Raw genomic sequence first — 95,189 nt, 5'->3', positions numbered from 1 at the left:
GAAGCGGAATGAAAACTGATAATCCGAAGATGATCAGCCTTGAACAAGCTCATAGTATCATCTTCGGGGCATCCTGTCAAAAGGGTGTTCTTTTTATACCCAAAAAGGAGGTAAATCATGCCAAGAAAAGTAAAAGGTAGGTTGCCATCAGGAAGTATCCGCATTCAAAAACAGGTAGGAAAGACTCCGGAAGGGAAACGAATCATGAAGTCTTTTACCGGTGCGACGCGTGCAGAAGCTGAATATAAATACTCCCAGTGGATTATCAACCGCCCGGATGAAGAGAATCCCTCGGCTCTGACAGTGCAGGAGGCCGTCAGACGATACATAGACGCCAAAGCAGAGGTTTTATCCCCCTCAACTATAAACGGCTATGAAAGCCTTTTGGCGGCCCGCATTACCCCCTCTGCCATCAGCAAGGCAGATATATCAAAAGTAAGCACCAAAGATATACAGCTATGGATAAGTGACATGACAGCACAAGAGCTTTCCCCTAAAACAGTGCGAAACGCTTATGCACTTTTGAAGGCTTCCATACAGCTTTTTGAACCGGCGGCAGAGCTTTCTGCCACCCTTCCCGCGCAGAAAAAGCCGGAGCTCTATTGTCCCTCAGATGAGGATATAAAAAAACTTTTAAGCGTGGTAAAAAATCGCGACTTAGAAATTGCTATTCTCTTAGCAGCATTCGGAACATTAAGACGATCTGAAATCTGCGCCCTAGAAAGTACAGACATAGTCGGCAACTCCATCCGAATAAACAAAGCGTTAGTGGTCAACCAAAATAATGAAATGGTTATCAAAACTCCAAAAACTTATGGAAGCTACAGAACGGTTGAAATGCCGGAATTCGTAATAGAAAAATTAAAAGGAATAGAAGGCAAAATTATAAAAGGTACCATCCATTCCATAACGAATTCATTTGTGAGGGCACAAAAAAAATCAGGCTGTCCACATTTCCGCTTTCATGATCTCCGGCATTACTCGGCAAGCATTATGCACGCGATCGGCATTCCCGATCAATACATTATGCAGCGCGGCGGATGGTCTTCCGATAATGTGATGAAGCGCGTTTATCGAAATACCATTGACACAGAGACGCAAAAGCAGACAGACAAGATCAATTCTTACTTCCAAAAAATAAGTGTGTCACACGTGTGACAAATGCACCGTTTCCGTGTACCTTTTTCCGGTTTCTGCGCTCCGTTTTTGGGCAATAAAAAGCCCCGCAAACCGCATTTCCACGTGGGAAACAACGTATTTGCGAGGTTTTATCGAGATGGAGATAGTGGGATTCGAACCCATGACCTCTTGAATGCCATTCAAGCGCTCTCCCAGCTGAGCTATACCCCCATATGTCTGTCGCTCTGACAAGGCTTATGTTATCATGCCGCAGCACATAATTCAAGCACAAGATCATGCTGTTAAGAAGATTTCTATAATCCCGGTCAGCTATACTCTGCTCCTGTTTTTCTCCTGCTTCTTTCTAACACTGATACCCCTTTCCCGGCAGAATACGCGTTGGACTGTTTTTATATATGCTCTCATCTCGCCATCACTTTTGCTTTACAAACCCGGAATTTTCGGATATAATATCAACGTTGCAGGTGTGGTTCAATGGTAGAACACAAGCTTCCCAAGCTTGGGACGCGGGTTCGATTCCCGTCACTTGCTCTCTTAAACAGATAGAAGTCCTGATTTTACAGGACTTCTTTTTTAATTCAAAAGGCGCCTCACAGCGCCCTTCGAATTCCCTCCATGAGCTCTGCATAGCTCTCATATGCCGGAAGCTCCGGATGATCCTTCTTGATCTGCTCCGTGCTGCGGAACAAAAAGCCCGCCTTGCTTGCCTGAATCATCCCCAGATCATTGTAGCTGTCTCCACTGGCGATGGTCTCATAACCGATGGACTGCAGAGCCTTCACTGTCGTGAGCTTAGAGTTCTCAATTCTCATGCGGAAACCGGTGATCTCACCGCTCTCCGCAACCTCGAGTGAATTGCAGAATATCGTCGGCCAGCCAAGTTTCTTCATGAGCGGAGTTGCAAACTGCGTAAAGGTATCACTGATGATGATGACCTGGGTTATGGAGCGAAGCTCATCCAGAAACTCCCTCGCACCCGGAAGCGGATCGATCTTCGCGATCGTCTCCTGTATCTCCTTAAGCCCCAGACCATGCTCCTTCAGTATGCCAAGTCTCCAGCGCATCAGCTTATCATAGTCCGGCTCATCGCGCGTGGTGCGCTTCAGTTCAGGAATGCCGCTGGCCTCCGCAAAGGCAATCCAGATTTCAGGTACCAAAACTCCCTCAAGATCAAGACACACGATATTCATATGACATCCTCCATCTGCTCCCTGTTTATACCCTCAAACTCATTTTTATATATTACAACAAAAAACCCAAAAGCTTCAGTCCTTCACCACCTCGTAGCTCCAGCTCATGATACCGCCAAAATCCAGTACCTTCCTGTACCCCAGCTCCGCAAGCTTCTCCGCCGCAATCGCGCTGCGGTGCCCGCTCCGGCAGTAAACCAGTATCTTCATCTCCTTATCCGGAAGCTTCTGCTCCACGCTCTCATCAATGCTCTCGTGGGAAATGCATATAGCCCGAGGAATATGCCCCATGGCGTACTCCTCCTCTGTGCGGACGTCGAGAATGACGATCTCCTCCCCGCTGTCCATAAGCTCCTTTGCTTCCTTCTGTGATATCTTCGTGTACCCCATCTCCCCCTCTGCCTCTTTTGTCTCGCCTTTCCTGTGTCCGCAGCCTGAGAACCATACGCATAGCAGCGCAGAAAGCAGCAGCACACCCGTCCAGATATTCCTCAATGCTTCACCTCCATAATAGAACCCAAAATACCACTGTGAGGGCAGAGCCCATGCGGATCTACTCCCTCACAATCTGTCGTGATCTTTGGTGCTAGCATTGTAACATAAATAAACTCTTTTTGAAACGATGCTCCCAGCTTACACGAAGGGCGTTTCTCGCAAAATTGACAGGCCTTTATACAGCTATTTCAGACAGCTAAAAGCCCGGCTGCATGATCGCGCAGCCAGGCTATATTGCAGGGCTTATTTTATTCTAAGCTCTTCTTAGAGAGTATCGCTCCGTCGCTTACTCCACAACCTGAATGGTGTTCAGGATTTCCAGCACGACCGGATCCAGTCCGTCCTTCATGGAGTGATCCGCAGTAATGGCGAAGTTCACACCGTAGAGACGATTGATCTCCCCGCCAAAGTATACATGGACTTCAGCATTATAATCCCCCCAGTCGTCCCTGTAGCTGATGATACGCGCCTCGTAGCCGGCAATGGTGGTGTCCTCCGTGGTATAGTCCTCATACTCTGCATAGCTGTCAAAGTACTCCATGGACCGTTCATGATCCTGCTCACTGATCTGCGGAACGATGCCGATCGCAACACTCTCATCCTTCGCCTTGATTGTATCAAGAATGGCGCTCTCATCCTGAAAGAAAGTATCTGCGGGATAGTCAATGAAAAGCTCATCCAGATAATTGAAGCGTCCCACATCCCCGGTAAATGCTGCCGCCGCACCGGCTTCCGCAGTATCTGCCTCAGCCTCCTGCTCCTCTTCGCTCTCCTCTGCCGCCTCAGTGGGCTTCTCTCCGGTGAACTCCTCAAATATCACCTTATCACCATCGAGATCCATAGTCAGCGTCGAGCCCTCGAGCTTGAGATCCACAGAATCACCGCTCTCTGTGTCGTGAAGCTTTGCCTCTGTCGCACTTTTGGTCTCCCACTTGCCTTCCTCTTTATCTCCCATCATATCCATGATGAAGCTTCCGTCACCCTTCAGCTCCAGTGTCATATACATGCCAAGCTCATTCATCTCCTTCATGAGATCCCGGCTCACCGCGGAATCGGAATTCCCGGAGGTGATCTCCACCGCATTCCAGGTCTTCACAAATCCTTTGCTGAAGTCCTCCTTGCTTGCCCCGCCGCCCTTGCCACAGCCGATCAGGGTGAGCAGCAGCAATGCCACCAGCAGTACCGATAAAATCCTCTGACCTGTCATACTCTTCTTCATATCCATACTCCTTCCTGTACCAGATATTCTGGATTTTGTAACAACTGCAGCAAAACAGCAATTGATTATCCAACCGTTCTGCCATATTGTTGCCTCCAGTTTAACGGGGGTGATCCAAGAAAGCTATGGTACCAGGTATACTTTTTGTCTATTTTTTACGATTCTATGGGGAAAACACAACATCGGATGGTATCCTGAGGCTACCATCCGATCAATCCAGATTCCAGAATCTTCTCTCCCGTGAAACGCCGGCAAGCACCGCTACCCACTCATAATTTACTTTTCTCTGTTAATAATAAAAATTCCGGAGGTCACAAGCAGCGCCGCGAATACGTATCTCAAGGTGAAGGCTTCCCGCAACAGAAGACAGGAAAACACAATGCCAAACACCGGAATCAGAGAGGAGAATATCGCCACCCTTCCGACCGGGTGATACTGCAGAAGCTGATTATACACAGAGAAGCCTACTGCTGAGATAAGCACCAGTATGAGCAGGTCAAAAACCCCCTCCGCTGTGACACTCCGAATATGGCCGCCCATTCCGAGACCCGCAGCGACCAGCATAAGCCCGCCGAGCAGCAAACCATAACCCGTCATAACGAAGACCTGTGTCTTTTTGCCGACGATCCGGGTCAATATCCCGCCAAAGGCTGAGCAGACTGCGTTCAGCACAATCATTCCGTCTCCGGAGAGTGTGAAGGAACCGCCGCCCCCAAAATCCAGATTCAGACAGAGCAGGCCACTGAAGCCAACGATACAGCCCAGCACTCTGGCCCGTGTCAGATGCTCCTCGGGAAATATGGCACAGGAAAGAAATACCAGCATAAAGGTTCCAAGAGAATTCAGCACAGCCGCCCGGGAGCCTGCGCTGTTGGATACACCGATATAAAAGAAAAAGTAGTGCAGGGCAGTATTCACCAGCGCATACAGAAGCACCCAGGGGGCAACTGCCCGGCTCATACCAAGACGTAGGCCTCTCACAGCGGCAATCATCAGCAGCACTCCCCCTGCAATCGTGAAGCGCAGGCCTGCAAAGAGAGTTTTTGCTGCAGTATCCGCTGAAGCTATGCCAAAACCAAGCAATCCCAGCTTTATAAAAGGATATGCGGCTCCCCAGACACACACTGCAATCAGCGCCAGAAACGGTACTGCTCCGGGATTCTGAAAGATTGTTGTCCTGTCCTGTTCTGCTGTCTTCACACTTACCATTTTTACTCTACCTCGGCTGATATCTGTCAGAGAATCTGTTCCAAGCAGGTGAACTGCGCCTTCATTCCCTGCGAGGCATAAAATTTTTCGGCGGCATCATTTCCCGCCCATACATGAAGGGTCAGATTATAATATCCATGCGCACGGGCAAAGGCAAGAACATATCTGTAGAGAGCGCCACCTACATGAAGACCTCTGCTGTTTTCATCGACACACAGATCATCCAGATAGAGTGTTCTGACATCTGTCCGCAGTTTACTGTCTATGATCTGCTCTGTCCGGCAAAATGCATATCCCAGTACAAGATCTGAATCGTCCACAGCCACAAATACCGGATCTTCATCAGCAGCCAGCATTTTTTTCAGCTGTTCTTCTGTATATTTGGTAGCCGGCCCCTTAAATAAATCCGGTCTTGCATGATGATGAACCATATTTACCTGAATCAGCAATTCAAGAATTTTTTCTATGTCTTTTTCCTTTGCTCTTCGAATATTCATTTTTCTGTGATTATATTCTACCAGGGTGTAACCTCCATGCTCACGAGCTGTGGGAGTCCATCAAAAGCATTTCCATCTGTATCGACGATTCTGACACACGTATTGTCATATATCTTCAGATTCATTTTGCCCTCACAAATCCTGATTTACACATGCAATAAGACGTTTTTTTAGGTCACCAATCCACATACAGCTTCGGCAAAAGAGAATACCCCTCTGGCCTGATATCTGAGACGCCAATGATATCTCCGAGCCACTCGCCCGGGTCTGCCACTCTTCCATATCCCATTAGGAGCGGCAATGGATCTGAGAAGTCGTTTTTTGTATTGTCCTGAAACAGGATGTCAGTCTCATCAAGCGAATAATAAACCTTCTTCGTATGATTCACGGTGTATTTGAAGCGTCTTGCGCTTTTCTGAAAAAGCCCGTCAAAAGGATGCTCCGGATCCACACCATACTCATTGTGTACATCGCTTCTGTTACCCGATTTCAAATCTTCCAAATAAAACCCGATCTCTTGCCGGACTTCTTTTTCAGCTTCTTTAAAGAGGCTCGACACATTTTTATAGGTTTCAAAATACATGTCAATTGCGTTGCCTCTCTCCCCACACTCCACGCTTTGATCATAAAGCTTTTTGAACACAATATTAGAGGAGTCTTCCGGTATCGCACATTCATCTCCCAGCCAGATTACATGATTGCCCTTCCAGTTTTCTGCCAAGAGCACATGCAAGGCATGAAGCGGGACGCTGTCCTTATGCATAGTTTCATGGAATTTATTTCCATAATCAAAATCATTAGGGCAGATGAATTCACGTTTGTCTACATTAACCCAATCAAAATATTCCCCCATAAATCACTCTCTTTCTACAATTTCGACAGAGATAGAAGAACACATAATCTTGTAATATCCCACATCGAATGTAAAAACTTTGGTCCTATGTCAAGAAAAAGTACAAGTTAAAAATGGCCTTGCTCCTATGTAATGATATTCAGCCCGCAATTTTGAGTGATTTCTCCAGTTTCTCCAGGAATTCCTCTTCATACTGATCCGGCGATAGATAATTACAGTGGCTATGAATCCTTACCGTGTTGTAGAACGTCTCTATATATTCGAATACAAGACGGTAAGCACGCTGATAATCAAGAATCACAAAGCGATTGAGCCATTCTCTTTTGATTGGCGCATGGAAGGACTCTATGCATGCGTTATCCCAGGGATATCCCTTTTTGGAGTAACTGTTTATGAAATCAACTGTTGCTTCCTTGAAGGCATCTGAAACGTACTGTGTTCCGCGAACACAGCCATGTTCCGCCATCAGGTGTAAACATTCCATGGTTGATTCTTAGTTTACCTTTGATCACTTTGATTTTTACACGATTAATTCCAAAAACAACCGGAATAACAAAGGTTCTTTGTCCTTTTAAAATAATTTTTTCCATTACTCTTTTTCCCCAAAAAGCTTATCTCTGGTAAAATCCATAAGATAAGCACCAAGCGGAGCTGTAAATAAAATAGCTACAACTGCCACAGATAATACTGTAGTTCCTGCGGATATAATTGCCGGATCATTCAAATGATATCCTAAATCGAGAAGCCCTCCGCCTATTGCAGCTTGAACCGTTGCTTTCGGAAGATACGATATATTAACAAATAATTTTTCTTTCGCATTAAGCCTTGTTCCCGCAATAGCACATCTAACGCCTATACTTCTGAAAACAAGTCCTATCATAATCGTCAGCAATGCAAATCCTAAAACCTTGAGTGCATATTCTATCTGTATAGAAGCACCCACAAGGGTAAATAAAAACATTTCACTGACAACCCAGAGCCGATCGCATTTTTGTTTAAGACGTACTGCCTGTTCTCTTCTCTTACTTAGTATTACGATTCCCATCGCTATCACAGAAAGTAATCCTGAATAGCCGATATATTCAGATGCCACTGTTTCAAGCCAAACAAAAACAAAACATGTGCCAAGAACATATGAAAGCTTTAAAGAATCACGTAAATGGAACCTTTTAAACACATATGAAAATATCAATCCTGCTATTATTCCTACGGCTATTCCGGTAATAATAGATACAGGAATATTTATAAAAGCTTTTGCACTTACGTTACCTCCTCCTTCAACTGACAAGAAAGAAGTATAAAAAACGATCATGACGATATCGTCCATAGAACTTCCGGCTGTTATCATCTGCGGTATACCGTGTTTTGTGCCTATTCCTTCATCGAGCATCTTTGTTGTTCTGGGAACAACAACAGCAGGTGACACTGCACCTAAAACAGCTCCCAATAAAAAAGACTCAACAAATGACAAGCTGAGTAAAAAGTGTCCCGCAATACCAACCGCCGTCATTTCTATGCTGCAAGGCAGCACCGATAAAAGAACAGCTGGTCTTCCAACCTTTTTTAAATCATCAATTTCAAGGGAAAGTCCGGCTTTAAGAAGAATAATGATAAGTGCTATTTTCCTGAGTTCTCCTGATATCTGTGCCAGCTGAGGATTTAACACTCTAGTGTAGCCGATTATAATTCCAAGCACCAGATAACCAAGTAACGCAGGAAGTCGTAAACGATTCAATAGAAATCCCGCAGCACCTCCCACAACAAGGATAAGCGCAAGGCATAAAAAAATATTCATAAAAAAGTCCTCCGATTTTCTGTGCAAAAAAGCTGATAGCCCTGCACGATTATGCAGAAGTCATCAGCTTAATAAGCGGTTTAGGTTACCCAAGGGAGAACTTCATTCCCGGATTATTAATATATCATATATGGCCAATCTTGTCAAAAACAAGTACTGTGATGCTATCATTTTCATAAAAGCATCTAATCCGCTCACTCAGCGAAAAAAACATCTAATCCACTAACTCAATTCTTGACATCTAATCCACAGCCTAAACTATGTAAAAACATCGAAATCGGCTCCGAACCGGAGCGGTCGATAAGTTCTCATAGAGCAGTCTGCTCAGGCTCTTGCCTCTGACGCCAAATCCCAAGAATGGCTTGAAATCAAGGGCTTTCGAGCCTATTTTCCTTCGACCCTTGACATCAATACTACCGTCTCAACTTGCTTATCATTGTCCAAACTTATATTTAGATCCTCATCAATGATAGGTAGCTTAAAAGTAATGGATTTTAGTCATTGTCCATTTGGCTGCTTCTCTTCATAAATTTGAATTTCTGAAATGAGTGCTTCTATTAACTGTCTGCGTTCAACATCGTTCATGACTTTATAAAGTTTGTCAAAATAAATCAAAACCTTATATATATTATCGCCAGTCAGTTTCTCAGCTTCTATAGTTTGTTTCTTTGCTTTTGCATCAATTAACAATGATTCTAATTCTTCAATTTTATTGTACATACGATAAAGTCTATCATCTAAGTCCTGTTTTCTTCGTTTGTAGTGCTTATCATCAACATCTAAATTATCTATTTCCTCAATGAGCTTAAACTTTGTAGAATGACTTTTCCTTATCACTACTTGTATCACAGAACAGATTGCCACATCTGTTTTTTATGTATTCTTATTTATCGCTCGCTTTCTTCTTTCTTATATCCTTGGCTAACCAGTATTCATAAAACCGAAAACTTTCAGCAGCCTAGTGTCAAGAAGTTATTGGAGTTTTTCAGTTGCCCCCCTAAAGTACACCCCAAAAGTTCTCGGGGAACCCCAAAAACTTATTGGATACCCTAGATATAGTGCAGAAAACCGCTCCTATGCTTTTGCATAAGAGCGGTTATTTTTGTTTTTGAATATACGGTTTGCTTTTGTTTAATAGATCTTATTTTTCTTTTCTATAGATTCTATTTATAACTAGTACACCGCATGCTGCGAATGCAAGTCCAAAAGCATAGAGGATATTCATTCCGTTATCACCAGTGTTTGGTATTCTATTATTTTTTGAGTTCAAACTTGAAGTTCCACGAGGCTGTATTCCATTTTTATCCTTTGATCCTGGTTCACTAGGGTTGACGTTTGGTGTTCTGTTATTTTTTGAGTTCAAACTTGAAGTTCCACGAGACTGTGTCCCATTTTCATCCTTTGATCCTGGTTCACTAGGATTGACGTTTGGTGTTCCGTTATTTTTTGAGTTCAAACTTGAAGTTCCACGAGACTGTGTCCCATTTTTATCCTTTGATCCTGGTTCACTAGGATTGACGTTTGGTGTTCTGTTATTTTTTGAGTTCGAACTTGAAGTTCCACGAGACTGTGTCCCATTTTTATCCTTTGATCCTGGTTCACTAGGATTGACATCAGAAGTGCCTGGTTTTTTATTCTCTTCCCATGCAGCTATGAAAGTATGATCTTCAAGCGCCGTATAGGTATCTCCTGGCCGATACTCTGAACCCTTCCAATACTTGAATTTGAATCCATCCTTTACAGGAGCATTCATAATCGTAATTGTAGTTCCCTTTTTGACTTCTATTGTCCGATTTGCACTGTCATTATTCCAGTTTCCACCATTAGGATCATATATGATTTTAATCATAATATCTTTCCAAATAGCTTTTACGATTGTGTTGTCGTTGACGGTGATTTTGTCGCCGACGGATTTCTTTTTCGTGCCTACCATCCAGCCGTCAAATTTTTTGTTTTCCGGGGCGGTAAAGCCGTTGTCCGGAAGGGTGTATTCACTTCCTTTGGTGACGGATGCCTTTTCCATGCTGCCGCCACCACCGGCGCCATCAAAGGTAATGTCGACTGTATTACCTTTCCATGTAGCCGTAAGGGTTACGTTTCCGGTAATTGTTATTCTTTCTTTGGCTTGTTTTACGCCCTCTTTATCCCCAACTTTCCAGCCGGCAAACACTTTGTCTTTCGGTGCTGTAAAGGTCGGTGTCGGAAGTTCGTATTCACTGCCTTTTGTAACAGTTTTATCTTCCATCGAACCGGATGCGCCTTCTCCAGCCTTGAAGTCTACCTTAAATTCTACCTTAAATTCGATGGGTTTCCAGATGGCATTAATTTCTGTGTCGCCGGTAATCGTAATTTCCGTTTCCGGCTGCTTGAGATTAGTGTCATCGCCAATTTTCCATCCGGAGAATTCTTGATTTTCGTTCGGAGGTGTAAAAGTATTTGCTGCAGGAAGTTTGAAAATTTCGTCTTTCTTCTTGATTTCAACTTTTTCATCTCCGGTGCCGCCATTCGGCTTGACCGTTACTTTAAATGTCTTAGTCGCCGTAGCGGTAAAGACATTGTTGTTAGATGCTGCCACAAAATTCTTGGCATTGTTAGCATCTTGACCCTTCCATACAGGTTCGGTGTACCCTTTGTCAGCCTTTTCGTCGATAAGATCGAAGATAGTTTTTTTCAGAGTCGGATGTATATAAGTTGAGAGGTCGGTGCCCGGTTTTACCTTATATTCTTTATAAAGTACCGGACTATCTTTACCACCCTTAGTGGTCTTTGTAACTTCTCCCGTGTTCGGATCTTTATCCTCAACCTTTATGCCTTCGCCTAGTTTAAATTCAACAACTAGTGCATCGTCAGGTAAATTTTCCTTATTAGATGAGCTAACAAGATCGCTGACGTATAGCATTTGTTTTTCTACAACAATTTCAGAACCATCACTAAATGTTACTTTAACCTTACCCTCAAAGTCGCCGGAGTTTTCAGTCGTCCTTGTCTTTGGTTCACTTGCATCGCTTACTGACGCTTCGTTAAGGTATTCTTTAATTTTATCTTTATCTGTTGCAGAATCTTTTGCCTTGACGCCTTTCTTCCAGTCAACCGTATCTCCGACCCATTTTTTGAGAGCAACCGGGTCAAGGCCGCCAAGGGCTTTAACTTTTTTAGCTATTGTTTCTTCCTCTTCCATAGGTAAAGTTCCCGGATCTGAAGTAAGCGGATCTGTATCGCCTTCTGCAATTCCACCCTTGTCTGTTACTGTAGCCGTTACTTGTGTTCCGCCTTTTACCTTGTCTTTAGAAAGAGTTATAACGCCATTCGTATCAACGGAACCTTCGCCTTCAGTAATTGACCAAGTTCCATCATCAGCTTTTGTTGCTGTAGTTGTTTGATCTTTACCGCCTTTACCTTTATAAGAAACAGCAATAATCTTAGCATCTGTATCTTTTTCATCTGGAGTGATTGTGATGTTTTTCTTATCTTCACTTAAGGCAAAAGTTGGTGCTTCTGGTTTGATATTTTTTAAAAGGTCTTTGGCTTGGATTGTTATTTTTGGTTGAGCTCCATCATTTAACTTGACTGAGCCATCTGCATTTTTTTCTGGAACAAATTTATAATCATTGTTCGGGTCCCAAGTACCCTTTACATCATTACCGCTAAATATCTTAACATTTCCGCCGCCATCAATTTGAATAACTGCCGGAACTCCATCCCAGTCTCCAGTTCCGTTTGGTAATTTAGATTCTCCATTTACTGTATATGCTGTTTTAATGGCGTTAATAAGTTTTCCCTTGTCATCATCAGTTATTTTTCTTGGGTCTTTAACGTTTGTTTTTTCAGGTATTACTGGTTTTACAGTTGTTGTAGAACAAGATACAAATTTATGGGGTTCTTTTACAGAAACGCCAACTATTTGGTCGAGTTCTAAACTTTCTCTTTCTTGTAAAGTATAGGAGAAAGTTCCATCCTTTTGTAAAGTTGCAGCTAGCGGGTTAGATGAGTCTTTGTCAATTATACATCCTTTGTCAGTACAAAAGCCTCCTGATTTCTCCTTTTTAACATTAAGGATTAATTGTACTTTTATGCCGTCAAATGGTCCCTCTCCTTCTAATTTTCCCTTAATTACATTGTCTGCAATTGTAATTCTGCCAAGAATAGCTCCTCTCGAATATTCTGTTACTTGTTTTATTTGTAAATTTGTAGCTTCTACTTTACCTGATGTTGATTCGTCTGTATAGGTTACTTCATAATAAGCATGTGCAATACCGTCAATAGAAAACTTAACTGATTTAATATCGCCGGCTATTTCAGTATTTGCGTCATTAAACATCCTAACAGCTTCTGCTTGTTCGTCTTCATTAACTATGTTAGAACTTGTTTGCTCTATCCAAATTTTGCCTGTCGGCATTGTAAGAGTAACTGTAGATGCCTTAGATGGTTGTGCATTTTCAGTTACCTCCGGTGATTTATCTTCACCTAGTTGCTGGTAGACGGTAACTGTATCGCCTTGTTCAACTTTTTTTCCTTCAGGTAATTTTACTGACCATTTTGTTCCACTTGTAGGTGTAACAGAAAGAGTGGCTTTTACAGTATCATCTTCACCCTTTAATGTTACATATACCGTTGCCCTTACTGGCTTGCCGCCAACTCTATCTCTATGCAATTTAGCTCCGGAAATAGTCGTGTCACCGTAAAAGACTTTGTTAATTGTCGGTGCCGGTATAGCCCCCCGCGTAACCGCCTCGTTAACAATCTCCGATCCGATCTCTAGACCATCGCCCTGTTCATCAATTGTCTTAGGCGTTTCGGCATTAGAATTTGAAGCTTCATTTGTCTTTACCTCAGCCTCTTTTGTTGTATCAGGATTAGGCTGGGTTTCAGCATTAGAATTTGAAGCTTCATTTGCCTTTACCTCAGCATCTTTTGTTGTATCAGGATTAGGCTGGAATGCATTTGCATTTACGACAGGTGCCATCAATGACAGCATAATCATAAATGGAAGCAGCCCAACTGAAATTTTCTTGAAGACATCAACATTCTCCCTGAATAAATTCATTTTTTCCTTCCCCGCATATTTCTTTACATTAACTGCGTTTTAAAAATTTTCTGTTTTATCTTATAACTTCGAATATCATACCACAGCTTCAGGCATTTGTTAACCTTTTTGATATTATGAAAATACCGCAACTCCTCCGTACGTTACGACAGATACCAATATACCGGCAATTATCACTCCAACGGTTATTGCGGGCAGTGCTCTCCTCATCCTTATGTCCAAAACAGTTGCAACCAGTGAGGCAAAGGCTTCAAATCTAGCAATTGAGAGATGCCACTCAAGTTCACTTTCTGCACTTAAGAACATTCTTGATAAACCTGTTCAAGCCTAGGAGATAAAGATGTCTTAGTATCAAATAATTAAGCATTGTGCTCCCACCCTTGCGGGGCTGAAAACAGGGAGTTTAATCCGCGTAAGATTGTCTGATCTCAATGGATTTAATGCGAGCATTCGTGCAATGAGTAAAAAACTTAACAACAAGGGAATTTACATCTTGCCGCTTATCTCCTTTAAGTCCTTTGTTTTGTTGTACATTTTCAGGCCGTCGAGTTTGAGAAAAATTCTCAGCAATTCGAATGTGCTATGCTTGCTTGAAGAGCTGCACTATGATGTTTCTTCAATCGGGGGACTTCTTAGATCGCTAAAATCCAGTCTTAAGTCATATGTTAACAACGATGATTTTCCGCATGAAATTGGCTTTTTCCTCGGATATCCTTCGGAAGATGTGATTTCTTTCTTCGAGAACAAGGGCAAAAATTATCTCTTAAGCGGGCCTTGGAAGGTCTACCATGACGTCTGTTCGGCAAAGTGTTTATTTGATAAACATAAGAAATGCACAAATATTTACTGTAAATGCTCCTTTATCATTAGAAATGAGATAGATAGTTGCCTTATCACCACTAGTTGGAAGTTCCTCTACTACAGAAAATTCGATAGATTTTATATTTCCAATAAGCCCTTTCACTTCTTCAAGATCACCTCCCTCCTTAAAAATTTGCAAAGAAAAAGACGATAGTTTTTTCTTCTATCGCCTTTGGTAACCATTTTTATGAAATTTTTTAGATTGATTTTATTGCTTCATTGATACCTTGTAAAAAAGCTATAACTGTTGCTCCAACCATCGGTATTCCGTATGGACTAACTAAGAATCCAAGAATCAATGCTTCTATTCCGATGGTGACTTCTTTTTGCAGAAAAGATGCAATTGCTCCAAATATGCAAAACATCATCAGCAAATATAGTAGGGCTGTTCCGATACCAAGTAGAAATGTCAGAAATGCTGTGAGGATACTTAACACCAAGCTAATTGGAAACAAGATTATTTTTATTATCCATCTCATCATTTAGTAGTCCTCACTTTCTAAAGCATTCTTTGTATCTCCACACACCATATCAATGCAAACATTCACATCAATATAATTTTTTAAGACTTTTTTTCGTCCTCCCTCTCCGTCTTTTACAAATACATAATGCTTGTAAAACTGCTTAAAATGCAGGATTTTCACGATTTCGCTCTTTGTATCAACGCTATGCACTCCACATGCACCGTCAAAGGAAAATTATCAAAGGGAATGATCTCCCGCGTCTTATAATTTCTGCGCTTGAATTCCTTCAGATCACGCGCAAGCGTCTCAGGATTGCAGGAGACATAGACGATGCGCTCCGGCTTCGCGCGGCAGGCGCTCTCGATAAATTCCACCGTGCTGCCAGTACGGGGCGGATCCATGAGTATCACATCAAGCTTCTTATCGGAGCGGGACAGATCATCCAGAAACGCTCCTGCGTCGTTCGCGTAAAAGCTGATATTCTCTATGCCGTTTCGCCGCGCATTCGCCTCTGCGTCGCGCACCGCCTCCGCATTCAGCTCGACACCGATCACTTCCTTTGCCCGCCTGCTCGCGATGAGCCCTATGGTTCCCACGCCGCAGTACGCGTCAAGCAGCGTCTCTCTGCCGCTCAGTCCCGCGAGCTCTATGGCCTTCTCATAGATCCGCTCTGTCTGTGCGGGATTCACCTGATAGAAGGAACCGGAGGATATGCGAAAACGCAGGCCGCAGAGCACATCCTCTATATACCCTCTGCCATAGAGAAGCTTCTCTCTCTGCCCGAGCACCATGCTGGTCCTCTGCGTGTTGATGCTCTGAATGATTGTCGTAATCTCCGGACATTTCTTTCTGAGCGCCTCCACAAAGTTGCGACTGCCCGGAAGGATCGGAGATGCCGTCACCAGGATTACCATCACCTCAGCAGTTGCGTGTGCCGTGCGCACCATAACGTGACGCAGCAGGCCGAAACCGCTGTCCTCGTCGTAGGCCTTTATGCGAAAGGAGATGCACAGCTCCCGTATCACATGGATGATGCGATCCGCCCGCTCATCCTGTATGAAACAGCGGTCTATATTCACGACGCGGTGAGTGGCGCGCTCATACACGCCGGAGATGAGCTTCCCGTTACGAAACCCAAAGGAAGCCGTCACCTTATTTCTGTAATGCAGTGGCTCCGAGGCACCGACAATGGGGCGTATCTCACCGAAGCCCGCGAGCAGTGCGCGCACGCGCCTCTCCTTCCTTGAAAGCTGCTCGCTGTACTGACAGCCTCCGCATTTCTTCCTGTAGGGGCAGTTCACTTCAGATTTTTCCGTTCTTCTCATGCTTTTTATGCTTATCTTTCTTATCTTTTTTAATTTTTGCTGTCAGCTGTGCGAGCCATGCCCTCTCCTCTTCTCCGAGCAGAGGCGCAAGGGTCTCATAAACCAGCTGCTGGTAGCGATTAAAACGCCTGATATCCGCTTTTTTCATGAGGGAGAGCTCCAGCGGCTCCGGATCAAGCGGCGCCATGGTCAGCGCTTCAAAGGTATAAAAGCCCTCATAGTCCGGGTGCGGAACACAGAGTATCAGATTCTCCGAGCGCACGCCGTGGCTTCCTTCAATGTATATCCCCGGCTCATCGCTCGTCACCATCCCCGGAACAAAGGGGAGGTCTCGCCGCGGATCCGGATGCGGACGGAAGCGCACTGAGACCGGCATCTCATGCACGTTGTTCAGATGGCCCACTCCGTGGCCTGTGCCATGATTGAAATCTCTGCCCCGCGCCCACATCGCCTGCCTGGCGTAGGTATCGAGGTTCATGCCTCGCGTGCCGTAGGGGAACACCGCCCCCATCAGGTTCAGCATACCGATCACCGCGAGGGTATAGTCCTGCCGCTCCTCCTCTGTCGTCTCTCCAACTGCCACTGTTCTCGTGACATCTGTCGTGCCATCAAGGTACTGCGCACCGGAATCAACCAGATAGAGCCCGCGCGGCTCCACTGCCGCAGCGCTCTCCGGCGTCGCACTGTAGTGGCACATAGCAGCATTGGCCCCGTAGGCGGAGATGGTGGGAAAGCTCAGGGATACATAGTCCGGATCCTCCGCTCTCAGCGCATCCAGACGATCCGAGAGCTCTGTCTCTGTCCAGCAGCGCTCCCCTGCCTCCCGGATATGCTTCTTCACCCAGTAGAGAAAACGGGTCAGATACACGCCGTCCCGGATATGGCAGGCCTTCATCCCCTCGATCTCCGTGCTGTTTTTCACAGACTTCAGCACATAGATAGGGCTCAGTCCGTCCAGCAGCTCATTGCTCTGATCCAGCGCCTCCAGCATCGCATAGCTCGCCACGGCACTGTCCATCAGAAGGCGCTCATTTTTCAAGAGGGAGATACTCTTTAAAAAGCGATCATAGCGCTTCACTGTGATCTTCTGACTGTGGAGATAAGCTTCTGCCTCCGGAGTCAGCGCCTCCTTCTGAAGATAGATCGCCGCAGAGTGCGGCTTCACGACGAGATAGGAGAGAAACACCGGATTGCAGGCGATGTCACTGCCGCGCAGGTTTGTGAGCCACGCACTTTCTCCGAGCGCGGAGGTGATAAAGACGGTCGCCCCCTGCTCACGCATCTCCTCCCGGACAAGCTTCAGCTTCTCCGCCGCGCTCTCGCCTGCGTAGCGCTCCGCATGCACCCAGATCGGCTCCTTGCTCCTCGCCGGCCGCTCCTTCCAGACACGTCCCGGAAGATCCCTGTCCGTGCGGAGTGTCGCGCCCCGCTCCTCTGCGATCTGCAGGTAGCGCCTTCCCTGCTTCGCGGATATGAGCTCCGCACAGAAGCCGAGCACCTCGCCCTCCTTCAGCATATTCCGCAGAAAGGCTTCCAGCGTCGGAACCTCCGGCTCCCCCATCTTCATGAGCTTCACACCGCTGCCCTTCAGCTCCTGCTCCGCCTGCACAAAATACCGGCCGTCCGTCCAGAGCCATGCTCCCGCCGCGCTCACTAAAAGGGTACAGGAGTCCCCCGTAAAACCGCTCAGAAAGCGCACACACTCATCGTGCGCGCTGATATATTCACTTCCGTGTGCATCCTGACAGGGCGAGATCCAAAAGCTGATTCCCTGCTTTTTCATCTCTCTTCGCAGCGCCGTTAATGCCTCTCTCATATATTCTCCTCTCTTCAGATATATCAGCTCATCGCCGAAATCAGCGAAAAATGTCTGCACGCGTTCCAGATTCCGTCCTCATCAATCGCATCTGTCACGTAATCTGCCACCTGTTTCAGCTCAGCCTTCGCATTGCCCATCGCAATGCCGACCTCCGCCGCCTGAATGATCTCAAAATCGTTCATCCCGTCGCCGAAGGCATAGCTGTCCCGCATATCAATGCCATAATAGGCACAGAGCCGTCGAAGCCCGGCTGCTTTACTACAGCTTTTCTCTATCACGTCCGCGCCGTAATCCACGGAAAACATCCGGAGCGTGACCTCCGGAAAGTGCCGCTCCATCTCCTCTGCCTCCGCAGTTGAGCCGATAAAGCTCACCGTGCGCACGGGCAGCAGCATGAGCTGCTCCGCATCCCGAAACTTTCTGCCGCAGTCGCCGAAGCGACGCAGCTCCGCCTCCTCCACCCTCTCCGGATTCACAAAGAAATCCTCATCGTCAATGGTCGTTCCGAGCCCCACGTGATGCGCCTGTGCATAGTCCATCATGCGTTGCAGGAGACGCTTGTCCATGCAGTGCTCAAAGAGGAGCTTCCCGTCCGCAACAACCTTTGCGCCGTTCTGGTCCACCCGCGCATCCGGCTGCACCAGGGAGAGATATTCCCGGCTGAAGTAGGTGTCCATATCCCTGCCAGTCGCGAGCACCACGATATGGCCGCTCTCCCGGAGCGCCCGGAGCGCCCTGAGCGCACTCTCCGGCACCGCGCGCGTGCCGTGATCAAACAGTGTCTTGTCAAAATCAAAGCTTACAATCTTTCTCATGATTTCTCCCAAACTGCCCGCAGCTGTATTCTGTGTAGAGCCGCTGCCGCCCTGTACGCGGGTGATGCTGCCGTCCCGCAGACACAATACCCTCAGGCGGAAAGATTTCCCACCTGAGGGTAGCATACCACAGAAGTGCAGACTTCACCCACTTAAATTTTTTCCAGGCTTAGCTCCCGGCATCATCACTTCCTCCCTTTACCGTGAGCACACGCTCCTCACCCGAGGCATCCATCCCATGCGTCTGAAAGAGATACTGACCGCACTGCGCCCCACACTTCAGCGTGGCAGCCTGCGAGGGAATCCCCTCCGGCTGCACGGCGTAAACCAGAACGCTCTCGTAAGCATTCAGCAAAACGCTGTAAAAGCTGGACTGCGTCTCAAAACTTCCTGCATCCAGCATCGCCACCGCATCGAAGGAGAGCTCTGTGTTGTCCTCCAGAGCAAAGATAAGCAGAGGCGTACCCTCAGGAGCAAACTCCATGTCTCTGCCGTAGACCGTGAGATCCACCTCCTGAAGCGGCATTGCGAGCCAGCGGGTATAGGCATCCGGATTCTCGATCACCACTGCCAGCCCCTCTGCGCTCTCAAGCTCCGCCACAAGTCCGATATCCGTGCTGTCCGGGATCATCAGACACTAGGAGCTTCTATCATCCTCATTGGGAAACTTATTTTACCTTATCATTTTTTCTTCTATGTTTTTCATTTTCTCTTTTCCTTTCTTTTTATTTTTGAGCAAAGAAAAAACAGTAAACCGAATTTGATTTACTGTTTCATATATCTATTTTTCATTTGAAGCTATTTTCTATTAGCATCTGCACTTGCCCTAATGGGATATTAAATATTATACCGTAAATAGACATTTCAAGTAGCAATACTGCAACAACTATGCCTATTCCATAAAGACATCCATTACTAACTTTAGCTTTTTTAACTTTTATATTTATGTAGCTATATATGAGAAATACTGCAAATATAAAAGACAAAATATAATTTGGTAACATACTCATTATACTTTACCTTTTATTTGCAAAATTCATTCCAAAAATCTACCCAACCACTATGTTCTTCTCTTTGGTCAATATAAGTGAATGTTTCTTCGTCATACCAATCGTGATTTACTATATCGTCAATAGTCTTAGGAACAAAAAAGTTGAAAAATTCTTTCTTGAATGAGTTTCCGTATTGTAGATAATAGGAACCTACCATCTTGGTGAAATTAGTTTTCTTTACATCTTGTGGTCTATAAAGAAGTGCTTCACCAACCTGAGTTAAATCAGGGCTTACCTCAAGAAAAACTAAACTTAAATCGCTTTTTTTATAGCCAAGTATAAAACTTCTGTACTTATAGGAAACAGTACGAAGTACCGCAAAATTAGCTCCACCTATATCTTCTGAATAAGCATAGATTATTCTATATTCTGAGCCATTATCTACTTTCCTATCAAAGATTTCTCTCATTAATGCCTTGTTTTCATCGCTTTTTGCTTTATCTAATTCAACTTCTTTTTTTCCTCCAAACAGTCCGAATAAACCCATTTTTCTATGCCTCCAATTACTTTTTTCAAGTATAATTATATTTTATTATACTACTTTTTAGTTGTTTTTCTATCACTTTTTATCTGGATTCAATTATTTTTATCTGGATTTCTTTCAATCAATGCAGAAAAATGATTTGCTTTTCCTGCGACTTCTGCTATAATAGTGCTTGCGTTTCGGGGCGTGGCTCAGTTTGGCTAGAGCGCACGGCTGGGGGCCGTGAGGCCGCAGGTTCAAATCCTGTCGCCCCGATTCCATCAGAGAGTCAGCAGTGCTGACTCTCTTTTTGTGCGGCAGGAATCTTTCAGTTTCCCGGTGAGCAAAACCTCTTCTGCTGTTCAGTCAGAGAGCTGCAGTGAATAGTAATCTGTCCAGCAGAGCTCCCCCTCAAACAGATTCTCAATACGGATGAGCCGCGCACTCGGATAAAAATACGCCCGCATCAGATTTCCGAAATTATCCGCCTCAAAATAACCATTTCCGGTTTTTATAAACCTAAAGGGCATACGCAGCCACTCCATATGCTCAGGACTGTCTCCCTGAAGCTCCCGCATGATAAGGCTCACCTCATCATCTTTTGCCGAGACAATGTCCACCAGCATACCGTTCGGCGTCGGATCGGAGTCTCCATTCGAAAAAGTCACCCTGGAATGTGCGTATGTCCCCAGCGGCATCTGAGATATTCTCTCCGCCAGCTCGCCCGCGAGCTGAACCCCTCCCGGCGCGATCCCTCTGCGCTGCACGACGCCGTTCTCAACCCACATCCCGTCTCTGTTCAGCATATACCCTTCTTCTGTCACGCAATCCACCAGAAGATACCCATCCCTGCCGAAGCAGTAGCACTCCGCAAGTCCGTCCCCGTTGCTGTCGATCCAGTACCAGCCGTCTGCGAGCCAGTGCGAATCCCCAAGGTCATACCACCAGCTGTCCCATGCTGCTCCCCTGACCCAGCCCTTTGCATATGCGGGCAATGCTGCCGTGAGTGAGAATACAGCCAGCGCTGCCGTCACCAACAAGCCTCTGCGTATCTTCATCGTCTCTCCTCCTTTTCCATGCAAGCTTCCGATACCCGGCCCGCCATATTCCGTCATGCCGGTATCTTACAGGTAGCTTATCAGCACATGACGGTACAAATCTATGGTACCCGGGATACTTTCGGGAGATTTTTACACAAAAGCAAGGCGGGGACAGCTCCGGATAAGCGCAAAAAGATCCTTACTGTTCAGCTCACAAATCTGTTTCGCTTCTTCCTATATGTGCAGCGGATATAGTGTGTATTATATTTTTGAATCCTCTGTGCTTATATTTTTTCCGTCCTCAGCGCACGAAGTGCCCGCTCTTCCCCCCGTCCTTCTCAAGCAGAAAGCACTCCGAGATCATCATCTCCCGATTCATCGCTTTGCACATATCATAGATTGTGAGCAGCGCAATCTGGACAGCGGTCAGCGCCTCCATCTCAACACCGGTCTTGCCGACGCAGGAGGCCTCACAGATCGCAGTCACCGCGTAATCGGCCTCATTCAGGTGAAAATCCAGAGTACAGCCTGTGAGCGGAACAATATGGCAGAGCGGAATAAGCTCGCTGGTGCGCTTTGCCCCCATGATGCCCGCAACCCGCGCAACACCGAGCACATCCCCCTTCCTTGCAGTTCCGTCTGCAATCGCCCGAAACACCTCTGCTCCGACATAGATCGTGCCGCAGGCGCGCGCGACACGGCGGGTATCGTCCTTCTCCTCGACATTTACCATATGTGCGTCTCCGTGCGCATTAAAATGTGTCAGCTCTCCCATCCTCTTCTCTCCTTCGCAAAAGAGGGCTTCCGCACAGCCTGCCATGCGAGAGCCCTCTGTTATTATTTCTATTATAGTATATAGCTGCGATAAAACTCAATACCTCCGGCTGATCGCTCAGAGCGCCGTAAAGCCGACTCCCTCAAAAATCTCCGCCGCCTCATGCGTCTTAAGAAAGGCCAGAAATTCCTGCGCCGCCTCCGCGTGGGCGCTCTCCTTCAGCACCGCTGCCGGATATATCACCTGGCCGCACATCTCCTTCGTCGCGCTGTCCACCACTGTGAGCCCCGCGGAGTGTGCGTCCGTCGCATAAATCACTCCGCAGTCCACGGCGGCCTCCTTCACCTGCGTCGTGACCTCCTTCACATTGGAGCCATAGGTCAGCACGCCGGAGCTCGCGAGCGCCTCCTCGTCAAGCCCGTAGTAAGCAAAAATTTTCTGCGTGTACTGCCCCACCGGAACGTCGCTGTTTCCCATGCCGAGCAGGATATCTCCGGCCTTCAGCCGCTCTGCGAGCGCGTCAAAGCTCTCCACCGCACTGGGATTGCCCTCCGGAACGGCCAGTGTGACCTTATTCTCCAGAAGATCCACTCTGCTGCCTTCAAGCAGGCTTCCCGCCTCCTCAAGTGCATTCATCTGCTTCTGCGCGGCCGATACGAAGAGGTCGCATTCTGCCCCCTCCTGAATCTGCTTCAGCAGCGTTCCGGAGGAATCATAGGTCGCGACCAGATGCGTATCCGGATGCTTTGCCTCGTAGAGCTGAATGATCTGATCCATGGTCTCTGTCATGGAGGCTGCCGCAAATACATAGAGCTCTGTCTGCACTGCTGCTGTACTCTCTGCAGCACTTTCCTCCGTCTCCGCCTCCGCAGATGCCGCACTGCTCCCGGACTTTCCTGCAGAACCGCAGGAGGCCAAAAGCACCGCACCAAATACCAGAATCCCCGTCAGCAGGCCACTCTTCCAGTCAAAGCTTACATTTTTCATTTTTCTTCCCCGTTTCGTTTATTTGCCGATACTGGATTTCGTTTTGTTTTCAAATCCATAACGCAATTATACCACACTCTATTTCAAGATCAAATAAAGATATTCAGAACACTCCGTATTAAAACGCTCTCACACCGATATCAGACAAGACGTATCTTATCCCCGGCTCTGACCTTTCCGTAGCGCAGCACCTTCACAAAGACGCCCTCCTGCGGCATCACACAGTCCCCTGTCTGTGCGCGGATGGCACAGTCGCTGTGGCACTCCTTTCCGATCTGCGTGAGCTCGCAGAGCGCCGTGCCTATCATCAGTCTGCTGCCGACCGGCAGCTGATTGAAGCGCAGCCCCTCCGCAAGTATATTCTCCGCAAAAATGCCCGGCGTGAGCTGTATCTTCACTCTCTCCTGCATAGCCGCAACGCTCTCTGCATTCAGGATACTGACCTGACGATGCCAGTTTCCGGCGTGCGCATCTCCCGGAATGCCAAGCTCCGGCACGAGCTGTATCTCCTCCACCGGCTTCTTGACCGTTCCCTTTCTCTCACTGATGCACACGGCGCGTATGGTGGCTTCCTGTGCCGCGCAATCTGCGGAACCCGCGGAGAGGAGCATCTCCATGCCGTGCCGCAGTGAAGGAAGCACTGCGAGGAGATTCTCCCGGGCAGCCTTCTCGCTCCCCGGAAGATTCACGATCAGTGATCTTCCGCGGATGCCCGCAACCGCTCTGGAGAGGCATGCGCGCGGAGTGAGCTTCATACTCTCCGCGCGCATGAGCTCCGGTATGCCTCTGGTCTCCCTCTCCAGAACAGAGAGCGTCGCCTCCGGGGTGATATCCCGCGGAGAGAAGCCCGTGCCTCCCGTCGTCAGAATAAGACCTGCGTGCAGCACATCCGCCGCATGGAGCAGCTCTCTTACAATCCCGGTGCGTTCATCCGCCGTAATTGCAGTATAAACAAGCTGAAAGCCATCCTGCTGAAGAAGCGCTGCAAGCGCCGGACCGCTCGTATCCGTTCTCTCCCCGCGTGCGCCCTTGTCACTCACCGTGATCACTGCCGCTGTATATTCCATCCGTTTCCTTTCATAGGCTGCGGCGATGTGCCGACATCACCCGTGTCATCTCTTTCCCGGCTTTACCTGAACCTTTTCAAGCTTCCAGATGTCCCGCACATACTCCTCTATGGTTCTGTCGGAGGAGAATTTTCCGGCATTCGCCGTGTTCAGCATGCACATCCTCGCCCAGCTCTCCTCATCGCGGTAGGCAGCATCCACCCTGCGCTGGGCCTCCGCATAGGAGCGGAAGTCCTTCAGAATGAAATAGGTATCCGCCCGGTCGGAGCTCTTTGTGTTCAGCAGGGAGTTGTAGATATCCCGGAAGCGCTCCGGGTCGTCCGGGGAGTAGAAGCCGTTGATCAGCTGCATCAGCACGCGGCGTATTTCCTGATCCCCGTTGAAGATCTCCATAGGATTGTAGCCGCCGTGATTCTCGTAATGAATCACTTCCTCCGCGGACATTCCGAAGATGAAGGCATTCTCCTCTCCGACCTCTCCCACGATCTCGATATTCGCGCCATCCATGGTTCCGAGCGTCGGTGCGCCGTTCAGCATAAACTTCATATTGCTCGTGCCGGAGGCCTCCTTGCTGGCAGTCGAGATCTGCTCGCTGACATCCGCCGCCGCAAAAATGAGCTCCGCGTTGGAGACACAGTAATCCTCGATAAAGATGACCCTGATCTTCCCGTTGATGGAGTGATCGCGGTTGATTACCTCCGCCACCGCATTGATCAGCTTGATTGTGAGCTTCGCTCTGTGATAGCCCGCCGCTGCCTTGGCGCCAAAGATAAAGGTGCGCGGCACCATATCGAGATTCGGATTGTCCTTCAGCTGATTGTAGAGATACATCACGTGGAGTATGTTCATCAGCTGTCTCTTGTACTCATGAAGACGCTTCACCTGCACGTCAAAGATGGAGCGAGGGTCCACATCAATGCCATTGTGCTGCTTGATGTACTTCGCGAGGCGGAGCTTGTTGCGGTATTTGATATTCATAAATTCCTGACGGCACTGCGCATCGTCCACAAAGACCTTCAGACGCTTCAGCTCCGGCAGATCGACGACCCACTCATCCCCGATTTTCTTTGTAATCCACTCTGAGAGCAGCGGATTGCCGTGCAGCAGGAAGCGGCGCTGGGTGATCCCGTTTGTCTTGTTGTTGAACTTCTCCGGAAACAGCTCGTAGAAATCCTTCAGCGTCTGCTTCTTCAGAATCTCCGTGTGAATCTTCGCGACGCCGTTGATGGAGAAGGCTGCGCAGCAGGCCATGTAGGCCATGCGCACTTGTCCGTCATAGACTATCGCCATGCGGTTGATCTTCTCCTGATCGCCGGGGAACTTCGCCTGAATGTCAAGGATGAAGCGGCGGTTGATCTCCTCAACGATCTGATAGATGCGCGGGAGCAGCCTTGAGAAGAGCTCGATCGGCCACTTCTCAAGCGCCTCGGTCATAATGGTGTGATTCGTGTAGGCGCAGCAATGCGTGGTGATATCCCACGCCTCCTCCCAGCCGAGACTCTCCTCATCGAGCAGTATGCGCATAAGCTCGGGAACTGCGACAGTCGGGTGTGTGTCGTTCATCTGAAACACGGTATACTTCGGAAGCTCATGAATATCATCGTGATTCTGCTTAAATTTCCGTATCGCAGTCTGGATGCTCGCAGAGATGAAGAAATACTGCTGCTTTAAGCGCAGCTCCTTTCCGGAGTAGTGGTTGTCGTTCGGGTAGAGCACCTCACTGATGGTCCGTGCGAGGTTCTGCTCCTCCACCGCCCTCTGATAATCTCCCTTGTCGAAGGAATCGAGACGGAAGCTTGTCATCGCCTCCGCATCCCAGATGCGCAGCGTATTGACCATATTGTTGCCATAGCCGACCACCGGAAGATCATATGGAATGGCCAGCACGGACTGATAGCCCTCCTGATAGAAGCGGGGCTGTCCCTCCTCTATGCGCGTCGTGACGTAACCGCCGAATTTCACCTCGCAGGCATACTCCTCCCGCTTGATCTCAAAGGGATAGCCGTACTTCAGCCATTCATCCGGGATCTCCACCTGATAGCCGTTCTCAATCTTCTGACGGAACATGCCATAGTGATAGCGGATGCCGCAGCCATAGGCCGGATAACCCAGCGTCGAGAGTGAGTCGAGAAAGCAGGCGGCAAGCCTTCCCAGACCGCCGTTTCCAAGCGCCGGATCTCTCTCCTCATCCTCGATGGAGACCAGGTCGAAGCCCAGCTCCGAAAGCGCCTCCTGCACCTCCTTCTCCTCAGCGAGCGCCTGTATCGTGTTGCCAAGCGCGCGCCCCACCAGGAACTCCATGGAGAGATAGTAGAGCTTTTTGGCCTGCGTCTCCTCAAAGACCTTCTGTGTCTCAATCCAGTTATTAATCACTGTATCCTTCACGGAATATGCCACCGCCTGATATACCATCTGCGGCGTCGCCTCCGAGATATCCTTGCGGTAGAGCAGCCGGAGATTGCTCCGGATCTGCTCCTTCAGTGTTTCCTTATCAATCGTCTTTTTTCCTGCCAAATCAAACCTCCGTTTCAATACCGTACTGCGTGAATTCCAGCTGAACTATTTCAGCCGAACCGCTTCACTGCAAGCGTCACTGTCTCGCCGTTCAGATTCCACTGCTTCTCATAGCCCTCTGTCGCGCCATAAACCAGTGCGTCAGCGAGAACATTTTTCTGAATCAGAGCCTCATTTCCGCGCATGATCGCCGCAATCTTCTCATTTCCATTCTCATAGAGGGTGATGTGATCAGTCACCTCAAAGCCGGCTTCCTTTCGCATGGTCTGCACCTTGCTGATGAGCTCCCTGACATAGCCCTCCTCGATGAGCGCCTCGGAGAGCTGCGTGTCCAGAACGACTGTGACGGTGTTATCTGCCTCGGTCACATAGCGCTCGGACTTTCCGGAGTCAATGAGCAGATCTGCCTCCGTGAGCTCCACCGCCGTGCCGTCAAAGTCAAAGTGCAGCGCCCCCTGCTCCTTCAGCTCCTGCATGGCCCTCTGACCGTCCAGCTCAGAGAGCGCGCTGCGGATCTTTCCGAGCAGCTTTCCGTACTTCGGCCCCACTGTCTTAAGCTGCGGCTTGAAGGTATAGCTGATGAAGCGGTCGGCATCCTCCGTGAACTCCACCCGCTTTACATTCAGCTCCTCCTCAATGATCTCCGTGTAGAACGCATTGAGACTCTCCGGCGCCTTCACATACATGGAGGCGAGCGGCTGACGGTTCTTTAAGCCGGAGGCATTTCTCGCGGCACGGCCCATCACGACAATCTTCAGTGCCTCGTCCATGCACTTCTCGAGCGCAGCATCAATCCATGCCTCATTGACCTCCGGATAGTCGCAGAGATGAATGCTCTCCGGGGCGGTGGAATCGACCGTGCGCACCAGATTCTGATAGATCTGCTCCGTCATGAACGGAATCATGGGAGCGGCCGCCTTGCAGAGGGTGATGATCGCTGTGTAGAGGGTCATGTAGGCGTTGATCTTGTCCTGCTCCATGCCCTTTGCCCAGAAGCGGTCGCGGCAGCGGCGCACATACCAGTTGGACATATCATCCACAAAGCTCTGCAGCACCGCGGCTGCCTCCGGAATTCTGTACTGTGCCAGATTCTCATCCGCCTTCCTCACCATGCTGTTCATCTTGGAGAGCAGCCAGCGATCCATAACCGGCAGTTTTTCATAGTCCAGACTGTACTTCGTCGGATCAAAGCTGTCGATATCCGCATAGAGCGTGTAGAAGGCATAGGTGTTCCAGAGCGTTCCCATGAACTTTCTCTGTCCCTCCTTCACCGCCTCGCCCGAGAAGCGCTTCGGGAGCCACGGCGCACTGGCCGTATAGAAGTACCAGCGGATTGCATCTGCGCCGTAGGTGCGCATTGCATCCATGGGATCGACAGCATTCCCCTTGGACTTTGACATCTTATTGCCGTTCTCATCGAGCACCAGTCCCATGACGATAACATTTTTGAAAGCGGGGCTGTTGAAGAGCAGCGTCGCCTCCGCGTGCAGGGAGTAGAACCACCCTCTCGTCTGATCCACCGCCTCGGAGATAAAGGAGGCCGGGAACTGCTGCTCAAAGAGCTCCTTGTTCTCAAAGGGATAGTGGAGCTCTGCGTAGGGGCAGGCACCGGAGTCAAACCAGCAGTCGATCACTTCCGGAACGCGGTGCATTTCACCGCCGCAGTCCGGGCATTTGATGGTGTAGCGATCCACATAGGGGCGATGCAGCTCTGTCTTCAGGGCCTCCGGATTGCCGGAGAGCTCCGCGAGCTCCTTCTTCGAGCCGACAGAGAGCTGCTTTCCGCAGTCCGGGCACTCCCAGATATTTAAGGGTGTTCCCCAGTAGCGATTTCTGGAAATGGCCCAGTCCTGAATATTCTCAAGCCAGTTTCCAAAGCGCCCCTCTCCCATATTCTGCGGAATCCAGTTGATCATCCTGTTGTTGCGAACCAGATCATCACGCACAGCGGTCATCTTCACAAACCAGGACTCCCGCGCATAGTAGATGAGCGGCGTATCACAGCGCCAGCAGTGCGGATAGTCATGCTCCATCTTCGGCGCTGCGAAAAGTATGCCCCTCTCCTCAAGATCCTGAAGCACGGCCGGATCGGCGCTCACCGCACCCTCCTTCAGCTCCTTCTCCGTCGGCTTGCAGCGCATTCCGGCGAACTTTCCACTCTCCGGGCGCATCCTTCCGTGATCATCCACCATCTGGACAAAGGGCGCGTCATATCCTCTCGCGACGCGGGCATCGTCCTCACCGAAGGCGGGCGCTATATGGACAATACCGGTACCGTCCGTCATGGTGACATAGTCATCGCAGTAGACGAAAAAGCACTTCTTGTGCTGCTTCGCCGCCGCATCCGCCGCACACTGATAGAGCGGCTCATACTCCTTGTATTCCAGCTCGCGCCCCTTATACTCCTTAAGAATCTCATAGGCCGGCTGCTCCTCTGTCTTCAGCCCGCCGAGCACCGGCTCAAGCAGAGCCTTTGCGAGATAATAAGTATAGCCGTCTGCCGCCTTTACCTTCACATAATCCTCTCCCGGATTCACGCAGAGCGCAATGTTGGAGGGCAGGGTCCAGGGTGTTGTGGTCCAGGCGAGAAACCAGGCATCCTCATTCTTCACTTTAAAGCGGACGATCGCGGAGCGCTCCTTCAGCGTCTTATAGCCCTGGGCAACCTCATGCGAGGAGAGCGGCGTCCCGCAGCTCGGGCAGTAGGGAACAACCTTAAAGCCCTTGTAGAGCAGTCCCTTGTTCCAGATCTGCTGAAGCGCCCACCACTCGGACTCGATATAATCATCATAGTAGGTGACATAGGGATTCTCCATGTCCGCCCAGAAACCGACCTTTCCGGAGAACTCCTCCCACATGCCCTTGTATTTCCAGACAGATTCCTTGCACTTGTCAATAAAGGGCTCGACACCGTACGCCTCGATGCCCTCCTTGCCCTCGATGCCGATCTCCTTCTCCACCTCCAGCTCGACGGGCAGACCATGCGTGTCCCAGCCGGCCTTTCTCGGAACAAGCTGCCCCTTCATCGCATGATAGCGCGGAATCATATCCTTGATCACGCGGGTCTCGACATGGCCGATGTGAGGCTTGCCGTTTGCGGTCGGCGGACCGTCATAGAACATATAGGTAGGACAGCCCTCGCGCTGCTCCACAGATTTTTCAAAAATTCTGTTCTCCTCCCAGAATTTCTCAACCTCACCTTCTCTGGTGACAAAATTCAGGTCTGTAGGAACCTTCTTGTACATGGCTTCTCTCCTTTGCTGTTTTGCGGCCGTACATAATAAAGTAAAAGAGGCTTCCGTCCCTCAGGACGAAAGCCTCAAAGCCTCGCTGTACCACCTGCATACTGACATATGTGTTCCCTGTAACGTGGGAAGGACGGCAGCTCTTACTCCGGCCATGCGCATATCTCCGCACTTCCTGTTCTGAGCTGCGGCTCAGAAGTGATTTTCAGAGGCCTCTACTCGCGCCGGGCTTCCACCATCCCCGGCTCTCTCCCGCTTTCAAAGCAACCTACTCTCTTCGTCATCGCCCCGTATTAAGACAGCGCCACAGCCCAGAGCTGTTTCCTCCGAGAACACAGCCTGAATCTCTGGCATTTCCTCATTATAGAGGAAGGAAAACGCGATGTCAACGGTCTGCCTTTCCCGTGCAAAAATCTGTCTTTTCTTTATTATTTATGCTATAGTGTCGTAGACAGTGCTGCGCTAAGGCTTTGCCTCCGCTTTTCTCTGTCATAAATCAGACCATAATGGCATCACCCAATAGGAAAGGAGAAACATCCCTATGATGAAACTCGTACTTGTGAGGCACGGAGAGAGTGAATGGAACAAGCTGAATCTCTTTACCGGCTGGATGGATGTAGACTTAAGCGAAAAGGGCCATGAGGAGGCCAGAGCTGCCGGGCAGCTCCTGAAGGCAGAGGGCTATGATTTCGACATCTGCTTTACTTCTTATTTAAAGAGAGCCATTCACACGCTGAATCATATTCTTGATGAGATGGACCGCGCATGGCTCCCGGTTGTAAAGAGCTGGAAGCTGAACGAGCGCCACTACGGCGCGCTGCAGGGCCTCAATAAATCCGAGACCGCAGAGAAGTACGGCGAGGATCAGGTCAAGATATGGAGACGCTCCTTTGCAATCAAGCCGCCGGTGCTGGATCCCGCGGACGAACGCAGTGCAAAGAAATGCCCGGCCTACAGAGATGTGGACAGCGCCCTTCTTCCTGACAACGAGAGCCTGGAGACCACCATCGCGCGCGCAGTGCCCTACTTCAACGAGGTCATCCGGCCTGAGATGCAGGCGGGAAAGCGCGTCATCATCGCCGCTCACGGCAACTCTCTGCGCGCACTGGTGAAGTACTTCGACAACGTCTCCGAGGAAGAGATCATCGGCATCAATATTCCCACCGGTACTCCACTTGTCTATGAATTTGATGACAATTTCAACGCGATTCGCCACTACTACCTCGGCGATCAGGAAGCGCTGAAGGCAAAAATGGAAGCTGTCGCAAACCAAGGAAAAAAGAAAGCATAAAAAGCACAAATTGAAAAGGACAAGGTGATGAGAAATCTTACACTGCTTACAGACCTGTATGAGCTCACAATGATGCAGGGTTACTTCAAGAACTCTGAGGTCAATGAAACCGTTATTTTTGATGCCTTCTACCGCAACAATCCCGAAGGGAACGGTTACTCTATCTGTGCGGGTCTGGATCAGGTGATTGATTACATCAAAAATCTGCACTTTGAAGAGGAGGATATCTCCTATCTCGCAGGTCTCGGCATCTTTGAGGCGGATTTCCTCGACTATTTAAAGGACTTCCGCTTTACCGGAGATATCTACGCCATTCCGGAGGGCAGCGTGATCTTTCCGAGAGAGCCGCTGATCAAGGTGATCGCCCCCATCATGCAGGCACAGCTTATTGAAACCGCAGTGCTGAACATTCTGAACCATCAGTGCCTCATCGCCACCAAGGCAGCACGCATCGTGCGGGCAGCCAAGGGCGACGGCGTCATGGAGTTCGGCTGCCGCAGGGCACAGGGACCAGACGCGGGCATCTACGGGGCGCGGGCTGCCATGATTGCGGGTTGCGTCGGCACCTCAAATGTGCTCTGCGGAAAGATGTTTGACGTCCCCGTCAGCGGAACGCACGCGCACTCCTGGATCATGAGCTTCCCGGATGAGCTGACCGCCTTCCGCGCCTACGCAAAGCTCTATCCTGACGCCTGCATTCTCCTGATCGACACCTACGACACGCTGGACAGCGGACTGGTCAACGCAATTACCGTATTCAAGGAGATGCGTGAGGCCGGTGCGCTGTCGAAGCGCTACGGCATACGCATGGACAGCGGCGACCTCGCGTACCTCTCCAAGAAGGTAAAGGCTGCACTCGATGCGGAGGGCTTTACGGACGCAATCATCTCCGCCTCCAACGATCTGGATGAGGGGCTGATCGAATCTCTGAAATCGCAGGGCGCGACCATCAATTCCTGGGGAGTCGGTACCAATCTCATCACCAGCAAGGACTGCCCCGCCTTCGGCGGTGTCTATAAGCTCGCCGCCATTCAGGACAGGAAAAGCGGCCGGTTCATACCGAAGATCAAGATCTCCGAGAATGCGGAGAAGATCACAAACCCCGGAGACAAGACCATCTACCGCATCTACGACAGTCAGGGAATGATCGTCGCCGATCTCATCGCACTGATCGACGAAACGTTTGATCCGTCCGAGCCCCTGATGCTCTTTGACCCGATCGAGACCTGGAAAAAGACCCTGCTGAAGGGCGGCAATTACAGCATGAAGGAGATACTGGTACCGATATTCAAAAACGGTGAGTGCATCTACCAATCCCCAAAGGTCATGGAAATTCAGAAATTCTGCAAGGCAGAGCTGGAGACCCTCTGGGAGGAATCAAAGCGCTTTGAGTATCCGCATCAGACCTATGTGGATCTCTCAAAGAAGCTCTGGAATCTGAAAAATGATCTTCTGGAGCAGTACCAGTTCGGTTTACAATCCTAATTCGGGGTGCAAATTTACTATGATTCAGGATATCGCTCCTAAAAAATACCATGTAGAATACAGAACGGACCGAAAGCCTGCAGAGAGCTCATCATTGATGATCTGCGGAAATGAGGGCATACTGGTGAAAAAAGAGGGGGAGGCCGAGCGGCTTCCCCGCTTTTCCGATTTCACTGCCGCGGGAGTCGATTTTTCTGCGCTCACGATACAGGCGCGCTACCTCTTTGCAATCGACGAACAGCTCTACTTTCTGGTCTCCCGCTCTACGATCCCCGGAGGTCTGCTCTCTGAGGGCTATCGCTTTATGTCCGCCGCGGAGCTCCGAAGCTTCTCGCCGCAGCATGAGGCCTTCGCCGCCATCACGGCGACGCAGTTCTGGCGCTTTTATGACAGCAGAAAATACTGCGGGCGCTGCGGCTCTCCTATGGTTCATTCGGAGGTAGAGCGCGCCATGGTCTGCAAGCACTGCGGACTCATCGAATACCCGAAGATCTCGCCCGCCATCATCGTCGCGGTGACCAATGGAGATAAGCTTCTGCTCACACGCTATACGAGAAACGCCAGCGACTACCGCCGCAAGGCGCTGGTCGCCGGCTTCGTTGAGGTCGGCGAGACGCCGGAGGACACGGTGCACCGGGAGGTTCTTGAGGAGACCGGGCTCCGTGTCAAAAATATCCGTCCCTTCCGGACGCAGCCCTGGTCCTTCAGCGACTCGCTGATGATCGGCTTCACCGCGGAGCTGGACGGCTCCGACCACATCACCCTCCAGGAGGACGAGCTCTGCGAGGCCGCCTTCTACTCCCGCGAGGATGTACCGGACAATCCGAATATGACCAGCGTCGCAAATGAGCTGATGCAGGCATTTAAACGGGGCGAGTTCTGAACTCGCCCCCGCTTTCTGTAGTACACACTTCGACCGTTATTACGCTAAATCTAAAACTCTGTAAAAACACATAGTCTTATATTACATCAAAAGCAAGCAACATATTATTCATCCCTGTTCTCAGTTGTCGAAGCTTCGGTGGTAGTTGCTTCCAACGGATTGTCTGTTGCATCAGTGTAAATCCACTTTATTGTATATTCTTTACCGACAGCATTTCCGATGTTGGTTATGTAATCTTCCAACAAATCTTGTGCTTGTTGTTGCGCACTCGCTAACAATGCTGTATCACTGGCGGCATTTTCTTGAAGTTTGCTTTGTGCTTCATCAAATGCCTTAACTTCATCTGAAGCATCAACATCGGCAGAGTTTTTAGCTACAATAAACGAATCTTCTGTCAGCGAGGCTGAATCTACTTTACAGCCAAGAACCTTTGCGGCTGGAAGTGTTATACTAACCTGTGTATCATTAACTTCTATGTTTACTGATGTTATATCTACACCAAGCTTTACAACTCCGCTATACTCAATCCAAAATTGCTTATCTTTTTTCCACCATAACACTCCTGAAGCATCTTCTTCGTAATATTTGGCAACATTATGATAGTAGCACTCCATAACAGCCAGTTCGCAAATGGCTTTCATTTGCGAAACTTCTGGCTCCATATTCAAAGTTTCTTTTTCAGCAGGAGAAGCACAAGATACACACATTGCCGAAATTATTACAGTTAAAAATACACTCAAAAATCTTTTCATTATTACAGCGCCTCCTTACTCTATCACAAGCGTGTATTCAGCATCTAACTGCTCTATGATTGGTTTTGTCAATGCTGTCAAGACATTGATGGCATTTTGCTTCGCCAGTTCATAGATAGCACTTTGTTGCTCACTTTCGTTCTTAACATCTGCTTCGCACACCTTAAATGCTTGTTGACTAACGGTTGATGTATTGGCTTTTTCATTGCAGAATATGAAATCCAGCGAAGATATATCAACATTCACTTCGGTAATATACACTTCGGGAATTGATATGTAGATTTCTTTTGCCTCATCATCAATTTCTACAACAATTTTTTCAAAATCAATACCTGCGTCAACCCTTGCTTCGTAAGAAACATAGTAATCAGTTTCTTCGGGATTTTTCTCGTTCATCACTTGTGCGATGCCATTGTAAACAGCCGTAAATGTGGATAGCTCACTAACATTGATAATCTTTTCCAATGTGGATACAGTAATTACTTCAACCTTATCTGATGGTTCTTTTTTAACTTGTTGAACTATGAATACAGCGACTATAAGTAGTATTACGCTCGCAATAACCACAATAATCATAGGCAACGAAAGTTTCTTTTTCGTATCTGTTTTTTTCATACGCTTCTTCTCCTTTGTTGGGGTTGACCCATTTCTTACAATAGGCATTGTAAATTTTGCGAATTTGTATTGCACACATATATTTTTCTTTTTCTTTTACATAAATAAAAAGTGCGCCTACCGAAGCAGACGCACAAAAACGCAAACCCCGATAGTCGCCAAACTAACTGAGATAGCAAGAGCCTTGCTTATACACAGCGGAATTTGCATTTTTATCAAATTCATTGTGTGTATAAGCGCAAAAGGGTATACTACCCCCATAGGCTCATTTTTTATCTATTCAGTTAGTTTGGCACAAATATTTTACCCCATCTCCTGCCCTGTCTTATGCTGCATCTCTTTTCTCTTACTTCTCCACGCCCTCCGCGATGCTTCCGTCGCGGTAGGCATCCAGAAGCTCGTTCAGGTCCTCGATCTGCTGCGCGATATTCTTTCCGATATCTGTATCCCCGACCATGACCCGGTAAGGCTCGATCTCAAACTGATTTGCGCGGGACTCGATGTCCGCATTCTCGCTCAGCACCTTCTCCACACTCTCAAACGGCGCGTGCGCCTTGATCCGCATGCCGTGTGAATTGTAGATCAGCGTGTAGCCCGCGATACCCGTGGTCTTGTGATAGGCCTTGGAGAACCCCCCGTCGATCACGATGAGTTTGCCCTCCGCCTTGATGGGATTCTCTCCCGAAGAGGCATGTACCGGCGTGTGCCCGTTGATGATGTGGGAGAGATCCGACTTCAGGCCGAAATCCCTGAGTATCATGCGGCTGGTATTCTCGGAATCCAAATAGTCGTAGTAGGGATCCTGCGGCTCCTTCCACGCCGCCTTGTCATCAATATAACTGCGCTCAAAGGTCTTCACCACGCGCCCGCACATCGGCGACTTCGGCCCGCCCCAGAGGTACCACATGAAATCAAGATGCTTTTGCTCCCCTGTGTGGTAGGCCTGACGCGCCACTCTCTCGCAGCAGTCAAAATAGGCCTTTCCCCGGTAATACTGACCGAAGAAATTCATCTCATCCATCTGTCCCTCCTCATTCAGAGGCACACAGCCGTGAAAGAGAAGGTTGTCATTCATCTTCAGATAGATGCTTCCCACCGAGTAGAGAAACTCTATGTGGCGCTTTAAACGCGGACTGCTCATGAAGGCCGTGTGAAAATCATTCACAACTTCCTGCTCCTCCTCGCTCAGCTGATAGGGGTGCTCCCAGTCAACTGTGGGGAATTCCAGCGTATTCATCGCATAGCAGTGCGCCCCGAGGGTGATGCTCTTATGCTCGCGGTCTATTTTGTCCAGCAAAAGCCTGTCATTCATCTCATACTCCGGGTGCCGCAGTATGACCTGTCCCTCAAGCTTCATGAGTATCACATTGATGGCCTTCACCATCGCCTTCTTAGAGCTTCCCTCATAATATTTTTCCGCGAAGTTCTGAAGCCCGCGGAGCGGTATTCCGTAGCCGCTCTCCAGCACGCGTATGTTGTCATAGCGCACATTGTTTCGTATCACATTCGCGATGCAGGCATCGCTTCCGCAGGCTGCCCCCATCCACAGGATATCGTGATTGCCCCACTGAAAATCCAGAGAGTGGTAGTTCATGAGAAGCTCAATGATCTTGTCCGGATCCTCGCCGCGGTCAAAGACATCTCCCACAATATGCAAATGATCCACCGCGAGGCGCTTGATCAGTGCGGCGAGCGCGATGATAAACTCATCGCCGTTCTGAATACCGACGATGGTATCAAGAATTCTCTCATGATAGCCCTGACGGTTATTGTCCTCATCCGGCTGTGCGTGCAGAAGCTCGTCGATGATATAGCCGAATTCCTTCGGCATCGCTTTTCTCACCTTGGAGCGGGTGTACTTGGAGGAGAGCACCCGCGCGATCTCTATCATTTCCCGCAGGGTCTCCCGATACCACTTCGGCGTGATCTTTCCCTCCGCCCGAAGCCGCCTCAGCTTCTCCTTCGGGTAGTAAATCAGGGTGCGCAGCGCCCTCTGCTCTGACTCGGAGAGTCTTCCCTCAAAGATCATCTCGATCTTCTCCCGTATGACGCCGGAGCAGTTGTTCATAATGTGCAGGAAGGCGTGATACTCACCATGGATGTCGCTCATAAAGTGCTCTGTGCCCTTCGGCAGATTCATAATCGCCGCAAGGTTTATGATCTCTGTGCATACCGCCTGTATGGTCGGAAATTTCTCCGACAAAAGTGTAAGATACTTCAGCTGTCTCTGATCCATATCCTCCTCCAAAGTCTGAAAAGAAATTTCTTGAATCCAGCTTAATTCAGCTCCTCCACTGCCTTCGCGATATCGTGACGCATGTATTTATTGCGGAAGCTGATCCACTCCGTCGCCTCATAGGCCTTGCGTCTCGCCTCCTTGAGGCTCTTCCCAAGCGCTGTGATCCCGAGCACTCTTCCGCCGTTTGTCACGATCTGTCCGCTCTCATCCAAGCTGGTCCCCGCGTGGAAGCAGAAGTAGTCCTCCCTGCCGCGGAACTTCTCAAAACCGTACATGGGGATGCCCTTCTCATAGGCGAGCGGATAGCCGTCGCTTGCAAGCACCACGCAGACGCAAGCCTCTTTCCTGAATTTCAGCTCCACCTGATCGAGCGTTCCGTCGATACAGGCCTCAAAGACCTCCACCAGATCATTCTCCATGCGCGGCAGCACCACCTGTGCCTCAGGATCTCCGAAACGCGCATTGTACTCCAGCACCTTCGGTCCGTCCTCCGTCAGCATGAGGCCGAAAAAGATCACGCCCTTGAATTCACGCCCCTCCGCTGCCATCGCATCCACCGTCTTCTGGTATACATGCTTCCGGCAGAAGGCATCGACCTCCTCCGTATAGAAAGGACTGGGAGAGAAGTTCCCCATGCCTCCGGTGTTCAGACCCAGATCTCCGTCCTTCGCTCTCTTGTGATCCTGTGCGCTTGCCATGGTACGTATGGTTTTTCCGTCCACAAAGGAGAGCACGCTCACCTCCCGGCCGGTCATAAACTCCTCCACCACCACGGTATCTCCGGAATCTCCGAAGGCCTTCTCCACCATGAGGCGGCGTACTCCCTCCACAGCCTCCTCCCGCGTCATGCAGATGAGCACGCCCTTCCCGAGCGCCGGCCCGTCCGCCTTCAGAACCACCGGAATCCGGCAGTGCTCCACATAGCGCAGTGCGGCCTCCGCATCGGTAAAGGTCTCATATTCCGCAGTCGGAATATCATACTTCTTCATCAGCTCCTTTGAAAACGCCTTGGAGCCCTCCAGTATCGCGGCATTCTTCCGCGGACCAAAGGCCCGGAGCCCACGCGCCTCAAGCACATCCACCAGCCCCCCGATCAGCGGGTCGTCCATACCGACGACCGTCAGATCGATCTGATGCGCCTCGGCAAAATCCGCGATGCGCTGAAACTCCATGACGCCGATCGGCACGCACTCCGCGACCTCCGCGATGCCCGCATTGCCCGGCGCGCAGTAGAGCTTCTCCACCCGCGGGCTCTGTGCGAGCTTCCAGCAGATCACATGCTCTCTCCCGCCTCCGCCGACTACCAGTATCTTCATCTGATCTCCTTCCGGCTGCTCATTCCGCATTTTCTGTGCGCAGCTCTTCTTCGTCCGTCCTGACTGCCAGCCTTCCGTCCGCAATCTCCTCAATGGCCTGCGGAAGCAGAATCCACTCCGCCTCCTCCATGACGCGTCGCTGCAGGATCTCCGGGGTATCTCCGTCTCGCACCGCAACGGCCTTCTGCAGCAGGATGGGGCCGCCATCCAGCTCCTCATTCACGATATGAACCGTCGCCCCGGTGATTTTCACACCGCGCCGCAGCGCCTCCTCATGTACCCTGAGCCCGTAGCAGCCCTTCCCGCAGAAGCTTGGAATGAGAGACGGGTGGATGTTGATGATGCGTCCGGGAAAGGCCCGTATGAGCTCCGCCGGAATCTGCACGAGATACCCAGCCAGCACCAGCAACCCGAGCCGCTTCTCCTGAAGCCGCCGAAGCAGCGCATGGTTGAAGCTCTCCCGGTCCGGAAATTCCGACGGCGAGAGACACTCCGCCTCTATTCCTGCCTTCCGTGCGCGCTCCAGTGCATGCGCGTTTACATTATTGGAGAGCACGTAGGAGAGCTCCACGTTTTGCAGGCGTCCTGCGCGCTTCGCATCAATGATCGCCTGCAAATTCGTGCCGCCGCCGCTCACCAGTACGCCGACTCTCAGCACAGCTCGACTCCCTTCTCTCCCGCCTCGACAGCACCGATCACAAAGCAGCTGTCTCCCGCAGTGCGGAAGGCCTTCATGGTCCGCTCTACATCCGCAGAATCCACCGCGACGATCATACCGACTCCCATATTGTAGGTGTTGTACATGACCTTCTCCTCGACCTCGCCCTTTTTCTGCATGAGCTGAAAGATCGGAGGCAGCGCATAGGAGTCCTTGCGGATCACAGCGCGCACGCCGTCCCTCAGCATACGCGGCACGTTCTCATAAAACCCGCCGCCCGTGATATGACTGCACGCATGGATGCGCACGCCGGCCTCCTTTGCAGCCTTCAGTGCCTTCACATAAATGCGGGTGGGAGCGAGCAGCACCTCGCCGAGCGTTGCGCCGAGCTCCTCATAGTACGTATTCATGCTCTCCTCTGTCATGTCAAAGATCTTTCTCACCAGAGAGAAGCCATTGGAATGTATTCCTGTGGATGCAAGCCCGATCAGCACATCGCCCGGCTTCAGAAGCTCGCCTGTGATGAGATCCTTTTTGTCGCAGACACCGACAGAAAAACCGGCGAGATCATATTCCTCCTCTGGCATCAGTCCCGGATGCTCCGCAGTCTCACCACCGATCAGCGCACAGCCCGACTGAAGACAGCCCTCCGCAACACCGGATACAATGGTTGCGATCTTCTCCGGATAGTTCTTCCCACAGGCGATGTAATCCAGGAAAAACAGCGGCTCTCCGCCCGCACAGGCGACGTCATTCACACACATCGCGACACAGTCAATGCCGATCGTATCGTGCCTGTCCATCAGGAAGGCGATCTTCAGCTTTGTGCCGACACCGTCCGTTCCGGAGAGCAGCACCGGCTCCTCCATTCCCTTAATTGCCTCCATGGAGAAGGCGCCGGAGAAGCCGCCGAGCCCGCCCAGCACCTCGGGGCGCATGGTGCGTTTCACATATTTCTTCATCAGCTCAACAGACTCGTAGCCCGCCTCAATATTAACACCGGAATTTCTGTAGTCCATAATGCCTCCTGTCGTTTACTTGTTGAGATATGCCTCGTAACCGATTTCCTGAAGTCGCGCGTCCTTCTGCACCACCTCGTTCTTCAGCTCCTCCGCATAAGCGCAGAGCTTCTGCTCCAGTGCCTCATCCGCAACAGCCAGTATCTTCGCCGCGAGTATGCCTGCGTTCTTTCCGCCATTGATCGCAACTGTCGCACAGGGAATTCCGCTCGGCATCTGCACGATGGAATAGAGAGAATCCACCCCGCCGAGATCTGAGGTCTTCATCGGAATACCGATCACCGGAAGGCTGAAGAGTGCCGCACACATGCCGGGAAGATGCGCCGCCTTTCCCGCTCCCGCGATGATCACTCTGTAGCCGCGCGCTCTCGCACTGCGCGCCCAGTCAAAAAACACCTCCGGCTCGCGATGCGCAGAAATAATCGTCATCTCAAAATCAATGCCCATCTTCTTTAAGAAATCCGCCGCCTGTGCCATCACAGGCATATCTGAATCACTACCCATAACAATTCCGACCTTCGCCATGCTTCTTCCTCCTTCATTTGAATCTTCAGCCGGGACCATCCCGCCTGCAGCTTCCTCTGCGTTCCGTATCCGTATCTGCTGACTCTGTATCTGTCAGTCCCTCTGCCCGCCATAAAGCAGCTCCCGAAGCGGCTCATTCAGCTCAGAGAGCCCCGGCAGCACAAAGCGCCCGTCGCAGATTATGTCGACTCTCCCGCCATCCCGCATCACGGCGGACAGGCGCCCGATCTCCGCATAGGGAATGGTGATATCCTTGTGATGATTGAAATAAGCCTCCGCCGGGCAATCATGCCGCCGCGCCGAGATCTCATTGTCGCGGGCAATGATGGCCTTCCCGTCCGGATTATAGGTCATGGTATCTTCCTCGTGACTGTAACAGGTGTCTCCGAAGGCAAAGTGAGGTCCTGTCTTCTCCGCGATGAGGATGGGCATCTGTCGCTCTATCCCATAGCGCGCCGCAACCGCTGCGGCCAGCGTGTTGGTTCCGATCGCAAATTCCCCCATGGGCAGAGAGGCATGATTCCCCATAATATTCTCCACCACAAAGCGGCGGTTTTCCTCCGGATCGGAGAAATTTCCACAGGAGAGCTCCGTCGTTTGTCCGTCTGCAACCCTGATTCTGAGATCTTTAAACAGCAATCCGTCTATATAGACCTCTGATACATGCAGAAGTCCCTCCGTGCCCTTCAGCACCGGAGAGGTAAAAACCTCTCCTGCCGGAATATTGACATCGGACACACAGTTCTCAAAGCGCGTCTCTTTCTCCGGATCCCGAAGCTCTCTGAGGGCAATCCGAAGCGAGGTCTCATTTCTCCCCGTTCCGACGATCTCTGCATAATCGCAGCGATCCAGAAGATCAATGAGCTGCTGCTGCAGAATTCTCCAGTGGGCATTGTCCAGCGTGTTGATGCGGACAATGTCCCGGAAGAGCGCGGGAAAGAACTCCCCAATCTCCGGGAGCGGCCAGGCGATGATCGTAAAGCTCGTCTCATCGCCCGGCATATACTGTTCTGTGATTTCAGAGAGCTCCGCCATATAGAGATTCAGGAGCCTTCTCTGCTTCTCGGTAAAGGCAAGGGCATCTGTGCAGCGCAGAGGCTCAAAGCTCTCCTCCCCGAAATATTCCATCACTGCAGGGCCTGCATAGCGTCCCGCCGCCTCGCGCCGCGCCTCATAGGCCGCGCGGAGCTCTGTGAGCTTCCTGTCTGTAAATGCCTTGTCCCAGAAGATCGCCGCATCAAAGCGATGATCATAATCAAACTGCCGGTTTGGACTTAAAGACTGCATGCGCGCGCCCCGCCCGGGAATGCGCTCTGTGAGGCGGGAAGCCGGAGGCGGAAGTATGGTGCGAAGTCCCTGCGCGGCAAAGAGCTCTGCCTCCCGCTCCACCAACCGCTCAAAACCGCGAAGATAGCGGATCGCGACCGTGCTCTTGTTCTGAAGTGCACGTCCCATGGCACGGAAGCCCTCAGCAAAGCCCTCCGTAAAGGTTTCTGCCGCTAGCTGCAGCTCCTCCTCCGGAAGAGAATTCAGAAATTCTGCTGTTTTTAAGCAGCTCTCCGACACATAATCCCCCGAAAAAAACAGGTAGCGCAGATCCTCCCTCGAAAAACCGTGATAGAGGGAGGCCTGAACAGATTCCTCCGGCTCCAGCAGCGCCTCTGTCCGCTCCGGCACCGTCACATCCAGATAGTCAAAGGCATACCAGTAGAGGACATTGCGAAGCGTCTCGCTCTTCGGGATCTCACCTGCAGTGAACAGGCCGTAGCACTGCAGAAACAGTTCAAGGATCGGCGCCATATCCGCTTCCCTGTCCGCATAGCAGAGGGGAAGGAGCGCATATAGCTCCGCGTAGAGCGCGGAGAGCAGCTGTCCCAGCCGGGTCGCATTCTCCATGGCTTCCTGACGCCTCGTCCCCTCTGGATCCCCCCGCTGCGCATCCTCCTCTGCACTCCGGCAGCGCAGAGCGGCACAGGCGGGATTCAGCCATGAGGACGGATAGTTCTCCGGCAGCATATCCCGATAGAGTCCGCTCTGGATCGCCTGCATCTCTGCAAGACTCTTCGTCCTGTAGCATCCGCTGTGAAGACTCTCACGCAGGGCGGCAAACTGTAAAAGATACTGCGCGACATCACAAAAAAAGCCGTGAAACGGATCCGGTACACCCCTGTCCTCCGGGATGAGCCGAATCCGCTCCATGGCCAATTCAATTCTTTCACGACAAAGCGACGCCTCTGTCTCCGCCGCCCTGAGCTCTCCTGACTCTGCAGCGGCGAGCGCTCTCATATTTTCATCCATCAGGCCGTCACCCCCACAAGCATCGTAATGATCCACGTAATCAGCACCATTCCTCCGATCGAAAGTCCCAGCAGCGCAAACAGATGATCTCTGTCCTTCTCCAGCACAGAAAGCACAGCGCAGCCCCCCGCATAGAGTGAAAACAACACCGCGCTGCCTGCAATTGCAGAAACATAGAGCGGCGGATTGCCCAGCGTCTTCACCATGAGCCAGAAGGCCAGCACGGTGAGTCCTGCGGCAATCGCCGCAGAGGTCAGAGCAGTCGCCCCGATTTCCGAGCGCGGCTTTCGCAGATAGTTTACCAGTCTGCCGTCCGCACGACCTTCCTTCCTGTCACTCCGGGTCTCCGGATAGCTGAATTCCGGACGCTCCAGTATAGAATCGTTTTCCTTCTTCACAGGACGCAGAAAATGGTATTTTTTTCTGTTGTAATTAAACACGCTCCAACCTCCATATACACATGCGGAAGATGAGATAGCCAAGCACGGCGCCGACTGTGTTCAGCAGAATATCGTCCACATCAAAGCTCCCGAGTCTGGTCAGCAGCTGTATGAGCTCTATTCCTCCGGAGAACAGGGCCCCGGAAAAAAAGAGCGTCAGAAAATCATGACAGCGCCCGCTGACTATCGGAAGGAAGAAGCCAAAGGGCAGAAACGCGAGGACATTTCCCAGCGTATTCAGCAAAAAAGCGCCATTCCCCAGACTTTCCCGGTAGAGCCAGAAGCGGCGTATCTCCTTTAAGGGCTCCAGATTATAGTGGTAGAGCTCGCTTCCGCTTCTGCCAAGCGCCTCCGCAAAAAACAGAAAATAGATAAGACATGCGAGATAGAGAAGAAAGAGTACAGTTCCTGCCGCTCTGTGACGCGGTCTGATGCGATTCATGCGGAGACCTCAGATTTAGATTTCATTCCGGACTCCGTACTGCCTGTAGTACGCCTCGATTCTCTCCCTCAGCGCGTCATCAATGATGACCTGTCCTCTGTACGGCTGATTGCAGAGATGCTCCACAACCTCCTTCATGGTGACAATCGCGCAGGTGCGGATACCATAGCGCTCCGCGATCTCCTGGAGCGCGCTCTGCTCTCCCTGCCCTCTCTCACAGCGATCCACACTCACCACAAGTCCCAGCACCTCTGCATCGCCCTGTGCGCGGATGATGGGCATGGTCTCAGAGATCGAGGTTCCGGCAGTCGTGACATCCTCTATAATCACAATTCTGTCTCCATCCTGAATGGGACTGCCGAGAAGTATCCCTCTGTCGCCGTGATCCTTGGCCTCCTTCCGATTCGCGCAGTAGCCGATCTCCGCACCGTAGAGCTCGCTCATCTCCATGGCGGCGGCGACGCAGAGCGGAATCCCCTTGTAGGCCGGCCCAAAGAGTATACTAAAGTCCTCGCCGAAATTTTCATGAATGGCCTTCGCATAATACTGACCGAGGCGCTTCAGCTGCGTACCGGTTCTGTAAAAGCCCGTATTTACAAAAAACGGGGTCTTTCTTCCGCTCTTTGTCACAAAGTCCCCGAATTTCAGGACCTCACAGTCGATCATAAATTCTATAAATTCCTGCTTGTACCGCTCCATCTTCTCCCCTGCTCCTTAGGCTGTCAGCGCACTGCTCCGACCAGCTCCTGTATATTCTCCACGCCGTATCTTATCATATAGCTGCGGATTCCGTCCACGATTTCCTCGGTAATACGCGGATTCACAAAATTCTCCGTGCCGACAGAGACGGCGCTCGCTCCGGCAAGCAGAAACTCGATCGCGTCCTCCGTCGAGGCAATTCCGCCCATGCCGATGATAGGCAGCTTCACGGCCTTTGCACACTGCCACACCATGCGAACCGCAACCGGCTTCACTGCGGGTCCCGACAGGCCTCCAGTCTTGTTCGCCAGAACAAAACTCCTTCTGTGAATGTCGATCTTCATCCCCGTCAATGTATTGATCATGGAGAGTGCATCTGCGCCGCCGGACTCTGCCGCGCGCGCCATCTCCGTGATATCCGCGACATTCGGGGACAGCTTCATGATGACGGGCTGCTTCGCATGCCGCTTCACCGCCGCTGTGATGTGTTCCACCGCGCGCGGATCCTGACCAAAGGCAATTCCGCCCTCCTTCACATTCGGGCAGGAGATATTGATCTCCAGAAGATCAACCGGCGCATCGTAAAGCCGATCTACAACCGCCAGATACTCCTCCTCCGTGTGCCCGCAGACATTCACGACAATGCGCGTATTGAACTGCCGGAGGAAGGGAATATCGCGCCGCAGAAAGACATCGATCCCCGGATTCTGCAGACCGATGGCATTCAGCATGCCTCCCGTGACCTCGCACACGCGCGGAGTGGGGTTCCCCGGCCAGGGTCTGTCCGCAACTCCCTTGGTCACCACAGCCCCGAGGCGGTTCAGATCCACAAATTCAGAATATTCCTGTCCTGAGCCAAAGGTGCCGCTCGCTGTCAGAACCGGATTCCTGAGCTCGATTCCGGCTATACTGACTGAAAGGGAAGGTTCTGTCACAGCACCACCTCCTCTGCCCGGAATACCGGGCCGTCCTTACACACGCGCTTATTCTTCACCTGAGAGTGTGCATCTGTCTCCGTGCTCTTTGTCACACAGCCGAGACAGGCGCCTATCCCACAGGCCATGCGCTCCTCCATGGAGACCCAGAGCGCTATGCCGCGCTCTGCCGCATACTGCTTCAGCGCGCGGAGCATGGGTCTCGGGCCACAACTCAGTATCGCCTCCGGCTGCACCGGAAGTGTCTTAAGCGCGTCAATCACCGTTCCGGCCGTGCCGAAGCTCCCGTCCTCCGTGGCGACAAATACCGCATCGGCCGCGGCGTCAAACTCTTCCTTTAAAAACATCTGCCCCGCAGTCCGGTAGCCGAGCACCGCAGTTTTTCTTCCCGGAAGTGCCTTTAAAAGCGCAAGGAGCGGCGGCACACCGATTCCGCCCCCCACCGCACACACCGATTCCAGCTCCGTCGGAAAGCCGTTTCCGAGCGGTCCAAGCACCGGAAGCTCAGTCCCCGCGGGATACGAGGAGAGCTCTTCTGTGCCCGCCCCTTCTCCTGTCACACGGTACACGAGACGTATCGTCCCCTGCGTCCTGTCAAAGGCGCAGAGGCTTAAGGGACGCGGAAGTATGCGCGCACGATCCTTCAGATATACATTTACAAACTGACCGGGCACTGCCTCTGCGGCAATCTCCGGCGCACGGAGTACGAGATCAAAAATACCGGCTCCAAGCTCCCTCTGAGAGAGAATATGACATTTCTCCATCTGCTTTTTCATCTTCACCGCTCCCTGCTCAGAGCACGGAACGGATGTCGGCAATCATATCCAGCGTCGCCTGTCGCGCCGCTCCTGCAAAATCTCCCGCTCCAAATGCCACATACTTTTCCTGCTTCCACGCCGCAATAATGCCGCGGGAGGAATTCACAACGGCTCCGAGACCGTCCTGACCGAAGGCATGACGGAGATCCTCTGCGCTGCCGCCCTGCGCCCCGTAGCCCGGGACAAGGAAGAAGGTGTGCGGCATGAGCTCTCTGAGTCTCGCAAGCATCTCCGGATAGGTTGCGCCGACCACCGCTCCGACATTGGACCACTCGCCCTCCATGCAGGGGCTCCCCCACTCCATGACCTTCTCCGCAACCCACTCATAGAGCGGCCTGCCGTCGATCAGTCTGTCCTGGAACTCTCCGCTCGAGGGATTGCTGGTCTTCACCAGCACAAACACACCGCGATCATAGCGCTGACATGCATCCACGAAGGGCTGCACGCCGTCGCTCCCGAGATAGGGGTTGACCGTCACCATATCGGTCTGAAACGCAGGGTATTCCTTCCCACAGATCTCTGCCGCACCGAGATGTGCTGTCGCATAGGCCGCAGAGGTAGAGCCGATGTCGCCCCGCTTTGCATCTCCTATCACAACCAGCCCTTTCGCCTGACAGTAGCGGACCGTTCGCTCATATGCCTGAAGCCCCGGAATCCCGAACTGCTCATACATTGCGATCTGCGGCTTCACCGCAGGAATGAGATCATGAACCGCGTCAATCAGGGCCCGGTTGAACTGCCATATCGCCTCCGCCGCGCCCTCGGGGTCTGCTCCCTTCTCCGCAAAAGCGCGCTCCTTCAGTGTCTCCGGTATATAAGAAAGCATCGGATCCAGCCCCACACAGATCGGCGCCTTCGTCTCTTTGATTTTTTCGATAAGCCTGGAAATCATACAGTCTCCTTCCAACAGCGCCAGCTCTGCGCCGCTATCAAACATTCTATTCTGTTTGAATCCCTTCTGTCTTCGTTTATTATACGGGCTTTCCGCGGGGGTGGCAACAGCTTCTCTCCGCTCCGGCCGCTCTCTGTCTTCAATCTTTAATCAGGAAATCGTAATTTCCTATCCGGCATAAAACTGTGCTATACTGTGAACATCGCAAAAAATAAAGATTCATTGACTGATTGCAGAAAATGATTTCAGAAAACGGAGATACTTTTTATGAATATGAAGCTTACCGAACAAAACAGACTGAACCGCGGAGAACAGGAGGCAATCCGGACCATCCTTATGCGAAGCCATGAGAAGGAGCCCTTCTCCATCACCTTCCCTCTGCTGGAACCGAAGACAAAATTTTTCATCGCGAGAGATCTGGAGACAGACGCACCGCGCGCTGTACTGGCACTCTCAAAGCTGGATGATACTCTGTATGAGGTCAGTGCCTTCACCGATCCCGACTGCCGCAGACAGGGACTCTTCCGTGCGCTCTGGGAGAAGGCGCAGCTCGCTCTTCCCGGCCAGAGCCTGGCGGGTGGTCCGGTTACTGTTCGTTTCGCGCTGGACAGTGCCTGCAAAGCGGCACTCCCTGTGCTGCTCTCTATCGGCGCCTCCAAAACCAGTGAGGAGACGGAGATGCGCTGCGATCTCTCGGAGAAGCCCCTCCCCGGCACCAAGTACCGATTCCGCCGCTCCGCCCCCTCCGGCGAGGGTGTGATCTGCTATGAAGCTCTTCCGGCGGAGGGTGACAAGCCTGTGTTCCGCTGCTATCTCATGCCCATGAAGGATGCGCACTGCTACCTGCACCGCATCGCTGTGCAGAAGGATATGGTAGGCAGGGGCATCGGCAGCGAGGTCTTCCCGGAGCTCCTCGGCGTGCTGAGAAAGCAGGGCTATAAGCAGGCTTCCCTTCAGGTAAGTGCAGAAAATCTCCCCGCAATACGCCTCTATGAGAAGAACGGCTTCACGGTCACCACGAGCCTTCGCTACTATGAGATAACCTTCTGAGGCGACAGCTCCTCCATCTGAAATATCCGATGACATACCGGCATGACCGCCTCCGGACAAGAACACCCCGAAGCAGGCCTTATTATACGGCTGCTCCGGGGTGCATATTTTTGCTTTATAGAAAATGCCAAGCTGTATAGAGCACGCGTTGCCTCTGCGGGTGATGCTCAGTGCTTCCAGTTATTCTCCCTGCGCGGACCGCCCTGCTGCTCGATACGCTTCCGAATCGCAAGCATCTTCTCATCTGTCTCCGCGATGATATCCGCGCAGGCCCTCAGCTCCTCGCTGATTTCATCCGAGTCGTCGATCTCCTTCTTATACTTCAGCTCGTGATCCAGACTCGCCCAGAAATCCATCGCAATGGTGCGAATCTGAACCTCCACGCGGATGTAGCGCTTCTTATCCGAAAAGAACACAGGAACCTCCACAATCATGTGATAGGAGCGGTAACCGTTGTCCTTCGGATTCTTGATATAATCCTTGATTGCGATGACGCGCACGTCGTCCTGCCGCATCAGCATTCCTGCCACATCGTAGATATCGTCCACGAAGGAGCAGATGACCCGGACTCCCGCGACATCGTCCAGATTCTCCTGCATGGAGCTAAGGGACACGGGGAAACCGCGGCGCTGCAGCTTTTCAATGATACTGAGTGGTTTCTTGACGCGGGACTTGATCATCTCAATCGGATTTCTCTGATTCCTTACCGAGAGCTCATCGTTCAGCACTTCCAGCCTTGTTTTAACCTCCCGGATGGCGCAGCCGTACATCATCATCGCTTCCTGAAACTGATGGGCCCAGCTCCCGATGCTCTCAGGAACCTGCACGACGTCCGGAATCTGGACAATGTAGCGATTTAACTCACTGTTGGGATTGCTGGAAATCTCCATGGCAATTATTTTTCTCCTGTAATGGCATCAACCGCAGCGCGAATCCACGGCGCCTCAAGGTACTCAACGCTGCCCTCATCCACGGTCTTCGCCGTCGCCGGCTCAATCGGAATCTTGGCAAGCGTCTTCAGCCCATGTGCTGCGGCGATCTCGTCAATGTGGCTCTCACCGAAGATCGAGTGACGCTTTCCGCAGTCCGGACACTCATAGTAACTCATGTTTTCAATCAGACCAATCACCGGAACCTTCATCTGGTCAGCCATATTGACCGCCTTCTCAACAATCATGGAGACCAACTCCTGCGGACTTGTCACGATGATGATTCCCTCCACCGGAAGGGACTGAAATACAGTCAGCGGAACATCTCCCGTTCCCGGAGGCATATCGACAAACAGATAGTCAAGCTCTCCCCACAGTACATCTGACCAGAACTGCTTCACTGCGTTCGCGATCACCGGCCCGCGCCAGATCACCGGATCTGTGTCGTGATCCAGAAGAAGGTTTGAACTCATGATCTTGATTCCTGTCGCGGTGATCGCCGGAACCATGAGATTATGATAGGAGTGCACGCCATCCTGGCTCACGCCAAAGGACTTCGGAATGGAAGGACCTGTCACATCCGCATCCAGAATACCGACCTGAAAGCCCTTTGCCCTCGTCTTTGCTGCGAGAAGACTCGTCATGAGAGACTTTCCCACCCCGCCCTTTCCGCTGACAACGCCGATAACATGCTTTATGCTGCTCTCACCGTTCAGATCCACCTGAAAATTTGGCTTCGGCGGCTCCCGCATTCCCTGCGGTGCACTGTTCTGCTTTGATTCTTCCATAATAAATACCTCTTATGTCAATCATTTTATAGTTAAAGAATACACCATTCCCAGGCCTTCCGCAAGCGCGTCGATCCCCTTGAACTTTTCTGTGGAAGTATGACACGATTCTGCTTTGTGTGATATAATATAATTACAGTAACAAAAGTACCGAATCCACACAGGCTTTCAATACTTTTCCCGGAAAAAGGAGCGTTCTATGCATCAGGCAGTGAAGATCATCGACGACATCTGGTACCTTGGTTCCAGCGACCGAAGACTCGCCAAATTCGAAAATTGTTTCCCGGTTCCATCCGGAATGTCCTACAACTCCTATCTCGTTCTGGATGAGAAGACACTGCTCATCGACACAGCAGATCTATCTATCTCCTCCGTCTTCATCGAAAATATCGAGCATCTTCTGAATGGGCGTCCCCTCGACTACCTCATTATAAATCACATGGAGCCGGATCACAGCGCCACGCTCTCCGAGGTAGTACTGCGCCATCCGGAGGTCACGGTTGTCGCGACAGCCAAGGCCCACGCCATGATCCGCCAGTTCTTTGATCTCAATCTGCAGGGCCGGGTCATACAGGTGAAGGAAGGCGACACTCTCTCCACCGGAAAGCACAGCTTCCGCTTTATTATGGCTCCCATGGTACACTGGCCTGAGGTCATGGTCAGCTACGATGAGCTGAATCATATTCTTTTCTCCGCAGATGCCTTCGGAAGCTTCGGGGCACTGAACGGCAATATCTTCTCGGATCAGATGCAGCTCGAGAGCTTCGAGCTCTCCGAGATGCGGCGCTACTACGCAAATGTTGTCGGAAAATACGGAGCACAGGTGCAGGCTCTCCTGAACAAGGCCGCGGGTCTTGATATTGAGATGATATGCCCCTTGCACGGTCCCATCTGGCGCGTACCGAAGAAAATTCAGTGGCTCATCGAAAAATACGCGAAGTGGGCCACCTATCAGCCCGAGGGGCACGAGCCTGTCATCTTCTACTCCTCTGTCTACGGAGGCACGGAGAATGCCGCCGAGGTGCTGGCAAATGCACTCGGTGAGCAAAAAGTAAGGAATATCCGGATGTACGATGTCTCGGTCACGGATCACTCCTATCTGGTCGCCGAGGCCTTCCGCGCGAGCCACCTCGTCTTCGCCGCCACGACCTACAACAATGACCTCTTTCCTGAAATGGAGCACTTGATCTCTGATCTGAAGGCACACAACCTTCAGAGCCGCACTGTCGCTATCATCGAGAACGGCTCCTGGGCTCCAGTCTCCGGAAAAAAGATGAGCGAGCTCTTTGCTTCCATGAAAAACATACGCCTGCTGGAGGAGTCTATCTCCATCAAATCCCGCGTGAAGGAAGATCAGCGGGAGAAGCTCGTGGCGCTCGCCGAGCTGATCGCAAAATCCATTGACGAAGCAGATATGCACTGAGGGGCAAAATATTCAGATATTTTTTGATCCCTGCTTTCGTAATACGCAACTACTGTAAAAATCAGATACCGCTTTAACAGAGAATATATGTGCTTTCTGGCACGGCTTTGTGTTTACAGACCTATCAATCCCTCAAGACCTTTAAAGAGGGGGCTGGACTATAATGAGGGACTGTCCCAAAGTTTGTGTAAACCTTCATACTGGCGTAAGATGAACTTACTTAGTATGGAGGTTTTTCTATGGCACGAAGGAAATTAGACACACCACAGAAGGCTGCTCTCCGTGAAATGATGAGCAGCTGCATCAAGGAGAACGCCGCGGACATCAAGAACGGCACAGACATCAATTCCGTCATGCGCGACATGATGTCCATTCTCCTCGAGGGAACGCTGGATGCCGAGATGGACGAAGAACTCGGCTACTCCAAGTATGATTACCAAAACAAGGATACAGACAACTGTCGGAACGGGCATTCCACAAAGACCATGCACACCAGCTATGGCGACATGGACATTGAGGTACCGAGAGACCGGAAAGGTGAATTCGAGCCGCAGGTCGTCAAAAGGTATCAGAACACCGTTACGCAGGACATGGAGGAAAAAATTCTCTCCATGTACGCCAAAGGGATGACAACCTCGGATATCGAGAGCCATATGCGTGAGCTCTATGATATCGAGATCTCTGACAGTACGATCAGCCGGGTAACAGACAAGATCCTGCCCATCGTCAAAGAATGGCAGGAGCGCCCTCTGGAAGGAATCTACGCTGTTGTCTTCCTGGATGCCATTCATTATCATGTCCGCAGCGAAGGACGCATCGTAAAGCGTGCCGTTTACATAGTGATCGGCATCGACATGTCCGGAAAAAAGGACGTTCTTGGTATGTATGTCGGAGAAAACGAGAGCGCAAAGTTCTGGCTTTCCATCATGAACAGCCTGAAAAACCGTGGTGTCCAGGATATCCTGATTGCCTGCGTAGATGGGCTTACTGGTTTTCCGCAGGCTATTAAAGCAGTCTTCCCACAGACCAAAATCCAGCAGTGCATCATTCATCAGATTCGGAATTCAACGAAATATGTGTCTTACAAGGATCTAAAAAAGCGGATGGCAGATCTGAAAGCTGTGTACTCCGCTCCGGATGAAACAACAGCCCTGGCCAATCTGGAGGAATTCGGCGAGAAATGGAACGTCAAATATCCCAAAATCTACAAATCCTGGAAGGAGAAATGGCCAGTTCTGTCCACGTATTTCAAGTATCCGGAAGCCGTCCGCCGTCTGATCTATACGACTAACACCATCGAAGGGTTCAACCGCCAGCTTCGGAAAGTAACGAAATCCAAGACTGTATTCCCATCGGATGACAGCCTTCTGAAAATGCTGTACCTGGCAATGATCGATATCACTAAAAAATGGACCGGCCACCGTCAGGATTGGGGGCAGATCCATTCACAGCTGGAAATCTATTTTGAAGAACGGCTGGAAGGCCATATTTACTGATATTTCAGGGCCGGAGGAATCGGTCTTTGGATTTCTTCGGCCCTTGAAATATCCAGCAGGGGAACCGGGGGTACAACCCCCGCTCAGATCCCCCTATTGACATACAAAAATCCTGCAAATACAATGCAGGTAGGAATGAAGGCAGGAAAACCACCGAATTCCAACACATCTATTTACTCATCAAGCGTCAGTTTTTTGAGTTTACACAGACTTTGAAACAGTCTCAATTTACAGAAAAAATTACATACACTCAATTATTTTAATTTTTCCTCAACGGCATCTACAGCACCTTCAACAGCTTCTTTTGCATCGTCTGCAAGTTCTTTGCCTTTAGCAATTGTTTTTTCAACAAATCCTTTTGCTTCTAGCTCTTTATCACCTGTCAACTTACCAGTACCTTCTTTTAGGACACCAGATGCTTGCTCAATTTTTGATTTTAGTTTTTCTTCTGACATGATTAGAATCCTCCTTCTTTTTATTCTAACATGGGTACCATTTCTTTGCAAGAGAAATCCGCTATTATCCAACTTTTATCACTACACGTTACATAGAATGACTTCAAAATCGCCGTAACTTGTTTTGACAAAGCAGTGCTTTAACAATGAGGTCTTCTTGTGTTAATCTCGTACTTGAAAGAGTGATGCCTCTTTCCCTATTTCTCTCCAATTTTCTTTTTTGAACTTTCTTTCTTCGCTCCTTTGGATACAAGTATTGCTCCTTTTGGAACTTTTATTAAGTTTTCTTCGCTCCCTATCAAGGCTTAGTCAATTTTCACAAAAGCAAAAAGCACAGTTACGATTTCTCATAACTGCACCTGTTGCTGTAAAACCTATTCCTATTTACAAATCGAGGAATGGATAACTTCTGAAGTCAACTGAAAAGAGTTAGTCGTGTACTGAGAAGAATAACATTTTAAGACAATTTCTTTATGTAATGAATCTCATTCCGTACGCGAAGTGGTTTCTATCTGTCTCTCTGCTCTCCTCTGCTCCGCCTCGCGCTTTGAGTAGACACAGCCGCAGTAGTCCTGACGGTAAAGGCCGTATTCTCTGGAGAGCTCTGTGGAGCGTCTGTAACCGTTTTTCTTCTTGAAATCTGATGGAAGGAAGGCAACGCCCAGCTCCTTTCCGACGCGCTCTCCAATCTCGTTCAGGCGCGCAGCGCTCTTCAGCGGACTGATTGTAAGCGTTGTCGTAAAATAATCGAAACCTCCCTTTACTGCGGCTTCTGCCGTGCTCCGAAGACGCTGCTCAAAACACAGTCCGCAGCGCTCTCCTCCCTCCGGATCCCTCTCATGTCCCCGCACCAGCTCATGAAAAGCTTCAGGGATGTATCCCCCCTCAAGAAATTGTACCGGTCGCTGAAGGGGCATCTCCCGCAGGAGACGCTGCTCCTCTGCGACGCGACGGCGATACTCCTCCGGCTCATCAATATTCGGATTAAAGTAGTAGACTGTAATATCAAAATGCGGGTTCAGGTATTCCAGACACCACGAGGAGCAGGGCGCGCAACACACATGCAGAAGAAGCTTCGGGACAGCTCCCGAAGCCTCATTCTGACAGATCAGCTGTTCCAGCTCTCTCTGATAATTTTTCTGATTCATCGCTCTCTGCCTCAGCGGGTTCACAGGAAATCACGGATGCGCTTTGAGCGCACCGGATTTCTCAGCTTCCTCAGCGCCTTCGCCTCGATCTGACGAATGCGCTCACGCGTCACCTTAAACTCTCTCCCGACCTCCTCAAGAGTACGGGGATGCCCGTCCTCAAGACCAAAACGCAGCACAATCACCTGACGCTCTCTCTCTTTCAGATCTCCGAGCAGTGTGTCAATATGCTCACGTAGCATAACCGACTCCACATTGTCCTCCGGCGTCAGGACGTTATTGTCCGCAACAAAATCTCCGAGATTGGAATCGTCTTCCTCGCCGATCGGCGTCTCAAGAGAGGCTGGTTCCCTGGCGATCTGCATGATCTCCATCACCTTCTCCTCTGTCATCTCGAGTGCGGAAGCGAGCTCCGCCACGCTGGGTTCATAGCCCAGCTCCAGTGTAAGCTTCCGCTGCATCTTGCTCATCTTATTAATGGTCTCCACCATGTGTACCGGCACACGTATGGTTCTCGCCTGATCCGCGAGCGCTCTCGTGACTGACTGACGTATCCACCAGGTCGCATAGGTACTGAGCTTAAAGCCCTTCTCGTAGTCAAATTTTTCAACGCCCTTGATCAGACCCAGATTGCCCTCCTGCACAAGATCCAGAAAACTCATGCCGCGCCCCGTATAGCGCTTCGCGATACTCACCACAAGACGAAGATTCGCCTCGATGAGCTTCTCCTTGGCGCGCTGGTCGCCCTCCTGCTTCCGTCTGGCGAGCTCCAGCTCTTCCTCTGCAGTGAGCAGCGGCACCGTTCCGATCTCCTTTAGATACATGCGAACCGGATCCTCAGTTCCCACTCCCTCTAAGAGCTCGACTGCGCTCAGGTTGATATCCTCGTCCGGAATCTTCTCCCCGGAGGACTCCTCATCCAGATTGTCCTCCATCTCAAGATCATCCTCTGCCAGGATCGCATCCTCCTTGGCATTTGCAAGATCCTCCGGTGGTTCCTCCGTCTGCTCGTTCAACACCTCTATACTGTTGGCTTCAAGATAGGCATAGATCTGCTCTATCTCCTCCGGACTCAGATTGTAATCTGCAAAATAATCATTGATCTCATCGACATCCAGCTTTGCGTCCTTGCTCTTTGCCTGTGCCACAAGTTGCTGAAGACCAGAGAGAAGCTCCTCCGCCTGGATGAGCCTCTTCTCCCCGCTGCTCTTTTTCTCGCTCTTTTCCGCTGCCTTTTTGCTGCTTTTCTTCTGCTCTGCCGCAGGCTTCTTGCCCGCCGCTGTCTGTTCAGCCGATGCGCTCTGCTCCATTTTTACTGAAACTCCGCTTTTCGCCGTCTTTAACTCCGCTCTGTTCGTAGTAAACACTCCCATCTGCTATATTCATACGGTGCTAATCTCACATAGGTTATTTAATCGACAAAATATTTAAAACTGTCGCTAATTTATTTTCACTGATATGCGATATTAGTATATAACAGTTTAGAGAAGATAGCAAGATGAGAGCTCTCTAAGTCAAAGAAGGGCGAGACAACATCAGCAAGCGTGGTCGTAAGAGGCTGAGGCACTTGTTATTCGAGCTTGCAATGTCCCTTGTGGCTAAGAATGCAGAGTTTGCCCAGTTGTATCATTGGAGAACAGGATGTTGTCCCCGGACATATAGGTGAACATGCTGTCCGGCCGGTGCAGCATGGGGGCTTCCACAAAAGTGAGCGTGGTCTCGCCAAGCGGCAGCGTATCACCGGTCTTCACGTTCACAAAGTGCCAGTCCTGATGATAATGCCCGCGAATGACTGCTTCGCTTTTCTTCGTGCAGTAGATCGGCGTATCCGGGATCTCCCGCATCAGCTCCGGCAGGGCACCGCTGTGATATTTTCTTTCCCAGTGAATCCTCCCCCTATCCGATTAGCAGCTTCAAATCTTCATCGACAGTGGAAATGCCGCCGATGCCGAAGTTCTCCACCAGCACCTTTGCCACATTCGGGGAAAGGAATGCTGGAAGTGTCGGTCCCAGGTGGATGTTCTTTACGCCAAGGTAGAGGAGTGCCAGCAGCACGATAACAGCCTTCTGCTCATACCAGGCAATGTTGAAAGCCAGCGGCAGATCGTTGATATCCTCCAGTCCGAATACCTCTTTCAGCTCCAGCGCAATCAATGCCAGAGAGTAGGAGTCGTTGCACTGCCCGGCATCCAGGACGCGCGGAATGCCGCCGATATCTCCCAGATCCAGCTTGATGTACTTGTACTTTGCGCAGCCAGCAGTCAGGATCACCACATCCTTCGGGAGCTTTTCAGCAAACTCCGTATAATACTCCCTGCCCTTCTGACGGCCATCGCATCCTGCCATAACCACGAACTTACGGATGGCACCAGATTTGACGGCATCTACAACCTTGTCCGCTAAAGCAAATACCTGCTCATGCGCAAAGCCGCCGACAATGCTGCCCTGTTCCAGCTCCTCCGGAGCCTCGCAGGTCTTTGCAAGCTCGATGATTACGGAGAAGTCTTTATGGCCGTTCTCATCCGCATCGATATGAGGACATCCGGGAACGCCGGTTGCGCCCGTAGTAAAGAGTTTTCCTTCATATCCCTTGAGGCGCGGCACCACGCAGTTGGTGGTCATGAGGATCGGTCCATGGAAGGAAGCGAACTCCTCTGTCTGCTTCCACCAGGCATTGCCGTAGTTTCCGGCAAAACAGGTATACTTCTTGAATGCCGGATAGTAGTGGGAGGCCAGCATCTCGCTGTGGGTATAGACATCTACGCCTGTTCCCTCGCACTGCTCTAACAGCATCTCCAGATCCTTCAGGTCATGGCCAGAAATCAGAATGCCGGGGTTCTTACGGACACCAAGTTCAACGGAGGTGATCTCCGGATTTCCATACGCGGAGGTATTGGCCTCATCCAGCAGAGCCATGCCTGCCACACCGTTCTTGCCGGTCTCCAGCGTCAGGGCGATCAGATCGTCCACGCTTAAAGAGTCATCCAGCAGCTTTGCCAGAGTGCTCTGGGTGAAGGCATCCACTTCCGGATTCACCTTATCCAGAACATTGGCGTGCTTGGTGTAGGCAGCAAGGCCTTTCAGGCCATAGGTGATCAGTTCCCGGAGAGAACGGACATCTTCATTTTCCGTAGCGAGGACTCCGACCGTCTCCGCTTTCGCAAGCATCTCTGCGCGGTCACCCGGCTGATACTGTGCCGCATCCGGCAGCTCTTCCTTGCCCTGCAGTTTATCGAGCAGCTCGTCACGGCAGCTGACAGTCTCTCGAATGCATTTTTCCAGAGCATCCCCGTCAAAGTTCGCATTGGTGATCGTAGCGAACAGATTGAGGGTCACGAGATAGTCCACCTCATGGTCAACCTCTGTGCCTTCCGCACGAAGCCTTGTGGTGACTACGGAAAGCCCCTTGGTAACATAGATCAGCAGATCCTGCAGCGCAGCGATATCCGGCTTCTTTCCACAGACACCGGACACAGTACATCCCTTACATCCTGCTGTTTCCTGACATTGATAACAAAACATACTTCTACCTCCTGTTTGTATAGCTTATTCCCTGATTCTGCAGTTTACGTCTGGTTCCGCAGATACTTCTTTTCCATTGCATCCAGAACAGCGTGGTACTTTTCCGAACACCTGCTCCCTTCTGTTTTGCTTCAAACTCGAGCGTCTTCCGGTCGATCTCATTGATGACTTCCTTCATGATTCGATACTGCTCATCAGTTCCTTATCCATCACGCCTGTCCTCCCGTCATCCTGATTTCAAACTGATCCGGTACTGCCTGCAGATAAACCAGTCTTGTCTCTGACAGAAGACCGCGAACGAATTCACCTGTCAGGATGTCATAGTTTTCCGGATTTCCGTCGACAGCCGTCCAGTACTGCGCATGAAGGTTCTGCGCCCTCTCCCACACGACTTTATCATCTTCCCTCGTCTCCACTTGGTTTACATGATAAAAATGCGCTCATATAAAGTCCCCCTTATGCGATGGCTTCATTGACACGATCTGTAACCATCTTGGGGTCAAGTCCATGAACCATGCAGGCATCTGCCAGTGATTCTGCCTGAGATGCCGGGCAGCCGATGCAGTGCATTCCCACACTGAATAATGTCTCCACAACCTCAGGGTGCGTGTTCACAATATCTCCCACCAGCATATCTTCTGTGATTTTCTTCTCGCTCATCTTTCTTTCCTCCGTTTTATTTCAGCACCAGAAGCAGTGCCATCTTGAATCTCTCGTTTGCCTTAACGCTGTGCAAGCCGCCTTTAGCGAATTTGAACTGCTCACCGGCCTTTAACGGATACTCGTTCCCTTCATATCCAATTACCGCTTCTCCATCCAGGGCAAATACGATTGCCTCGCCCGGAGCCGCATGCTCGGAAAGTCCGGTTCCTTCGTCAAATGCCATCACAACAAACTTCATAGTTTCATTGGAAGCAATGTCCATGTTGACAATCTTGCCTTCCTGATAAGGCACAAGCTCCTTCAATTGGAAAACCTGTCCTGCCTTGATGCTTTCATTCATATCTGATTCCTTTCCCAGCGCAATCTCCAGATATACGCTGTCTGTATCTGCCTTTACCCCGATATCTGTTCCGGCAGCCTTCAGGATACAGTCCCCGGCTTGGATATTGATTGTTTTCCCTTCCGCAGTTTTATACTCCAACACAGAGTTCCCAATCAGGTTGTAGTGCAGAACCGGTACCGGATAGCTTTCCGCGCTGATATCCGTATGCTCTGCCAGCGAAAAACAGGTAACCCCATCCATCAGCACACCGGAAACAGTGCAGCCCAGAATCGGCTTACTCTCTTTTACAATTTCGAATACCTGTCCGCTTTCCATGCCTTATTCTCCGATCAGCTTCTTAATGCCGGAGATGATCTCATCTGCATCCAGTCCGCTCTTTTCACTCATCATCGCGATATCTGCCTTTCCGAGCATAATCTTCCCCATAGGGGTAGACAGCATCTTAAACTTCGGACTGATTTCCGGCAGTTTTTCTTTCAGTTGCGGAGCCAACCGGGATCTGCATCGCCTGCTTTTTGAGTCCGGGGAAGAAGTTCCCTGCAACGCCGCGCACATCTACTGTCTTAAAATCTGCTGTCTTATCTTTCCATTCTGTATAGCTCATGATTTACCTCCCGCGAAGCTGAATTCTCTTGTCTTTCTGACATCAGTATAGTATGATCTGCGTGTGATTTATGTGGTTTTAGCCACGCTTTGAAAATAGGAGGATTTTTTTGGACAGCAGCGTTATAAAGAACAGTCTGATCTTTAAAGGGCTTACAGAGAATGAGATCGAACATTGTCTGAACTATCTTCAGGCACAGGAAAAAAGGTATAAAAAAGGATCGGCCATTCTCCACGCGGGAGATATGACCGATCGGATGGGGCTGGTGTTATCAGGAAGCGTTACGATCGAAAGTAATGACCTCTGGGGAAACTGCACCATCTTAAGCCATGTAGGACAGGGACAGTTTTTCGCCGAGACTTATGCCCTTCTGAGCGGAGAAGTCCTGCTAGTCGATGTCATGGCGAATGAAGATTGCCGCATTCTGTTTTTGACCGTCAATCACATCTATGGTGCCATTAGCGATGAACCATGGCTTCTGAAAATCACAAGGAATCTGCTGCGCATCTCCACCCGGAAAAACCTGATGCTGACCGGACGAAGCTTTCATACGTCGCCCAAGAGCATTCGGGACCGCATCCTCTCCTACCTGAACTCTGTTTCGCTTCAGAAGCACAGTGCTGCGTTTGACATTCCATTCGACCGTCAGCAGATGGCGGACTATCTGGAAGTGGAGAGAACCGGTCTGTCCAAAGAGATTGGACGCATGCAGCGCGAAGGACTGATTGAATGCAGGAAGAATCATTTTCGGTTAATAAGCTGATAGAAGAATGCTTTCTAAAAATAGCACCATAAATACCATTGCTTTTCCTTTACCTGCAGCTCCCTCTCTTCCTGTCGCTTTTTCAAAATCATGTCCGCATTCTGCTTTGCACGGAGGAAATCTTTTTTCTGATCCCTGAGCGGTCGGTACTGCTCGTATTCCGCTTTTCGTTTCTCAATCAGCAAGACAAGAGCTCTGTATAGTCGAAGAGCTTGTGGAACTTCAGCTTGTTTCCGCTGTACCAGCTGGTATCTCTCCAGTAGAGCTCTATGCTGTCGCGTCCGTTATAGACCAGACGGTAGCTGTCTCCCGTGAGCTGGCTGACCGCCTGAATTCAGGAATTATTCGCTCCCGTCAGCTTACATTATAAGTGAGAAGACTTCTTTTTTCAGATATTTTCCAACTCTGGCAATGCCAGCAGCATGGCAAAGCAATATGATTGATATTCCGACGAAAAGGCTTTATACGTAGCCGTAAATCCCTCGGACGCTGACTTCTCCGCTCCGCACCTCCGCTTCACTTCCGTCCTCAAGCCGCACTCTGAGCTCCCCGCTCTCTGTGATGCCGAGCGCCGTTCCGCGGTAGTCCCCGCGCGGATCCAGAACCAGAACCTCCCGGTTTCGATTCACCAGCATGCTTTCATACAGCTCCCTCAGCCCGCGCATATCCTCGCTCTCCGCAAAGAGCGCATAGCACTCCGCAAAGCGGCGCATCACTGCGGCAACGATTGCGACGCGGCTCACAGTCCTGCCGGTCTCCAGCTTCAGCGAGCTGGCCACCGCACGGATCTCCTCCGGAAAGCTGTCTGTGTTCACATTGATGCCGATACCCGGAATCACATAGCCGATCTCGTCCATATCGGTATTCATTTCTGTCAGTATGCCGCAGATCTTACGGCCTCCGATCACAACATCATTCGGCCACTTGATCTCTGTCTGAAGACCGGTCACGTCCTGTATGCCGCCGGCAACTGCCAGCGCACAGACCAGCGTAATCATCGAGGCGTGCTCCGGGCGTATCTCCGGGCGAAGGAGCAGGGACATCCATATGCCGCTACCGGGCGGTGAGCTCCAGCTGCGTCCCCGCCTGCCTCTCCCGGCAGTCTGTTCATCCGCCACAATGAGCAGCGGTCCCTCAGCCCCCTGCTCCGCTCTCCGCTTCACCTCAAGATTGGTGGAGTCGATGCTCGGAAAGAAACAGCTCTCCCTCAGGAAAGAGATATCCTTCAGCGCCGCGCGAAGCTCTGTCTCATTCATCACGTCCTCTGTTTCCATGAGCAGATAGCCGCGATTCTGCTTCGCCTCTATGTGATAGCCCTCCTCCTTCAGCCTTGCGACTGCCTTCCACACTGCAGTGCGCGTCACCTGAAAGCGCTCACAGAGCTCCTGTCCGGAGCAATAGCTGCCGCGCTCCTTCAGCACACGCAAAATATCGTCCTTCAGCAATCCTCTGCCTCCTTTACAGCATAACCATGGCACTGATCACAGCAATCAGCAGCAATAAAACACCGGCAGCAAGCGCTGCAAGTCCGGCAAGTCTCCGGCTGTCAGGCCCCGGCATGCGCACCCGCGCAGCGCCGTTCACCAAAGCGAGCAGCGCTGCAAGAAAGAATATCATTGGGAAAAATGCCAGATGCTCCTCCGGTGAGAGGAAGGCGATCACCGAGAGAATCACCACTGCGATCCCGATCACAATATGTATAATATCCAGCAGATAATTCAGCCGGCGTGGAATTTTCTTTTTATATTCCATTGCTCTGTCCTCTCACAGTGAAGCCTCTCTCCTCTGCCGCGCCAGCTCATAGAGCAGAATCGAGGCCGCGACCGCTGCGTTCAGCGACTCCACGCTGCCCAGCATGGGAATCTTAACCAGGTGATCTGCGAGCGCTGCGGTCTCCTCCTTAAGTCCCGCTGCCTCATTGCCGATGAGAAAAGCATTGGGGCCGCAGTAAGAGACATGATCGTAGCTCTTCTCCCCCTTAAGATGTGCCGCCGTGAGCTGCACTCCCCTGCGCTTCAGCTCCAAAAGGGCGCCTCGCAGATCCTCCGTATATACTACAGGGACGCGGAAGATGCTCCCCATCGTCGAGCGTATCACCTTCGGATTATAGAGATCCACCGTGTGACTGTCCGCAAGTATCCCTGTGAGTCCCGCGCCCTCCCCGGCCCTCAGCATGGTTCCGAAATTTCCGGGATCCTGGATCGTCTCGAGCACCAGAAGATTTGCATTTTTCTGTTCAATCAGCTCCTCCAGAGAGCAGCGTTGCTGCTTTACCAGAAGAAGCACCCCCTGCGGCGTCCTTGTATCACTCAGCGCCGGAAACACGGCATCTGCCACAAGCTGAAAGGGCAGGCGCGAGAGCTTTTCCCGCACAGCGCCGCTGCTCCTCTCATAGAACTGCTCGCTGACAAAGAGCTCCTCAATGCGCTCCCCGGGGGTCTCCAGAAACATGCGGACGCCCTCCACAGTAAAAAGTCCACTCTCCCGGCGGAAAGACGCCTTTTTATTCAAGGCCTGCACTCTGCGTATCTTTGCGTTGGACGTTGAACTGATCATAAGTGCGCCTGCTCCTCCCTCTGAAGCTCCTCAAGCTCCCAAAGCCATATCCTGCTCACTGCATCAGAGGGCATTCTGAGATCTCCGCGCGGCGAAACCGCCACTGTTCCGACCTTCGGCCCATCCGGCAGACAGGAGCGCTTGAATTGCTGCGCAAAAAATCTGCGGTAGAAGGTTTTGAGCCATTTCATAATCGTATCCGCATCATACTGCTCCGCAAAGGCCTGACGCGCAAGTCTGTATATCTTCGCCGGCCGAAATCCAAAGCGCAGCACATAGTACAGATAGAAGTCGTGCAGTTCATAAGGCCCCACAAGGTCCTCCGTCCTCTGGCTGATTTTTCCTCCCTCAGGCGGCAGAAGCTCCGGACTCACCGGCGTATCCAGCACATCGAGGAGTATATCTCTCAGCGCGGCCTCGCCGCAGCTCTCCGCGTAATAGTGCACCAGATGCCGCACCAGCGTCTTCGGAACAGAAGCATTCACCGCATACATGGACATGTGGTCTCCGTTATAGGTCGCCCAGCCGAGCGCAAGCTCAGACAGATCTCCTGTTCCAATAACCAGACCATTCTCGCGGTTTGCAATATCCATCAGCACCTGCGTGCGTTCTCTCGCCTGTGCATTCTCATAGGTGACATCGTGCTTTTCCGGATCCTGTCCGATATCCTCAAAGTGCTGAAGCACCGCAGCGTTAATGCGCACCTCCTCCAGCGTGGCGCCGAGCCGCCTTGTCAGCTCACAGGCGTTTCGGTAGGTTCTGTCCGTCGTGCCGAAGCAGGGCATGGTCACCGCGCGGATGCCACTCCGCGGAAGTCCAAGCAGATCGAAGCAGCGGGCGCAGACCAAAAGCGCGAGCGTGGAATCCAGTCCGCCCGAGATTCCGAGTATCACTGTCCTTCCGCTGACATGCTCCATACGCTTCTTTAAACCAAGCGCCTGAATTGAGAGGATCTCCTCACAGCGGCGCGCCTTCTCTGCCTCGTCCGACGGAACAAAGGGCGCAGGATCTATGAAGCGCAGCAGCTTATCCTGTTCCTCGCATGCCGGATCCGAAAGGGAAAAATCCACATAGATATGGCGTGAATTCTCCTCACAGTGGAAGGTAGTCAGCTTCCGCCTCTCTGCCTTCAGGCGCTCCGTATCGATATCTGCCAATATAGTCTCCGGGCGGAAGCGTCTGCTCTCCGCGAGCAGAGATCCATTTTCCGCTATGAGATTGTGTCCGCCGAAGACAAGGTCCTGCGTCGACTCTCCCTCCCCGGCGTTCGCATAGATATAGGCACAGGCGAGGCGCGCGGACTGCCCTCTGATCAGCATCTCCCTGTAGCTGCCCTTGCCGACGAGCTCGTCGGAGGCCGAGCAGTTGACGATCACAGTAGCGCCCGACAGCGCGTGCTCTGTGGACGGCGGATTCGGAACCCAGAGATCCTCACAGAGCTCCGCAGCGACAACCAGTGACGGCAGCTCCCTGCAGCGAAACAGAATATTCGCTCCGAGCGGCACGCGCTCTCCGAAGAACTCCGTGAATAAGAGCTCCCCCGGGGATGCCGTAAAGTGGCGCAGCTCGTAGAACTCACTGTAATTTGGAAGAAAGCTCTTGGTGACGAGTCCCAGGAGACTCCCGTTCTGCACTGCCGCCGCACAGTTATAGAGCTTTCCGCCCTCCTCCCACGGTACACCGACAAAGCAGAGCGCAGTCTGTCCCGCACTGGCATCTACGATCTTCTTCAGAGCCAGCTTTGCCGCGTCCAGAAGCGACTGCTGCAGGAACAGATCCCCACAGGTATAGCCGGTGATACAGAGCTCCGGAAGCACACAGAGCTCCGCACCGGAGTTCTGTGCCGCCTTGATCTCCTGAATAATAACCTCCGCATTATAAAGCGGATCGGCGACACGAATTTTCGCAGTGATTGCCGCTGTCCGAACAAAACCGTCCCTCATATTTTTCTCCCGTTTCAGCTTATTCCAGCTTATCTCAGACGCCGAAGCTCTCACAGATTGAAGGTGGCGTTTTGCCTCCTCACCCTGCTTTTGCTTGTGCGTCTGCTCTCCCTCATGCCTTCCGCACAGCGTCTACGCTCTCCTTCAGTCCGGCAAGCAATCCCGCCATACCCTGTATTTCCGAAGGAATAATAATCTTTGTCGATTCTCCCTCCGCCATTTTGGAGAGCGTCTCGAGGCTTCTCAGGCGGATCACTGCATCATCTGCTCCCGCTTCCCTTAAAAGACGGATTCCCTCTGCTTCTGCTTCCTTCAACGCACGAATGGCTCTCGCCTGTCCCTCTGCCTCCTGAATGCGCCTCTCCTTCTCCGCCTCCGCGTGTAGAATCGCCGTCTGCTTCTCTGCCTCTGCATTGAGAATTGCAGCCTCTTTATTTCCCTGCGCAGTCAGAACCGCAGATTCCTTCTTTCCCTGCGCCAGCGTAATGACCTCACGCTTCTCGCGCTCCGCCTTCATCTGCTTCTCCATAGCCTCGCGAATGGCATCCGGAGGAAGAATATTTTTCAATTCAACACGGTTCACCTTAATGCCCCATGGGTCTGTTGCGACATCCAGCTGCGAACGCATCTCTGTATTGATGGTCTCCCTTGAGGTGAGAGTCGTGTCCAGATCCATAGAGCCGATGATATTTCTCAGCGTCGTTGCGGTGAGATTTTCAATCGCAGCGATAGGATTTTCCACACCATAGGCGTAGAGCTTTGGTTCAGTAATCACAAAAAACACAACGGAATCAATGCGCATAGTAACATTATCCTTCGTAATCACCGGCTGCGGCGGAAAGTCCGCCACCTGCTCTTTTAGATTTACGCGCTTTGCCGGACGGTCAAGCACTGGAACGAGCAGATGAATCCCTGCATCCCAGGTCGCATGATACCTTCCTAAGCGCTCAATCACAACCGCCTGTGCCTGCGGCACAATACGTATACAGCTGATGAGCACTACAACCAAAACCAGTAATAAAAGAAAAAACTGCATATTATCCTTCATCCTTTCATACTTCCTGTTTTCGGAAAAGAACGGACAATCCCTCTCTCCGACCGTATATTGGAGTATTAATTATAGCATAGTTTAAGCTTGTCAAACAGACGGATTCCTGCTATTCTTAATCCCGGGTAATTTAGTAGGAATTAAATTTCAGACTGCGGAGGGGCTACTCTCCTCCCGGATTGGAGAAAGGAAATAATGAAAATTTCAACACGCGGCCGCTATGCGCTGCGGATGATGCTTGAATTTGCCAGAGAACCGGAGAGCGTCACCAGACTCGGAGATGTGGCAAAGAGCCAGCAGCTCTCCGAAAAATATCTGGAGCAGATCGTCTCCGTGCTCACAAAGGCCGGATTTGTGAAGAGCATCCGCGGCGCGCAGGGCGGCTATCTGCTGACCCGAAAGCCAGAGGAATACTCCGTTGGCGATATACTCCGCCTCACGGAGGGGAGCATGGCGCCTGTGATATGTCTGGAACGGGGCAGTACCCCCTGCGACCTTTTTGAGAGCTGCGTATCCCGCAGCGTCTTTCAGAAGATTGAGGACGCGGTCAATGCCGTGATCGACAATATCTCCCTCGCCGACCTGCTGAGAGAGGAAGAGGCAATCGGACCTGCGCCGCAGGACGCCACCTTGAAGCGCAGCTGTCAGAGTCGCTGAGCCCCGGAGCCACACCGCAGAGCGCAGCTTAACAGGATCAGCAAAAGACAAAAGAACCGTTCATCAGCTGTCAGAACTCATTTTGACAACGAATGAACGGTTTCTTATTTTCTATCAGCCCGCGCTCTTCTCTTCCATCTCCCTGCTCTTTAAGAACTTCTCAACACTGACCAGCTTCACACAGAGCGCAAAGAGCTCTGTCGCGATCTTTAAGTCGTTCAGCGGCGGGAAGGAAGGTGCGATGCGAATATTGGAATCGTGCGGATCCCTGCCACCCGGCCAGGTCGCTCCCGCAGGTGTCATCACCACTCCGGCCTTCGCACAGCGGGAAACCACCTGCTTTGCACAGCCGTCCAGCGTATCAAAGGAAATGAAGTAGCCCCCCTTTGGATTTGTCCACTTCCCGATATCCAGTCCGCTGAGCTCTCTCTCCAGTATTTCCTCCACCATCTCAAACTTTGGCCGGAGTATCTCTGCGTGCTTTCTCATATGCTCCACCATGCCGTGAATATCACCGAAAAAGCGCACATGACGCAGCTGATTCAGCTTATCATAACCTATGGTCTGGATTTTCAGCTGCGCCTTGATATCCTCCAGATTATTGGAGGAGGAGGCAAGCGCCGCGATTCCGGAGCCCGGGAAGCTGACCTTTGAGGTTGAGGCAAATTTATAGACCAGATCCGGCTGTCCCGCTCTCTTGCACTCTGCGAGAATCTCAATGACATTGTCCTGATCTTTATCATAGAGATGATGCATCGTGTAGGCATTATCCCAGTAGATGCGGAAATCATTGGCCGCGGGCTTCATGCGCGCAAGCCTGCGCACCGTCTCGTCAGAATAGGAGTTGCCCGTGGGGTTGGAATATTTCGGAACGCACCAGATGCCCTTGATCGCATCATCCTCTGCAACAAGCTTCTCGACGATATCCATATCCGGACCGGTCTCCAGCATGGGGACCGGAACATTCTCTATGCCAAAATACTCCGTGATTGCGAAGTGACGGTCATAGCCCGGAACGATGCAGAGGAATTTTACCTTGTCCAGCTTGCACCATGGTGTGTGTCCCATAACTCCGTGTGTGTAGCAGCGGGATATGGTGTCGTACATCACATTCAGACTGGAGTTTCCGTAGAGGATGATGTGATCATAGGGAACCTCCATAAAATCTCCCATGAGTTCCAGTGCCTCCGGGATTCCGGTGAGGACACCGTAGTTCCGGCAGTCGGTCCCGTCCTCACTTCTGAGCTCAGACTCGTGATTCAGAACATCCATCATACCCATGGACAGATCAAGCTGCTCCATGCAGGGCTTGCCGCGGCTCATATTCAGATTCAGATCCATCGCCTGCATCTCTCTGTACTGTGCCTTCAGCTCTTTTCTGAGGTCCTGAAGCTCTTCCCGTGTCATTTCGGCATAGGGTCTCATACCCAACTCCTTTCTTTTCGCTCGCTATCACGCTTTAAACAATTAACTTCCTGCTGTCCGAAAAATTTTACCATCATCAGGCGCGTTGTGCAAGTGCGGCTCACAAACTGCCGTCCCTCTTTTTCTTCTCTCGCCGCGTCAGGAAGCAGCGCAGCAGACGAAGCGCGGGCGCAGAGCTGCTCTGTATACCTCTCCCGCAGCGCTCCGCAAGATCCATGCGAAAGTGCTCCTCCCGCTCGCCCAGCTGTTCCTTCGGAAGCATGTAGCCGCCGTAGCGGTCACGGAACAGATAGAAGTAGCGGTAATCCTCTCCCACCGCCTGTACCTCTGCATACTTCAAAAACACCTGCGGCGCGGAAGGATCGTTCAGATCGAGGATCTCAACAGCCTGCTCATGGAAAAGAAAGCGCGTCCTGGGATAGGGCGCGCCGCTCTCCTCGAGCTGTCGGGAGAGCTTTCTCGCCGTGTGATTGGCGCTGCTGTACCGCCCCGAGAGCATATAGCCCCCGTAGACAAGCAGCAGCATTCCCCACCACACGGACATATTCATGACTCCGATGAGACCGGCGCCGATGCCGACAAGGAAGCGCGCAACACGGTTCACTCTGCAGAAGAGGTCATACTGCATATGTGCGAGCGCCTCAAAGCTTCCGGCACTGTGCTCCATCGTAAACTCATATTTGGTCATAGCTTCTTACATTGCCGCCGGTCCGTAGATGAGATCCGGAACGATCGTCACCAGAATCGGGCAGAAGGTGATCAGAATCAGCACAAGGAAGAGCGCTACAATGAAGGGCCATACCTCCTTGATAAAATTGCTGATCTTACAGCCTGTGATACCGCAGGTCGTGAACATCATGGAGCCAAAGGGAGGCGTGAGCCCTCCGATCATAATATTGCAGATGGTCACGAGTCCAAAGTGATACACATTGACGCCGAGTTTCAATGCCACCGGAAGCAGCAGCGGGGTAATGATCATCATGGCCGCCCCGCCCTCAAGGAACATGCCCATGATCAGCAGCACCACGTTACAGAGCATCAGGAATACATATTTGTTCGAGGTAAGCCCCAGCACGGAGGTGGCAACAATCTTCGGCAGATTGATCCAGGTCATGTACTGACCAAAGACATTGGCAGAGACCATGATGAGAACCACGCTGGAGGTACCTGCAATCGTATCCAGAATGATGGGAATGAGGTGCTCCCGGAAGCTCAGCCGCTTGTAGACCAGCTTACCGATGATGAAGCAGTACAGCACAGCCACTGCTCCGCCCTCGGACGGCGTGAAGAGACCAAAGCGCATTCCGAGGATGATTCCGAAGGGGAAGAACAGACCCCAGAAGGAAATAAATGCCTGCTTCAAAACCTCCGTGAGCGGCGGGAACTTATCTCTCGTCGTCGGATAGTTTCTCTTCTTTGCGATGATCGCGACTGTGATCATCATAGCAACGGACATCAGGATGCCCGGCACGTAGCCCGCTGCAAAGGTGCGTCCCAGTGACGCCTGTGCAATCAGAGTGAAGATGATGAGATTCACTCCCGGCGGGATCACAGGAGTCGCAGCGGAGGAAGCCGCTGTGATCGCTGCGGAAAAGGCCTTCGAGTAACCCCTTCTCTCCATCTCCGGAACCAGCATCTTGGACTGCATAGCGCAGTCCGCATTGGCAGAGCCGGAGCAGCCGCCCATCAGCATGGAGAGCAGCACATTCACCTGTGCGAGACCGCCCCGCATATGTCCCGTCACACACTCGCAGAAATCCATCATCTTGTCACTGATACCGCCGAAATTCATGACGGAACCGGACATGACGAAGAAAGGAATCGCCAGCATGGAGAAGGATTGCGTGGAGTTCATCACCTTCTGGAGTATGGTCCAGGAAGGTGTGGACTGATCTATAAACAGGAAGAAGAAAAAGGTGGAACCAAAAAGTGCATATACAATAGGCATTCCGAAGAAGTACAGCAAGAAAACCAATATGATCGGAAGCAGCTGCATAAAGCTGAGTGTCATCCGTTTGTACCTCCTTCTCCGGCATTTTCCATTTTATTTCCTGCTCCGCCCTGATGCAGTCTGTCCTTTACAAAGAAATAGAGCGCATAGATCAGGGAGAGACCAAAGCCCAGCGGTACCGCAATCCCGGTCCACCACTTCGGCAGCCGGAGCATATCTGTGACGGCAAGCTTGTACACGCCGCGCACATAGACCAGGTGATACACATACTGTGCACTGATACCTGTCAGCATGACAAGCACCAGAATCTGCAGTATATCCATGATAAACTGCACCGTCGACTTCATGTGATGCGGAAAAATATTTACCAGAATATCGACGCCGAGATGGGCGTGCTTTCTGTGCGCATAGGCACTTCCGATAAATACCGTCCAGACAAAGAGACTCGTCACGATCTCATCGCACCACTGCAAGGGGTGATTCAGAAAGTAACGCATAATAACATTGATATTGACCAGAATGACGCAGAGAGTCAGCGTCGCTCCGGTAATAATCGCATCCAGATTTTTTAATATTTTATTGATCGTAATTTTTTCTTTCATTTGCTCATCCTCAGAATAAGGTTCGTCCCCCGATATACACAGATTGAAGCAGGACCGCCCGGAACAGTGCTCCGGACAGTCCTGTCTTCCATGCTTCGGGATGCCCAAACCATCCCGAAAGATTCCGGTCTGAAGTAATTAATTCTTCGCGCGAAGCTCTGCGATGAAATCAGTGATCTGCTTGTGAAGCTCCGGATTCGCTCCGTACTCCTCGACGATCCAGTCGTAAACCGGTGCGCAGGCTTCCTGGAAAGCCTCAAGATCTACGTCGTTCCAGGTGACTCCGGCTGCCTTCAGAGTCTCGATCTGAGTCTGCTCGTCTTCCTCGCACATCTGCTGCTCCCACATGCCGCACTCAAGCGCCACTTCATCAATAACCTTTCTGTACTCCTCCGGAATGGACTGATACAGATCCTCCGGCATGAAGAGCCATCTGGTGGCAATGAGGTGATTGGTCTGCGCGACCTTCTTGACCAGCTCGTAAGGAGCGCCTGCGCCGGAGAGCGTGGAGGTAGATCCCTCGAAGCCCTCGACAACGCCGGAGCTGATAGCGGAGAGGCACTCCGTAAAGGACATCGGAACTGCGGTTGCTCCCATCGCCTCAAGCGTCTTTGCAAACAGCGGGGAGGAGGTGGCACGAAGCTTTACACCATTCAGATCCGCCGGGGTCTTGATGTCCTTATTGGTAACGACAGAACGGAAACCGAAGGAATAGTGTGTATCCAGCACATGGATATTCTGCTCCGCCAGCTGCGCCTTGATATCCGCGACGATATCGGAATCCATGACAGCGTTGTATTCCTCGTTGGTGTTGTAGAGCATCGGTCCCACCAGAACTGCGCAGTCACCGACATGATCTGCAAACAGAGAGGGCTCCTCAAGTCCCATCCACTGTGCGCCGTTGATTGCCTGGTTCACAGAGTCCGCATAGCAGTCGAGCTCGTTCTGACCGTAATAGGTTATGGTAATATGGCCGTCTGTCTTCTCAGTGATCTCCTGCGCGAGCTTCTCAGAAGCCTTGTAGTTCCACTCGGTCGGCTGGAAGACATTTGAAAACTTGATATCAAGATGATAATCATCTGCCGGAGCCGCTGCCTCAGCCGTGGTCTCCGCACCGCCCGCCGCGCTGCTGTCTGCAGCCTGGGTCGTTGCCGTGCTGCCTCCTCCGCCGCACGCACAGAGAGATGCTCCCATCACAATACCCATCATCGATGCCAACAGTTTTTTCATAAACTTCTCCTCCTACATTTTATTTCCTGCTGTTGTGTTCGACTCTATTTCCGACAGTTTTCGGAAATTTTGAAATAAATAACAAGAAAGATTATATTACTCAGGTCTTTTATTGTCAATTATTATCAGTTAATTCTTCCAAAAACTGCGAACCCCTTTGTAATAAATGCACATTTCAAGATTTTGGCGCAAAATTATATATACAGGAACAAAGAGTGCTCTGCACCCTTACACCTGACTCTGCTTACGTTTTTACCTCTCCGTCAATCTTCCTGCATCAGCGTCAGAATCTCGCCGATATCGCGGTAGATCCCTGTCGGCCGAAGCTGATACTTCTCAATATCTGCCTCAACTCCCTCTCCCGAAAGAACAAAGGCTGTGTCGATCCCTGCATTGATTCCACAGGCAATATCTGTATAGATACGATCTCCTACCATAACAGTCTCAGCCTTCGTAAAGCCATAGCGTTCCATGGAGAGCAACGCCATATCCGGCTCCGGTTTTCCGATAAAGCGAGGTCTTCTTCCGGTCGCTCTTGTGAGCATCTCCGAGACAGAGCCGCAATCCGGAACGGAACCCCACTCTGTCGGGCAGACCCAATCCGGATTGGTTGCAATCCACTCCACACCGCGTGTCAGAAGCCTGCAGGCATCCTCAAGCTTCTGAAAGCTAAGCTCTGTATCAAAGCCATTTACCAGGAGCTCCACCGCTTCCGTGCACTCCGTCGTGATGTGAAAGCCTGCTGTCTGAAGCTGCTCCCGGAAGGTTTTCGTACCGGCCGCATAAATAAGCTTCTTCTCGTAGCCATTGCGAAGAAACATAATCAGTGCATCCACAGAGGTCAGAAAATCATCCCTCTCCGAGGCAATTCCCAGCCGCTGAAGCCGCTCAATATAGGCATCCACACTGCGGGAGGAGTTATTTGTGGCAAAGAGATACTTCCCGCCCTGCCGCCGGACTACCTTCAGGAACTCCGCGGTTCCTTCAAAAAGCCTGTCTCCCAGATAGATCGTCCCATCCATATCCAGAAGAAACAGCCTTTTTTTCTTAAAGTCAATCATTCGCCTGTACCGCGCGTGTTGCGATGATATCCACACCGGTCCCCGCGGCATCGTGCAGCACAACCTCGCCGAGCTCCACAGGTGCTTTCACTGTAACTGCATTGATCGCCCTCATGACATCGAAGATTTTTGCCTTCGGAATATCATCCTTTGTCTTTACAGAGATGCGCGGCTTGTCTCCCCCCCTCACGATCACCGTGGAAGTGACAATTCTCGTAGGATTCACTACCTCTTTTCTCGCGTAGATGTCTCCGCGCGGACAGCTGTTGCCACTTACGGACTGCACTGCCCCATTCTCCAGCTCCACTGTCAGCTGACATCCCATAGGACAGCTGATACAGGTCAATTCTCTCTTTTCCATGACAGACCTCCTCACGCTTCCTTCTCGATCTTCACTGTGATCGTCTTAAGGTTTGGGTATTCAGCAAGCTTTTTTTTCTGAAGAATCACCTGCTCCATCTCTCCGGGCGCAAGAATTCTCTTTTTATTGTGCATCACCCGCTCGTCATCAAAGTATACGCTCACATAGGCATTCTTCATCACATCGCCCACACGAAAACGCACCGTAAGCATATCCTCCATGCGCGACAGATCCAGCGTGGACGGCACGGTGTAGCGCGCTCCCTCCGTCGCCGCAATCTGAATAGAATGCAAAGGCTTCTCCGTCCGACAGCCATCAGCAATAAAGCGCACCGCGTTCTCTCCTGCGCGCGTCGCCTCCTCCGAGACATAGTCCACGAGATCATGCACATGCAGAACGTTTCCACAGGCAAAGATACCCGGAATACTGGTCTCAAGGCTCTCGTTCACAACAGGTCCGCTCGTGATACGGCTCATCTCGACTCCCGCGGAACGGGAGAGCTCATTCTCCGGGATCAGCCCGACCGAGAGCAGAAGGGTGTCACAGGTATACCGCTCCTCTGTCCCCGGAATTGGCTTTCTGTCCGGACCGACCTCCGCAATCGTGACCGCCGAGACATGCTCCTTGCCCTCAATATCCACCACTGTGTGGGAGAGCTTCAGCGGGATTCCGTAGTCATCCAGACACTGGACAATATTTCTCTTCAGCCCGCCGGAGTAAGGCAGAAGCTCTGCGACCACCTTGACCTTTGCGCCCTCAAGCGTCATCCTGCGCGCCATAATGAGGCCGATATCTCCGGAGCCGAGGATCACAACCTCCTTGCCCGGCATATAGCCCTCCATATTGACCAGACGCTGCGCCGTTCCCGCGGAAAAGATACCGGCCGGACGATAACCCGGGATGTTCAGCGCTCCTCTTGAGCGCTCTCTGCAGCCCATGGCAAGAATCACGGCCTTCGCCGGAATCTGGAACATTCCGTCCTCGCGGTTCATTGCTGTCACCACGCGCTCCGGAGAAATATCCATAACCATGGTATTCAGCCTGTACTCGATCTTAAGATCCATTACTTCCTTAATATAGCGCGCCGCGTACTCCGGCCCGGTCAGTTCCTCCTTAAAGGTATGAAGGCCAAAGCCGTTATGAATGCACTGGTTCAGAATCCCACCCAGCTCATGATCCCGCTCCAGTATCAGTATACTGTCATTGCCCGCCTTCTTCGCAGCGGCGGCAGCAGCGAGTCCTGCCGGACCGCCGCCGATAATTACAATATCATAGGCCTTCATTCCCGCTCCCCCTTCGTGCGCTCCATCACAATGTTTGATCTGCCGCTGTTTTTCGAGATTTTTTCCATCGGAATGCCCAGCTCCCGATGCAGGATCTCCATGACGCGGGGACTGCAGAAACCAGCCTGACATCTGCCGGCTCCCGCTCTGGTTCTCCGCTTGATTCCATCCAGAGTGCGGGCCCCCAGCGGGCGGTGAATCGCCTCCAGAATCTCTCCCTCAGAGATAGACTCACAGCGGCAGATGATCGTTCCGTATGCCGGCTGACGCCGGATCAGCTCATTTCTCTCCTCCATGGAGAGCGTCTCCGGATGCAGGATGTCCTTTATAGTCTCCGTCCACTGCGCCTTCTCCTTAAGAAGAAGCTTTTCCTTCAGCAGTGCTCCGATATACTCTCCGATCGCCGGGCTGCTGGTGAGACCCGGGGACTCAATGCCTGCGCAGTCCACAAAGCCCGGAGCATCTTTCACCTCGCCGAGGATAAACTCATGGTGATCCTCATGCGCTCTGAGTCCCGCAAAGGAGGTGATGACCTGACGAATCGGCAGATTTCTCACATTCATCGACGCCTTTGCGATCATCTCATCAATTCCTGCCTGCGTCGTCGCAGTCGCTTCCTTATCCTGAATATCAATTGCCGTCGGTCCGACCAGAACATTGCCGTGTACAGTCGGCGTGACCAGGATGCCCTTTCCGAACTTTGTGGGCTGCGGGAAGATCGTATGCTTTACAAAGCCCTTTGTTCCCTTGTCCAGCAGGCAGTAGTCCCCGCGGCGCGGCGTGATATGTATCTTTTCCTTACTCACCATGTTGTGCAGCTGATCTGCATAGACGCCGGCTGCATTCACCACACAGTGTGCCCTGTACTCTCCGTTCGACGTGCGGATATGCCAGACGCCCTCTGCATCTCTCTGAAGGGCCTCGACAGCCGTATTAAAATAGAAATCAACTCCGTTCAGATTCGCCTGCTCCGCCATGGCGTAATTCAGGCGGAAGGGACAGATAATGCCGCCGGTCGGCGCATAGAGCGCTGCGACAACATGATCTGAGAGATTCGGCTCCATGGCAAGCGCCTCCTCGCGGTTCAGAAGCTTGAGCCCCGGAACGCCATTTGCCACTCCCCTGTCATAGAGCTCCTTCAGCCCGTCCTTCTCCTCCTCATGAATACAGACCACAAGGGATCCATTTCTCTCAAAGGGAATGTCGAGCTTTTCTGAGAGCTCATCCATCATCTCATTTCCGCGGACATTCATCTTCGCCATGAGTGAACCCTCCGCTGCGTCAAAGCCCGCATGAATGATCGCGCTGTTCGCCTTTGAGGTACCGGAACATAGATCCTCTGCTTTTTCCAGCACGCACATTTCGGCCTGATAGCGCGACAGCTCTCTCGCCACGGCGCTGCCGGTGACACCTGCGCCGATGATCACAACATCGTATATCATAACTGCTCTTACCTCCCTGACTGCACATCCTGCCAACAAAGCAAAAAACAGAGCAAAAACAGGGCAGATTCTTTCTGCCTGAATTCGCTCTCTTCTCTAGCTTCCCTGTGAAATTAGCTATATATTAGCATTCTGCTCGTTCCAATGCAAGCATTTATCTGCACTTTTTTGTTTTTTCTTTTCTCTTCTGACAATACTTTTGTGATTTTATCCAGAATATCAATTTGCTTTTTCTCTTGAAATGTAAAATTTTATGTGCTATATTGCACGATACGTCATAATGACAGCGCAAAGTTACATGCGACCTCGCAATCTCGCTCGTGGGCAAAACAAGGCTTTACGCCTGCCCACAGCACATTTTAAAACAAGCTAAGATTAAGAAAGGGGGAGGGCGATGTTTGAAGCATTGGATTTTCTCCGCGATATGACGCTGTTCTCCGTCTGCTTCCGACTGCTGCTCGCGATGCTCTTCGGCGGTCTGATCGGAATTGAGCGGGAGCGCAAGCGCTATCCCGCAGGCTTCAGAACCTACATGATAGTCTGTCTCGGCGCAGCGCTGACCATGATACTGAGCCAGTACGAATATCTGCGCCTGTACGGCGAATGGCGAAAGCTCGCGCTGATCTTCAACCTGAAGCTGGATGTCTCCCGCTACAGTGCGCAGGTCATCAACGGCATCGGCTTTCTGGGTGCCGGCACCATACTTGTGAACCGGAAACAGGAAGTAAAGGGTCTCACGACTGCTGCAAGCCTCTGGGCCTCCGCCTGCATGGGACTCGCGATCGGCGCAGGCTTTTACGAGTGCGTCGCGCTCGGCTTTCTGCTGATCTTCAGCTGCAACAGCTATCTTCCGGCCATCTCCGACATCATCGTGGAGACCTCACGGAATATGAATATTTTTGTGGAGTTCAGCACCATCCAGGATATACGAACCATACTCGGACACATACGTGCAAGCGGCATCAAGGTATACGAGGTGGAGCTGGAGCGCGGACACAAGAAGCGCCGCCAGAACCCGAATGCCATTGTTCTCCTGCAGCTGAAGCGGGGAATGCACCACAGCTCTGTGCTCTCCATGATCGCAGAGCTGGAATGTGTCAAACAGATAGAAGAAATATAGGAGGCCTTCATGGATTATGTTATGACCGGTCTGAGAGATCTGACCACTCTGTCGATCTGCCTCCGCATGATACTCTCGGTACTCTGCGGCGGCGCAGTCGGGCTGGAACGGGAATACAAACGCCGTTCCGCCGGTTTCCGCACCCACATTCTGATCACACTCGGCGCCTGCGTCACGACGCTCACCGGACAGTATCTCTCCATCTACATGCACTACTTCACAGACATGGCGCGGCTCGGCGCGCAGGTAGTCGCAGGCATCGGCTTTATCGGTGCAGGAGCAATCATCCGCACACAGGGAAATCAGGTGCGCGGACTCACGACCTCCGCCGGACTCTGGGCATCCGGCATTATCGGACTCTGCTTCGGCGCGGGTTTCTTCGAGGGAGGGCTCATAACCACTGCTCTCATCCTGCTCTCAGAGATCGTATTTTCAAAGCTGGAGTACTGGATGCGGGACCACGCTCCGGAAGTCACGCTCTACATTGAGTACAAGGGTCGTTCCACCATGGAGCTGCTCACAAAAAATCTTCAGGAGATGGCTGTGAAGCTGAAGCGTATTGAGATAAGCCGTTCCGGTGAGACCGGCGAAAACGGCAAGCGCAATCTCTGCGCCGTGCTTACCCTGCAGCTGAACCGAGATCATGATACCGAGAGACTGCTGGAGTATATCAGCATGACAGACGGCGTGGTCGAGGTGGAGGAGCTGTAATCGGCAACTTCAGAGAGCTGTGGCCTGTCCGTATCTCAGCTAATAATAGCAAGCAATCATACAAAAGCGTCTGAAAAACCGGCCCCTGCAAAAGCAGAGGCCGTTTTCTGAAACTGTCATTTTTTCCCGTCTCATCTCGTCGGCACAATTTCCAGCCAATAGCCATCCGGATCCTGAATAAAGTAAATACCCATCTCCGGATTCTCAAAGCAGATGCAGTCCATCTCCCTGTGCAGCGCATGTGCAGCCTCGAAGTCATCCACGCGGAAAGCCAGATGGAACTCCTCCTCCCCGATATCATACTTCTGCGGATGCTCCTTAAGCCAGGTAAGCTCCAGCTCAAAATCCGACTCCTCATTTCCGACAAAGCAGATCACATAAGAGCCGTCTGCCGCATTTTTTCTGCGTCGCTCCTTCAGCCCCAGCGCTCTCTCATAAAATGCAAGTGAACGCTCCAGATCCTGGACATTGTAATTTTCATGTATCATCCGAAATTTCATCTCTGACCTCCCCTGCCTTTTGGGATATCCGCTTCAGACTGCCGCGTCATAGATGCGGACGATATCATCATAATCAAGGCTCTTAAATGAGCCTATGCTTCTCTTCTTTCCGTAGCTGCACTCCTCTGCAAACGCCCTGATCTCCTCCTCAGAAGGAGTATGCCCCAGAAGCTCCGTGAGTGTCAGCGGCATCCCGAGGCTTCGGAAGAACTCCTCCGTCCGCTCAATACCGAGAGAGGCGGCCTTTGTATCGTCTGCCTCTGTGACCTTCCAAACCTTGCGTGCAAACTGTGCAAAGCGCGCCATATTTTCGTGACACACATAGCTTGCCCAGCTGCCCCAGACAGCTGTCAGCGTCGCGCCGTGCGTCGCATCCGTAAGCGCGGAGATCGCCATACCGAGCTGATGACAGGCCCAGTCTCCATCCCGCGCGGTATCTCCCTTTGCGCCGAGACCCGTGAGGCCTACATGGGAGACGCTGCCGCACCACATGATCTCGCTCATCGCCTCGTAATCTTCCGGATTCTGAACGCCCTTCGGGCCGTAGCTGATGATATCCCGGAACAGCCCCTCCGCGATCTCATCCGTCAGATGATTCCCCAGTATCGCTGCAAAGTAGCGCTCGGAGGTATGCATGAAGATATCCGCCACACCCGCGCCGATCTGCCACCTCGGCAGTGTCATGGTGAGCATGGGATCCATCACTGCAAACTTACAGCGGTTGAAGTCCGTGTTCATGCCGCGCTTCGTCCCCGGCTTCGTGTCATCATTGGTGAGCACGGAGGAATTGCTGGTCTCTGAGCCCGCGGCCGAGATCGTGAGTACTGCGCCGATCGGAAGACTCCTCTCCACCTTTGTGCCGCTCCAGAAGTCCCAGATGTCGTGCTCCGGAGCTGCAGCAGCATGCGCGACGCCCTTCGCAGTATCCAGCACGCTGCCACCGCCAACCGCGAGGATAAAGTCCACCTTCATCTCCTGCGCCTCCTTCGCCATGCGCCGCGCCGTGGACAACAGCGGATTCGGAACCACGCCGCCCGTCGACCGCACCTCAAGCCCTGCCTCTGCAAGATTTTTCATAAGACGGTCTATCAGACCGCTCCTCACCGCAGAGTGCCCCCCGTAAATCAAGAGAACGCGACTTCCACCGTACTTCTTCACGAGCTCAGCAGTTCTCTGCTCCTCTCCCGCTCCAAATACAATCTCCGTAGGCGCATAGTAAGTAAATTTTTTCATAGCCTCTCCTTCTCCGGAGCCTCTCCCCGGAAGCCTGCACTGCCCTGTCAGTTTGCAGCTCTGACAGGGCAGTTGTATTCTCAGTATGTCACTTTAATAAAGCTCTTCTTGCCGCGCTTCACAAGTCTGCCTTCACCGGAAAAATCCTCCGGCGTCCAGCTCGCCTCGATCTCCTTCACAATCTCTCCGTCCACGCTGACACCTCCCTGCGTCACATTTCTTCTCGCCTCTGAACGGCTCGCAGCGAGCCCCGTCTTCACAAGAACAGAGAGTATGTCAATCCGGCCGTCCTTAAAATCGTCCTCTGTAAGCTGGACAGTGGGAACATTGGCACTCGCCGCACCTCCCGCAAAGAGCGCCCGGCTCGCCTCTCTCGCCTTCTTCGCCTCTTCCTCTCCGTGCACCAGATTGGTCAGCTCGTAAGCGAGAATATCCTTCGCCTCATTCAGCTTCGCGCCTTCCCAGTGATCCATAGCCTCAATCTCCTCGATCGGAAGGAAGGTCAGCATACGCAGGCATTTCAGCACATCCGCATCCGCCACATTTCTCCAGTACTGATAGAAGTCGTAGGGTGTCGTCTTATTCGGATCCAGCCAGACCGCGCCTCCGACAGTCTTCCCCATCTTCTTCCCCTCAGAATTCAGGAGGAGCGTAATGGTCATGGCATGCGCATCTTTTCCAAGCTTTCTGCGGATCAGCTCAGTGCCGGCAAGCATATTGCTCCACTGATCATCGCCGCCGAACTCCATGTTGCATCCGTACTTCTGATACAGAGAGTAGAAATCAAAGGCCTGCATGATCATGTAGTTAAACTCCAGAAAGGAGAGTCCCTTCTCCATGCGCTGCCTGTAACACTCCGCACGCAGCATATTATTGACAGAAAAATGCGGCCCGATATCCCGGATAAATTCGATGTAGTTCAGATTTCTGAGCCAGTCGGCATTATTCACCATCATGGCCTTTCCCTCTCCGAACTCAATGAAGCGGGACATCTGCTTTTTAAAGCACTCGCAGTTGTGATCGATCTGCTCCACAGTCATCATGGAGCGCATATCCGTTCTGCCGGATGGGTCCCCGATCATGCCGGTTCCGCCGCCCACGAGTGCAATCGGCTTATTTCCCGCCATCTGAAGACGCTTCATCAGGCAGAGCGCCATAAAATGTCCCACATGGAGACTGTCCGCGGTCGGATCAAAGCCGATGTAGAAGGTCGCCCTGCCCTCGTTGACCAGCTTGCTGACCTCCTCCTCATTCGTCACCTGCGCGATCAGCCCTCTGGCCTTCAGTTCTTCATAACACTGCATTTTATTCTCCTTTATTCTGCAAGCCGTGACCTGACACAGCTCAAATTTTTACTTTATCAATCAGGTTCTGCGTGCAGTGCACGCCCCATTTATGGAAAATGCTTCCGTGTGCCGGGGCTGCACCCCGCTTCGCGGCATCCCGTCAGATATGCCCCATGATCGTGATGAGCAGCTCTCGCGCCTCAAGAAGATTGGCGCACACGGAAAAGGCCATGTGCCGCAGCTCCTCTGTCGCAGGAAAGGTATCCGGAATCATGATGACCCGGCAACCTGCCGCAAAGCCCGCGTGCACACCGTTCGGACTGTCCTCGAGCACGATACACTCCTCCGGCTGCACCCCCAGCTTCTTGGCTCCAAGCAGGAAGACATCCGGCTCCGGCTTGCTTCTCTCCGGCTCCATCCCGGTAACTGCCGCATCAAAATCGAAGGGCACTCCCGCCACTGCGAGCTCCTGCTCCGCGACCGGCAGCTGTGTCGAAGTGCAGAGCGCCCGGCGTATCCCCCGCTCCCTGAGCCAGTCCGTGAGCTCCCGGTATCCGGTCTTCACCGGGATTCCATCTCGCTCAAACTGTACTGCACAGTAATCCTGTCTGAGTTTCCGGATTGCGGCATAGTCCACTGCGGCTCCGTATTCCTCTCGAAACAGAATCTTCTGATATTCTCTGTTCGCACCGCAGAGCTTTGCCACAAAGCTCCTTCTAAGCTTCAATCCCTGCATATCACAGGCGTACTGCCAGCCCTCCTGATGGACGCGCTCCGTATCAATAATCACGCCGTCCATGTCAAAGAGTACAGCCTTAAAGGGTCCTCTATTCACTGTCCCCCTCCTGTCCATCCTTTTCGCTATTGAAGAATTATAAAAGAATTGGGGAGAGGCGTCAACCTGCGCTCCGCTCGAAGCGCATCCAGCCGTGTTCAATCAGCATAGCTGTGAGTGCCCCGCCGTAGCCGCAGCCTGTATCCATTGCGATCATGCCGCGCCCCGGAAGCTCAAACCAGGTCCCGTAGTTCGGATGAAAGCTGCTCTCCGTGCCGCTGCCGTCCAGATAGACCGGCATTTCCAGCTCCGTGTGTCCGACAATGGCGAGCTTCCCCGCATAATTGTTGCTGTGGACGCCCTCGTTTCCCCAGAGAAAGGTCTCCTGACTGTTGTTCCAGACCACCTCATCCCGGATATCTCCATGCACACAGATAAAGTCCTGCTCCTCGTACCAGAGCCGGGTGTTGTCCCTGAGCCACGCGGCGGTTTTTCCGGCGCTCACCTTTCTTCGCTTCAGAGCGGCGAGCGTCTCCTTCCCGCCATTCTGCTGCCACAGAAAGGCATTCGCAAGCTGGCCGCGCGTCAGGAGCTCCGCATCCATAAACATCTGCTCGTGCTCGCCGCGGATATAGACAAGGCGCTCTCCCATTTCTTCCTTCAGCGCGCGTATCTTAAAATAGGTTCCGCAGGCATCTGCCCCGCCGTCCAGCGCGTCTCCGAGCAGAATCAGCTGATTCTCTCTTCTGTCAAAGCCGATCTGCTCCAGCAGCTCCTGAAAGGCCGCGCTCTCTCCGTGAATATCTGAAATAATAACTGTACGCATGTAATTCCCCCATGCCTTTATTTTCTCTACTATATCACGAATCCATACTTTCCTGTAGAGCAGTTGAGCTGCCTGTGAGTACAGCAATGCCGCCCCGTCCGGAGCGGCATTGCTGTCTCGTATTTATTTCACAACAAATTTACAGAGTCGCGATATCGATGAGCGTGAGCTCCCCCGCCCTCTGCTCCAGCGAGGTTGCCAGCGCCGCAGCGGTGTCGAGCGAGGTCAGGACATTGACACCGGTCTCAATCGCATTTCTCCGGATGATGAAGCCGTCCTTCGCGCGATCTGCGCCGCTCGGCGGCGTGTCAATGACCAGGTCAATCTCATGCCCCAGAATCAGATCCAGAAGATTCGGGTGCTCCTGCTCGATCTTCCGCACGGCGAGCGCCTTCACGCCGTTGTCGTTCAGAAGCTTTGCTGTGCCGCGCGTGGAGAAAATGCGATAGCCCACCTCGGCAAAGCGGCGCGCAATCGGAATCACATCCTGCTTGTCCTCATCGCGGACTGTGATGATCATATTCTTATACTTCGGGAGCTTCACGCCCGCCCCCTGGAAGGCCTTATACAGCGCCTCATTGAAGCTTTTTGCGATGCCCAGGCACTCGCCTGTTGACTTCATCTCCGGCCCAAGGCTTATCTCCGCGCCGCGGATCTTCTCAAAGGAGAAGACCGGCATCTTAATCGCGATGTAATCCGCCTCCGGCTGCAGCCCCGGCGTGTAGCCGAGCTCCTTAAGGCTGTGTCCGCAGATGACCTGTGTCGCCAGAGGAATGATCGGAATTCCCGTCACCTTGGAGATATAGGGCACGGTGCGGGAGGAGCGCGGATTGACCTCGATCACATAGACCTCGTCGTCCTTTGCGATGAACTGGATATTGATCATGCCCTTCACATGCAGGGCGCGCGCCAGTCTCCAAGAGTAATCAACCATCTTCTGCTTCACAGTCTCAGAGAGAGACTGCGCCGGGTAGACGCTGATAGAATCTCCCGAGTGAATGCCTGTGCGCTCGATATGCTGCATGATACCCGGAATCACGATATCCTCTCCGTCACAGACAGCATCAACCTCCACCTCAATGCCCTGAATGTACTTGTCCACCAGAATCGGGTGCTCCTGCGTGTAGCGGTTGATGATGCCGATGTACTCATCAATGTCATGATCGCTGATTGCGATGCGCATGCCCGCGCCGCCGAGTACATAGGACGGGCGCACCAGCACCGGATAGCCCAGTCGGTTTGCGACCTCCTTTGCCTCCTCCGCGGTATAGACTGTGCCTCCGGCCGCGCGCGGAATCTCTGTCTTCTGGAGTATCGCATCAAAGAGCTCTCTGTCCTCCGCAGCATCGACATCCTCTGCGGCCGTGCCGAGTATCGGGACGCCCATCTTCATCAGCGCCTCGGTCAGCTTGATCGCCGTCTGCCCGCCAAACTGCACCACCGCTCCGTCCGGCTTCTCCAGGCGGACGATGCTCTCCACGTCCTCCGGCGTCAGCGGCTCAAAGTAGAGCTTGTCCGCAATGTCAAAATCCGTGGATACGGTCTCCGGGTTGTTGTTGATGATGATGGTCTCATAGCCCTCTTTTTTAAAGGTCCAGGTACAGTGCACAGAACAGAAGTCGAACTCTATGCCCTGACCGATGCGGATCGGACCGGAGCCGAGTACCACCACCTTCTTTTCAGGTCTGGTCTCCTCCGCCTCGTTCTCCCCGTCAAAGCAGCTGTAGTAATAGGGCGTCTCCGCCGCAAATTCGGCTGCACAGGTATCCACCATCTTGAAGCCCGGAAAGATACCATACTCCTCGCGGAGTGTTCTGATCTCTGCCTCGCTCTTCTTTCGCAGCTCCGCGATCACGTGATCCGGGAATTCCATGCGCTTTGCCTCCCGGAGCAGCTCCTCTGTCAGCGGGCGGCGCCGGAGCTCCGCCTCCATGCGCACCAGACGATCCAGCTTATGGATAAACCAGCGGTCTATCTTCGTCAGATGATTGATCTCATCATAGGACATGCCGCGGCGCAGCGCCTCCGCAATGACCCAGATGCGGCGGTCGTCGACACACTTAAGGCGGCTCTGCAGCTCGTCATTATCCAGCTCCGCGTAGTCGTAGCTCATCAGAGAGTCCACATGCTGCTCCAGAGAGCGGATCGCCTTCATCAGCGCGCCCTCGAAATTCGTGCAGATGGACATGACCTCTCCGGTCGCCTTCATCTGTGTGCCGAGCGTGTGCTTTGCTGTAATAAACTTGTCAAAGGGAAGGCGCGGCATCTTCACAACGCAGTAATCCAGCATGGGCTCAAAGGAGGCATAGGTCTTCTTTGTGACCGCATTCTGAATCTCGTCCAGGGTGTAGCCGAGTGCGATCTTCGCCGCGACCTTTGCGATCGGGTAACCCGTCGCCTTGGAGGCGAGCGCCGAGGAGCGGCTGACGCGCGGGTTTACCTCAATGACACAGTACTCAAAGCTGTCCGGGTTCAGGGCGTACTGTACATTGCAGCCTCCTGTGATGCCGAGCTCCGTGATAATATTCAGCGCAGAGGTCCGGAGCATCTGGTACTCCTTGTCGCCGAGTGTCTGGGAGGGCGCGACGACGATGGAGTCTCCGGTGTGTACACCGACCGGATCTATATTCTCCATGTTGCAGACGGTGATCACATTGCCCACGGAATCCCGCATCACCTCGTATTCGATCTCCTTCCAGCCCGCGATGCAGCGCTCCACCAGCACCTGCCCCACGCGGGAGAGCCGCAGTCCGTTCTGAAGGATCTCCACCAGCTCTCTGCGATCCGCCGCAATGCCGCCGCCGCTTCCGCCGAGCGTATAGGCCGGACGCAGCACAACCGGATAACCGATGCTCTCCGCAAACTGTATGCCGTCCTCTACATTTTCCACGACAAGAGAGGCGGCCACCGGCTCATGGATCTTCTCCATGGTCTCCTTGAAGAGCTCTCTGTCCTCCGCCTTCTTGATCGTGAGCGCAGTGGTTCCGATGAGACGCACGCCGTGCTCCTCAAGAAAGCCCTGCTCCGCAAGCTCCATCGCAAGATTCAATCCCGCCTGACCGCCGAGCGTCGGCAGAACGGAATCCGGCTGCTCCTTCAGTATCAGCTTCTCCACCACTTCGACTGTCAGCGGCTCGATATAGACATGATCCGCAATGTCCTTATCTGTCATAATGGTGGCCGGATTGGAGTTCAGGAGCACCACCTCGATGCCCTCCTCCTTCAGCGAGCGGCAGGCCTGCGTGCCCGCGTAGTCAAACTCCGCCGCCTGTCCTATGACTATGGGCCCGGAGCCAATCACCAAAACCTTTTTTATCTCGGAATTCTTAGGCATCTGTCTCCTCCATCATATTTAAGAAGCGATCAAAGAGATACGAGGAATCCTGCGGTCCGGGGCAGGCCTCGGGATGAAACTGCACCGTGAATATCTTTTTCCCGATATAGCGTATGCCCTCGTTGCTCCCGTCGTTGACATTGCAAAAGGCCGGAACGGCGATCTTCGGATCAAGACTCGTCTCGTCCACAGCAAAGCCGTGGTTCTGCGAGGAGATATAGACCCTTCCTGTCAGAAGATCCTTCACTGGATGGTTCCCTCCGCGGTGACCGTACTTCATCTTAAAGGTATCTGCGCCGGTCGCAAGCGCCATGAGCTGATGACCGAGGCAGATCGCAAAAATCGGAATGTCCGAGGCATAGAGCTTCCGTATCTCCTCTATGACAGCGGTATTCTCCTTCGGATCGCCGGGGCCGTTTGTCAGCATGATCCCGTCCGGCTCCGTCGCGAGGATCTCCGCCGCCCTCGTGTGCTGCGGCCACACCGTGACCTCACAGCCCCGCTGATTCAGGGAGCGCGCAATGTTTCGCTTCATGCCGAGATCCAGCACTGCGACCCGCTTTCCATTGCCGGGCATGACATACTTCTCCCTGCAGCTGGTGCGCGCCACGACACCGCTCACGCAGTATTCCCGCATGCGCCGGAAGGCGTCCTCTCTGTCAAAATCCGGATTTGTTGTGAGAAAGCCGTTCATCGTGCCGTGCTCCCGGAGACGCCTAGTCAGGGCCCTTGTGTCAATCCCCTCGATTCCCGGAATGCCCTGCTCCATCAGAAAGCTCTGGAGCGACTCTCTGCTGCGGAAATTGGAGTGAAGCTCGGAGAGCTCACGGACGATCAAAGCATCCGGCCACGCGGCCTGCGACTCCATATCCTCCCGACATACCCCGTAATTTCCAATCAGGGGATAGGTCATAACCACCGCCTGACCGGCGTAGGAGGGGTCCGTCAGTACCTCCAGATAACCGGTCATGGAGGTGTTGAACACCACCTCACTTACAAGCTCCTTCTGTACCCCTATGCTTCTTCCGGTGAACAGAGTGCCGTCTTCCAGTAAGAGATAAGCCTTCATCTGCAATCCTTTCTCAGCGTCCTGTTTTTACTTCTGCAATACTATAGCAGAAAGCCCTTTGAATGTCACGATAAAAAACAGCCATCCAAACGCGACTTCTGCCGCGTCGGATGGCTGTATTTTTACACTTTGATTTCTCCCTGAAACACTTCTACCGCAGGTCCGGTCATCAGATAATGTCCGTCCGCAGCTTCTTCGATTAGCAGGTCTCCGCCAAGAAGATGCACCGTGACCCGCCTGTCACAGAGCCCCGCCCGCATGCTGGCGCAGGCACTGGCTGTGGCGCCGGTCCCGCAGGCGAGCGTCTCTCCGCTGCCCCGCTCCCAGACACGCATATGAAGATGCTGCCTGTCCTCCACATAGATAAATTCAGAATTCACTCCCTCCGGAAAACGAGGGTGATGCTCATAAAGAGGACCGATTTCCGACAGCGGAAGTGCGAGCAGAGCCTCGCGGGAGCTCACATAGTACACCGCGTGGGGATTGCCCAGCTGCACTGCAATCATCTCCTGCCAGGAGCCGTTTACATGGATCTTCTCTGTGACGGAATCGGAAATAACAGCCTCACCCATATCCACGGTGACACTCTCGCAGATCCCGTTCTCTGTATGAATCTCCAGACTGCGAAGCCCCGCAGCGGTCTCAAGCAGCATCTCCCGCTTCCGGCAGATCCCGTGGTCATATGCATACTTTCCGACGCAGCGCGCGCCGTTTCCGCACATCTTTCCCTCCGAACCATCTGCATTGAACATACGCATACGAAGATCCGCGCGCTCCGAGGGACAGATCAGGATCAGTCCGTCCGAGCCAATGCCAAAATGACGGTCACTCACGCGGACCGCAAGCTCCGACGGATATTCCACCTTCTCCTCAAAACAATCGACATAGACATAGTCATTTCCTATGCCCTGCATCTTCGTAAATTTCATGCTGCTCCTTCTGCTCTTCATCTGATTCTGCGCCATCATAGCAATTTTCAAAATATCTGTCAATGCAATGTGACCATATCTATGCTATTCTTGTCTATATAGGTAGAAGCCCCTGAATCAGTGCTCACGAAACCGTCAAAATACGCTTATGAAAGAAAAGGAGACTCCCTATGAAAAAACACATTTACAGCATCCTTTCTCCGGTGATCCGGACTCTGTCAGTTCTCTTTATCGGAAGCTCTCTGCTTCTGACTGCCTGCGGCGGCTCCTCCAGAGCGGCGAAAACCGCAGGGGCTGCTGCGGACTATCCCGCACAGGCAGCCTATGAGGAGACCGCGCTCTCCGGTTCCCCCGCGGCGGCATATGACTACAGCGCAGACTCTGCCGCGCAAAACGGTGAGAAGGAAGCACACCCCGAGGGGGACGCGGGGACAGACAGCAGTGCAGTGCAGGCCGCAGCCGGCCGAAAGCTTATAAAGACCGTGAACTTAAATCTCGAGAGCACAGATTTCGATCTGCTGCTCCAGAGCATACAGAAGCGCGTCGCGGCGCTCGGCGGCTACATTGAGAGCAGCTGGGTGGACGGAAGCTCCATGCTGGATTCCGACTACACACTCTACGGCAGCGGAAATTACTACGGACGAAGCGCCTCCCTCACTCTGCGCGTTCCCTCTGCACAGCTGGATGGCTTCCTCACGGAGCTGGATGGTCTCGGCAATGTCACCTCACGCTCTGAGCAGGTTGAGGATGTCACCCTTCAGTACACGGACATTGAGAGCCATAAAGAGGCGCTGAACGCCGAGCGCGAGCGACTGCTCGCACTGATGGCAGATGCAGAATCCATGGATGCGATCATCGCCATACAGACCCGCCTCTCAGAGATCGAATACGAGCTCAACTCCTACGAATCACAGCTTCGCCTCTACGACAATCAGGTAGACTACTCCAGTATCTATCTGGATCTGCACGAGGTGAAGAGCTACAGCGCCACAGAAAAGGCCACCGTCAGCACGCGGATACAGCGGGGACTCGCGCAAAACGCAGATGCGTTCTTCACTGCACTGACCGATCTCTTCGTGGGACTCGTCACGGGACTTCCCTTCCTGATTCCCGTCCTGATCCTGCTCTATCTCATCTTCCGTCTTTTGAAAAAGCTCAAGAAGAAGATCTGGAAGCTCTGAGCGCGCTCCCGAAACACTCTTCCGCAATGGCCCGCAGGGCCGGAAGCGAGCACTCTATCATCCTGTGAGACACACAGTACGCCATGCGCACATAGCCGGGACAGGCAAAGGAGCTGCAGGGCACCACGAGCACATGATATTTCTTACAGAGCGCTGCAAAGTTCCTGTCATCTCCATCCGGCGCCTTCACCAACAGATAGAAGGCGCCCTGCGGAGGCACACAGTAAAAGCCGAGCTCCGACATGACTCCGTAAAGCAGTTTCCTGTTTCTGTCGTAGGCTGCGACATCCGCGCGCTCATGCAGACAGCGCATCAGCACTCTCTGTATCAGCGAGGGCGCATTGACAAAGCCGCAGATTCTGTTTGCGACAGTCGCAGCCTCCGCGAGTGCCTCTGCCTCCGGTACCGTATCCGGCACGAGGAGCCAGCCGATACGCTCCCCCGGAAGTGACAGAGACTTTGAGTAGGAGTACACAACGACCGCGTGAGGAATGAGCGCGGGAACCCAGGGGACCTCTGCGCCGTCGTAGACCAGCTCGCGGTATGGCTCGTCCGAAATGGTAAGAATCACGCTGCGAAAGCGACGCTCCCCCTCTTCTATAAGTGCATTCAGGCGCCGCAGCGTCTCTGCCGTGTACACAACCCCTGCGGGATTGTTCGGTGTATTGATGAGAACCGCCTTTGTGCGTGCACTAAGCGCTCCGGAGAACGCCGCGAGATCCGGCTGAAAGCTCTCCGTATCCGCCGGCACCACTACAAGCTTTCCCCCGTAGTTCCCGACATAATTCCTGTATTCCGAGAAAAAGGGGGCAAATACAATCACCTCATCCCCGGGGTTCAGAATCGCCTTCAGCAAGATGTTGAGCCCCGCCGCCGCGCCAGCTGTCATAATGAGCTGCTTTTCTGTATATGCAGTCTGAAAGCGCTCATTCAGAGACTCCGCCACGGCTCTTCGCACCTCCGGAAATCCTGCATTGCTCATATAGCCGTGTATCAGGCGGGGATCCTCATGCTCCAGTATCTCCTCCGCCGCATACCTCACCGCCTCCGGCGCCGGTACATTCGGGTTGCCCAGGCTGTAGTCGTACACCTGCTCTCTCCCGTATTCCACCGCGAGGCGATTGCCCTCCTCAAACATCTCTCGTATCACGGAATTGCTCTGAAGGAGCTGACACATCGATTCAGAAATATAACTCATAAAATCTCCCTTCCGGAACCCCCGGTCTCAGCGCCTTCTGCCGCGCACAAAGAGATAGACCGCTGCAGTCTCGATAAAGTAAAACCAGGTCGCCGGATTGGAAAACCAGGTTGTAAAAAAGGAAAGTGCCATATAGAGAGCAAACTGCGCATAGAAGACGGAAAAAAGCGGGTGATGCTCCTGTAAAAGTCTCTCCTCCAGATAAAAGGACAGTATCCCCAGCAGTGCAGCAAACACGACGATACCCAGCATGCCGAAATCGTACCACGCGTCATAAAAAAGAGTGACTGTCGTGAGCTCCGTCTTCGTCACGTACAGCGGAAAGCTCGCAAGAGACGGAAACACGAACTTGAGTCCCGTCAGCGCCCAGAGCGGAAAAAGCACGCGCAGACCAAGCGTATGTGCAGGCAAATCCCGGATGAGGCAGTTCAGATTGTCATAGTTATTTGCAATATAAATATAGGGCTGACTCAGAAAAATGGGAAGAGACCGCTTCATCTCAAAGATATCGTTCAAATAACTGACGCTATGGCTCCGCGCAAGCGTGAGCAGCACATACAGAAGAAGCAGTGTGAGCCCTGCCGGCAGCGCAATCCAGAGCGGAATCTGTCCCCGCTCCAGTGTGAGCAGCGTGAAGGCCGCGGTCACCGCGGCAAGGATCAGCTGAAATCTCGACACACAGAGCAGAGGTATGAGAAAGGAGCAGACAACACAGAGCAGCACGCCCAGTGTTCTTCGCTGGCTGAGCTCCCGCTCCGTCTCAAACCACAGCACGGCGAGGGATGGCACAAGCACACAGGATACAGTGAAGTAGTGCACTCCGCTCACATGAAAATATGAATAGGCATGGGGCACGCCGCGCACAAGGAGCGGAGCATAGCCCAGCAGACGGACCTCCAGCAAAAACGCAATCCATGAGATGAGGGTGATGCCGACAATCGCAAGAAAGAGTCTCCCGCTGTTCAGAGATCTGCTTCTCCGTCCCCGCTGCCTGATTGCTGCATGTCCCGCGTTGAGCCTGCACAGCTCAAAGGCCAACCAGAACACGGTATAGGCGAGAAAGAGCGCTGCCCAGGTCTGCCACTCCCAGCTGGTCTGCAATTTTGATAGCTTCAGACAGGATATCCCCTGACCGCCGACAAAACCCAGAGAATAGAGCGCTCTCAGATGCAGCGGCGTGCCCCCTCTCCGCATATCTGAGAGAAAGAGCACCAGAGCAGCAAAGATTAAAACAAACCCGGATAAAGCATACTGCGCTATCCGGGCAAACAGAAAACTGGAAAGATACGATATGAGATAAACTGGCATACGCTCACTCTGCCTCTCCGAAGCCTCTCTCCGTCAGGGCAACCATCGCTGCGAGCGCAGCATCCTCATCCTCTCCCGTGCAGCGGTACTCGATCTCATCCCCGCACTTCACACAGGCTCCGAGTACACTCAATACGCTCTTCGCATTTGCCTCGTTCCCCTGAAACAGAAGCTCCACTCTGCACTTGTACTTCAGAGCCTCCTTGCACAGATTTCCTGCCGGTCTCAGATGAAGTCCACTGGGATTATGCACCGTAACCTTCTGACTGACCATAGCTCTCCTCCCCTGTTCTGCAATCGATTTTCACTGCTGATTTGCCTTGGTTTTACTGCTCTCGCCCACTTCTGACGCAGCAGCTGTATGATCCTTTCCGGCAGTGGCGGCCTCCGATTCAGCCTCACCATGCGGAGTCTCCCCGGCGCTCTCATCTGCGGGTCCCACAGTTTCCTTCTGTGAGCTCTCATCCTGCGTCTCCTCCGCTGCTCTCGTCGTTACAGCCTGTGCACCGGGCCCCTCATTTTCCGGACTGACTACCACGGTAAAGGGTGTGACAGATGCGACTGTCGTTCCCTCCGGCGCGGTGAGCCTCAGCTCACCCGCATGAAGCCCAACACCAAAGCCTGTAAGGTCAATATACGCCTTTAAATCCGCTGCGTCTACCTCTGCCAGTTCCTCCGGAAGACCACTCAGCTCCACAGAGAGCAGATCCGGCGTCAGCTGATATACATAATCCTCCCTTTTGCCCCGCGTATCGATCCCGCTGGCGAGCGAGAGCTGAAACGCCTTTGTGTTCAGAGCCTCCACCTTCAGCGTCACCACGATGATAGGATTGCCGCTGACTGTTACGCCATCCGGAAGGAAATGATTCAAATCCAGCGTCACATCCTTGTCTTCCCTGGCCCCCTCAATGCTGAGCATGGGGCCGGACACCTTCAGCTCTGTGAGATTCTCCAGCAGACTGTGCTCTCCTACAACAGCCACGGACTTCACACTACACTCTGTCCCACTGAGACGAAAGCCCTCCGCAGCCTCTCCGCTCACTGTAAAGCTGAGCGGCAGGCTCTTTCCCCGAAGCATGTCAATGTCATAATAGATCTCCTTCGGCTCTACGGAGATCTCCCCCTCCGCAAAGGAAATCTCATTTCCATTTGCGTCATAATAGGTGACATCTGCATGGCCCATTTGATCGTCCGAGATACCCTCAACACTGACCCGGACACCTGCCGAGCTGATCCTGCCGACCTGTGACACTGGGCCGCTGACCATAACTGTCGCAGGCGTGAGTGTCATACTTCCCACCTCGAAGCCATCCGCCGGAGTCCCGTCGGTTGCGGTTGTGAGCGAGAAGCTCTTATTCTGGATATCCTCCGTGAGAACCCGAACCACCCCCGGCCGTGCAGTCGGTGTGCCGCTGATCAGCTCCTTGTTCCTCATGACCTCTACCGTGACCGGAACAGAGCCGGTCACCGCATAGAGATCGCGCAGATCGATGCTCGCGCGAAAATCATCCGCGGTGATACGATAGGCGTCTCTGGTTCTCACCTGATAGCTCACCACTACTGTCTCACCATTCTGCACCTCGTAGGCCTTGCCTGCATTGCTCAGGACATCTCCGTTTACAACATTCAGACTGACCGTCTTGGTTCTCGTTACCTCCGGATTTGAGATATTGACGACAGCCAGCCAGATAATAAAGGCCAATCCTACCGAAAGGAGCTTCAGACTCAGATTATTGACCACTCTTTCTTTCATTCTTCCCCTTCCCTCTCAGAAAGCTGAAGCCAAAACGCCTCTGAGGCTCCTGCTCTGCTGTCAGTCCCTGCAGAATGCCGCGTAGCGTATCTGCGTCACGGATCACCGTCAGCCTTCCATTGCGGGCCACTGATACCTTGCCTGTCTCCTCAGAAACCACAATCGTGACCGAGTCTGTCGTCTCGCTGATTCCGATGGCTGCGCGGTGACGTGTGCCGAGTTCCTTTGAGATGGACAGATTGTCCGAGAGCGGCAGATAACAGGTCGCCGAAGCAATCGTATTGCCCCGGATAATCACCGCTCCGTCATGCAGAGGCGTGTTGTGCTCAAAAATATTGATGAGCAGCTGACTGGAGACAATGCCGTTGATATCAATTCCGGTTCTGACGATGTCCCCCAGAGAAATCTCCTGCTCTATCACCATCAGCGCACCTGTCTTCGCGCGCCCCAACTCATAGGAGGCCTTCACCAGCTCATTAATGGTATGTTCAGAAAACTGCGAGGCATCTGCATCATCCGCAATCATTTTATTGAAGGAGGTGAGAAAATTTCTGCTGCCAAGCTGTTCCAGCGCCTTTCTGAGCTCCGGCTGAAAGACGATGATCAGCGCCGTCACAGCGATGGTTGCGACCCGCCCCAGTATCCAGAGTATCGTGTCCAGATGCAGAATCACGCAGAAAATCACAAAAGCAAAGATAAAGATCAGACCGCGCAGAAGGATCCACGCCTTTGTATCTCTGATCCAGTTTAAAAATTCATATGCCATCCAGGCGATCAGCGCAATCTCAATCACACCCGTCAGCGTGATTCTCGGCGCCATCCCGAGCATCGCCCTAAGATACTCCATCATCAGCTGCATCACTTACCCCTTGTTCTTACTTCCGCCATCCCTGGCGCGCTTTGGCCGTCTGGCCGTATTGATCTTCTGTATCTTCAGATCCGGCGCGGAGACCGAGACCTTTGGAACCGCTTTTACATAGTAGTAATAATCATCATCCTCAAACTGCGTATACTCTGTCCGGCTGTAATCCACACTGAACACAAAGAAGCGGTACAGCTCCGCAGCACCCCCTGAGAGCACACAGCCCAGAATGAGCGGAAGAATGTCAAGTTTAATGCCATAGAGAAATACACCGCCAAAAAAGACCAGAAGCAGCACCAGCATCCCCGCGAAAACAGCCCATTCCCAGGCATTGGAGACTGAGAGGGAATGGATCAGCCAGACCACAATTGCTGCCATCGCAAAAGCAATAATAAAGAGCAGCATTCCGCGGTTCATGATGACACCGTTCAGCATCTGCACATATTTCTGTGCAATATCCACAGAGTCCACATTGGTCAGCGGACCGGCATTTCCCCGCACATACTGAAGAATATAGTAGATCACAACGCCGCAGCTCATGGGAATCACTGCTGCAAGCGCACCGCTGAGCCCGACCAGAATAGGAACAAGATAGGGAAGCTTCAGCACAAACAACAGCGGCGTAATGATCAGAAGGACACTGTCTCCCGGCGTAAAGCCGTAGTAGAGCAGTGCAACAATCAGAAGAAAAGCCGCTGTGAAAAGAGCAAATTCCAGAGACACCGCAAAGATATGCGCGAGCAGAAAGAAGGCGAGAATCCAGCAGATTCCGCCCCAGGGACAGAAGGCGGAGACAAAGGCAAGCGCCAGCGGAATAAACGGCGCCCGCAGCGCCTTCATATAGCCCAGCGCACCATTTAAGAGGAGCATGGAACTAAGAGACAGCAAAAAGCGCAGCGCCATACTCACAGCGCTGCTATATCTGCCGTACAGCTGTTTGACCCTGTCCCGAAGGACCAGAAGCTTAAGCATTTCTTCCGCCCTCCTTTATCAGCTCCCTCTGGCGATTCTGAATCTCATAGCGCTTTTTCAGACGGTTCAGACGCGTGAGGTGCTTAAGACGTCTCTCCTTCGCCTCACTGTATTTTCTTCTGTATATGATGACTGTCAGCGCCTCAAACAATAACAGCCCCAGCACATAAAAAATCAGGATATGCTTCAGCTTTTCCAGCACATCCATCACAT

The 95,189-nt window shown here is 52.0% G+C and carries 92 protein-coding genes, 3 tRNA genes, 1 pseudogene and 1 riboswitch (1 of these 97 only partly in view); of the genes and pseudogenes, 15 read left to right on the top strand and 81 right to left on the bottom strand.

The genetic code is table 11. The features are described from left to right. The first annotated feature begins 117 nt into the window (after positions 1–117). A complete protein-coding gene (locus J2S20_RS07145; protein WP_307254556.1) occupies positions 118–1,158 on the top strand; it encodes a site-specific integrase in 1,041 nt (346 codons plus the stop codon). A 119-nt stretch (positions 1,159–1,277) separates the two neighbouring features. On the opposite strand, the gene J2S20_RS07140 is transcribed toward J2S20_RS07145, so the two are convergent. Continuing rightward, a tRNA-Ala gene (locus J2S20_RS07140) sits at positions 1,278–1,350 on the bottom strand. A gap of 250 nt (positions 1,351–1,600) precedes the next feature. Here J2S20_RS07140 and J2S20_RS07135 point away from each other — a divergent pair. Then, a tRNA-Gly gene (locus J2S20_RS07135) sits at positions 1,601–1,671 on the top strand. 59 nt (positions 1,672–1,730) lie between these two features. Here J2S20_RS07135 and thrH read toward each other — a convergent pair. The 11 genes from thrH to J2S20_RS07080 all read right to left on the bottom strand — a co-directional run bounded on the left by thrH (position 1,731) and on the right by J2S20_RS07080 (position 13,748). Further along, a complete protein-coding gene (thrH, locus tag J2S20_RS07130; RefSeq protein WP_307254554.1) occupies positions 1,731–2,330 on the bottom strand; it encodes a bifunctional phosphoserine phosphatase/homoserine phosphotransferase ThrH in 600 nt (199 codons plus the stop codon). Positions 2,331–2,405: 75 nt separating this feature from the next. Then, a complete protein-coding gene (locus tag J2S20_RS07125) occupies positions 2,406–2,825 on the bottom strand; it encodes a rhodanese-like domain-containing protein (protein WP_307254552.1) in 420 nt (139 codons plus the stop codon). Between the two features lie 286 nt (positions 2,826–3,111). Further along, positions 3,112–4,044 (bottom strand): hypothetical protein, encoded by a 933-nt coding sequence (locus J2S20_RS07120; RefSeq protein WP_307254549.1) that lies wholly within the window; start codon positions 4,042–4,044, stop codon positions 3,112–3,114. Positions 4,045–4,320: 276 nt separating this feature from the next. Then, complete coding sequence (locus J2S20_RS07115; protein WP_106612548.1) at positions 4,321–5,253, bottom strand: DMT family transporter; 933 nt, start codon at positions 5,251–5,253, stop codon at positions 4,321–4,323. A 26-nt stretch (positions 5,254–5,279) separates the two neighbouring features. Further along, positions 5,280–5,750, bottom strand: coding sequence for a GNAT family N-acetyltransferase (locus tag J2S20_RS07110; protein WP_307254546.1), 471 nt, complete (start codon positions 5,748–5,750; stop codon positions 5,280–5,282). A 175-nt stretch (positions 5,751–5,925) separates the two neighbouring features. Next, positions 5,926–6,603 (bottom strand): hypothetical protein, encoded by a 678-nt coding sequence (locus tag J2S20_RS07105; RefSeq protein ID WP_307254544.1) that lies wholly within the window; start codon positions 6,601–6,603, stop codon positions 5,926–5,928. 139 nt (positions 6,604–6,742) lie between these two features. Then, on the bottom strand, positions 6,743–7,069 hold the full coding sequence (locus J2S20_RS07100) for an integrase core domain-containing protein (protein ID WP_211355556.1): 327 nt from the start codon (positions 7,067–7,069) through the stop codon (positions 6,743–6,745). Positions 7,070–7,192: 123 nt separating this feature from the next. Beyond that, positions 7,193–8,398 carry a cation:proton antiporter gene (locus J2S20_RS07095; protein ID WP_106612164.1) on the bottom strand — a complete coding sequence of 402 codons (1,206 nt, stop codon included), beginning with the start codon at positions 8,396–8,398 and terminating at the stop codon, positions 7,193–7,195. Positions 8,399–8,445: 47 nt separating this feature from the next. Then, a riboswitch (Fluoride riboswitch) is annotated at positions 8,446–8,517 on the bottom strand. A 379-nt stretch (positions 8,518–8,896) separates the two neighbouring features. Then, complete coding sequence (locus J2S20_RS07090; protein ID WP_211292199.1) at positions 8,897–9,247, bottom strand: hypothetical protein; 351 nt, start codon at positions 9,245–9,247, stop codon at positions 8,897–8,899. 292 nt (positions 9,248–9,539) lie between these two features. Beyond that, positions 9,540–13,442 carry an InlB B-repeat-containing protein gene (locus J2S20_RS07085; protein ID WP_307254540.1) on the bottom strand — a complete coding sequence of 1,301 codons (3,903 nt, stop codon included), beginning with the start codon at positions 13,440–13,442 and terminating at the stop codon, positions 9,540–9,542. 114 nt (positions 13,443–13,556) lie between these two features. Continuing rightward, positions 13,557–13,748 carry a small multi-drug export protein gene (locus J2S20_RS07080; protein ID WP_146137138.1) on the bottom strand — a complete coding sequence of 64 codons (192 nt, stop codon included), beginning with the start codon at positions 13,746–13,748 and terminating at the stop codon, positions 13,557–13,559. Between the two features lie 49 nt (positions 13,749–13,797). Between J2S20_RS07080 and J2S20_RS12335 the strand changes: the two are divergent. Further along, positions 13,798–14,238, top strand: a pseudogene (locus tag J2S20_RS12335) (DUF3793 family protein); the annotation flags it as partial. 15 nt (positions 14,239–14,253) lie between these two features. Here J2S20_RS12335 and J2S20_RS07075 read toward each other — a convergent pair. From J2S20_RS07075 to J2S20_RS07040, 8 genes are all read right to left on the bottom strand, one after another. After that, a complete protein-coding gene (locus J2S20_RS07075) occupies positions 14,254–14,442 on the bottom strand; it encodes a hypothetical protein (protein WP_146137139.1) in 189 nt (62 codons plus the stop codon). 58 nt (positions 14,443–14,500) lie between these two features. Continuing rightward, positions 14,501–14,785: a CD1845 family protein gene (locus tag J2S20_RS07070; protein WP_170065380.1), complete on the bottom strand. Its 285-nt coding sequence runs from the start codon at positions 14,783–14,785 to the stop codon at positions 14,501–14,503. A 158-nt stretch (positions 14,786–14,943) separates the two neighbouring features. Continuing rightward, complete coding sequence (gene rlmD / locus J2S20_RS07065) at positions 14,944–16,092, bottom strand: 23S rRNA (uracil(1939)-C(5))-methyltransferase RlmD (RefSeq protein WP_307254537.1); 1,149 nt, start codon at positions 16,090–16,092, stop codon at positions 14,944–14,946. Beyond that, entirely contained in the window at positions 16,070–17,908 is a 1,839-nt protein-coding gene (locus tag J2S20_RS07060; RefSeq protein ID WP_146137140.1) for an aminopeptidase P family protein, read from the bottom strand. The genes rlmD and J2S20_RS07060 overlap by 23 nt, the downstream gene beginning before the upstream one ends. A 23-nt stretch (positions 17,909–17,931) precedes the next feature. Next, the gene (locus J2S20_RS07055) at positions 17,932–18,726 is read right to left on the bottom strand and encodes a Cof-type HAD-IIB family hydrolase (protein WP_307254535.1); all 795 of its coding nucleotides are present in this window, start codon (positions 18,724–18,726) and stop codon (positions 17,932–17,934) included. Positions 18,727–18,895: 169 nt separating this feature from the next. Beyond that, on the bottom strand, positions 18,896–19,357 hold the full coding sequence (locus tag J2S20_RS07050) for a hypothetical protein (protein ID WP_307254534.1): 462 nt from the start codon (positions 19,355–19,357) through the stop codon (positions 18,896–18,898). Between the two features lie 157 nt (positions 19,358–19,514). Then, positions 19,515–19,736 carry a hypothetical protein gene (locus J2S20_RS07045; protein ID WP_307254532.1) on the bottom strand — a complete coding sequence of 74 codons (222 nt, stop codon included), beginning with the start codon at positions 19,734–19,736 and terminating at the stop codon, positions 19,515–19,517. A 13-nt stretch (positions 19,737–19,749) separates the two neighbouring features. Continuing rightward, positions 19,750–20,265: a hypothetical protein gene (locus tag J2S20_RS07040; RefSeq protein ID WP_307254530.1), complete on the bottom strand. Its 516-nt coding sequence runs from the start codon at positions 20,263–20,265 to the stop codon at positions 19,750–19,752. 177 nt (positions 20,266–20,442) lie between these two features. On the opposite strand from J2S20_RS07040, the gene J2S20_RS07035 reads away from it, so the two are divergent. Next, positions 20,443–20,517, top strand: a tRNA-Pro gene (locus J2S20_RS07035). Between the two features lie 86 nt (positions 20,518–20,603). Here the strand turns inward: J2S20_RS07035 and J2S20_RS07030 are convergent. The 6 genes from J2S20_RS07030 to ileS all read right to left on the bottom strand — a co-directional run bounded on the left by J2S20_RS07030 (position 20,604) and on the right by ileS (position 29,869). Beyond that, positions 20,604–21,299 (bottom strand): hypothetical protein, encoded by a 696-nt coding sequence (locus J2S20_RS07030; protein WP_307254528.1) that lies wholly within the window; start codon positions 21,297–21,299, stop codon positions 20,604–20,606. A gap of 283 nt (positions 21,300–21,582) precedes the next feature. Beyond that, positions 21,583–22,056, bottom strand: coding sequence for a cyclic pyranopterin monophosphate synthase MoaC (gene moaC / locus J2S20_RS07025; protein ID WP_307254526.1), 474 nt, complete (start codon positions 22,054–22,056; stop codon positions 21,583–21,585). A 117-nt stretch (positions 22,057–22,173) separates the two neighbouring features. Next, on the bottom strand, positions 22,174–23,043 hold the full coding sequence (gene modA, locus J2S20_RS07020) for a molybdate ABC transporter substrate-binding protein (protein ID WP_307254524.1): 870 nt from the start codon (positions 23,041–23,043) through the stop codon (positions 22,174–22,176). A 140-nt stretch (positions 23,044–23,183) separates the two neighbouring features. Next, entirely contained in the window at positions 23,184–24,110 is a 927-nt protein-coding gene (locus J2S20_RS07015) for a molybdenum cofactor synthesis domain-containing protein (protein WP_307254522.1), read from the bottom strand. A gap of 45 nt (positions 24,111–24,155) precedes the next feature. Further along, on the bottom strand, positions 24,156–26,624 hold the full coding sequence (locus tag J2S20_RS07010) for a glycogen/starch/alpha-glucan phosphorylase (RefSeq protein WP_307254520.1): 2,469 nt from the start codon (positions 26,622–26,624) through the stop codon (positions 24,156–24,158). Positions 26,625–26,674: 50 nt separating this feature from the next. Continuing rightward, positions 26,675–29,869 (bottom strand): isoleucine--tRNA ligase, encoded by a 3,195-nt coding sequence (ileS, locus tag J2S20_RS07005; protein WP_307254518.1) that lies wholly within the window; start codon positions 29,867–29,869, stop codon positions 26,675–26,677. A gap of 541 nt (positions 29,870–30,410) precedes the next feature. On the opposite strand from ileS, the gene gpmA reads away from it, so the two are divergent. From gpmA to nudC, 3 genes are read left to right on the top strand one after another with little or no spacing between them, the layout of a single operon-like run. Further along, positions 30,411–31,160, top strand: coding sequence for a 2,3-diphosphoglycerate-dependent phosphoglycerate mutase (gpmA, locus tag J2S20_RS07000; RefSeq protein WP_242933979.1), 750 nt, complete (start codon positions 30,411–30,413; stop codon positions 31,158–31,160). A gap of 27 nt (positions 31,161–31,187) precedes the next feature. Further along, positions 31,188–32,645: a nicotinate phosphoribosyltransferase gene (locus tag J2S20_RS06995; protein ID WP_307254516.1), complete on the top strand. Its 1,458-nt coding sequence runs from the start codon at positions 31,188–31,190 to the stop codon at positions 32,643–32,645. A gap of 19 nt (positions 32,646–32,664) precedes the next feature. Continuing rightward, the gene (gene nudC, locus J2S20_RS06990; RefSeq protein WP_307254514.1) at positions 32,665–33,528 is read left to right on the top strand and encodes an NAD(+) diphosphatase; all 864 of its coding nucleotides are present in this window, start codon (positions 32,665–32,667) and stop codon (positions 33,526–33,528) included. 104 nt (positions 33,529–33,632) lie between these two features. Here nudC and J2S20_RS06985 read toward each other — a convergent pair whose 3' ends face one another. From J2S20_RS06985 to pyrF, 14 genes are all read right to left on the bottom strand, one after another. Further along, positions 33,633–34,280, bottom strand: coding sequence for a DUF4230 domain-containing protein (locus J2S20_RS06985; RefSeq protein ID WP_106612177.1), 648 nt, complete (start codon positions 34,278–34,280; stop codon positions 33,633–33,635). 15 nt (positions 34,281–34,295) lie between these two features. Next, the gene (locus J2S20_RS06980; protein WP_307254510.1) at positions 34,296–34,895 is read right to left on the bottom strand and encodes a DUF4230 domain-containing protein; all 600 of its coding nucleotides are present in this window, start codon (positions 34,893–34,895) and stop codon (positions 34,296–34,298) included. Between the two features lie 346 nt (positions 34,896–35,241). Continuing rightward, positions 35,242–37,131 (bottom strand): fructose-1,6-bisphosphatase, encoded by a 1,890-nt coding sequence (locus J2S20_RS06975; RefSeq protein WP_307254508.1) that lies wholly within the window; start codon positions 37,129–37,131, stop codon positions 35,242–35,244. Positions 37,132–37,172: 41 nt separating this feature from the next. Beyond that, positions 37,173–38,450: a phosphoribosylamine--glycine ligase gene (gene purD / locus J2S20_RS06970; RefSeq protein ID WP_307254506.1), complete on the bottom strand. Its 1,278-nt coding sequence runs from the start codon at positions 38,448–38,450 to the stop codon at positions 37,173–37,175. 19 nt (positions 38,451–38,469) lie between these two features. Beyond that, entirely contained in the window at positions 38,470–39,108 is a 639-nt protein-coding gene (purN, locus tag J2S20_RS06965; RefSeq protein WP_307254503.1) for a phosphoribosylglycinamide formyltransferase, read from the bottom strand. After that, entirely contained in the window at positions 39,102–40,127 is a 1,026-nt protein-coding gene (gene purM, locus J2S20_RS06960; RefSeq protein WP_307254501.1) for a phosphoribosylformylglycinamidine cyclo-ligase, read from the bottom strand. Before purM ends, purN begins: the two co-directional genes overlap by 7 nt. Positions 40,128–40,142: 15 nt before the next feature. Next, positions 40,143–40,652 carry a 5-(carboxyamino)imidazole ribonucleotide mutase gene (gene purE / locus J2S20_RS06955; protein ID WP_106612182.1) on the bottom strand — a complete coding sequence of 170 codons (510 nt, stop codon included), beginning with the start codon at positions 40,650–40,652 and terminating at the stop codon, positions 40,143–40,145. A gap of 93 nt (positions 40,653–40,745) precedes the next feature. Then, positions 40,746–42,950, bottom strand: coding sequence for an aminopeptidase (locus J2S20_RS06950; protein WP_307254499.1), 2,205 nt, complete (start codon positions 42,948–42,950; stop codon positions 40,746–40,748). Next, positions 42,950–43,348, bottom strand: a complete 399-nt coding sequence (locus J2S20_RS06945) for a hypothetical protein (RefSeq protein ID WP_172463631.1) — start codon at positions 43,346–43,348, stop codon at positions 42,950–42,952. Before J2S20_RS06945 ends, J2S20_RS06950 begins: the two co-directional genes overlap by 1 nt. A gap of 34 nt (positions 43,349–43,382) precedes the next feature. Then, positions 43,383–43,832 (bottom strand): VanZ family protein, encoded by a 450-nt coding sequence (locus J2S20_RS06940; RefSeq protein ID WP_106612185.1) that lies wholly within the window; start codon positions 43,830–43,832, stop codon positions 43,383–43,385. A gap of 15 nt (positions 43,833–43,847) precedes the next feature. Continuing rightward, positions 43,848–44,531 (bottom strand): orotate phosphoribosyltransferase, encoded by a 684-nt coding sequence (pyrE, locus tag J2S20_RS06935; protein WP_106612186.1) that lies wholly within the window; start codon positions 44,529–44,531, stop codon positions 43,848–43,850. Between the two features lie 23 nt (positions 44,532–44,554). After that, entirely contained in the window at positions 44,555–45,466 is a 912-nt protein-coding gene (locus tag J2S20_RS06930; RefSeq protein ID WP_106612187.1) for a dihydroorotate dehydrogenase, read from the bottom strand. Then, positions 45,463–46,242, bottom strand: a complete 780-nt coding sequence (locus tag J2S20_RS06925; protein ID WP_106612329.1) for a dihydroorotate dehydrogenase electron transfer subunit — start codon at positions 46,240–46,242, stop codon at positions 45,463–45,465. The genes J2S20_RS06930 and J2S20_RS06925 overlap by 4 nt, the downstream gene beginning before the upstream one ends. A 16-nt stretch (positions 46,243–46,258) precedes the next feature. Next, the gene (gene pyrF, locus J2S20_RS06920; protein ID WP_106612188.1) at positions 46,259–47,176 is read right to left on the bottom strand and encodes an orotidine-5'-phosphate decarboxylase; all 918 of its coding nucleotides are present in this window, start codon (positions 47,174–47,176) and stop codon (positions 46,259–46,261) included. A 267-nt stretch (positions 47,177–47,443) separates the two neighbouring features. Here pyrF and J2S20_RS06915 point away from each other — a divergent pair, with 267 nt between their 5' ends. Further along, positions 47,444–48,226, top strand: coding sequence for a GNAT family N-acetyltransferase (locus tag J2S20_RS06915; RefSeq protein WP_106612189.1), 783 nt, complete (start codon positions 47,444–47,446; stop codon positions 48,224–48,226). A gap of 167 nt (positions 48,227–48,393) precedes the next feature. Here the strand turns inward: J2S20_RS06915 and J2S20_RS06910 are convergent, their stop codons facing one another. After that, the gene (locus J2S20_RS06910) at positions 48,394–49,116 is read right to left on the bottom strand and encodes a GTP pyrophosphokinase (protein ID WP_106612190.1); all 723 of its coding nucleotides are present in this window, start codon (positions 49,114–49,116) and stop codon (positions 48,394–48,396) included. A gap of 5 nt (positions 49,117–49,121) precedes the next feature. Further along, positions 49,122–49,943, bottom strand: a complete 822-nt coding sequence (locus J2S20_RS06905) for an Mrp/NBP35 family ATP-binding protein (RefSeq protein ID WP_106612191.1) — start codon at positions 49,941–49,943, stop codon at positions 49,122–49,124. A 199-nt stretch (positions 49,944–50,142) separates the two neighbouring features. On the opposite strand from J2S20_RS06905, the gene J2S20_RS06900 reads away from it, so the two are divergent. Then, on the top strand, positions 50,143–51,366 hold the full coding sequence (locus J2S20_RS06900; protein ID WP_106612192.1) for an FprA family A-type flavoprotein: 1,224 nt from the start codon (positions 50,143–50,145) through the stop codon (positions 51,364–51,366). A gap of 239 nt (positions 51,367–51,605) precedes the next feature. Continuing rightward, positions 51,606–52,862, top strand: coding sequence for an IS256 family transposase (locus J2S20_RS06895; protein ID WP_416389000.1), 1,257 nt, complete (start codon positions 51,606–51,608; stop codon positions 52,860–52,862). 254 nt (positions 52,863–53,116) lie between these two features. On the opposite strand, the gene J2S20_RS06890 is transcribed toward J2S20_RS06895, so the two are convergent. From J2S20_RS06890 to J2S20_RS06845, 10 genes are all read right to left on the bottom strand, one after another. Then, a complete protein-coding gene (locus J2S20_RS06890; RefSeq protein ID WP_019595467.1) occupies positions 53,117–53,317 on the bottom strand; it encodes a CsbD family protein in 201 nt (66 codons plus the stop codon). A gap of 485 nt (positions 53,318–53,802) precedes the next feature. Beyond that, on the bottom strand, positions 53,803–54,465 hold the full coding sequence (locus tag J2S20_RS06885) for an epoxyqueuosine reductase QueH (protein ID WP_307254485.1): 663 nt from the start codon (positions 54,463–54,465) through the stop codon (positions 53,803–53,805). Between the two features lie 20 nt (positions 54,466–54,485). After that, positions 54,486–55,775, bottom strand: a complete 1,290-nt coding sequence (rpoD, locus tag J2S20_RS06880) for an RNA polymerase sigma factor RpoD (RefSeq protein WP_330692783.1) — start codon at positions 55,773–55,775, stop codon at positions 54,486–54,488. Positions 55,776–56,063: 288 nt separating this feature from the next. Further along, positions 56,064–56,309: an oxygen-binding di-iron domain-containing protein gene (locus J2S20_RS06875; protein WP_334307393.1), complete on the bottom strand. Its 246-nt coding sequence runs from the start codon at positions 56,307–56,309 to the stop codon at positions 56,064–56,066. Positions 56,310–56,361: 52 nt separating this feature from the next. Next, on the bottom strand, positions 56,362–57,987 hold the full coding sequence (gene hcp, locus J2S20_RS06870) for a hydroxylamine reductase (RefSeq protein WP_307254483.1): 1,626 nt from the start codon (positions 57,985–57,987) through the stop codon (positions 56,362–56,364). Between the two features lie 4 nt (positions 57,988–57,991). Beyond that, positions 57,992–58,165: a hypothetical protein gene (locus J2S20_RS06865; RefSeq protein ID WP_307254481.1), complete on the bottom strand. Its 174-nt coding sequence runs from the start codon at positions 58,163–58,165 to the stop codon at positions 57,992–57,994. Positions 58,166–58,196: 31 nt separating this feature from the next. Further along, positions 58,197–58,403, bottom strand: coding sequence for a hypothetical protein (locus tag J2S20_RS06860; RefSeq protein ID WP_307254479.1), 207 nt, complete (start codon positions 58,401–58,403; stop codon positions 58,197–58,199). Between the two features lie 40 nt (positions 58,404–58,443). Further along, positions 58,444–58,647 (bottom strand): DUF1858 domain-containing protein, encoded by a 204-nt coding sequence (locus J2S20_RS06855; RefSeq protein ID WP_307254477.1) that lies wholly within the window; start codon positions 58,645–58,647, stop codon positions 58,444–58,446. Positions 58,648–58,663: 16 nt separating this feature from the next. After that, positions 58,664–59,308 (bottom strand): cupin domain-containing protein, encoded by a 645-nt coding sequence (locus tag J2S20_RS06850; protein ID WP_307254475.1) that lies wholly within the window; start codon positions 59,306–59,308, stop codon positions 58,664–58,666. Between the two features lie 127 nt (positions 59,309–59,435). Beyond that, positions 59,436–59,597, bottom strand: coding sequence for a hypothetical protein (locus J2S20_RS06845; RefSeq protein WP_307254474.1), 162 nt, complete (start codon positions 59,595–59,597; stop codon positions 59,436–59,438). A gap of 109 nt (positions 59,598–59,706) precedes the next feature. On the opposite strand from J2S20_RS06845, the gene J2S20_RS06840 reads away from it, so the two are divergent. Beyond that, positions 59,707–60,360 carry a Crp/Fnr family transcriptional regulator gene (locus tag J2S20_RS06840; RefSeq protein WP_307254472.1) on the top strand — a complete coding sequence of 218 codons (654 nt, stop codon included), beginning with the start codon at positions 59,707–59,709 and terminating at the stop codon, positions 60,358–60,360. A 461-nt stretch (positions 60,361–60,821) separates the two neighbouring features. Here the strand turns inward: J2S20_RS06840 and J2S20_RS06835 are convergent, their stop codons facing one another. From J2S20_RS06835 to J2S20_RS06815, 5 genes are all read right to left on the bottom strand, one after another. After that, positions 60,822–61,802: a biotin--[acetyl-CoA-carboxylase] ligase gene (locus tag J2S20_RS06835; RefSeq protein WP_307254568.1), complete on the bottom strand. Its 981-nt coding sequence runs from the start codon at positions 61,800–61,802 to the stop codon at positions 60,822–60,824. Between the two features lie 16 nt (positions 61,803–61,818). Next, the gene (locus tag J2S20_RS06830) at positions 61,819–62,112 is read right to left on the bottom strand and encodes a DUF6637 family protein (protein WP_307254470.1); all 294 of its coding nucleotides are present in this window, start codon (positions 62,110–62,112) and stop codon (positions 61,819–61,821) included. 12 nt (positions 62,113–62,124) lie between these two features. Beyond that, on the bottom strand, positions 62,125–62,916 hold the full coding sequence (locus J2S20_RS06825) for a TrmH family RNA methyltransferase (protein WP_307254468.1): 792 nt from the start codon (positions 62,914–62,916) through the stop codon (positions 62,125–62,127). After that, a complete protein-coding gene (locus J2S20_RS06820) occupies positions 62,913–64,859 on the bottom strand; it encodes an NAD(+) synthase (RefSeq protein WP_307254466.1) in 1,947 nt (648 codons plus the stop codon). The genes J2S20_RS06825 and J2S20_RS06820 overlap by 4 nt, the downstream gene beginning before the upstream one ends. Positions 64,860–64,971: 112 nt before the next feature. Continuing rightward, positions 64,972–65,907 carry an SPFH domain-containing protein gene (locus J2S20_RS06815; RefSeq protein ID WP_330692781.1) on the bottom strand — a complete coding sequence of 312 codons (936 nt, stop codon included), beginning with the start codon at positions 65,905–65,907 and terminating at the stop codon, positions 64,972–64,974. Positions 65,908–66,102: 195 nt separating this feature from the next. Between J2S20_RS06815 and J2S20_RS06810 the strand changes: the two genes are divergently transcribed. Continuing rightward, a complete protein-coding gene (locus J2S20_RS06810) occupies positions 66,103–66,564 on the top strand; it encodes an RrF2 family transcriptional regulator (protein WP_106612205.1) in 462 nt (153 codons plus the stop codon). Between the two features lie 114 nt (positions 66,565–66,678). Here the strand turns inward: J2S20_RS06810 and J2S20_RS06805 are convergent, their stop codons facing one another. From J2S20_RS06805 to J2S20_RS06765, 9 genes are all read right to left on the bottom strand, one after another. Next, positions 66,679–67,989: an aspartate aminotransferase type Ic gene (locus J2S20_RS06805; protein ID WP_307254462.1), complete on the bottom strand. Its 1,311-nt coding sequence runs from the start codon at positions 67,987–67,989 to the stop codon at positions 66,679–66,681. Positions 67,990–68,089: 100 nt separating this feature from the next. Further along, on the bottom strand, positions 68,090–68,677 hold the full coding sequence (locus tag J2S20_RS06800; protein WP_307254460.1) for a YcxB family protein: 588 nt from the start codon (positions 68,675–68,677) through the stop codon (positions 68,090–68,092). Positions 68,678–68,683: 6 nt separating this feature from the next. Beyond that, a complete protein-coding gene (locus J2S20_RS06795) occupies positions 68,684–70,000 on the bottom strand; it encodes a TRAP transporter large permease (protein WP_307254459.1) in 1,317 nt (438 codons plus the stop codon). Further along, a complete protein-coding gene (locus tag J2S20_RS06790; RefSeq protein WP_307254458.1) occupies positions 69,997–70,542 on the bottom strand; it encodes a TRAP transporter small permease in 546 nt (181 codons plus the stop codon). Before J2S20_RS06790 ends, J2S20_RS06795 begins: the two co-directional genes overlap by 4 nt. Positions 70,543–70,680: 138 nt before the next feature. After that, entirely contained in the window at positions 70,681–71,772 is a 1,092-nt protein-coding gene (dctP, locus tag J2S20_RS06785; protein ID WP_307254455.1) for a TRAP transporter substrate-binding protein DctP, read from the bottom strand. A 263-nt stretch (positions 71,773–72,035) separates the two neighbouring features. Continuing rightward, complete coding sequence (locus tag J2S20_RS06780; RefSeq protein ID WP_307254454.1) at positions 72,036–72,833, bottom strand: HAD-IIA family hydrolase; 798 nt, start codon at positions 72,831–72,833, stop codon at positions 72,036–72,038. Further along, a complete protein-coding gene (locus J2S20_RS06775; RefSeq protein ID WP_307254451.1) occupies positions 72,826–73,194 on the bottom strand; it encodes a DUF1667 domain-containing protein in 369 nt (122 codons plus the stop codon). Before J2S20_RS06775 ends, J2S20_RS06780 begins: the two co-directional genes overlap by 8 nt. An 11-nt stretch (positions 73,195–73,205) precedes the next feature. After that, positions 73,206–74,477 carry an NAD(P)/FAD-dependent oxidoreductase gene (locus tag J2S20_RS06770; protein ID WP_307254449.1) on the bottom strand — a complete coding sequence of 424 codons (1,272 nt, stop codon included), beginning with the start codon at positions 74,475–74,477 and terminating at the stop codon, positions 73,206–73,208. Further along, complete coding sequence (locus tag J2S20_RS06765; protein WP_307254562.1) at positions 74,474–75,916, bottom strand: NAD(P)/FAD-dependent oxidoreductase; 1,443 nt, start codon at positions 75,914–75,916, stop codon at positions 74,474–74,476. Before J2S20_RS06765 ends, J2S20_RS06770 begins: the two co-directional genes overlap by 4 nt. A gap of 397 nt (positions 75,917–76,313) precedes the next feature. On the opposite strand from J2S20_RS06765, the gene J2S20_RS06760 reads away from it, so the two are divergent. Both J2S20_RS06760 and J2S20_RS06755 read left to right on the top strand, forming a co-directional pair. Next, positions 76,314–77,039 carry an MgtC/SapB family protein gene (locus tag J2S20_RS06760; RefSeq protein WP_307254447.1) on the top strand — a complete coding sequence of 242 codons (726 nt, stop codon included), beginning with the start codon at positions 76,314–76,316 and terminating at the stop codon, positions 77,037–77,039. 9 nt (positions 77,040–77,048) lie between these two features. After that, the gene (locus tag J2S20_RS06755; protein ID WP_106612214.1) at positions 77,049–77,750 is read left to right on the top strand and encodes an MgtC/SapB family protein; all 702 of its coding nucleotides are present in this window, start codon (positions 77,049–77,051) and stop codon (positions 77,748–77,750) included. Positions 77,751–77,881: 131 nt separating this feature from the next. Here J2S20_RS06755 and J2S20_RS06750 read toward each other — a convergent pair whose 3' ends face one another. From J2S20_RS06750 to dapF, 8 genes are all read right to left on the bottom strand, one after another. Beyond that, entirely contained in the window at positions 77,882–78,250 is a 369-nt protein-coding gene (locus J2S20_RS06750; RefSeq protein WP_106612215.1) for a VOC family protein, read from the bottom strand. 33 nt (positions 78,251–78,283) lie between these two features. Then, positions 78,284–79,483 (bottom strand): iron-containing alcohol dehydrogenase, encoded by a 1,200-nt coding sequence (locus J2S20_RS06745; RefSeq protein ID WP_307254441.1) that lies wholly within the window; start codon positions 79,481–79,483, stop codon positions 78,284–78,286. Positions 79,484–79,563: 80 nt separating this feature from the next. Continuing rightward, positions 79,564–80,787 (bottom strand): tyrosine--tRNA ligase, encoded by a 1,224-nt coding sequence (gene tyrS, locus J2S20_RS06740; protein ID WP_307254437.1) that lies wholly within the window; start codon positions 80,785–80,787, stop codon positions 79,564–79,566. 142 nt (positions 80,788–80,929) lie between these two features. Then, positions 80,930–81,604, bottom strand: a complete 675-nt coding sequence (locus J2S20_RS06735; protein WP_307254434.1) for an HAD family hydrolase — start codon at positions 81,602–81,604, stop codon at positions 80,930–80,932. A 61-nt stretch (positions 81,605–81,665) separates the two neighbouring features. Then, a complete protein-coding gene (locus J2S20_RS06730; protein ID WP_307254432.1) occupies positions 81,666–82,370 on the bottom strand; it encodes a metallophosphoesterase in 705 nt (234 codons plus the stop codon). A 139-nt stretch (positions 82,371–82,509) separates the two neighbouring features. Next, complete coding sequence (gene carB / locus J2S20_RS06725) at positions 82,510–85,704, bottom strand: carbamoyl-phosphate synthase large subunit (protein ID WP_307254430.1); 3,195 nt, start codon at positions 85,702–85,704, stop codon at positions 82,510–82,512. Beyond that, complete coding sequence (locus tag J2S20_RS06720) at positions 85,697–86,773, bottom strand: carbamoyl phosphate synthase small subunit (RefSeq protein WP_307254428.1); 1,077 nt, start codon at positions 86,771–86,773, stop codon at positions 85,697–85,699. The genes carB and J2S20_RS06720 overlap by 8 nt, the downstream gene beginning before the upstream one ends. 122 nt (positions 86,774–86,895) lie before the next feature. Further along, positions 86,896–87,702: a diaminopimelate epimerase gene (dapF, locus tag J2S20_RS06715; RefSeq protein ID WP_307254426.1), complete on the bottom strand. Its 807-nt coding sequence runs from the start codon at positions 87,700–87,702 to the stop codon at positions 86,896–86,898. Between the two features lie 170 nt (positions 87,703–87,872). Here dapF and J2S20_RS06710 point away from each other — a divergent pair, with 170 nt between their 5' ends. Further along, on the top strand, positions 87,873–88,883 hold the full coding sequence (locus J2S20_RS06710; protein ID WP_307254424.1) for a DUF4349 domain-containing protein: 1,011 nt from the start codon (positions 87,873–87,875) through the stop codon (positions 88,881–88,883). Here the strand turns inward: J2S20_RS06710 and J2S20_RS06705 are convergent. The 7 genes in view from J2S20_RS06705 to J2S20_RS06675 are tightly spaced (at most 30 nt apart) and all read right to left on the bottom strand, a layout consistent with a single transcriptional unit that may run on beyond the window. After that, positions 88,858–90,081 carry a pyridoxal phosphate-dependent aminotransferase gene (locus J2S20_RS06705; protein WP_307254421.1) on the bottom strand — a complete coding sequence of 408 codons (1,224 nt, stop codon included), beginning with the start codon at positions 90,079–90,081 and terminating at the stop codon, positions 88,858–88,860. The genes J2S20_RS06710 and J2S20_RS06705 overlap by 26 nt on opposite strands. 27 nt (positions 90,082–90,108) lie before the next feature. Continuing rightward, positions 90,109–91,389 (bottom strand): O-antigen polymerase, encoded by a 1,281-nt coding sequence (locus J2S20_RS06700; RefSeq protein WP_307254419.1) that lies wholly within the window; start codon positions 91,387–91,389, stop codon positions 90,109–90,111. Between the two features lie 4 nt (positions 91,390–91,393). Then, positions 91,394–91,663 (bottom strand): HPr family phosphocarrier protein, encoded by a 270-nt coding sequence (locus J2S20_RS06695; RefSeq protein ID WP_307254417.1) that lies wholly within the window; start codon positions 91,661–91,663, stop codon positions 91,394–91,396. 30 nt (positions 91,664–91,693) lie between these two features. Further along, a complete protein-coding gene (locus J2S20_RS06690) occupies positions 91,694–93,142 on the bottom strand; it encodes a CdaR family protein (protein ID WP_307254415.1) in 1,449 nt (482 codons plus the stop codon). Beyond that, entirely contained in the window at positions 93,120–94,001 is an 882-nt protein-coding gene (gene cdaA, locus J2S20_RS06685) for a diadenylate cyclase CdaA (RefSeq protein ID WP_106612227.1), read from the bottom strand. Before cdaA ends, J2S20_RS06690 begins: the two co-directional genes overlap by 23 nt. Positions 94,002–94,004: 3 nt before the next feature. After that, positions 94,005–94,976, bottom strand: coding sequence for an ABC transporter permease (locus tag J2S20_RS06680; RefSeq protein ID WP_106612228.1), 972 nt, complete (start codon positions 94,974–94,976; stop codon positions 94,005–94,007). Continuing rightward, a protein-coding gene (locus J2S20_RS06675; protein WP_106612229.1) for a hypothetical protein crosses the window boundary here: on the bottom strand, positions 94,969–95,189 show its 3' portion. Its footprint extends 211 nt past the window's final position; 221 of the gene's 432 nt are visible here — the last part of the coding sequence; the start codon falls outside the window, past its right edge — the gene reads right to left on this strand; its stop codon occupies positions 94,969–94,971. The genes J2S20_RS06680 and J2S20_RS06675 overlap by 8 nt, the downstream gene beginning before the upstream one ends.

The organism is Moryella indoligenes, assembly GCF_030812885.1.
Taxonomy (GTDB): Bacteria; Bacillota; Clostridia; order Lachnospirales; family Lachnospiraceae; genus Moryella; species Moryella indoligenes.
The sequence above is the reverse complement of the archived record's forward strand: the minus strand, read 5'-3'. Positions and strand labels throughout refer to the sequence as shown.

What these genes read in the sequence shown, in the direction of transcription:
- J2S20_RS07080 (WP_146137138.1), bottom strand. Translation starts at nt 13,748, where the DNA reads ATGTTCTTAAGTGCAGAAAGTGAACTTGAGTGGCATCTCTCAATTGCT.
- J2S20_RS06770 (WP_307254449.1), bottom strand. Translation starts at nt 74,477, where the DNA reads ATGAAGGCCTATGATATTGTAATTATCGGCGGCGGTCCGGCAGGACTC.
- J2S20_RS06810 (WP_106612205.1), top strand. Translation starts at nt 66,103, where the DNA reads ATGAAAATTTCAACACGCGGCCGCTATGCGCTGCGGATGATGCTTGAA.
- tyrS (WP_307254437.1), bottom strand. Translation starts at nt 80,787, where the DNA reads ATGCAGTGTTATGAAGAACTGAAGGCCAGAGGGCTGATCGCGCAGGTG.
- J2S20_RS07120 (WP_307254549.1), bottom strand. Translation starts at nt 4,044, where the DNA reads ATGAAGAAGAGTATGACAGGTCAGAGGATTTTATCGGTACTGCTGGTG.
- J2S20_RS06895 (WP_416389000.1), top strand. Translation starts at nt 51,606, where the DNA reads ATGGCACGAAGGAAATTAGACACACCACAGAAGGCTGCTCTCCGTGAA.
- J2S20_RS06995 (WP_307254516.1), top strand. Translation starts at nt 31,188, where the DNA reads ATGAGAAATCTTACACTGCTTACAGACCTGTATGAGCTCACAATGATG.
- J2S20_RS07055 (WP_307254535.1), bottom strand. Translation starts at nt 18,726, where the DNA reads ATGAGAAAGATTGTAAGCTTTGATTTTGACAAGACACTGTTTGATCAC.
- J2S20_RS06820 (WP_307254466.1), bottom strand. Translation starts at nt 64,859, where the DNA reads ATGAGGGACGGTTTTGTTCGGACAGCGGCAATCACTGCGAAAATTCGT.
- J2S20_RS07105 (WP_307254544.1), bottom strand. Translation starts at nt 6,603, where the DNA reads ATGGGGGAATATTTTGATTGGGTTAATGTAGACAAACGTGAATTCATC.
- J2S20_RS07060 (WP_146137140.1), bottom strand. Translation starts at nt 17,908, where the DNA reads ATGAGAGAGGCATTAACGGCGCTGCGAAGAGAGATGAAAAAGCAGGGA.
- J2S20_RS06850 (WP_307254475.1), bottom strand. Translation starts at nt 59,308, where the DNA reads ATGGAAAGCGGACAGGTATTCGAAATTGTAAAAGAGAGTAAGCCGATT.
- J2S20_RS06940 (WP_106612185.1), bottom strand. Translation starts at nt 43,832, where the DNA reads ATGAATCGCATCAGACCGCGTCACAGAGCGGCAGGAACTGTACTCTTT.
- J2S20_RS06730 (WP_307254432.1), bottom strand. Translation starts at nt 82,370, where the DNA reads ATGCGTACAGTTATTATTTCAGATATTCACGGAGAGAGCGCGGCCTTT.
- J2S20_RS07100 (WP_211355556.1), bottom strand. Translation starts at nt 7,069, where the DNA reads ATGGCGGAACATGGCTGTGTTCGCGGAACACAGTACGTTTCAGATGCC.
- nudC (WP_307254514.1), top strand. Translation starts at nt 32,665, where the DNA reads ATGATTCAGGATATCGCTCCTAAAAAATACCATGTAGAATACAGAACG.
- J2S20_RS06845 (WP_307254474.1), bottom strand. Translation starts at nt 59,597, where the DNA reads ATGAGCTATACAGAATGGAAAGATAAGACAGCAGATTTTAAGACAGTA.
- hcp (WP_307254483.1), bottom strand. Translation starts at nt 57,987, where the DNA reads ATGTTTTGTTATCAATGTCAGGAAACAGCAGGATGTAAGGGATGTACT.
- J2S20_RS06805 (WP_307254462.1), bottom strand. Translation starts at nt 67,989, where the DNA reads ATGAGACCCTATGCCGAAATGACACGGGAAGAGCTTCAGGACCTCAGA.
- J2S20_RS07030 (WP_307254528.1), bottom strand. Translation starts at nt 21,299, where the DNA reads ATGAAGATACGCAGAGGCTTGTTGGTGACGGCAGCGCTGGCTGTATTC.
- J2S20_RS06980 (WP_307254510.1), bottom strand. Translation starts at nt 34,895, where the DNA reads ATGAAAAAAACAGATACGAAAAAGAAACTTTCGTTGCCTATGATTATT.
- pyrE (WP_106612186.1), bottom strand. Translation starts at nt 44,531, where the DNA reads ATGGAGCGGTACAAGCAGGAATTTATAGAATTTATGATCGACTGTGAG.
- dctP (WP_307254455.1), bottom strand. Translation starts at nt 71,772, where the DNA reads ATGAAAAAACTGTTGGCATCGATGATGGGTATTGTGATGGGAGCATCT.
- J2S20_RS06975 (WP_307254508.1), bottom strand. Translation starts at nt 37,131, where the DNA reads ATGGATCAGAGACAGCTGAAGTATCTTACACTTTTGTCGGAGAAATTT.
- J2S20_RS06790 (WP_307254458.1), bottom strand. Translation starts at nt 70,542, where the DNA reads ATGAAAGAAAAAATTACGATCAATAAAATATTAAAAAATCTGGATGCG.
- rlmD (WP_307254537.1), bottom strand. Translation starts at nt 16,092, where the DNA reads ATGAGAAGAACGGAAAAATCTGAAGTGAACTGCCCCTACAGGAAGAAA.
- J2S20_RS06900 (WP_106612192.1), top strand. Translation starts at nt 50,143, where the DNA reads ATGCATCAGGCAGTGAAGATCATCGACGACATCTGGTACCTTGGTTCC.
- J2S20_RS06825 (WP_307254468.1), bottom strand. Translation starts at nt 62,916, where the DNA reads ATGATCAGTTCAACGTCCAACGCAAAGATACGCAGAGTGCAGGCCTTG.
- pyrF (WP_106612188.1), bottom strand. Translation starts at nt 47,176, where the DNA reads ATGATTTCCAGGCTTATCGAAAAAATCAAAGAGACGAAGGCGCCGATC.
- dapF (WP_307254426.1), bottom strand. Translation starts at nt 87,702, where the DNA reads ATGAAATTTACGAAGATGCAGGGCATAGGAAATGACTATGTCTATGTC.
- J2S20_RS06925 (WP_106612329.1), bottom strand. Translation starts at nt 46,242, where the DNA reads ATGAAAAAGCAGATGGAGAAATGTCATATTCTCTCTCAGAGGGAGCTT.
- J2S20_RS06695 (WP_307254417.1), bottom strand. Translation starts at nt 91,663, where the DNA reads ATGGTCAGTCAGAAGGTTACGGTGCATAATCCCAGTGGACTTCATCTG.
- J2S20_RS06865 (WP_307254481.1), bottom strand. Translation starts at nt 58,165, where the DNA reads ATGAAGGAAGTCATCAATGAGATCGACCGGAAGACGCTCGAGTTTGAA.
- J2S20_RS06680 (WP_106612228.1), bottom strand. Translation starts at nt 94,976, where the DNA reads ATGCTTAAGCTTCTGGTCCTTCGGGACAGGGTCAAACAGCTGTACGGC.
- ileS (WP_307254518.1), bottom strand. Translation starts at nt 29,869, where the DNA reads ATGTACAAGAAGGTTCCTACAGACCTGAATTTTGTCACCAGAGAAGGT.
- J2S20_RS07040 (WP_307254530.1), bottom strand. Translation starts at nt 20,265, where the DNA reads ATGGGTTTATTCGGACTGTTTGGAGGAAAAAAAGAAGTTGAATTAGAT.
- J2S20_RS06775 (WP_307254451.1), bottom strand. Translation starts at nt 73,194, where the DNA reads ATGGAAAAGAGAGAATTGACCTGTATCAGCTGTCCTATGGGATGTCAG.
- J2S20_RS06750 (WP_106612215.1), bottom strand. Translation starts at nt 78,250, where the DNA reads ATGAAATTTCGGATGATACATGAAAATTACAATGTCCAGGATCTGGAG.
- J2S20_RS07070 (WP_170065380.1), bottom strand. Translation starts at nt 14,785, where the DNA reads ATGATGAGATGGATAATAAAAATAATCTTGTTTCCAATTAGCTTGGTG.
- J2S20_RS06795 (WP_307254459.1), bottom strand. Translation starts at nt 70,000, where the DNA reads ATGACACTCAGCTTTATGCAGCTGCTTCCGATCATATTGGTTTTCTTG.
- purD (WP_307254506.1), bottom strand. Translation starts at nt 38,450, where the DNA reads ATGAAGATACTGGTAGTCGGCGGAGGCGGGAGAGAGCATGTGATCTGC.
- J2S20_RS06855 (WP_307254477.1), bottom strand. Translation starts at nt 58,647, where the DNA reads ATGAGCGAGAAGAAAATCACAGAAGATATGCTGGTGGGAGATATTGTG.
- J2S20_RS06800 (WP_307254460.1), bottom strand. Translation starts at nt 68,677, where the DNA reads ATGACCAAATATGAGTTTACGATGGAGCACAGTGCCGGAAGCTTTGAG.
- J2S20_RS07050 (WP_307254534.1), bottom strand. Translation starts at nt 19,357, where the DNA reads ATGATCCCGGACAGCACGGATATCGGACTTGTGGCGGAGCTTGAGAGC.
- J2S20_RS07015 (WP_307254522.1), bottom strand. Translation starts at nt 24,110, where the DNA reads ATGGAATATACAGCGGCAGTGATCACGGTGAGTGACAAGGGCGCACGC.
- J2S20_RS06950 (WP_307254499.1), bottom strand. Translation starts at nt 42,950, where the DNA reads ATGGATGAAAATATGAGAGCGCTCGCCGCTGCAGAGTCAGGAGAGCTC.
- J2S20_RS06760 (WP_307254447.1), top strand. Translation starts at nt 76,314, where the DNA reads ATGTTTGAAGCATTGGATTTTCTCCGCGATATGACGCTGTTCTCCGTC.
- carB (WP_307254430.1), bottom strand. Translation starts at nt 85,704, where the DNA reads ATGCCTAAGAATTCCGAGATAAAAAAGGTTTTGGTGATTGGCTCCGGG.
- moaC (WP_307254526.1), bottom strand. Translation starts at nt 22,056, where the DNA reads ATGGGAGAGCTGACACATTTTAATGCGCACGGAGACGCACATATGGTA.
- J2S20_RS07115 (WP_106612548.1), bottom strand. Translation starts at nt 5,253, where the DNA reads ATGGTAAGTGTGAAGACAGCAGAACAGGACAGGACAACAATCTTTCAG.
- J2S20_RS06705 (WP_307254421.1), bottom strand. Translation starts at nt 90,081, where the DNA reads ATGAGTTATATTTCTGAATCGATGTGTCAGCTCCTTCAGAGCAATTCC.
- J2S20_RS06905 (WP_106612191.1), bottom strand. Translation starts at nt 49,943, where the DNA reads ATGGAAGAATCAAAGCAGAACAGTGCACCGCAGGGAATGCGGGAGCCG.
- J2S20_RS07110 (WP_307254546.1), bottom strand. Translation starts at nt 5,750, where the DNA reads ATGAATATTCGAAGAGCAAAGGAAAAAGACATAGAAAAAATTCTTGAA.
- J2S20_RS07095 (WP_106612164.1), bottom strand. Translation starts at nt 8,398, where the DNA reads ATGAATATTTTTTTATGCCTTGCGCTTATCCTTGTTGTGGGAGGTGCT.
- J2S20_RS06690 (WP_307254415.1), bottom strand. Translation starts at nt 93,142, where the DNA reads ATGAAAGAAAGAGTGGTCAATAATCTGAGTCTGAAGCTCCTTTCGGTA.
- J2S20_RS06815 (WP_330692781.1), bottom strand. Translation starts at nt 65,907, where the DNA reads ATGAAGGATAATATGCAGTTTTTTCTTTTATTACTGGTTTTGGTTGTA.
- modA (WP_307254524.1), bottom strand. Translation starts at nt 23,043, where the DNA reads ATGAAAAATGTAAGCTTTGACTGGAAGAGTGGCCTGCTGACGGGGATT.
- cdaA (WP_106612227.1), bottom strand. Translation starts at nt 94,001, where the DNA reads ATGCAGCTGATGATGGAGTATCTTAGGGCGATGCTCGGGATGGCGCCG.
- J2S20_RS06885 (WP_307254485.1), bottom strand. Translation starts at nt 54,465, where the DNA reads ATGAATCAGAAAAATTATCAGAGAGAGCTGGAACAGCTGATCTGTCAG.
- J2S20_RS06890 (WP_019595467.1), bottom strand. Translation starts at nt 53,317, where the DNA reads ATGTCAGAAGAAAAACTAAAATCAAAAATTGAGCAAGCATCTGGTGTC.
- J2S20_RS06745 (WP_307254441.1), bottom strand. Translation starts at nt 79,483, where the DNA reads ATGAAAAAATTTACTTACTATGCGCCTACGGAGATTGTATTTGGAGCG.
- J2S20_RS06720 (WP_307254428.1), bottom strand. Translation starts at nt 86,773, where the DNA reads ATGAAGGCTTATCTCTTACTGGAAGACGGCACTCTGTTCACCGGAAGA.
- J2S20_RS06985 (WP_106612177.1), bottom strand. Translation starts at nt 34,280, where the DNA reads ATGAAAAGATTTTTGAGTGTATTTTTAACTGTAATAATTTCGGCAATG.
- J2S20_RS06780 (WP_307254454.1), bottom strand. Translation starts at nt 72,833, where the DNA reads ATGATTGACTTTAAGAAAAAAAGGCTGTTTCTTCTGGATATGGATGGG.
- J2S20_RS07045 (WP_307254532.1), bottom strand. Translation starts at nt 19,736, where the DNA reads ATGAGTATGTTACCAAATTATATTTTGTCTTTTATATTTGCAGTATTT.
- J2S20_RS07085 (WP_307254540.1), bottom strand. Translation starts at nt 13,442, where the DNA reads ATGAATTTATTCAGGGAGAATGTTGATGTCTTCAAGAAAATTTCAGTT.
- gpmA (WP_242933979.1), top strand. Translation starts at nt 30,411, where the DNA reads ATGATGAAACTCGTACTTGTGAGGCACGGAGAGAGTGAATGGAACAAG.
- thrH (WP_307254554.1), bottom strand. Translation starts at nt 2,330, where the DNA reads ATGAATATCGTGTGTCTTGATCTTGAGGGAGTTTTGGTACCTGAAATC.
- J2S20_RS06830 (WP_307254470.1), bottom strand. Translation starts at nt 62,112, where the DNA reads ATGGAATATAAAAAGAAAATTCCACGCCGGCTGAATTATCTGCTGGAT.
- J2S20_RS06915 (WP_106612189.1), top strand. Translation starts at nt 47,444, where the DNA reads ATGAATATGAAGCTTACCGAACAAAACAGACTGAACCGCGGAGAACAG.
- purE (WP_106612182.1), bottom strand. Translation starts at nt 40,652, where the DNA reads ATGGCGAAGGTCGGAATTGTTATGGGTAGTGATTCAGATATGCCTGTG.
- J2S20_RS06710 (WP_307254424.1), top strand. Translation starts at nt 87,873, where the DNA reads ATGAAAAAACACATTTACAGCATCCTTTCTCCGGTGATCCGGACTCTG.
- J2S20_RS06700 (WP_307254419.1), bottom strand. Translation starts at nt 91,389, where the DNA reads ATGCCAGTTTATCTCATATCGTATCTTTCCAGTTTTCTGTTTGCCCGG.
- J2S20_RS06875 (WP_334307393.1), bottom strand. Translation starts at nt 56,309, where the DNA reads ATGCGGGAGATCCCGGATACGCCGATCTACTGCACGAAGAAAAGCGAA.
- J2S20_RS07145 (WP_307254556.1), top strand. Translation starts at nt 118, where the DNA reads ATGCCAAGAAAAGTAAAAGGTAGGTTGCCATCAGGAAGTATCCGCATT.
- J2S20_RS06910 (WP_106612190.1), bottom strand. Translation starts at nt 49,116, where the DNA reads ATGGAGATTTCCAGCAATCCCAACAGTGAGTTAAATCGCTACATTGTC.
- rpoD (WP_330692783.1), bottom strand. Translation starts at nt 55,775, where the DNA reads ATGGAGCAGAGCGCATCGGCTGAACAGACAGCGGCGGGCAAGAAGCCT.
- J2S20_RS06755 (WP_106612214.1), top strand. Translation starts at nt 77,049, where the DNA reads ATGGATTATGTTATGACCGGTCTGAGAGATCTGACCACTCTGTCGATC.
- purM (WP_307254501.1), bottom strand. Translation starts at nt 40,127, where the DNA reads ATGGACTACAGAAATTCCGGTGTTAATATTGAGGCGGGCTACGAGTCT.